103 protein-coding genes, 1 tRNA gene and 3 pseudogenes (2 of these 107 cut by a window edge) are annotated in these 115,343 nt (G+C 65.8%); 40 read left to right on the forward strand and 67 right to left on the reverse strand.

Features of this window, described 5'->3' with window-relative positions; genetic code table 11:
* Both C8261_RS09085 and C8261_RS09090 read right to left on the reverse strand, forming a co-directional pair.
* A protein-coding gene (locus C8261_RS09085) for an oxygen-binding di-iron domain-containing protein (RefSeq protein WP_107493375.1) crosses the window boundary here: on the reverse strand, positions 1–627 show its 5' portion. Its footprint begins 144 nt before the window's first position; only the first 627 of its 771 coding nucleotides appear in the window; it begins with the start codon at positions 625–627; the stop codon falls past the left edge of the window.
* A gap of 136 nt (positions 628–763) precedes the next feature.
* Positions 764–1,279 (reverse strand): MarR family winged helix-turn-helix transcriptional regulator, encoded by a 516-nt coding sequence (locus tag C8261_RS09090; protein WP_107493376.1) that lies wholly within the window; start codon positions 1,277–1,279, stop codon positions 764–766.
* A gap of 190 nt (positions 1,280–1,469) precedes the next feature.
* Here C8261_RS09090 and C8261_RS09095 point away from each other — a divergent pair, with 190 nt between their 5' ends.
* Genes C8261_RS09095 through C8261_RS09105 form a run of 3 tightly spaced genes read left to right on the forward strand, consistent with a single transcriptional unit; the run spans position 1,470 to position 5,150 of the window.
* A complete protein-coding gene (locus tag C8261_RS09095; RefSeq protein ID WP_107493378.1) occupies positions 1,470–2,864 on the forward strand; it encodes a chloride channel protein in 1,395 nt (464 codons plus the stop codon).
* A gap of 49 nt (positions 2,865–2,913) precedes the next feature.
* Positions 2,914–4,527: a tetratricopeptide repeat-containing response regulator gene (locus C8261_RS09100; protein ID WP_107493379.1), complete on the forward strand. Its 1,614-nt coding sequence runs from the start codon at positions 2,914–2,916 to the stop codon at positions 4,525–4,527.
* A complete protein-coding gene (locus C8261_RS09105; RefSeq protein ID WP_107493381.1) occupies positions 4,524–5,150 on the forward strand; it encodes a sensor histidine kinase in 627 nt (208 codons plus the stop codon). Before C8261_RS09100 ends, C8261_RS09105 begins: the two co-directional genes overlap by 4 nt.
* 68 nt (positions 5,151–5,218) lie before the next feature.
* Here the strand turns inward: C8261_RS09105 and C8261_RS09110 are convergent, their stop codons facing one another.
* Both C8261_RS09110 and C8261_RS09115 read right to left on the reverse strand, forming a co-directional pair.
* Positions 5,219–5,800, reverse strand: a complete 582-nt coding sequence (locus C8261_RS09110) for a ferritin-like domain-containing protein (RefSeq protein ID WP_235864876.1) — start codon at positions 5,798–5,800, stop codon at positions 5,219–5,221.
* 450 nt (positions 5,801–6,250) lie between these two features.
* Positions 6,251–6,403 carry a DUF3309 family protein gene (locus tag C8261_RS09115; protein ID WP_107493382.1) on the reverse strand — a complete coding sequence of 51 codons (153 nt, stop codon included), beginning with the start codon at positions 6,401–6,403 and terminating at the stop codon, positions 6,251–6,253.
* A gap of 405 nt (positions 6,404–6,808) precedes the next feature.
* Between C8261_RS09115 and C8261_RS09120 the strand changes: the two genes are divergently transcribed.
* From C8261_RS09120 to C8261_RS09130, 4 genes are all read left to right on the forward strand, one after another.
* Entirely contained in the window at positions 6,809–6,988 is a 180-nt protein-coding gene (locus C8261_RS09120) for a CsbD family protein (protein ID WP_107493384.1), read from the forward strand.
* Between the two features lie 101 nt (positions 6,989–7,089).
* Positions 7,090–7,401 carry a BON domain-containing protein gene (locus C8261_RS09125; protein ID WP_107493386.1) on the forward strand — a complete coding sequence of 104 codons (312 nt, stop codon included), beginning with the start codon at positions 7,090–7,092 and terminating at the stop codon, positions 7,399–7,401.
* A 216-nt stretch (positions 7,402–7,617) separates the two neighbouring features.
* Positions 7,618–7,746: a hypothetical protein gene (locus C8261_RS17755; protein WP_268987179.1), complete on the forward strand. Its 129-nt coding sequence runs from the start codon at positions 7,618–7,620 to the stop codon at positions 7,744–7,746.
* A gap of 215 nt (positions 7,747–7,961) precedes the next feature.
* Positions 7,962–9,047, forward strand: coding sequence for a sensor domain-containing diguanylate cyclase (locus tag C8261_RS09130; protein WP_181358904.1), 1,086 nt, complete (start codon positions 7,962–7,964; stop codon positions 9,045–9,047).
* Between the two features lie 8 nt (positions 9,048–9,055).
* Here the strand turns inward: C8261_RS09130 and C8261_RS09135 are convergent, their stop codons facing one another.
* From C8261_RS09135 to greB, 12 genes and pseudogenes are all read right to left on the reverse strand, one after another.
* Entirely contained in the window at positions 9,056–9,877 is an 822-nt protein-coding gene (locus C8261_RS09135; protein ID WP_107493389.1) for a transglutaminase-like domain-containing protein, read from the reverse strand.
* Entirely contained in the window at positions 9,874–10,704 is an 831-nt protein-coding gene (locus C8261_RS09140) for an N-formylglutamate amidohydrolase (protein ID WP_107493391.1), read from the reverse strand. The genes C8261_RS09135 and C8261_RS09140 overlap by 4 nt, the downstream gene beginning before the upstream one ends.
* Positions 10,705–10,736: 32 nt before the next feature.
* Positions 10,737–11,441: a peptidase gene (locus C8261_RS09145; RefSeq protein WP_235864877.1), complete on the reverse strand. Its 705-nt coding sequence runs from the start codon at positions 11,439–11,441 to the stop codon at positions 10,737–10,739.
* Positions 11,442–11,573: 132 nt separating this feature from the next.
* A complete protein-coding gene (locus C8261_RS09150) occupies positions 11,574–12,002 on the reverse strand; it encodes a PRC-barrel domain-containing protein (protein ID WP_107493393.1) in 429 nt (142 codons plus the stop codon).
* 203 nt (positions 12,003–12,205) lie between these two features.
* Positions 12,206–12,307 (reverse strand): annotated as a pseudogene (locus C8261_RS17640) (transposase); the annotation flags it as partial.
* Positions 12,300–12,956, reverse strand: a pseudogene (locus C8261_RS09160) (IS630 family transposase); the annotation flags it as partial. The pseudogenes C8261_RS09160 and C8261_RS17640, both read right to left, overlap by 8 nt.
* Before the next feature lie 80 nt (positions 12,957–13,036).
* Positions 13,037–15,640 (reverse strand): chemotaxis protein CheB, encoded by a 2,604-nt coding sequence (locus C8261_RS09165; RefSeq protein ID WP_235864878.1) that lies wholly within the window; start codon positions 15,638–15,640, stop codon positions 13,037–13,039.
* 218 nt (positions 15,641–15,858) lie between these two features.
* Entirely contained in the window at positions 15,859–16,962 is a 1,104-nt protein-coding gene (locus C8261_RS09170; protein WP_107493397.1) for an IS5 family transposase, read from the reverse strand.
* A gap of 184 nt (positions 16,963–17,146) precedes the next feature.
* Complete coding sequence (locus C8261_RS09175) at positions 17,147–18,448, reverse strand: helix-turn-helix domain-containing protein (protein WP_107493398.1); 1,302 nt, start codon at positions 18,446–18,448, stop codon at positions 17,147–17,149.
* Positions 18,449–18,742: 294 nt separating this feature from the next.
* Positions 18,743–20,671 carry a molecular chaperone HtpG gene (htpG, locus tag C8261_RS09180; protein WP_107493400.1) on the reverse strand — a complete coding sequence of 643 codons (1,929 nt, stop codon included), beginning with the start codon at positions 20,669–20,671 and terminating at the stop codon, positions 18,743–18,745.
* A 75-nt stretch (positions 20,672–20,746) separates the two neighbouring features.
* On the reverse strand, positions 20,747–22,381 hold the full coding sequence (locus C8261_RS09185) for a methyl-accepting chemotaxis protein (protein ID WP_107493503.1): 1,635 nt from the start codon (positions 22,379–22,381) through the stop codon (positions 20,747–20,749).
* Positions 22,382–22,554: 173 nt separating this feature from the next.
* Positions 22,555–23,109 carry a transcription elongation factor GreB gene (gene greB, locus C8261_RS09190; RefSeq protein ID WP_107493401.1) on the reverse strand — a complete coding sequence of 185 codons (555 nt, stop codon included), beginning with the start codon at positions 23,107–23,109 and terminating at the stop codon, positions 22,555–22,557.
* Between the two features lie 168 nt (positions 23,110–23,277).
* Between greB and C8261_RS09195 the strand changes: the two genes are divergently transcribed.
* The 3 genes from C8261_RS09195 to C8261_RS09205 are packed head-to-tail and all read left to right on the forward strand — an operon-like array spanning position 23,278 to position 25,639.
* On the forward strand, positions 23,278–23,499 hold the full coding sequence (locus C8261_RS09195; protein WP_107493403.1) for a DUF465 domain-containing protein: 222 nt from the start codon (positions 23,278–23,280) through the stop codon (positions 23,497–23,499).
* A 17-nt stretch (positions 23,500–23,516) separates the two neighbouring features.
* Positions 23,517–24,821, forward strand: coding sequence for an O-acetylhomoserine aminocarboxypropyltransferase (locus tag C8261_RS09200; protein WP_107493405.1), 1,305 nt, complete (start codon positions 23,517–23,519; stop codon positions 24,819–24,821).
* Between the two features lie 5 nt (positions 24,822–24,826).
* Positions 24,827–25,639 (forward strand): alpha/beta fold hydrolase, encoded by an 813-nt coding sequence (locus C8261_RS09205; protein ID WP_107493407.1) that lies wholly within the window; start codon positions 24,827–24,829, stop codon positions 25,637–25,639.
* 13 nt (positions 25,640–25,652) lie between these two features.
* Here C8261_RS09205 and C8261_RS09210 read toward each other — a convergent pair whose 3' ends face one another.
* Positions 25,653–26,528: an endonuclease/exonuclease/phosphatase family protein gene (locus C8261_RS09210; protein ID WP_235864879.1), complete on the reverse strand. Its 876-nt coding sequence runs from the start codon at positions 26,526–26,528 to the stop codon at positions 25,653–25,655.
* Between the two features lie 147 nt (positions 26,529–26,675).
* Here C8261_RS09210 and C8261_RS09215 point away from each other — a divergent pair, with 147 nt between their 5' ends.
* Complete coding sequence (locus C8261_RS09215; RefSeq protein ID WP_107493408.1) at positions 26,676–27,545, forward strand: HDOD domain-containing protein; 870 nt, start codon at positions 26,676–26,678, stop codon at positions 27,543–27,545.
* Between the two features lie 3 nt (positions 27,546–27,548).
* Here the strand turns inward: C8261_RS09215 and C8261_RS09220 are convergent, their stop codons facing one another.
* The 5 genes from C8261_RS09220 to C8261_RS09240 are packed head-to-tail and all read right to left on the reverse strand — an operon-like array spanning position 27,549 to position 32,589.
* A complete protein-coding gene (locus tag C8261_RS09220; RefSeq protein WP_235864880.1) occupies positions 27,549–28,043 on the reverse strand; it encodes a hydrogenase maturation protease in 495 nt (164 codons plus the stop codon).
* Positions 28,021–29,499, reverse strand: coding sequence for a Ni/Fe hydrogenase subunit alpha (locus tag C8261_RS09225; RefSeq protein WP_107493410.1), 1,479 nt, complete (start codon positions 29,497–29,499; stop codon positions 28,021–28,023). Before C8261_RS09225 ends, C8261_RS09220 begins: the two co-directional genes overlap by 23 nt.
* Positions 29,500–29,519: 20 nt before the next feature.
* Entirely contained in the window at positions 29,520–30,083 is a 564-nt protein-coding gene (locus C8261_RS09230; RefSeq protein ID WP_107493412.1) for an NADH-quinone oxidoreductase subunit B family protein, read from the reverse strand.
* Positions 30,083–30,787 carry a 2Fe-2S iron-sulfur cluster-binding protein gene (locus C8261_RS09235; RefSeq protein WP_107493414.1) on the reverse strand — a complete coding sequence of 235 codons (705 nt, stop codon included), beginning with the start codon at positions 30,785–30,787 and terminating at the stop codon, positions 30,083–30,085. Before C8261_RS09235 ends, C8261_RS09230 begins: the two co-directional genes overlap by 1 nt.
* A complete protein-coding gene (locus C8261_RS09240) occupies positions 30,784–32,589 on the reverse strand; it encodes an NAD(P)H-dependent oxidoreductase subunit E (protein ID WP_107493415.1) in 1,806 nt (601 codons plus the stop codon). Before C8261_RS09240 ends, C8261_RS09235 begins: the two co-directional genes overlap by 4 nt.
* A gap of 279 nt (positions 32,590–32,868) precedes the next feature.
* On the opposite strand from C8261_RS09240, the gene C8261_RS09245 reads away from it, so the two are divergent.
* The gene (locus C8261_RS09245; protein ID WP_107493416.1) at positions 32,869–35,733 is read left to right on the forward strand and encodes an adenosylcobalamin-dependent ribonucleoside-diphosphate reductase; all 2,865 of its coding nucleotides are present in this window, start codon (positions 32,869–32,871) and stop codon (positions 35,731–35,733) included.
* Positions 35,734–35,815: 82 nt separating this feature from the next.
* Here the strand turns inward: C8261_RS09245 and C8261_RS09250 are convergent, their stop codons facing one another.
* The 3 genes from C8261_RS09250 to xdp1 form a co-directional block, all read right to left on the reverse strand.
* Positions 35,816–36,310, reverse strand: coding sequence for a methyltransferase family protein (locus C8261_RS09250; protein WP_107493417.1), 495 nt, complete (start codon positions 36,308–36,310; stop codon positions 35,816–35,818).
* Positions 36,301–36,921 (reverse strand): acyl carrier protein phosphodiesterase, encoded by a 621-nt coding sequence (locus C8261_RS09255; RefSeq protein WP_107493418.1) that lies wholly within the window; start codon positions 36,919–36,921, stop codon positions 36,301–36,303. Before C8261_RS09255 ends, C8261_RS09250 begins: the two co-directional genes overlap by 10 nt.
* Before the next feature lie 104 nt (positions 36,922–37,025).
* On the reverse strand, positions 37,026–37,808 hold the full coding sequence (gene xdp1, locus C8261_RS09260) for an exosortase-dependent surface protein XDP1 (RefSeq protein WP_107493419.1): 783 nt from the start codon (positions 37,806–37,808) through the stop codon (positions 37,026–37,028).
* A 662-nt stretch (positions 37,809–38,470) separates the two neighbouring features.
* Here xdp1 and C8261_RS09265 point away from each other — a divergent pair.
* The 3 genes from C8261_RS09265 (at position 38,471) to C8261_RS17315 (ending at position 50,284) form a co-directional block, all read left to right on the forward strand.
* Complete coding sequence (locus C8261_RS09265) at positions 38,471–40,858, forward strand: phosphoketolase family protein (protein WP_107493420.1); 2,388 nt, start codon at positions 38,471–38,473, stop codon at positions 40,856–40,858.
* Positions 40,859–40,861: 3 nt separating this feature from the next.
* Positions 40,862–49,597 carry a GH36-type glycosyl hydrolase domain-containing protein gene (locus tag C8261_RS09270; RefSeq protein ID WP_235864882.1) on the forward strand — a complete coding sequence of 2,912 codons (8,736 nt, stop codon included), beginning with the start codon at positions 40,862–40,864 and terminating at the stop codon, positions 49,595–49,597.
* A gap of 279 nt (positions 49,598–49,876) precedes the next feature.
* Positions 49,877–50,284, forward strand: coding sequence for a PAS domain S-box protein (locus C8261_RS17315; RefSeq protein ID WP_181358905.1), 408 nt, complete (start codon positions 49,877–49,879; stop codon positions 50,282–50,284).
* A gap of 107 nt (positions 50,285–50,391) precedes the next feature.
* Here C8261_RS17315 and C8261_RS09280 read toward each other — a convergent pair whose 3' ends face one another.
* The 7 genes from C8261_RS09280 to C8261_RS09310 form a co-directional block, all read right to left on the reverse strand.
* Positions 50,392–50,757 carry a hypothetical protein gene (locus tag C8261_RS09280; protein WP_146161669.1) on the reverse strand — a complete coding sequence of 122 codons (366 nt, stop codon included), beginning with the start codon at positions 50,755–50,757 and terminating at the stop codon, positions 50,392–50,394.
* A gap of 10 nt (positions 50,758–50,767) precedes the next feature.
* A complete protein-coding gene (floA, locus tag C8261_RS09285; protein ID WP_328588069.1) occupies positions 50,768–51,748 on the reverse strand; it encodes a flotillin-like protein FloA in 981 nt (326 codons plus the stop codon).
* A 3-nt stretch (positions 51,749–51,751) separates the two neighbouring features.
* Positions 51,752–53,116 carry an NfeD family protein gene (locus C8261_RS09290; protein ID WP_181358906.1) on the reverse strand — a complete coding sequence of 455 codons (1,365 nt, stop codon included), beginning with the start codon at positions 53,114–53,116 and terminating at the stop codon, positions 51,752–51,754.
* 64 nt (positions 53,117–53,180) lie between these two features.
* The gene (locus C8261_RS09295; RefSeq protein ID WP_235864883.1) at positions 53,181–53,921 is read right to left on the reverse strand and encodes an alpha/beta fold hydrolase; all 741 of its coding nucleotides are present in this window, start codon (positions 53,919–53,921) and stop codon (positions 53,181–53,183) included.
* Between the two features lie 37 nt (positions 53,922–53,958).
* Positions 53,959–54,120, reverse strand: a complete 162-nt coding sequence (locus C8261_RS09300; RefSeq protein WP_328588072.1) for a DUF3096 domain-containing protein — start codon at positions 54,118–54,120, stop codon at positions 53,959–53,961.
* 301 nt (positions 54,121–54,421) lie between these two features.
* Positions 54,422–55,048 carry an alternative oxidase gene (locus tag C8261_RS09305; protein ID WP_107493424.1) on the reverse strand — a complete coding sequence of 209 codons (627 nt, stop codon included), beginning with the start codon at positions 55,046–55,048 and terminating at the stop codon, positions 54,422–54,424.
* 88 nt (positions 55,049–55,136) lie between these two features.
* Positions 55,137–55,691, reverse strand: a complete 555-nt coding sequence (locus C8261_RS09310) for an NADPH-dependent FMN reductase (protein WP_107493425.1) — start codon at positions 55,689–55,691, stop codon at positions 55,137–55,139.
* A gap of 219 nt (positions 55,692–55,910) precedes the next feature.
* Between C8261_RS09310 and C8261_RS09315 the strand changes: the two genes are divergently transcribed.
* A complete protein-coding gene (locus C8261_RS09315) occupies positions 55,911–56,417 on the forward strand; it encodes a retropepsin-like aspartic protease (RefSeq protein ID WP_107493426.1) in 507 nt (168 codons plus the stop codon).
* 97 nt (positions 56,418–56,514) lie between these two features.
* On the opposite strand, the gene C8261_RS09320 is transcribed toward C8261_RS09315, so the two are convergent.
* Positions 56,515–57,168, reverse strand: coding sequence for a PRC-barrel domain-containing protein (locus C8261_RS09320; RefSeq protein ID WP_181358907.1), 654 nt, complete (start codon positions 57,166–57,168; stop codon positions 56,515–56,517).
* Positions 57,169–57,575: 407 nt separating this feature from the next.
* Here C8261_RS09320 and C8261_RS17175 point away from each other — a divergent pair, with 407 nt between their 5' ends.
* The 3 genes from C8261_RS17175 to trhA all read left to right on the forward strand — a co-directional run bounded on the left by C8261_RS17175 (position 57,576) and on the right by trhA (position 59,070).
* Positions 57,576–57,968 carry a hypothetical protein gene (locus C8261_RS17175; RefSeq protein ID WP_146161670.1) on the forward strand — a complete coding sequence of 131 codons (393 nt, stop codon included), beginning with the start codon at positions 57,576–57,578 and terminating at the stop codon, positions 57,966–57,968.
* A 144-nt stretch (positions 57,969–58,112) separates the two neighbouring features.
* On the forward strand, positions 58,113–58,334 hold the full coding sequence (locus C8261_RS09325) for a hypothetical protein (RefSeq protein ID WP_107493428.1): 222 nt from the start codon (positions 58,113–58,115) through the stop codon (positions 58,332–58,334).
* A 10-nt stretch (positions 58,335–58,344) separates the two neighbouring features.
* Entirely contained in the window at positions 58,345–59,070 is a 726-nt protein-coding gene (gene trhA / locus C8261_RS09330; RefSeq protein ID WP_219905171.1) for a PAQR family membrane homeostasis protein TrhA, read from the forward strand.
* 619 nt (positions 59,071–59,689) lie between these two features.
* On the opposite strand, the gene prsT is transcribed toward trhA, so the two are convergent.
* The 24 genes from prsT to C8261_RS09450 form a co-directional block, all read right to left on the reverse strand.
* Positions 59,690–62,482, reverse strand: a complete 2,793-nt coding sequence (gene prsT, locus C8261_RS09335) for an XrtA/PEP-CTERM system TPR-repeat protein PrsT (RefSeq protein ID WP_107493429.1) — start codon at positions 62,480–62,482, stop codon at positions 59,690–59,692.
* 129 nt (positions 62,483–62,611) lie between these two features.
* Entirely contained in the window at positions 62,612–66,142 is a 3,531-nt protein-coding gene (locus C8261_RS09340; protein ID WP_219905172.1) for a sensor domain-containing protein, read from the reverse strand.
* Positions 66,143–66,151: 9 nt separating this feature from the next.
* Positions 66,152–67,297, reverse strand: coding sequence for an FIST signal transduction protein (locus C8261_RS09345; RefSeq protein WP_107493430.1), 1,146 nt, complete (start codon positions 67,295–67,297; stop codon positions 66,152–66,154).
* Positions 67,298–67,443: 146 nt separating this feature from the next.
* Entirely contained in the window at positions 67,444–67,890 is a 447-nt protein-coding gene (locus tag C8261_RS09350) for an HIT family protein (protein ID WP_107493431.1), read from the reverse strand.
* A gap of 29 nt (positions 67,891–67,919) precedes the next feature.
* Positions 67,920–68,480, reverse strand: coding sequence for an NUDIX domain-containing protein (locus tag C8261_RS09355; protein WP_107493432.1), 561 nt, complete (start codon positions 68,478–68,480; stop codon positions 67,920–67,922).
* The gene (locus C8261_RS09360) at positions 68,477–68,809 is read right to left on the reverse strand and encodes a DUF2818 family protein (RefSeq protein WP_107493433.1); all 333 of its coding nucleotides are present in this window, start codon (positions 68,807–68,809) and stop codon (positions 68,477–68,479) included. Before C8261_RS09360 ends, C8261_RS09355 begins: the two co-directional genes overlap by 4 nt.
* A gap of 26 nt (positions 68,810–68,835) precedes the next feature.
* Positions 68,836–70,305 carry an NADH-quinone oxidoreductase subunit NuoN gene (nuoN, locus tag C8261_RS09365; protein WP_107493434.1) on the reverse strand — a complete coding sequence of 490 codons (1,470 nt, stop codon included), beginning with the start codon at positions 70,303–70,305 and terminating at the stop codon, positions 68,836–68,838.
* A gap of 37 nt (positions 70,306–70,342) precedes the next feature.
* Entirely contained in the window at positions 70,343–71,824 is a 1,482-nt protein-coding gene (locus C8261_RS09370; protein ID WP_107493435.1) for an NADH-quinone oxidoreductase subunit M, read from the reverse strand.
* Positions 71,825–71,891: 67 nt separating this feature from the next.
* Positions 71,892–73,922, reverse strand: a complete 2,031-nt coding sequence (gene nuoL, locus C8261_RS09375) for an NADH-quinone oxidoreductase subunit L (protein WP_107493511.1) — start codon at positions 73,920–73,922, stop codon at positions 71,892–71,894.
* 201 nt (positions 73,923–74,123) lie between these two features.
* Entirely contained in the window at positions 74,124–74,435 is a 312-nt protein-coding gene (gene nuoK, locus C8261_RS09380; protein ID WP_107493436.1) for an NADH-quinone oxidoreductase subunit NuoK, read from the reverse strand.
* Positions 74,436–74,438: 3 nt separating this feature from the next.
* Positions 74,439–75,041, reverse strand: coding sequence for an NADH-quinone oxidoreductase subunit J (locus C8261_RS09385; protein ID WP_107493437.1), 603 nt, complete (start codon positions 75,039–75,041; stop codon positions 74,439–74,441).
* 37 nt (positions 75,042–75,078) lie between these two features.
* A complete protein-coding gene (nuoI, locus tag C8261_RS09390; protein WP_107493438.1) occupies positions 75,079–75,564 on the reverse strand; it encodes an NADH-quinone oxidoreductase subunit NuoI in 486 nt (161 codons plus the stop codon).
* A 13-nt stretch (positions 75,565–75,577) separates the two neighbouring features.
* Positions 75,578–76,627, reverse strand: coding sequence for an NADH-quinone oxidoreductase subunit NuoH (nuoH, locus tag C8261_RS09395; RefSeq protein WP_107493439.1), 1,050 nt, complete (start codon positions 76,625–76,627; stop codon positions 75,578–75,580).
* On the reverse strand, positions 76,627–78,960 hold the full coding sequence (nuoG, locus tag C8261_RS09400; RefSeq protein WP_107493440.1) for an NADH-quinone oxidoreductase subunit NuoG: 2,334 nt from the start codon (positions 78,958–78,960) through the stop codon (positions 76,627–76,629). Before nuoG ends, nuoH begins: the two co-directional genes overlap by 1 nt.
* Positions 78,954–80,258 carry an NADH-quinone oxidoreductase subunit NuoF gene (nuoF, locus tag C8261_RS09405; protein WP_107493441.1) on the reverse strand — a complete coding sequence of 435 codons (1,305 nt, stop codon included), beginning with the start codon at positions 80,256–80,258 and terminating at the stop codon, positions 78,954–78,956. The genes nuoG and nuoF overlap by 7 nt, the downstream gene beginning before the upstream one ends.
* 11 nt (positions 80,259–80,269) lie before the next feature.
* Positions 80,270–80,749, reverse strand: coding sequence for an NADH-quinone oxidoreductase subunit NuoE (gene nuoE, locus C8261_RS09410; RefSeq protein WP_107493442.1), 480 nt, complete (start codon positions 80,747–80,749; stop codon positions 80,270–80,272).
* Positions 80,750–80,833: 84 nt separating this feature from the next.
* Positions 80,834–82,087: an NADH-quinone oxidoreductase subunit D gene (locus C8261_RS09415; RefSeq protein WP_107493443.1), complete on the reverse strand. Its 1,254-nt coding sequence runs from the start codon at positions 82,085–82,087 to the stop codon at positions 80,834–80,836.
* A complete protein-coding gene (locus C8261_RS09420; protein WP_107493444.1) occupies positions 82,080–82,685 on the reverse strand; it encodes an NADH-quinone oxidoreductase subunit C in 606 nt (201 codons plus the stop codon). Before C8261_RS09420 ends, C8261_RS09415 begins: the two co-directional genes overlap by 8 nt.
* 16 nt (positions 82,686–82,701) lie before the next feature.
* Positions 82,702–83,178: a NuoB/complex I 20 kDa subunit family protein gene (locus C8261_RS09425; protein ID WP_107493445.1), complete on the reverse strand. Its 477-nt coding sequence runs from the start codon at positions 83,176–83,178 to the stop codon at positions 82,702–82,704.
* Between the two features lie 3 nt (positions 83,179–83,181).
* Positions 83,182–83,556, reverse strand: coding sequence for an NADH-quinone oxidoreductase subunit A (gene ndhC, locus C8261_RS09430; RefSeq protein WP_107493446.1), 375 nt, complete (start codon positions 83,554–83,556; stop codon positions 83,182–83,184).
* 104 nt (positions 83,557–83,660) lie between these two features.
* Positions 83,661–83,745: transfer RNA gene (locus C8261_RS09435), tRNA-Leu, on the reverse strand.
* A gap of 64 nt (positions 83,746–83,809) precedes the next feature.
* Positions 83,810–84,172: a preprotein translocase subunit SecG gene (secG, locus tag C8261_RS09440; protein ID WP_107493447.1), complete on the reverse strand. Its 363-nt coding sequence runs from the start codon at positions 84,170–84,172 to the stop codon at positions 83,810–83,812.
* Positions 84,173–84,200: 28 nt separating this feature from the next.
* Positions 84,201–84,950 carry a triose-phosphate isomerase gene (tpiA, locus tag C8261_RS09445; RefSeq protein WP_107493448.1) on the reverse strand — a complete coding sequence of 250 codons (750 nt, stop codon included), beginning with the start codon at positions 84,948–84,950 and terminating at the stop codon, positions 84,201–84,203.
* Positions 84,951–85,040: 90 nt separating this feature from the next.
* Entirely contained in the window at positions 85,041–85,718 is a 678-nt protein-coding gene (locus C8261_RS09450) for a retropepsin-like aspartic protease family protein (RefSeq protein ID WP_107493449.1), read from the reverse strand.
* Between the two features lie 335 nt (positions 85,719–86,053).
* Here C8261_RS09450 and C8261_RS09455 point away from each other — a divergent pair, with 335 nt between their 5' ends.
* The 7 genes from C8261_RS09455 (at position 86,054) to C8261_RS09485 (ending at position 91,565) form a co-directional block, all read left to right on the forward strand.
* Positions 86,054–86,452 (forward strand): ArsR/SmtB family transcription factor, encoded by a 399-nt coding sequence (locus C8261_RS09455; RefSeq protein ID WP_107493450.1) that lies wholly within the window; start codon positions 86,054–86,056, stop codon positions 86,450–86,452.
* Positions 86,449–86,931, forward strand: a complete 483-nt coding sequence (locus C8261_RS09460; RefSeq protein WP_107493451.1) for an arsenate reductase ArsC — start codon at positions 86,449–86,451, stop codon at positions 86,929–86,931. Before C8261_RS09455 ends, C8261_RS09460 begins: the two co-directional genes overlap by 4 nt.
* 34 nt (positions 86,932–86,965) lie before the next feature.
* Positions 86,966–87,325: an arsenite efflux transporter metallochaperone ArsD gene (gene arsD / locus C8261_RS09465; protein WP_107493452.1), complete on the forward strand. Its 360-nt coding sequence runs from the start codon at positions 86,966–86,968 to the stop codon at positions 87,323–87,325.
* 20 nt (positions 87,326–87,345) lie between these two features.
* Positions 87,346–89,121 (forward strand): arsenical pump-driving ATPase, encoded by a 1,776-nt coding sequence (arsA, locus tag C8261_RS09470; RefSeq protein WP_181358915.1) that lies wholly within the window; start codon positions 87,346–87,348, stop codon positions 89,119–89,121.
* A 22-nt stretch (positions 89,122–89,143) separates the two neighbouring features.
* Positions 89,144–90,235 carry an ACR3 family arsenite efflux transporter gene (gene arsB / locus C8261_RS09475; protein ID WP_107493453.1) on the forward strand — a complete coding sequence of 364 codons (1,092 nt, stop codon included), beginning with the start codon at positions 89,144–89,146 and terminating at the stop codon, positions 90,233–90,235.
* A 49-nt stretch (positions 90,236–90,284) separates the two neighbouring features.
* A complete protein-coding gene (locus C8261_RS09480; protein WP_107493454.1) occupies positions 90,285–91,226 on the forward strand; it encodes an MBL fold metallo-hydrolase in 942 nt (313 codons plus the stop codon).
* Positions 91,227–91,325: 99 nt separating this feature from the next.
* Positions 91,326–91,565: a DUF2789 domain-containing protein gene (locus C8261_RS09485; RefSeq protein ID WP_107493455.1), complete on the forward strand. Its 240-nt coding sequence runs from the start codon at positions 91,326–91,328 to the stop codon at positions 91,563–91,565.
* Between the two features lie 22 nt (positions 91,566–91,587).
* Here C8261_RS09485 and C8261_RS09490 read toward each other — a convergent pair whose 3' ends face one another.
* Positions 91,588–91,998, reverse strand: coding sequence for a rhodanese-like domain-containing protein (locus C8261_RS09490; protein ID WP_107493456.1), 411 nt, complete (start codon positions 91,996–91,998; stop codon positions 91,588–91,590).
* Positions 91,999–92,000: 2 nt separating this feature from the next.
* Complete coding sequence (locus C8261_RS09495) at positions 92,001–92,510, reverse strand: disulfide bond formation protein B (RefSeq protein ID WP_107493457.1); 510 nt, start codon at positions 92,508–92,510, stop codon at positions 92,001–92,003.
* 65 nt (positions 92,511–92,575) lie between these two features.
* Here C8261_RS09495 and C8261_RS09500 point away from each other — a divergent pair, with 65 nt between their 5' ends.
* The 5 genes and pseudogenes from C8261_RS09500 to C8261_RS09510 all read left to right on the forward strand — a co-directional run bounded on the left by C8261_RS09500 (position 92,576) and on the right by C8261_RS09510 (position 95,909).
* A complete protein-coding gene (locus tag C8261_RS09500; protein ID WP_107493458.1) occupies positions 92,576–93,781 on the forward strand; it encodes an MFS transporter in 1,206 nt (401 codons plus the stop codon).
* A gap of 113 nt (positions 93,782–93,894) precedes the next feature.
* A complete protein-coding gene (locus C8261_RS17320; RefSeq protein ID WP_181358908.1) occupies positions 93,895–94,062 on the forward strand; it encodes a hypothetical protein in 168 nt (55 codons plus the stop codon).
* 12 nt (positions 94,063–94,074) lie between these two features.
* Positions 94,075–94,356 (forward strand): annotated as a pseudogene (locus tag C8261_RS17815) (substrate-binding domain-containing protein); the annotation flags it as partial.
* Positions 94,357–94,884: 528 nt separating this feature from the next.
* Positions 94,885–95,280 carry a HAMP domain-containing protein gene (locus C8261_RS17820; protein ID WP_328588073.1) on the forward strand — a complete coding sequence of 132 codons (396 nt, stop codon included), beginning with the start codon at positions 94,885–94,887 and terminating at the stop codon, positions 95,278–95,280.
* Positions 95,196–95,909, forward strand: a complete 714-nt coding sequence (locus C8261_RS09510; protein ID WP_219905173.1) for a methyl-accepting chemotaxis protein — start codon at positions 95,196–95,198, stop codon at positions 95,907–95,909. Before C8261_RS17820 ends, C8261_RS09510 begins: the two co-directional genes overlap by 85 nt.
* Here C8261_RS09510 and C8261_RS09515 read toward each other — a convergent pair.
* The 3 genes from C8261_RS09515 to C8261_RS09525 are packed head-to-tail and all read right to left on the reverse strand — an operon-like array spanning position 95,906 to position 99,547.
* Complete coding sequence (locus C8261_RS09515; protein ID WP_107493461.1) at positions 95,906–97,243, reverse strand: sigma-54-dependent transcriptional regulator; 1,338 nt, start codon at positions 97,241–97,243, stop codon at positions 95,906–95,908. The two genes, C8261_RS09510 and C8261_RS09515, sit on opposite strands and share 4 nt — an antisense overlap.
* The gene (locus C8261_RS09520; RefSeq protein ID WP_219905174.1) at positions 97,240–98,691 is read right to left on the reverse strand and encodes a sensor histidine kinase; all 1,452 of its coding nucleotides are present in this window, start codon (positions 98,689–98,691) and stop codon (positions 97,240–97,242) included. The genes C8261_RS09515 and C8261_RS09520 overlap by 4 nt, the downstream gene beginning before the upstream one ends.
* 1 nt (position 98,692) lies before the next feature.
* Positions 98,693–99,547: a substrate-binding domain-containing protein gene (locus C8261_RS09525; RefSeq protein ID WP_107493462.1), complete on the reverse strand. Its 855-nt coding sequence runs from the start codon at positions 99,545–99,547 to the stop codon at positions 98,693–98,695.
* Positions 99,548–99,826: 279 nt separating this feature from the next.
* On the opposite strand from C8261_RS09525, the gene C8261_RS09530 reads away from it, so the two are divergent.
* The 9 genes from C8261_RS09530 to C8261_RS09565 all read left to right on the forward strand — a co-directional run bounded on the left by C8261_RS09530 (position 99,827) and on the right by C8261_RS09565 (position 109,016).
* A complete protein-coding gene (locus tag C8261_RS09530) occupies positions 99,827–100,978 on the forward strand; it encodes a 4Fe-4S binding protein (protein WP_107493463.1) in 1,152 nt (383 codons plus the stop codon).
* Positions 100,979–101,081: 103 nt separating this feature from the next.
* On the forward strand, positions 101,082–103,562 hold the full coding sequence (locus C8261_RS09535; protein ID WP_107493464.1) for a molybdopterin-dependent oxidoreductase: 2,481 nt from the start codon (positions 101,082–101,084) through the stop codon (positions 103,560–103,562).
* A gap of 27 nt (positions 103,563–103,589) precedes the next feature.
* The gene (locus C8261_RS09540) at positions 103,590–104,342 is read left to right on the forward strand and encodes a 4Fe-4S dicluster domain-containing protein (protein ID WP_219905175.1); all 753 of its coding nucleotides are present in this window, start codon (positions 103,590–103,592) and stop codon (positions 104,340–104,342) included.
* A gap of 14 nt (positions 104,343–104,356) precedes the next feature.
* A complete protein-coding gene (nrfD, locus tag C8261_RS09545) occupies positions 104,357–105,559 on the forward strand; it encodes an NrfD/PsrC family molybdoenzyme membrane anchor subunit (RefSeq protein ID WP_107493466.1) in 1,203 nt (400 codons plus the stop codon).
* Between the two features lie 81 nt (positions 105,560–105,640).
* A complete protein-coding gene (locus tag C8261_RS09550; RefSeq protein ID WP_107493467.1) occupies positions 105,641–106,543 on the forward strand; it encodes a TorD/DmsD family molecular chaperone in 903 nt (300 codons plus the stop codon).
* Positions 106,544–106,556: 13 nt separating this feature from the next.
* A complete protein-coding gene (locus C8261_RS17325; RefSeq protein WP_181358909.1) occupies positions 106,557–107,093 on the forward strand; it encodes a hypothetical protein in 537 nt (178 codons plus the stop codon).
* Positions 107,090–107,527: an FKBP-type peptidyl-prolyl cis-trans isomerase gene (locus tag C8261_RS09555; protein ID WP_181358910.1), complete on the forward strand. Its 438-nt coding sequence runs from the start codon at positions 107,090–107,092 to the stop codon at positions 107,525–107,527. Before C8261_RS17325 ends, C8261_RS09555 begins: the two co-directional genes overlap by 4 nt.
* The gene (locus C8261_RS09560) at positions 107,524–107,781 is read left to right on the forward strand and encodes a hypothetical protein (protein ID WP_107493469.1); all 258 of its coding nucleotides are present in this window, start codon (positions 107,524–107,526) and stop codon (positions 107,779–107,781) included. Before C8261_RS09555 ends, C8261_RS09560 begins: the two co-directional genes overlap by 4 nt.
* 95 nt (positions 107,782–107,876) lie before the next feature.
* The gene (locus tag C8261_RS09565; RefSeq protein WP_107493470.1) at positions 107,877–109,016 is read left to right on the forward strand and encodes a methyltransferase; all 1,140 of its coding nucleotides are present in this window, start codon (positions 107,877–107,879) and stop codon (positions 109,014–109,016) included.
* 38 nt (positions 109,017–109,054) lie between these two features.
* Here C8261_RS09565 and C8261_RS09570 read toward each other — a convergent pair whose 3' ends face one another.
* The 5 genes from C8261_RS09570 to C8261_RS09590 form a co-directional block, all read right to left on the reverse strand.
* Positions 109,055–109,615, reverse strand: coding sequence for an FKBP-type peptidyl-prolyl cis-trans isomerase (locus C8261_RS09570; protein WP_107493471.1), 561 nt, complete (start codon positions 109,613–109,615; stop codon positions 109,055–109,057).
* A gap of 11 nt (positions 109,616–109,626) precedes the next feature.
* Complete coding sequence (locus C8261_RS09575) at positions 109,627–110,481, reverse strand: tetratricopeptide repeat protein (protein ID WP_181358911.1); 855 nt, start codon at positions 110,479–110,481, stop codon at positions 109,627–109,629.
* 77 nt (positions 110,482–110,558) lie between these two features.
* Positions 110,559–111,368, reverse strand: a complete 810-nt coding sequence (pstB, locus tag C8261_RS09580; RefSeq protein WP_107493514.1) for a phosphate ABC transporter ATP-binding protein PstB — start codon at positions 111,366–111,368, stop codon at positions 110,559–110,561.
* A gap of 93 nt (positions 111,369–111,461) precedes the next feature.
* Positions 111,462–113,114, reverse strand: a complete 1,653-nt coding sequence (gene pstA / locus C8261_RS09585; RefSeq protein ID WP_107493473.1) for a phosphate ABC transporter permease PstA — start codon at positions 113,112–113,114, stop codon at positions 111,462–111,464.
* Positions 113,115–113,137: 23 nt separating this feature from the next.
* On the reverse strand, positions 113,138–115,343 hold the 3' portion of the coding sequence (locus C8261_RS09590) for an ABC transporter permease subunit (RefSeq protein WP_107493474.1). The gene runs 104 nt beyond the window's last position; the window shows 2,206 of its 2,310 coding nt (coding positions 105–2,310); its start codon lies beyond the right edge, outside the window — the gene reads right to left on this strand; it ends in the stop codon at positions 113,138–113,140.

Raw genomic sequence — 115,343 nt, forward strand, 5'->3', positions numbered from 1 at the left:
CACCATGCCCGCCCACAGCCGGAGGATCTTGTTCGACACCATGTAGCGGCGGTGGAAGCCCTCCATGAAGGGCAGATGGGCATCGAAATCCTTCACCGGCCGCGAGGCGACATCATGATCGACCAGCGAGGCGCCGAGATCGCCGGAGAAGAGGATGCGCGACACCGGATCGTAGAACTGGAAGTTGCCTTCCGAGTGCATGAAGTGCGCCGGCAGCGCCTTCAGCTTGCTGGCCCCCAGCGGAATCAGCATGCCCTCGTCGGGGATGCCGATGGTACGCGCGGAATAGTCGCGACCGGTGGTGAAGTGCGGCAGGAAGCGCGTCCACAGCTTGGAGATCAGCACCCGCGCATTGGTGGTCACCATCCACTTGTTGAGCGAGGCGATGATGTCCGGATCGGGATGGGAAGCCAGGATGTAGTCGAGGTTGCGCGACGGAAAGAAGCGCTGCATGCCCATCAGCAGTCCGTTGTAGGTCATGTTGCCGCCCGGATCGATGAGGGCGCCGTGGTCGCCGTCCACCACCAGGAACTGGTTGGACTGCACCGCGTGCTCGGCCTCTTCGTTCACGAGGTCGTAGAACGCCAGACAGACATGCTTGCCATCGTTGTAGAGTTCGACTGCCATTTTTTCCGGTCGCCAGATGTGTGGGAGATGCCGCTAGACGCAAGGGCTCAGGGGCGTAACTGTACCGGACTCGCCACAGGGCGATGTGGGTGATGCAGCACTTCCTTGACATCGATCAAAAAAAGCGGAGCGCGGCTCACTCCGTGAATGGCAACGGCTGCATGCCGAAGCCCTCGTCCATGTCCTTGATCTTCAGCAGCAGGCCGTCGAGCTCACGCTGCAGGTCGGTCAGCGCCTCCTCGTCGAGATTGCGCAGCGCCTCGGGCAGCACGCCGCGCGCCGGCGACGGAGCGCGTCCGAGCAGTTCGGTGCCGTTCTCGGTAAGGTAGAGGCGCACCACACGCTGGTCGGCGCTGGTGCGTTCCTTGCGTATGTAGCCGGCGCTCTCCAGGCGATCGATCATGTTGGAGGCAGTGGACTGATGCAGGGCCATGCGATTGGCCAGTTCGCCGACGCGCAGGCCAGGCACCTCGAGCAATTCCTGCATCGCCCACAACTGTGCCCCGGTGACCCCGCTCTGCCGCTCTATCCACTGCGAGTGGCGCTGCGCGGTGCGGATGATGACGCGAAAACGCTGCAGCACCGACAGCGGCGTGACCGCACGGGCCGATTCGTTGATGGACTGCTGGGGGGCGGGCGCCTTCCTGGCCATGAAACCGACACTCCGAAAATGCACTGGGATGAATGGACGCTCGGGCAGCAGCGCGGCCGCGCCGAAGGCAGAATATTGTAGTGCCAATGCTGCTGCGCAGCGCGCTTTCTGCAGCATGGATGTGGCCCTTTCACAACGCCCGCCATACGCACTGTTGTCGGCAATTGTATTGGCAGCCGATAATCCCCCCATGGAGCCGCCGCTGCCCCCCGAAACACCGTCCCCCCGCCCTGCGGGCGGTGACGCCCTGCGCCAGCTCGCCCGCGGCAGCCGGCGCTACGCCCTGCCGTGGATCTCGCTGCGGCGGTGGACCCTGCGCCTGAAGTTCGTCGGCGCGGCGCTCCTCGCCGGGCTGATCGCCATCCTCTTCGCCATTGGCGCCGAACTGGCCATCGGCGCCCACGCCGGATTGATGAGCGGCGCGCCGTGGCTGACCCTGATCATCGCCCCCGGCGGTTTCGCGCTGATGGCCTGGCTGGCACGCAGCTGGTTTCCCGGCGCCCAGGGCAGCGGCATCCCCCAGGCCATCGCAGCGATGCACTCCGAGGACAGCCGCGTACGCAAGCAGCTGCTGTCCTTCAAGCTCGCCATCGCCAAGGTCTTCCTCACCCTCGGCGGCCTGCTCTCCGGCGCCTCGATCGGCCGCGAAGGCCCGTCGGTGCAGATCGGCGCCTCGGTGATGAGCATGATCGCCGGCAAGAAGACCCGCCGCATCGCCTCCAGCCAGGATCTCATGGTCGCCGGCAGCGGTGCCGGCATCGCCGCCGCCTTCAACACCCCGCTCGGCGGCATCATGTTCGCCATCGAGGAAATGTGCCGCTACCGCGCCTTCAAGGCCAACAGCACCACGCTGATCGCGGTGATCTTTGCCGGTCTGATGTCGCTCGCCGTACTCGGCAACTACACCTACTTCGGCCGCACCCCGGCAGCCGTGGGCTGGCCCGACGGACTCTGGCCGGTGCTGCTGTGCGGGGCCATCGGCGGCCTGCTCGGTGGCGGTTTCTCGCGCCTGCTGATTGCCTCCAGCCGCGGCCTGCCCGGCCGGCTCGGCGAGCTGTCGCTGACTCGCCCGGTGGCCTTCGCCGCCCTCTGCGGCCTTGGCACCGCCCTCATTGGCCTCGCCACCGGCGGCCTCACCTACGGCACCGGCTACGCAGAATCGAAAGCCGCCCTGGAAGGCACCGCCAGCCTGCCGGTGTATTTCCTCCTCGCCAAGATGGCGGTGATCTGGCTCGCCTTCCTGTCGCGCATCCCCGGCGGCGTGTTCGCCCCGGCACTGGCCGTGGGCGCCGGGCTGGGCACCAACATCGCCCTGCTGCTGCCCTCCGACCACGGCTCGGCGATCCTCGTACTGGGCATGGTGGGCTTCCTCGCCGGCATGACGCAGACCCCGATCACCTCCTTCGTGATCGTCATGGAGATGACCGCCAACCACCAGATGCTCCTGCCACTGATGGCCACCGCGGTGATCGCCCATGCCTTCTCGCGCACGGTCGCTCCGCAGCCCTTGTACCATGCGCTGGCCTGGCCTACCCTGCGCAAGGCCGAGGCCGAAGCCAACAAGCGCACCGACACGCCCGGCTGAGTGTACGCCGCAGCTGCTACCGCCTCCACCTCCTCCGCCCGGAACCGTCGTGACCAGAATCACCACCTACAAGGACAAGAAGCTGCTCATCATCGACGACATGCCGGAGATGCGCAGTGCCCTGCGCAGCCAGGCAAGCTCGATCGGCTTCGAGCAGATCAGCGTCTGCGGCAACGTCCGCGACGCCCTCGACACCCTGCGCGGCGGCCGCTTCGACGTCATCCTGTGCGACTACAACCTCGGTCCCGGCACCGACGGCCAGCAGTTGCTCGAACATCTGCGCGCACGCCGGCTGATCAGCCGCGGCACGCTGTACATCATGGTCACCGCAGAGAAGAACTACGACAGCGTGATCACCGCGGCCGAATGCCTGCCCGACGACTACCTGCTCAAACCGTTCACCGCCGAGACCTTCCGCCAGCGCCTCGAACGCCTGCTCGAGCGCAAGCGCCGCCTCGCCCGCGTCGACGCCCTGCAGGACGCCGAGCGCTGGGCCGAGGTGGTCAGCGCCTGTGACGAGATCATCGCCGCACGCGACCGCTATCTGGTCGATGCGATGCGCATCAAGGGCAATGCGCTGTTCATGGACGGACGCTACGCCGAGGCCGAGGCCTTCTACCGTGAAGCCATCGCCATGCGGCCGATGCCGTGGGCGCGCCTGGGCCTTGCGCGCGCCCAGCGCCAGCTTGGCAACAACGCCGCACGCGCGACCCTGGAAACGCTGATCGCCGAATCTCCGCAGCTGATGGCGGCCTACGACCTGCTCGGCCACGTACACGCGGACGAGGGCAATACCGAGGCGGCGCTGCGCGTGCTCGACAGCGCCGCGGCGCGCTCGCCGCGCTCGCTCAACCGCCTGCGGGCGATCGCCAGTGTGGCCGAGGAAGCCGGCGACTATGCGCGCGTGCAGGACAGTCTCGACAAGGTGGTCAGACAGACCCGCCACACCCCGCTGCGCGACCCCGGCGACTACGCCCGCCTGGGCAAGGCGCTGACCGTCACCGACCAGGCCGACAAGGCCCTCGAACTGGTCGATGACGCCCGCAGCACCTTCCGCGAGGACGGCGGCGGCCCCGCACTCGCCGCCATCGAGGCGCTTGCCCACCAGCGCATGGGCGCACCCGACAAGGCTGCCGCGGCGCTGCAGCGCGCCCTCGACGGCGACCTCGGCAAGCTCAGTCCCGAGGCCCTGCTCACCGTTGCCAATGCCTGCCTGGCCAGCGGCGACAGCGCGCGCGGCGAGGAGCTGCTCAAGCGCGCGGTGCAGACCAACCCGGAAGCCAAGGCCGTGCAATTGCAGGTCACCCGCATCATGAGCGAGCACGGCATTGCCGACCACGCCGAGAAGCTGGTCAGCGACAGCGTGCAGGAGGTCGTCCAGCTCAACAACGACGCCGTGCGTCTGGGCAAGGAGGGGCGCATCGGCGAAGCCGCGGCCATGCTCACCGCCGCCGCTGACCGCTTGCCCGGCAACCTGCAGATCGTTGCCAACGCCGCCTACGCCTTGCTGGTGGACATGCTCGCCAGCGGCAGCGACGCCACCCGCCTGGAGAACGCCCGCCGTTTCCGCGAGCATCTGCGCAAGGAATCCCCCGGCCACCGCAAGCTCGCCGACATCGACGCACTGTGGGCGCGCCTGCAGCCGGAGGAAGGCGGCGGATGAGCTTCGCCGATTACGCCGCACTGACCATCCATGAGGTCAAGAACCGCCTCGCTGCCCTCGCCGCCCGCGCCGACAGCCGCGGCGACCGCGACACCGTGCGCGAGGCGCTCGCCGCCGCCCACGCCCTGACCGCCCTGCTGGCCTGTTACAAGGCCGAGAATGGCTGGCTGGGCGTGGACATCGGCGCCCATGTGCCGGCTGAAATGGTCGCCGAACTGGTTGGCGAACTGGCCGGCAGCGCAGAGCCCGGCGGCGGCGTCGAAGTGGTGGCGGCAGCCGATGCGCCGGACAGCGTCTTCTTCTACGACGACGCCCTTGTCCGCCTGGTGCTTGGCACCGCCATCCACAACGCCCGCCGCAGTGCGGCGCAGCGCGTCGTCGTCGGCGCCAGCGCCGATGAGCGCTGGCTGAAATTCACCGTCAGCGACGACGGCCCCGGCTATCCGGCCGAACTCCTCGACGCCCCTGTCCTCGAACCGGGCAGCGTCAGCGACCATGGCACCGGCCTCGGCCTCACACTCGCCCGCCAGGTCGCCGCCCTCCACGACCACGGCGGCCGCCATGGCGGCGTGGTGCTGGAGAATCGCAACGGCGCGCACTTCACCTTGCGGCTGCCGCGCTGAGTCATCCTGCAGGGCGGTTTCGCGTGCACAGAAGGTCGCCATGACCGCACCGCCTCGCATGCCGCACCTCATGCACCTGGAGCACACCCGTCCTTCAGCAAGGCGGCCAGCGCTCCCGCGTGCGCCTCTTCCGCCGCAAGGATGGACTCCAGCAAACGCCGCGTACCGGGGTCCTGATCGCCGATGTACTGGATGAAGTCGCGATGGCTGTCGATCGCGATCCGTTCGGCAACCAGATTCTCGGTGATCATCTCTGCAAGCGTCGCCCCCTCCACATACTCGGCTTGGCTGCGCCGGACCAGGTTGTCCGGCGAAAAATCCGGCTCACCGCCCAACTGCACCATGCGGGCCGCCAAGTGGTCGGCATGGGCCAGTCCCTCATTCGAATGCACCAGAAACTCCGCAGCCACCGCTGGCGAGAATACGCCGCGCGCGGTGAAATGGTGACGCCGATAGCGCAGCACACCTACCAACTCGGTAGCGAGCGCATCATTGAGGCGCTTCAGCACGGTTGTGAGATGGGCGCTGTAGCGCGAGGTCACCGCCCCCTGCGCGGCGTTCTGGCGGGCACGCACACGCATGCCATACACATCAGCTTGAATCTCTGGCGTCTTCATCTGCTCCTCCGCGCTCACCTGCTGTTTCGTCATCGTGCGGGGCAAGCGGACATCCTGCACGCCGATCCCATGCGCCTCTCAGTTGCGACCTTCGCGACTGAGATCCGGGCCTCACCATCATGCGGCATTCAGCACCGCCTGCTGTTGGCCACACTGCGTCCGAGGGGTCACTCCGCCTCACTGCGGCGACGCGAACACCGGTTCGAAGGCTCGGCTACGTGCGACCGCGCACAGAGTGCCAAAGGGGCGGCGACTAGACTTGCCTTGCCGGACCGCGCCGACGCGCCGCGGTCACTCCACCCACGCAAGGGACGCCATCATGAACAACATCATCTATCTCGTTGGTCTCGTGGTCATCGTACTGTTCATTCTGGGGTTCTTCGGACTGCGCTGAGGAGTCCTTGCCGAGCATTCGATGCTGTCCTGAAGCCCGCGCTCTGCGGCGGTGCTTCTGGGACACCGCAGTGTCTTCGCAGCATGGCTTCATATTTTGCCGAGCAGAACCAGAATCAGCAGAACGACCAGGATGAGCCCGATGCCACCGGTCGGCCCGTAACCCCAAGAGCGGCTGTGAGGCCATGCCGGAAGGGCGCCGATCAGCAGCAGAATCAGGATGACAAGCAAAATCGTGCCCATGGCAGTGCTCCCGAAAGAGTGAGTTGGCGTTCGAACCGGGCCTGTCGAAACCCGTTCGCGGGCACCGGCAACAACCGCCCTCCGGCAAGCCTCTCCTGAGCAAAGCAAAGGGACGCAACCCGAAAGGCATTTGATCGGCGCCTTGACAATGGGCTGAGCGTAAGACATCCCGGCTTCGGCCCACATCGTTCAAACGATCGGGACGAATGCTACGCGATCCACATGCGACGTCTGTTCGCCATCGCACAGAGCGCATCGCCAGCCCTTCCGGTCCGACAGGAGCGGCAAATCAATGTGCTCCAGCGCACGGAATCGCCGCCAGCGCCGGTCTAGAGTCGGCGTTGATGAGCCTGGCATGCTGCATCTTGGCCCATCGACAGTCCACTTTCACTCAGGAGAAGGGTCATGAACAAGGATCAGGTGGCAGGACGCGCTGACAAGGTCAAGGGCAAGATCAAGGAGGTCACCGGCAAAGTCGTCGGCAACAAGGAACTGGAAGCGGAAGGGAGGACCCAGAGCACCGCCGGCAAGGTCCGCGCCGGCTACGGCGACCTGAAGGAAGACATCAAGAAAGCGGCCGAATAAGCCCCCCGGCGGATCTGCATCTCATCGATGCGGGTCCGTCCATCTGCGGCGTCCAGAATCATTCGGCGCTGCCGTCTTCTTTCCATCCGGAGTTCAAAGACATGGATCACTATCGCAACTACCTCACCGCCATCCTGCTCGCCTTCGCAATGGTGACCGTCGGCTGCGCCGCACCCGACAAGCAACAGACCGCGGGCGAGTACATCGACGACACGGTGATTACCACACGGGTCAAGGCCGCAATCTTCGACGACGCCGAATTGCGCGTAAACGAGATCAAGGTCAAGACCTTCGACGGCGTGGTGCAGCTGAGCGGCTTCGTCAGCTCACGGGCCAACATCGACCGGGCTGTGCAGCTGACACGCTCCATCTCGGGCGTCAAGTCGGTCAGAAGCAACATGATCGTCAAGTAAGCGCATGGGTGCGCCCGCCGCATGCGCCGGGCGCACCCATGCGCTCAGGATTCCACTCACCTGCTCAGGCCGCTTGAGCTGCATCGAGGGCGGATGAGGCCCACGCGCCACCTTGACGGCCCCGGCTCTGTGCGCTGACGTACATTCAGCCGTTGCACGGCGCCTTAGACTTTGTGTTGGCGCCGGCCTTCGGTCGGAACATTGAGGACGATGATCATGGGCAAGAGTCACGACAGCCATCGTGAGGGCAAGAAGCCGGCCCTGAAGACAGCGAAAGAAAAGAAGAAGGACAAGCAGGCCAGGAAGGAAGAGGCCAATCCGGCCAAACCGTTCCTGAAAGAGTGAAAGCTATTGCCATACTTGACCAACCACCAATGCAGCCTCAAGCCCATGCCGCGGCGCCTTGAAGCAGCGGCCTCCTTCCGGGCTGCGCCGCTCGAAGAACCGGCAAAGCACCGCGACAAGCACAGGGCCAGGGCGGGCTGGATGGCGAGCGGGCGCTCCCCGGCACCTTCCGCAGGCCCATCCTTCAATCATGGCGTATGACCGGGGCGAGACCGATGGCGGATCAGCGCAGCGCAATGGGAGCTCTAAGGGCCGCCGCGGAGGCGCAGTTGCGGCAAACCGCCAGCGCTACTCACCCGCCGGTCCAGCAGAACAGCGCCCTGATGCACGAGCTTCAGGTGCACCAGCTCGAACTGGAGATGCAGAACGAGTTGCTCAGGAATGCCCTGGACGCACTAGAGAGCGCTCGCGACCGCTACGTCGACCTGTTCGAATTCGCGCCACTCGCTTACCTCACGGTATCACCTGACGGCAAGATCACCGAAGCGAATCTCGCCGCGGCCAGCATACTGGGAATCTCCCGGAAGACGCTGGCGAAGCAGCACATCGAGCGCTTTGTTGCTCCGGTTGATCTCGCTCGCTGGCGCCGGCATGAAGGCGCGGCTCGAAAGGAACCCGGCGCCCCATTGCCGGAATTCGGGCTGTTGCTGAGAAGGTTTGATGGTGCGCAGTTTCCGGCGCGACTGCACTGCATGGCGACCGGGCGGCCCGGCTCGCCGGCCACGATGCGCATCGCGCTCTTCGACAACACCGCACAAAGTGCTGCCGAAGCAGAGATGCAGCGTCTGGCGAACTACGATCCACTCACACAACTCCCCAATCGCCGCCTGTTTCAGGACCGCCTCGCACAAACCGTGGCGGCAAGCAGACGCAACGGTATGTATGGCGCGATCCTGTTTCTCGACCTCGACAACTTCAAGGCTCTCAACGACACGCTTGGTCACGATGCCGGCGACCTGCTGCTGATCGAGGTATCGAACCGCTTGCGGAGCAGCCTGCGCGAGGGCGACACGGTTGCGCGCATCGGGGGCGACGAATTTGTGATGATCCTGGATGGTCTGGGAGTCAACGAGCCCGACGCAGCCGCGCTCGCAGGACAGATTGGCGACAAGCTTATAGCCAGGATCGCGCGTCCAGTTGCTGTAGAAAAGACGGAGTACGAGTGTACGACCAGCATCGGGGTGCGCCTGTTCGGTCCGCAGGATAACGCCACGGACCTGCTCAAGCAGGCCGACTTCGCCCTTTACCAGGCGAAGGCAGCCGGCCGCAATCAGGTGCGCCTGTTCGAACCACCTCCTTGAGGTGCCTGTCAGGTAGCCGGTGCATCTGCAACCTCGTCGGTGGTCACGACGAAGCGCCGAAGCACGTTGGCGCCGAAGGCGTTGCTGATCGGCACGTCGGCGGCATCGCGACCGCGTGCGATCAGGACCCGGCCAATGCGCGGCATGTTGTTGCGCGCATCAAAGGTGTACCACTGCCCGTCCAGAAAGGCCTCGAACCAGCCCGCGAAATCCATCACCCCATAGGGCGGCGGCATGCCGATGTCGCCGAGGTAGCCGGTGCAGTATCTCGCCGGGATGTTCATGCAGCGACAGAAGGTTATCGCGAGATGGGCGTAGTCGCGGCAGACGCCGACGCGCTCCTGAAAAACGTCCCATGCCGACTTGGTCGATCGGGCGTGCTGGTAGCCGAACTCGATATGGTGATGCACATGATCGCAGATTGCCTGCACCCGAGCCCAGCCGGTCGGGCCATTGCCGAACAGGTTCCAGGCGACCTCTGAGAGGCGGTCGGTCTCGCAATAACGGCTGCCCAGCAGAAACTGCAATGTCTCGTCCGGCAGCGCCTGGACCGGCATCTGGCCAACCTGAGGTGCAACCATATCGGGCAACCCGGTGTCGCGCACGACTGCGCTGCTGCTCAGGCGCAACAAGCCTTCGGGTGCAACGATACGGGTGCACAGGTTGCCGAAACCATCGTGATAAGTGCTTGTCGGCAGCGGCGGGTCGGCCCTCAGGCGGTCCGCTTCGAGCATGTCCGCGGCCCGCGTGTGATGAACATTCAGCGTCAGGATCATCGGCGTCGGCTGCGGACAGTCATACACCAGCTCGTATCCTATGCGGATTCTCATGCCGCCCCTCCTTGCGCCGGGGCCAAGCGGCTCCATGCGGCGCAGTGCGCCCCGAAGGGCGGCAGCGGCGGGCGGCCGAGCTCGCGACTGCAGGGGGCCAACGCAGTCTCAAGGGACGCGATCACCGCCTCCCGCAACGCAGCCCAGCGGTGCACGCCGCCCCTGACGAGTTTCTGGTTGAGTTCAAGCTCTATGCCGACGTAGCGCTCGGGCGGATGGCGCTCGCGCAACCATCTGGTCAGACCATCACCGCGGCCTGCATAAGGGTAGTTGCGTCGCACCGACAAGTCCGGTGCGAGTACCTTCAGCGTCCGTTTCCAGAACGCACACAGCGCCTTTTCCCCCGCCCTGGCAGGGTCATAGAGCAGCCCGACATCGGCGGTTCTTCGCTTGCCGTCGAGCACTGGGGTAAAACTGTGGCAGGAGAGATGGATGACGTGTCCGCACGATGCGATGGTCTCACTGACCAGCTGCCCTGCGCAGTTGCGGTAAGGCCAGTAGTAGCGCGCCAGGATGCGCTGTCGTTGCAGCGCGGGCAGCGCCAGGAGCGGCCCGAAGTGAAGGCGGGGATGCCCGACCGAGCGATTCAGATCGACCAGCAGGCGACTGACCTTCGTTGCCAGCAAAGGGGCGCCGAGCACAGCGGCGAGCGACCGCGCCATGACCAGTGCGCCGGCGTCAAACCCGCGGTGGGAGGCAAGCAGCTCCGCATACGGTGCAAACAGCGCGCGGTAACTCGCCGGAATACTGTTCCCGCCATGCTCGCAGGTAATCAGCAGCGCGGCGTCGGCGCGTGTCCGGTGTTCGAACACATACGGTTTCGGCATCCGGGAGCGTGGCGCAGAGGACACCGTGCGGCCTACCACTCAAGGTCCGGCAAACGGCGGAAGACCTCGCGCGTACCCTCGCCCCATTGCCGGCCGAGTTCGGTGAAATAGGCATCCCCCGGCTTGAAGCGCCGCCGCATGCGCACGTCCAGACTGTCCCTGGCATAACAGATCAGATCGATCGGCATGCCGACCGACAGGTTGCTGCGCATTGTCGACTCGAAGGACACCAGCACACACTTGGCCGCATCGCTTATCGACGTCGAACCGTTGATGACCCAGTCGATGATCGGCTTACCGTATTTTGTTTCACCGGTCTGCAGGTAAGGGGTCTGATCACCAGCTTCGATGAAGTTGCCTTCGGCATAGATTCTGAACAGCCGCGGCAACTCCCCCGCAATCTGCCCGCCAACGATGAACGACGCGTTGAAGCCGGCGTCACTGTCGGTCAGATGCTGGCCGTCGCGGCGATCGACCTCGCGCATTGCATCCGACACCAGCAGCGCGGCATCGAACATCGATTCAGCGCCCCACAGACTGCACTCCCTGCCTCTTGAAGCACGCTGCCGGAGCAGACTGATGACCGCCTGGGTGCCAGCCAGATTGCCAGAGCTCAGCAGCACGATCACGCGGTCGCCCGCGCGCTCGAACACGTTCATCTTGCAGAAGCTCGCAAAATTGTCGACCCCCGCATGGGTGCGCGAGTCGGAGGCGAAGATCAATCCCTCTTCGAGCATGATGCCGACGCAATATGTCATATGATCTCGCGAAAACGCATGCCACCCACCCGGGACCCCGCGTGGACGTGCGCGGATCGATCCAAGAGATTCGATCCCTTGCTCATCGCCGCGATCGTCCGGGTGGGCGGTTCATGCGGCCGTAGCCGCTGGTTTCGCTTCGACACCCTTCAAGCCGTAGTAGGCATGGACCTGCCTGGCCCAGGTCTCATCGGCCATGTCCGGCCACTTGTCCTTGTCGAACCCCGGCGCGTTCCTGAAGCGTTCGACATCGACGTCGAGCACAAGACGCTTGTTCGGCCCGTCCAGCGTCAGTGCGCTCCATGGCACGGCGTAGAGCTTTTCACCCATGCTCAGAAAGCCGCCGGCAGCCACGACTGCATAGCACACACTGCCACTGACCGTATTGAGCATCAGCTCCTTGATCTCGCCCAGTTCGTCTTCAGTTCGGTTGCAGACCTTGTCGCCGATCAGGGTGCCGGCACTCAGGAGTTGCGCGCCTGCACCGTCGGGATGCTGGTATCTGACGAGACCTGCGGTACTGCGAAGTACGCTGTTCATGCGTTTCTCCTTGTTGCAATGCATGGTGCAGGTGCACCGCGCCCCGGCAATGTGCTGCCGGTGCATCAAGACTACGCCCAAGGCTCGACGGGCTCCGTGTGCTGGCGCGCATAGTCTCGTTGCGCGCGGGCGAAGGCTCAACGACCCCGGCCACCCGGAAGCAGCGATCCGTCACCCGACGAGGATCGCTCTCACACCGACCGCGACTGGAATGTTGTCCGCTCGATCTTGCGGCTAGAGTACCTCCCCGTCGCGTAGCCGTAGATCAGTAGCGACAGCAACATCTCCGGGTGATAGGCCATTGAGCACATTGAGGGCGGCGAACAGCGTGGTCGTGCCGTTGCGCTTGTAGTCGTGAGTCATGGTGGCCGCGCGTCCCTTCTTCAACGGCAGCCCGGGCTGCGTGCGGTCCAGCGCCTGCACCTGGCTCTTCTCGTCGCAACAGAGCACCAGCGCGTGCTCGGGCGGGGCCATGTACAGGCCTACGATGTCTTCGAGCTTGGCGACGAAGTTCGGATCACGCGAGACTTTGAAGCCACGCACGACATGGGGCTTCAGTCCGTTGGCCCGCCAATGCCGCGAAACACTGGCCGCGCTCACGCCCAACTCGGCGGCCATCGTGCGCGTACTCCAGTGCGTGGCCGCATTGGGCTTGCTCTGCGTCGTCAGCTCCACCAGCCGCGCCACGTCAACCTTCAGCGGCGTCGCGCCGCGCGGGCGGTCGCGCTCGATGCCCGCCAGCCGCGATTGCGCATAGCGTTCGCGCCAACGCGCCACCTGGACACGGCCAACGTTCAGCCTCGCGGCGATGTCCTTGTTCTGCATACCTTCAGCGGCCAGCAGCACGATCTGCGCTCGCTGCGACAGCCTCACGCTGGTAAGCCTGGAGCGAACCAAGCTGGTCAGCTCGACTCGCTCCTCGTCCGTCAACACAATCTCGGGGGCTACGCGCACCGGCAATCTCCGCTCTGCTTGGCCATGCAGTATGCGAGCCGTAGGTGCGATATAAGTTCCCGCAAGAGTGAAACACTACACTAGGACGGGTTACCCTCGATACTCGCCACCGTGGCGCGCAGTTCCGCTTCAAGGCGCTTGGCAACGCTGATGTCGATGAACGTGATGACCACGCCGTTGATGATGTTCTCCATCGTGCGGTACGGCATGATGCGGACCCGGAACCACCGACCGTCACGTGTTGCCATTGGCTTCTCCGAGTAAATCAGCGTGCGCAGCACCTCGCGCGCATCGCTCTCGAACTCCGGGTAATCCAGATCGCTTGCCAGATCGGACAGGGGACGCCCGACGTCGGCGGCGATCAGCTTGATAATGTGCGCCGCATGGGGCGTGAAGCGGCGCACACGCAGCCGATCGTCGAGAAATACGGTCGCGATCTCGGTGCTGTTGAGCAGGTTCTGCATGTCGTCATTGACACGCGACAGGTCATCCACCTTGGACTGCAGCTCGACGTTGACCGTCTGCAGTTCCTCGTTGAGCGACTGCATCTCCTCCTTCGATGTGGTCAGCTCCTCGTTGGTCGATTGCAGCTCCTCGTTGGTCGACTGCAACTCCTCGTTGGTCGACTTCAGCTCCTCCTCCGAGGTCTGCATGCGGTCACGCAGGTTGCGCACTTCATTCTGCGACTGCGTCAGGGCAGCCTCAAGCTCGGCTTCCCTCGAAGACTGCGCGCCTGCCTTTGTCCGCCGTTTCGCCGCCGTTTTCCGGCGCAATCCGGCAAACACGATCATGACCATGCCGCGCAGGGGCTCAGGGTCCTCGATGTATTGCACGGTGAGATCGATTCTGGATGTCTTGCCGTCGTCTTCGACCGCCAGATCGTGGCGCTCGACACGGCCGTGATCGCTGATCACCTGCTGAAGTGCCTCACCGAGCGCCTGCCGCAAGCCACCGCGCGCCATCGCGTGAATGTTCCAGTTGGCCTTGCCGGCGGCCGGCTCCAGATAGCGGCCGGTACGTCCGTTGATGTAGATGATGTCTCCACGATCATTGGTCAGCACGGCCGCCGGCGCAAACTGGCGCAGGAGCAACTGGTCGGCAAGCGTCTGCAGGTTGGCGGCAGGCGGTGTGGCGGGGGGCTCGCTCCCTGCACCGTGAGGTGCGCGGAAGTGGGTCGGGAAATCAACGCTCACCATGTGGGGCCTGCCATCAATACAGCGGTAGAGGCGGGATTTCGAATCGAGAGGTGCAAACAGATCGGTTGCGGAGCCGATGGTCTCGGAATTGCCCAGGAACAGCACGCCGCCCGGGATCAGGCTGTAGTGGAACAGGGCCAGCAGCTTCTTCTGCAGCTCGGAGGTGAAGTAGATCAGTACGTTGCGGCAGGACAGCAGATCCAGCTTGGTGAAGGGAGGGTCCTGAGCCATGTTCTGAGGGGCGAAGATCACCATCTCGCGTACTTCCTTGCCGACCTGATAGCCGTTATCGGTGGGGATGAAGTAGCGTGCCAGGCGATCAGCGGACACTTCGGCGCTGATGCCCGCAGAATAATGCCCTTGGCGCGCCTGATCGATCGCGTCGTGTGCCAGGTCGGTAGCGAAGATCTGCAGCGCGTAACGCCCGGCAGGCTGATGTCTTTCCAGCGCTTCCTTGAAAGTGATCGCCAGCGAGTAGGCCTCCTCGCCGGTCGAGCATCCGGGCACCCATGCACGCAAGGCGCGGCCCGACGGGCTGGATGCAAAAAGCGCGGGAAACGCGAGGTCACGCAGACTGTCCCAGGCCGCCGGGTCGCGGAAAAAAGTGGTGACCCCGATCAGGAACTCCCTGAACAGCAGATCGAGCTCCTGCGGGTTGTTCTGCAGCAAGCGCACATAGTCGGCAATGCGCCGGATCTGGTGTATGCCCATGCGCCGTTCGATGCGGCGGTAGAGCGTGCTTTTCTTGTATCGTGAAAAGTCCTGCCCATTGTGGGTCCGCATCAGGATCAGCACCTTCTCCAAGCCGCTCTTGAGCTGACCGTCGACCGCAGGGTCGCTTTCGTCGACGATGGCGCCTTGCCGCAGGGCTGCGATGATGCGCCCGGGCAGTGTCGCCGCAGGACCCACGATGTCCACCATGGCGGCATCGATGCCGCTCTGTGGCATCGATGCAAAGGCGGCCTCCGCTGGATCCTGCACCAGCGCCAGGCCGGCATTTTCCTTGATGGCGCGCAGGCCGGCAGTACCGTCCGAGCCCATCCCCGACAACAGCACGCCGACCGCCTGCTGGCGCCGATCGACCGCCAGCGCACGCAGGAAGAAATCGATCGGCAGACGCTGACCGCGCGGCGCCGTTGGCTTGAACAGATGAAGCACCCCGTCGAGGATGGACATGTCGCGGTTGGGAGGCAACACATAGACGTGGTCCGCCCGCAGCTTGAGGCCGTTCTTGGCCTGCATCACTGGCAGTGGCGTCGCACGCTGCAACAACTCGGGCATCATCCCCTTGTGGGTCGGATCGAGATGCTGGATGACCACGTAAGCCATGCCGCTGTCTGGCGGCACGCCGGACAGGAACTGCTCCAGCGCCTCGAGCCCCCCGGCCGAAGCGCCGATGCCAACGACAGGAAAGCACCCGCCGGGGGATGGATGAGGCAAGTCGCCGGGATCGGGCGAGGCTTGCGTCGCGGTATCGGGTTCATCCATGGCCGGCTCCATTCGGTAAGGGCACACATCGTATAACGCCGGCAGAATGCCCCCCTAGCAGGCTGTTGAAAAATTGCCGTACGCCTCCGGCTCTTGCATGACCCGAACTTGAACGAGGATCAATCGTTGTGCTCAGCGTTGTCCAAACAGGCCCTTCGCAGAAGTTTGTAGGGCGCGCACTGAGGAATATCTTGTGTTCGTCGCGAGCAGCACGGTTTTCAAGCAGGAAAGATTGCGCGATCTGCAACGAGGTTATTTATCCGCGTGAGGTTGTAGGCGGCAAAGTTGAGCAGCGCATGCGCACGAATCTTATCCAGTCCGCGCAGCTTGATGCGCCCGAGCATGCCGATTTCCTTTACCCATCCGAAGGACTCCTCGATCATCTTCCGCCGGCGCAGGCTGACCGCGTATCCGTCGGTTGCCTTGACGTCCTCGGGCACCGCACTGTCACGGGTCTTGGCTGCAACATGCGGCAGAATGTCTCGCTGCTGCACCTGTTCGATGAAGTCGGCCACGTCATAACCGCGATCGGCCGCCACTGTAGGTGCATATCCCTTGCGGCCGCGAGTCACACTGCGCTTGAGCATCGTGAGGGCCGCTTCTCGCTCGGCCGTCCCGGTCGCCTGCGTCGTGTGCACATCGACGACCAACCCGTTCCGGTTCTCCCCAAGCACATGCGTCGTGTAGCTCAGATAGGCCACACCCGGCGTCTTTGTTGCCAGCAACGCCATGGGATCCGTGCGCGAAACGTGGGTCTGGTTCGAGCGCTTCTTACCCCGGAAATCGACTTCCGGGTTGCGTCCCTGATCGGGCCCCGGCGGCTCGTCGGAGCCATCGCGTGCTGCCATATTTTTGTGCGAGGCCCACGCGCGCAGCAACGAGCCGTCCACGCTGAAGTGCTCGTCCGACACCAAGTCGGCCCACTCGGCAATGATCAGCACGCCATCGAAAAAGCGCCGCATGATGCTCTCTTTGAGCAGCCGATCTCGGTTGGCGCTGAAGGTCGAGTGGTCCCACATCGGCTCGTCCATGCTCAGCCCGACGAACCAGCGATACATCATGTTGAAGTCGATATGCTCGATCAGCGCGCGCTCCGAACGGATCGAGAACAGGCATTGCACAAGCAACGCTCGCAACAGTCGCTCGGGTGGAATCGACGGGCGCCCGGCCTCGGCGTAAAGCTCGTCGAATTGCTGCGACATTGTTGCCAGCACAGTATCGGTCAGCCGCCGCATGCGGCGCAAAGGATGATCCGCGGCAATACGATCTTCAATGCTGATATAGCTGAAAAGGGATTGCTGCTTTCGATCGATGCCGCGCATCTCGATAATCGCTCAAACCATGACTGCGTAATTGTACCGGGCCGGAAAGCCTTGCCGTGCAAGGGAGCTACTATTTTTCAACAGCCTGCTAGCTGCATTTCTCACACCGCCCCCTGCTGCAGGGGTGCCTGGCGGGCTGGCGTCCGCTGCAGCGGGGGAAAGAGCGGCCCAGATCGGCGCGCTGCTAGTTCTGCCGTCGCCGATCGGCCTGACCCGGCAGGTCGGAGCGGATAGTCGTCATCACGACGCGGCATTCGACCCCCTCTTCGTCCGGCACCCCTTCCAGCCTGACCAGGGTTTCCGGATGCCGCGGTGTCGGCTTCAGCACGACTTCACAGTAACCCTTCTTCATCCCGCGGAGCACCTCATCGAGAAAATGAACAAAAAGCGGCAGGGAAATCTCGGCCAGCGATGTACCAAGACGGTGAAGTCCCTTCTGCGAGCGCTTGATGCCAAGCATGATGGCGGCGGTGAGATTGAGTTCGAGTACCGTACCCCGTGCGTCCACCGTCAGGTAGGGGACCGGCGCAAAGTCGTAGATGTCGGCGTAGCGGGCACGCAACGCATCGGCCTCGGCGTAGGCCCGACGAAGCTCTTCGTTATGCATCTCCAGCTCAATCTGATGCACTTCGAGCTCGTGCACCAGGCGAGCGGCATCCCAAACGGCATCCGCCCGAGGAGGCCGCACCTGATTGAGCAAGCGCTGCTCCGCGCGCCGGCGCAGCGTGGCCGGATTGGGACGAACGCGCCCCTTGACCGGCACGGCCGGATTCAGACCGAACAGCCGGTCGTACTCGGTGCGGACCACGCGGTAACACTCGCACGCCCGCGCTTCGAGCCCCCGTTGATCAAGAATCGTGATCTGTCCGCGCCGGTAACGGATCAACCCAGCGGCCTGCAGCTTGCCTGCTGCCTCGGTCACCCCCTCCCTGCGTACGCCCAGCATGTTGGCAATCAACTCCTGGGTCATGTCGAGTTGATTGCCGGGCAACTGATCGAGACTGAGCAACAGCCACCGGCACAATTGCTGGTCGACCGTATGGTGGCGGTTGCAGACTACCCCCTGCGCCATCTGGATCATCAACGCCTGCACGTAACCGAGCGCCAGTTGCTGCAGGCTGCCACCCTGTTCGAGCTCCCACGCGACGATTTCGGCACGCAGCCGGTAGGCGCTACCCTTGCTCTGCACCACCGCCATGTAGGTCGTCGTCTCTCCACCCAGGATCAGGGGAGTGCCGACCAGCCCATCCTTACCGGTCATTGCCAACTCGGCGGACGACCCATCCTCCGTGGTGAACACCATGGAAACGATGCCGGAAGTCGGAAAGTACACATGTTCCAGAGTGTCGCCGGGAGCGAAGAGCACCTGGCCCAGCGCCAATGGCACGCATTCGAGGTCGCCCTCAAGGCGAAAGTAGTCCGCATCCGGCAGTCGCGCGAGGATACGGTTCTGCCTCGGATCATTGCCCGGGGGCGGTGTAAGCATCCTGACTGTCCTCCGGTGGCAGTTTCGCAACGGCTCGGACGATGACGGGCGATCATCCGCTACGACAAGAGTAGTCCGAAAACACCTGAGCGAACGTCTGCTTACATCCCGACACCGCCGCCGGCTGCATGGCAGTCAGCCCACATCAGCGGGCCAGTGCCCGCGAAGCGGAGGCTCCCGGGCCGGGGTGGGGAGGGTGGGGATGGGTGCCCCAGCGGCGCCTGGGCCAAACCCATCCTGTCCGGAGGACTGGCTTTGCACCGCCAAGCTGTTCCCGGCCGGCCCGCAACCGCTTCAGTTGCCGCTCATCGCCAGCATCAACTGGTTGATGCGCTTGACGAAGGAGGCCGGGTCGTCCAGCGTGCCGCCTTCGGCGAGCAGGGCCTGGTCGAACAGCACCGCGGCCCAGTCGTCGAAGTTCTTCTCTTCGTACTTCAGGCGCAGCACCGCCGGATGGCTGGGGTTGATCTCCAGGATGGGCCTGGAGGCCGGGGCGTTCTGCCCGGCGGCCTTGAGGATGCGCGCCAGGTTCATGCCCAGGTCGTGCTCGTCGGCCACCAGGCAGGCGGGCGAATCGGTCAGGCGCAGGGTGACCTTGACGTCCTTGACGCGCTCGCCGAGGCTGGCCTTCATCTTCTCCAGCAGTTCCTTGTACTCGTCGGCGGCCTTCTCGGCTTCCTGCTTCTCGGCTTCGTCCTCCAGCGCGCCCAGGTCCAGGCCGCCCTTGGCCACCGAGACCAGCTGCTTGCCGTCGAACTCGGTGAGGTTGCCGGTCACCCACTCATCCACCCGGTCGGAGAGCAACAGCACCTCGATGCCCTTCTTGCGGAACACTTCCAGATGGGGGCTGTTCTTGGCGGCGTTGAAGGTTTCCGCGGTGACGTAGTAGATCTTGTCCTGGCCTTCCTTCATGCGGCCGATGTAGTCGGCCAGCGACACCACCTCATCCGGCGTGTCGGCGTGCGTGGAGGCGAAGCGCAGCAGGCCGGCGATCTTCTCCTTGTTGGCGAAGTCCTCGCCCACGCCTTCCTTGAGCACCTTGCCGAATTCCTTCCAGAAGGTGGCGTATTTGGCGCGCTCGGCTTCGTCCTCGCTGGTCGCCAGGCTCTCCAGCAGGGACAGCACCTTCTTGGTGCAGCCCTGGCGGATGGCGTCGATGTCCTTGGATTCCTGCAGGATCTCGCGTGAGACGTTGAGCGGCAGGTTGCTGGAGTCCACCACCCCGCGCACGAAGCGCAGATAGGTGGGCATCAGCTTCTCGGCGTCGTCCATGATGAAGACGCGCTTCACGTACAGCTTCACGCCATGGCGGGCGTTGCGGTCCCACATGTCGAAGGGGGCGTGGGCCGGCACGTAGAGCAGCTGGGTGTATTCCTGGCGGCCTTCGACGCGCGAGTGGGTCCACGCCAGCGGTTCGTCGTAGTCGTGGCCGACGTGCTTGTAGAAGGCCTTGTAGTCCTCGTCGGAGATCTCGTTCTTGGACTTCGCCCACAGCGCGCTGGCCTGGTTGACGGTTTCGTACTCGTCGCGGACCACCTGCTCCTTCTTCTCCTCGTCCCACTCCTCCTTCTTCATCTGGATGGGCTGAACGATGTGATCCGAATACTTGCTGATCAGGCTCTTCAGCTTCCACGACGACAGCAGGTCGTCCTGGCCTTCGCGCAGGTGCAGGGTGATGCGGGTGCCGCGCTCGGCGCGCTCGACCGGCTCGATGCTGTACTCGCCGGCGGTGTCGCCGCTCATCGCGCATTCCCAGCGCACGCCCTCAGCGGCGGCGAGGCCGGCGCGACGGGTATGCACGGTGACCTTGTCGGCGACGATGAAGGCCGAGTAGAAGCCGACGCCGAACTGGCCGATGAGGTGGGCGTCCTTCTGCTGGTCGCCGGTGAGCTTGCCGAAGAACTCCTTGGTGCCGGACTTGGCGATGGTGCCGAGGTTGGTCACCACCTCGTCGCGGCTCATGCCGATGCCGTTGTCGGTAACGGTGAGCGTGCGCGCATCCTTGTCGAAGTCGATGCGGATCTTCAGTTCGCCGTCGCCTTCGAACAGCTCGGCGCGGTCGAGCGCCTCGAAGCGCAGCTTGTCGCAGGCGTCCGACGCGTTGGAAACCAGTTCGCGCAGGAAAATCTCGCGGTTGGAGTACAGCGAGTGGATCATCAGGTGAAGCAGTTGCTTCACCTCGGCCTGGAAGTTCAGGGTCTGGGCAGTGGCGGTCGCGGACATCGATGAAACTCCGGTTATCAAAAGCAACGCGCCCCACATGGGGGCGCGTTGCGAGGTTTCAAGTCGGCCGTTGCTTCAGTAGCGGAAGCGGCTGACCAGATCGTGCAGATCGGCAGCCAGTTTCTCCAGTTCCTCCACCGCCCCCACCGCCGAACGCATGGAGTTGCTGGTGCCTTCGACCATCTGGGCGATCTGCTCGACCTGCTGGGCGATCGACGTGGACACCGAGCCCTGCTCCTTGGTGGCATCGGCGACGTCGCGGATGCGCTCCAGCGCCACATCCGTGCCGCCACGGATCTCGCGCAGCGAACCGGCCGCGCCCTGCACCAGTTCCACACCGTCCTTGACCTGTCCGGCCACCTGGCTCATCACCTCGACCGCACCATGGGTTTCGGACTGGATGCTGGTGATCATCTTCTCGATCTGCACCGTCGCCGTCGCCGTGCGTTCGGCGAGCCCGCGCACCTCGTCGGCGACCACGGCAAAACCGCGCCCCTGCTCGCCGGCACGGGCAGCCTCGATGGCGGCATTGAGGGCAAGGAGGTTGGTCTGTGCAGCGATTTCCTTGATGACGTTGGCGATGGTGCCGATCTCGTTGGCGCGTTCGACCAGCTGCTGGATCTTCTCCGCCGCGCGGTCGACGGTCGCCGCCATCGATTCCATCTCGCCCACCGCCTCGTCGGCACGGGCTTCGCCCTGCTCGGCGAGCACCGCGGCGCGCGCCGAGTTGGTTTCGGTCTCGCGCGCGCTGTCGGAGATGTGCGAGATGCTGACGGTCATCTCTTCCACCGCTGCGGCAATCGAAGATGCGGCATCGGACTGCACGTGGGAGGCCTCGGCGACCTGCTTGGACACCGCGGAGATCTCGCTCGAATTGCCGGCAACACGTTCGGCATTGACACCGATCTCGCCGACCATGCCGCGCAGGCGGCCGACCATTTCCGCCAGCGCGCCGAGCAGGCTGTCCTGCTCGCCGTGATTGACCCGCACATCGACGCGCAGATCTCCGCTGGCGACGCTGCGCATCACCTCGGTGGCATAGGTCGGCTCGCCGCCCAGTTGCGAGACGATGCTGCCCACCACCCGCCAGGCGACGAACATCAGCAAGGCCATGATGCCGACCACGAAGCCGGCGAACTGCCACAGATGGCGCATGAAGGCGTCGCCGATGTCATCGACGTAGATGCCCGAACCGACGATCCAGTCCCAGTCGCGGAACATCTTCACGTAGGAGATCTTCGGCTGCGGGGCGGTAGCGCCGGGCTTGGGCCACAGATAATCGACGAAACCCTCGCCCTGTCCCTGAGCGACGCGGACGAACTCGCGGAACAGGTACTTGCCGGTGGGGTCCTGGGTATTGCCGAGATTCTGCCCCTCAAGCTCGGGGCGGATGGGGTGCATGACGATCACCGGACCACTGTCGTTGATCCAGAAGTACTCGCTGCCGTCGTAGCGCAGGCCGCGCAGCGCAGCCTTGGCGGCGTCCTGCGCGGCACTGCGGCTGAGCGCGCCGGAACGCTCCAGGCCCTGGTAGTGGGCGATGGTACCGTGGGCAACCTCGACCAGGCTGCGCACCGCGCGCTGGTAGTCCGCCAGCATCTGCGCACGGTACTGCACCAGGGCCACCGCCGAGAGGATCAGCGTTCCCAGCAGTGCGATGACCAGTACCAGCACCAGACGGTGCATGACCGACATTGATTTGAGCGACATCATCTTTCCCCAGCTTCGGTTCCGGTACGACCCCGCCGCAGAATGGAAGGACGGCAAGGGCTTGCGCATGATTGACGGATGCTGCACCGCAAACTTTAGCCCACTGGGCGAAAAACCTCACCATCGGCGTAGGCATATAAGCGACACCGCAGCTTCAGCCGGGTCTTACACCCTCAGCGATAGGCGATATCCACCACCTCGATCTCGCGCACCCCCGCCGGGCTCATGAAGCGCACCAGGTCACCGATGCGGGCCTTGAGCAGCGCCCGCGCCAGCGGTGAAATCCAGCTGATGCGCCCGGCGGAGACGTCGGCCTCGTCCACGCCGACGATCTGCCAGGTCTGCTCTTCACCGCCCTGTGCATCGCAGATCGTCACCGTGGCGCCGAAGAACACCTGCCCGGTGTTCTCCTGCTCGGCCGGATTGACCACCGTGGCGTTCTCCAGGCGCTTGATGAGGAAGCGGATGCGGCGGTCGATCTCGCGCAGGCGCTTCTTGCCGTAGATGTAGTCACCGTTTTCCGAGCGATCGCCGTTGCCCGCCGCCCAGGCCACGGTTTCCACCAGCCGCGGGCGCTCCACGCGCACCAGCTGGTCGAGTTCTTCGTGCAGCACGTGGTGACCACGGCGGGTCATGTAGTTGCGGCTGCCCGGCGGTAGCCGCAGTGCCGGGGCGAGCGCCTCGTCATCGTCCTCGCCGCTGTCTTCCCTGACGAATGCCTTGTTCACCGTCGTCTTCCTGCTGCCTTCAAGGCGGCAATTCTATGCAGCAGCGAGTGCTGCAGGCAAACCAAGGATGACGCAGACTCGACGCTGCAACGATGGGTCGACTAAGATGGCCCCCGCAGAGAACCGATCAACGGGCGCAGAGGCGCCCCCGGCATGGCGGAGCGGGCGATGAGCGACAGCGACCACGGCTTTGAGGATGTCACCAGCCTGCAGGCCCGCCTGCTGGCGCTGCGCGCCGAACACCGCGACCTCGACGAGGCCATCGCCGGCCTCGGCGACGCCCCGCCGCAGGACGAACTGCTGCTGCGCCGGCTGAAGAAGCGCAAGCTCGCCCTGAAAGACCGTATCACCCTCATCGAGCGCATGCTCGAACCCGACGAACTGGCCTGATCCCACCCCGCAGACCGATGAGCGCATCCACCCCCTACGGCCGCGACACCCTCGCCCTGCACGCAGGGCAGTCGCCCGACCCCACCCACGGTTCGCGTGCCACCCCCATCCATTTCACCACCAGCCACGTCTTCAGCGACACCGCCGAGGCCGCCGAACTGTTCAACCTAGAACGCCCGGGCCACGTCTACGCACGCATCTCCAACCCCACCGTGGCGGTGCTGGAAGAACGCGTTGCCGCACTCGAAGGCGGTGTCGGCGCAATCGCCACTGCCAGCGGACAGGCCGCCCTGCATCTGACCATCGTCACCCTGATGGGCGCAGGCGGCCACATCGTCGCCTCGCGCTCGCTGTACGGTGGCTCGCACAACCTGCTCGGCTATACCCTGCCGCGCTTCGGCATCCACACCACCTTCGTCGACCCGCGCGACCCCGACGCCTGGCGTGACGCGGTACGCGCGGAGACGCGGCTGTTCTTCGGCGAATCGCTCGGCAACCCCGGGCTCGACGTGCTGGACATTCCCACCGTGGCGCAGATCGCCCATGCGCACCACCTGCCGCTGCTGGTCGACGCCACCCTGGTCACCCCCTGCCTGCAACGCCCCCTGGAGTTGGGCGCCGACCTGGTGATGCACTCGGCGACCAAGTTCCTCGGCGGCCACGGCGTGGCGGTAGGCGGCGTGCTGGTCGACGGCGGCCGCTTCGACTGGGAGGCCGCCGGCCTCTTTCCGACCCTCACCGAACCCTACGACGGCTTCCACGGCATGGACTTCGCCGAGGAGTCGCCGGTTGCCGCCTTCCTGCTGCGCGCGCGCCGCGAGGGTCTGCGCGACTTCGGCGCCTGCCTGTCGCCGATGAACGCCTTCCAGATCCTCCAGGGCCTGGAGACCCTGCCGCTGCGCATGCGCGCCCATGTCGACAACGCCCGCCAGGTCGCCGCGCATCTGGCTGCCCACGAGCAGGTCGCCAGGGTGGCCTACCCCGGGCTCGACGGCCACCCCGACCACGCCCTCGCCGCTCGCCTGCTTCCTGCCGGCGCCGGTGCAGTGCTGTCCTTCGAACTCAAGGGCGGACGCGCTGCGGGGCAGGCCTTCATCGAGGCCCTGCGCCTGTTCTCCCATCTCGCCAACGTCGGCGATGCCAAGTCGCTGGTCATCCATCCCGCCAGCACCACCCATTTCCGCATGTCGGCGGCCGATCTCGCCGCCGCCGGCATCGGCGAGGGCACGGTGCGCCTGTCGGTGGGGCTGGAGAGCCTCGCCGACCTGCTCGCCGACCTCGACCGCGGCCTCGCCGCCGCCGGCAAACTGAGCAGGACCTGAGCACCATGGACCTCAACGTACTTGGCCAACCCACGCGCATCTACTGCGGCGGGCGCAGCTTCGACCGCCGCCTGCCCGCAGTGGTGATGATCCACGGTGCCGGCCACGACCACAGCGTGTGGCAGTACCAGGCCCGCCATCTCGCCCATCACGGCTTCGCCGTCCTCGCCCCCGACCTCCCCGGCCACGGCGCTTCCGCTGGCGAAGCGCTGACCGGCATCGCAGCGCTTGCGGAATGGATAGAGGCCCTGCTCGACGCCGCCGGTGTCGCCCGCGCCGCCCTCGTCGGCCACAGCATGGGGTCGCTGGTGGCGCTCGCCTGCAGCGCACGCAGCCCGCGCATCAGCGCCCTTGTCCTGGTCGGCAGCGTCGCACCGATGCCGGTCGCCGCGCCGCTCCTCGATGCGGCACGCAGCCAGCGCGCACGCGCCCACGCCATGATCAACCAGTGGTCCTACGTCCCCACCAGCCATATCGGCGCCAGCGCTTGCCCAGGGCTGTGGCTGCCGGGTCTCAATGCCGCCCTCATGGCGCGCCAGCGCGAAGGGGTGCTGGCCGCCGATCTGGCCGCCTGCAACGCCTACACCGATGGACTCGAAGCCGCCGCGCGGGTTGGCTGTCCGACCCTGGTGGTGTGCGGCGAGCGCGACCAGATGACGCCGCCACGGGCCACCCGCCCGCTGCTCGACGCCCTCGCCAGGGGTGGCGCCGCAGTGCGCCTGCACACCCTCGCCGGCGCCGGCCACGCCATGATGGCCGAAGCGCCGGGAGCGCTGGGCGACGCGTTGCGCGACTTCCTCGGCAGCACGACAGGCTGAAGCGCTGACCGGCTCAGCCTCCCGGGGCGCTGAAAAGGTCGAGGGTCACCGGCTGGTGGTCGGATGCGGCCGTACCGCCATCGACCGCCACGTCGGCCAGACGCGGCAGGAGTTCCCCGGTAACGCAGAAATAGTCGCAGCAGTAGGCCCGTTGCGGCCATTCGGCGCCGTGCAGGCCCACCGTGGGCGCGTGTGGCAGATCGCCATGGCAGGCCACCCAGGCATCGTGCCAGTGCGGGCCGGCGCGCAGCGCGGCGTGTTCGGCACTGCCCGGTTCGCAGTTGAAGTCGCCGCACAGCAGCGCCGCGGGCGGCCGCGGCCAGGGCGCGAAGCTGGCATTGCCTTCCTTGACGCGCGGCGCCGCGGCGACCCGCGCACTGTCCACGACGGACTCCTGCAGCGCGCACAGCGCCTGCACCTGCGCCATGCGCTGGCGCGCCGAATAGTATTCGAGGTGGGTGGTGAGAACGCGCAACGGCCCCCATGGCGCCTCCACCACCGCCTCCACGCAGACCCGCTGCATCGACGGCAAGCCGCCATCGGCGGGGGCCGGCAGCAGATGGCGGTAAACCTGCCCGAGCGGCAGGCGCGACAGCAGCAGATTGCCGAAACGCGCCCGCCCGCCGGCGCTGCCCGGCACATCCACGCCGGCGCCGAATACCGCCTGATAGCCCGGGAAAGCCGCCCGCAGCAGCGCCACCTCATCCTCCTCCGCCCCGCCGGGCAGGCCGGGGAAGCAGCAGGCGACCTCCTGCAGGCAGATCAGCGCGGCGCCCTGGGCGCCGCCCAGCGCATGCAGGGCATCCACTGTACGGGCCAGATCCACCCGCCCGTCAGCACCCCTGCCCCACTGGATGTTCCAGCTGATCACGCGCAAGGTCTCGTTCATCCTCATCCCCTCAACATCAACGGCTGACACCAGGTTCTTCATTCTGCCGCATCAGTGTGACGGCACGGCGGATACCGCGCCCCAGCTCACTCACACGAAGGGCGGCGAATCGTCGATAATGGCCGTGCTACACACCGGAACACGCACATGCACTCGGCCCAGGAACTGGTTTCGCAACTCGACGCCCTCGCCTCGCTGCCCACGGTCTATCACCGCATCCGCGAGGAACTCGATTCACCCGAGGGCTCGGTGACCGAAGTCGGCCGCCTGGTGTGTGCCGATCCGGCGCTCTCCGCACGCATGCTGCGCGTCGTCAACAGCGCGCTGTACGGCTATGGCGGACAGGTCGAGACGATCAACCGCGCGGTGCAGATTCTCGGCCTGCAGCAGGTACACGACCTCGTGCTGGCAATGTCGATCAGCTCGGTGTTCGCCGGCATCCGTCCGGAAAACATGGACATGTACCGCTTCTGGCGCGGCAGCGTGATGTGCGGCCTGGCCGCGCGCAGCATCGCCCGCGGCAGCGGCCTGCCGTCGGCGGACCGCATGTTCGTGGTCGGCCTGCTCGCCGACATCGGCCACCTGGCGATGTACCAGCTCGTCCCCGAACTGGCCTGGCAGGCCCAGCAAGCGGCCGTCAGCGGCAGCGAGGACGTTGCCGCCGCAGAGCGCCGCATCATCGGCTGTGACCATGCCGAGGTGGCGGCCACCCTGGCCGACCACTGGCGCCTGCCGGCAAGCTTCGCCACCATCCTCGGTGCCCAGCTCAATCCCCGCCTGGGAGGCGAAAGCAGCTTCGACGCCGCCATCATCCACGTCGCCGGCCGCATCGTCCTCGCCGACCGCGACGGCGAGCCGAGCGCGGCGGCAGCGGCACGCATCGAAGCTGCGGTGTGGCAGCAGTTGCAGATGTCGCCGGACAGCTTCGGACGCGTCCGCGAGGATGCCGAGCTCAATCTCGCCGCCTTCGTCGCACTGTTTTTCCCCAGCCTCGCCGCCGCCCATCACCACCGCTGAACATCAGCCGCACAGGCTGCGCCAGGCCGTGACCTGCGGAGTGCCCAGCAGCCGCGCGAGGAATGCCTGTGCCGCAGTCTCGGCAGCCTGCGCGGCGCCCGACAGCGGGGCGCCCAGTTCGAAGTTCTCCCCGGCCACGCCGAGCACGAAGGCCGGCGGCGGCGTGCCGCGCAACTGGCGGTAGACACCCAGCACGGCGGCCGGAGCGAGCGCATGCGAGAAGGCCGCGCGGCCGTCGACGGGGGCGATCTCGACGAAACGCAGGGCGGCATCCTGGCGCTGCGCGGCATCGACGAAGAGCACCAGGTCGGCGCCGTCGATGTCGAGCGCATGCTCGATCTGCAGCTGGAAGTCGCCCACCACGCGCACACCCGCCGGCGCCGCCTGTTCGACCGCACGCGCCAGCCGCGGGCCAAGGGCGTCGTCGCCGCGCGATTCGTTGCCGACCGCGAACATCACCACCGTCGGCAAGGCTTCAGCCACAGTGGGTGGATTCACGCACCACACGGTCCACACACTGACCGTCGGCAGTGCTCAGCTCAACCACCAGCGGCATCTGCCCGAGCGCATGGGTGGCGCAGGACAGGCAGGGGTCGAAGGCGCGCACGGCGACCTCGATGTGATTGAGCAGGCCTTCGGTGAGGCGCCGGCCGGAAAGGTAGCGCTTGGCGACCTCGCGCACGGCGGTGTTCATGGCCTGGTTGTTGTGGGTGGTGGAGACGATGAGATTGCACATCGTCACCAGGTCGTCCTCGCCGATGCGGTAATGGTGGATCAGCGTGCCGCGCGGGGCCTCGATGATGCCCACCCCTTCACGGCGCCGGGTGCCGGTGGTGAGCAGTTCGCCGCTGCGCAGATCGGGATCGTCGAGCAGTTCGCGGATCACCTCGGCGGCATGCAGCATCTCGATCATGCGCGCCCAGTGGTAGGCCAGCGTGGCGTGCACCGGACGACCGCGACCGTGATCGATGAATTCGCGCCGCTCGGCTTCGGCAAAGGGCGTGGGGATGAAGTCGCAGTTCTGCACGCGGGCCAGCGGACCGACCTTGTACCAGCCCTGCTCGGGGCCACGCGCGCGCATGAAGGGGAACTTCATGTAGCTCCACGACTTGACCTCCTCGCAGATCACGCTGGCGTAGTCCTGATCGCACAGGTGGTCGATCAGCACCTTGCCGTCGGCATCGCGGAAACGCAGGTCGCCGTCGTACAGATCCATCGCACCGTCGGCACGGACCAGGCTCATCATCGCCGACTCGAAGCTGCCGAAGACGTCGTAGAGGGCGGGATCGGCGCGATGCAGGCGCTTCACCAGTTCCACCGCCGCACGGCTCCAGTCCACGATCTGGTTGATGTCGCGGCTGAGCAGTTCGTGGTCGGCGTCGGCAAGGTGGCGGTTCATGCCGCCGGGGACCGCGCTGGTGCCATGCACCTTCTTGCCCGCGGTGGCACGGATGACCTCCTGGCCGTACTTGCGCAGCAGCACGCCCTGGCGGGCGACCTCGGGGTGCGCGGCGGCGACGCCAACGATGTTGCGGCGCGCCACTTCGGAATCGAAGCCGAAGAGCAGATCGGGCGAGGAAAGGTGGAAGAAGTGCAGCGCATGCGACTGCAGCATCTGCCCGTAGTGCATCAGGCGGCGCATCTTCTCGGCGCTGGCGGTGACCGGTGTCGCCCCCACGGCAACGTCGAGCGCCTTGGCGGCGGCGAGGTGGTGGCTGACCGGGCAGATGCCGCACAGGCGCTGCACCATCACCGGCACCTCCCAGTACGGGCGGCCCTGGATGAAGACCTCGAAGCCACGGAACTCGACGATGTGCAGGCGGGCCTCGCGCACTTCGTCGTGCTCGTCGAGGAGCAGGGTGACCTTGCCGTGCCCCTCCACCCGCGACACCGGGTCGATGGCAACGCGGCGCAGGGTGTCGCGGTTCTGTGCGGTTTCCAATTCGAAACTCATCGGCGTTCGTCCTGCGCGGGTCAGTCGTAGTGCAGCATGGGGTGGGACAGCCGCGGCGTGCGGCCGGAGATCAGGTCGGTGAGGAACTTCCACAGCGCATCGCCAGACGGCGGACAGCCGGGGACGAAGTAATCGACCCGCACCACCTCGTGGATCGGACGCACCTTGTCGAGCAGCAGCGGCAGCTCGGGATCGCTGGGAATCTGTGCGCCGGCGACCCCTTCGCGATACTGGTAGACCTGCTGCAGGCAGGCGCCGACGTCGAGATGATTGCGCTGCGCCGGCAGGCCGCCATTCACCGAACAGGCTCCCACCGCCACCAGGATCTTGCAGTTGCGGCGGAATTCGCGCAGTACGTGGACATTCTCGGCATTGCACACCCCGCCTTCGATGAGGCCGATGTCGCAGGGCCCGCAGTGCTTGATGTCGGTGAGCGGGGAGCGGTCGAAATCGACCAGCTCGACGAGGTCGAAGAGGCGCTCGTCGATGTCGAGCAGCGACATGTGACAGCCAAAACAGCCGGCCAGCGAGGTGGTGGCGACGCGCAGCTTCGGCCGGCGGGCGTCGCGGGCAGCGTTGTCCATCACTCTCCCTCCTCCAGCGCCACGGTATGGATGGGCTTGGCGTCGTACTTGCGCTTGCCGATGGTGACCGCAAAGCCGACGCGCTTGTGCAGGATCACCCCCACCGGGCAGATGTTGGCGGCCAGATCGTCGGCGGCAAAGTCGGTGTCGGCAAGCCGCCCGGACTCCGCATTCACCGCCAGGTGCTTGTGGATGCCGCGCCCGGTGAGTGCGAAGACGTTCTTGCCGTCGACGTCGCGCGAGGCGCGCACGCACAGCTCGCAGAAGATGCAGCGGTTGAAGTCGAGCAGCATGTCGCGGTGCGAGGCATCCACCGGACGGTCGGGGAAGAAGTGGTTGAAGCGCGGGGTGAGCATCTCGAGGTCGTAGGCCAGCGCCTGCAACTGGCAGTTGCCGCTCTTCTCGCACGACGGACAGAAGTGATTGCCCTCGACGAACAGCATCTGCAGCAGCGCGCGACGCTCGCCGTTGATCTCCGGGGTATTGCTCTCCACCTCCATGCCTTCCTTGGCCGGCAGCGCACAGGACGATACGTGCCGGCCACCGACCTTGACGATGCACAGCTTGCACGAGCCGTGCGGCGGAAAGTCCGGATGCCAGCACAGGTGCGGGATGTAGTGACCGGCGGCGTGGGCGGCCTGGAGGATGGTCTGGCCGTCCTCGAAGGGAACCGGCTGGCCGTCGAAGAGAAACTGCCTGCTCATCGCGTGGTCTCCTGCTCACGGTCGAGGAAGGCGCCGGGGTCGTCGCGCCCGGCGGCCGTGCGCGCCCCGGCGAGGGCGGCGTTGAGATCGAAGGCGGGCTCGAAGTCGAGATTGCGCAGATGACGCTCGAAGGCCGGACGGAACTTCACCAGTGCATCGACCACTGCGTTGGGCGCGCTCGAACCCAGCCCGCAGTGGCTGGACTGGCGCAGCAGGCGGTTGATCCACTCGATGTCGGCGAGATCCATCTTGGCACCGTAACCGCTCGCCAGCTTGTTCATGTAGTTGTCGAGCAGCGAGGTGCCGACCCGGCACGGGGTACAGAAGCCGCAGCTCTCGTGAGCGAAGAAATGGACGAAGTTGCGCGCCACCTCGAACATGTCGCGGCTTGAATCGAAGATCATGAAGGCCCCTGCGGTGGGCACGTCCTCGAAGGCGATGCGGCGGTGGAACTCGTAGCTCGCCAGCGTCATCCCCGAGGCCCCGCCGACCTGCACGGCCTGCACGTCGGAGGCCCCGCAGTCTTCCAGGACGTGCTCGATGCTGACCCCGAAGGGGTACTCGTAGATCCCCGGGTAGGCACAGTCACCGGAGATCGACAGCAGCTTGGTGCCGGTCGATTGCGCGGTGCCGGTGGCCGCAAAGGCTTCGCCGCCATGCAGCGCGATGAGGGTGGTCTTGGCCAGGGTCTCGACGTTGTTGACCACCGTCGGCCGCCCCAGATAGCCGTGGGTGACCGGGAAAGGCGGACGGATGCGCGGCGTGCCACGCTTGCCTTCGAGCGATTCGAGCAGGGCGGTTTCCTCGCCGCAGACGTAGGCACCGGCGCCAAGGTGGATGTCGATGTCGAAGTCGAAACCGGTCTCGCCGAGGATGGCATTGCCGAGCAGTCCGGCGCTGCGCCGCCGCGCCAGCACGTGCTGAAGATGGTCGAGGAGGTAGCGGTACTCGCCGCGCAGGTAGAGGAAGCCGCGCTGCGCCCCCACCGCCCACGCCGCCAGGGTCATGCCCTCGAACACCTGGTCGGCAAAGCTGCTCAGCAGCACGCGGTCCTTGAAGGTGCCGGGTTCGCCCTCGTCGGCGTTGCACACCACCACCTTGTCGGCGCCCGCGGCATCGCGGCAGGCCTGCCATTTCACCGCCGTGGTGAAACCCGCGCCGCCACGACCGCGCAGATTGGACAGCCGCATCTGCGCCAGCCAGTCCTCGCGTCCGCGCGTCAGCGCCGCACGCAGGGCTTCGCCCGGGCGCTGGTCGGGGCCCAGCAGGGCGTCACGGCGGCGGATGTTGTCGTCGACCCGGAACAGCTCGCTGGGCCAGGCGTAGAGCGGCTCCTTGCGGCGGATCAGCTCGGCGATCTGGTTGACGCGGCGGTGATCGACCCGCGTCAGCGGACGGCCATTGACCAGCAGTGCCGGTCCCTGGTCGCACATCCCCGTACAGGAGGTGGTATCAACGCTCACCAGACCATCTTCGGAGAGCTTGCCGCGCTCCACCCACAGCTTGCCGCACAGCGCGTCCATCAACTCAGGGGCGCCCAGCATGCGGTCGGTGATGTTGTCGGAGAACAGCACCCGGTAGTTGCCCACCGGTTCGGTGTACAGGAAGGAATAGAAGCCGGCCACGCCCTCGACCCGCACCCGCGGCACGCCGAGTTCGGCGGCGACTGCGCTGATCAGCTCGGCAGACAGCCAGCCGGCCTTCTCCTGTACGTCTATCAGCACCTGCAGCAGGCGGGTGGCATCCCCGCCGTTGCGGGTGCACGCCTGTGCCGCCAGTTGCGAAGCGTCGAGCCTGCCCATGGGTGCGACTCCTGCCGTTTGACTGTGGCGATTATAGACCTGCGCTACGTCTTTATGCCGATGTTTTCGGCCTCCAACCCTGTCATTTCAAGGCTTTCAGTGCATGAAAGAGGTCTCATGAGGCTACTAGATGTAGTAGATAAGAAATTGTTGACATACGATCAAAGGTCGTAATCTATTGTTTTTTATTAACTTTATTTTTTTGCACATCAAAGCATTTGGAGCTATGCTTCACAGCGTTCCACAGACCACCTACACACCACCACGGACACATCAACGATGAGCGCTACCACCCAGAACGAGGCGGGCAGCAAGGCCAGTGCAGCCACGCTCGCTCCGCAGGAGATTTCCGGCGAAGTCCTGATCGAAAAATACGCCAAGGGCGAGGAGACCAGCATCAACGAAGTGCGCCGCCGCGTTGCGCGCGCGCTGGCCGCCGTCGAGGCCGAGGACAAGCGGGCGTACTGGGAAGCCAAGTTCTACGACGCCCAGGAGCGCGGCTTCGTCCCCGCCGGGCGCATCAACAGCGCCGCCGGCACCAAGCTGCAGGCCACGCTGATCAACTGCTTCGTGCAGCCCGTGGGCGATTCGGTCACCGAGGCCGTCGATGGCCGTCCGGGCATCTACACCGCGCTCGCCCAGGCCGCCGAAACCATGCGCCGCGGTGGCGGCGTGGGTTACGACTTCTCCTCCATCCGCCCCAAGGGCGCGCTGGTCAAGGGCACCGCCTCCAACGCTTCCGGCCCGGTGTCCTACATGCGCGTCTTCGACCGCTCCTGCGAGACGGTGGAGTCCGCCGGCGCGCGCCGCGGCGCGCAGATGGGCGTGCTGCGCTGCGACCACCCCGACATCGAGGAATTCATCCACGCCAAGGACCACGGCGACCTCACCAACTTCAACATCTCCGTGGGGGTCACCGACCCGTTCATGGAAGCAGTGGAGGCCGACGGCCACGTCGAACTCACCCACAAGTCCGAACCCACCGACGAGGTCAAGGAGGCCGGCGCCTACCAGCGCGACGATGGCCTGTGGGTGTATCGCAAGGTGCGCGCGCGCGAGCTGTGGGACCAGATCATGCGCTCGACCTACGACCACGCCGAGCCGGGCATCCTCTTCCTCGACCGCATGAACGCGGACAACAACCTCTACTACTGCGAGACCATCGAGGCCACCAACCCCTGCGCCGAACAACCGCTGCCGCCCTATGGCTGCTGCTGCCTGGGTTCGGTCAATCTCACTCCCTTCATCAAGAACCCGTTCACCGAGCAGGCCGAGTTCGACTACCCCGCCTTCGGCAAGGTCATCGACGTCGCCATCCGCATGCTCGACAACGTCCTCGACGTCACCCACTGGCCGCTCGAACAGCAGCTCAACGAAGCCCAGTCGAAGCGCCGCGTCGGCCTCGGGTTCACCGGCCTGGGCGATGCGCTGATCATGCTCACGCGCCGCTACGACACCCCTGAAGCGCGCGAGGAAGCCCGCAAGATCTCCGACTACATGCGCAACCGCGCCTATCTCGCCTCCGTCGAGCTGGCCCGCGAGCGTGGCTCCTTCCCGCTCTTCAACGCCGACCTCTACCTCTCCGGCGGCAACTTCGCCTCGCGCCTGCCCGCCGACGTGAAGGACAAGATCCGCAAGCACGGCATCCGCAATTCCCACCTGCTGTCGATCGCCCCCACCGGCACGATCAGCCTGGCTTTTGCCGACAACGCCTCCAACGGCATCGAACCGCCCTTCTCCTACACTTACACCCGGCGCAAGCGCATGGCCGACGGCACCTTCAAGGAATACGCCGTCGAGGACTACGCCTGGCGCCTGTACCGCCACCTCGGCGGCAAGGTCGACAAGCTGCCGCCCTACTTCGTCACCGCGCTGGAGATCTCCGCGCAGGCGCACAAGGACATGGTCGCCGCCGTCGCCCCCTACATCGACACCTCCATCTCCAAGACGGTGAACGTACCCGAGGACTACCCCTACGCCGAGTTCGAGGACCTCTACCTCACCGCGTGGAAGGCCGGCCTCAAGGGCCTGGCCACCTACCGGCCCAACTCGGTGCTGGGTTCGGTGCTGTCGGTGACCCCCACCACCGAGCAGAAGCAGCCCCACGACGTCGAGATCGCCGACGCCAACAAGCGCCTCTCGATCAAGAGCCTGCCTGCCCCGGTGCTGTCCAGCCTGCGCTGGCCGGGACGCCCGGAGATGCCCGACGGCAACATGGCGTGGACCTACATGCTCGCCACGCCGAGCGGCGACTTCGCGCTGTTCGTCGGCCAGTTCGGCACCAACGGCGGCACCTTCCCCTTCGAAGTGTGGGTCAACGGCGCCGACCAGCCGCGCGGCCTGGGCGCGGTGGCCAAGACCCTGTCGATGGACATGCGCGCCAACGACCGCGGCTGGCTCAAGCTCAAGCTCGACACCCTGGCGCGCACCGTGGGCGAGAAGTCCTTCGAGATGCCCTTCCCGCCGCACGGCGAGAAGAAGCTGATGCCCGGCGCCGTCTCGGCCTTCGCCCAGGTGGTGCGCTACCGCTGCGAGCAGCTCGGCAGCTTCGACACCGAAGAAGCCTCCCCGGTGCTGGAGACCCTGTTCAGCCTCGAAGAGCCCAAGACCGGCACCGACGGCACGCTGTCGTGGACGGTGGATATCTACAACCCGGCCACCGGCGAAGACTTCGTCCTCGGCCTCAAGGAGATCACCCTCCCCGACGGCGTCACCCGCCCCTACTCGGTGTGGCTCTCCGGCAACTACCCGCGCGCGCTCGACGGCCTCACCCGCATCCTGTCGCTCGACATGCGCGTCATGGACCCGGCCTGGATCGGCATGAAGCTGCGCAAGCTGCTCGACTACCCGGAACCTCTGGGCGACTTCATGGCCTTCATCCCGGGCACCAAGCGCCAGCAGAACTACCCCAGCACCGTGGCCTACATCGCCCAGTTGATGATCCACCGCTACGCCATGCTCGGCGTGCTCGACGAGAAGGGCTACCCGACCCGCGAGATGGGCATCCTGGAGTCGCCGCGCGACGACAGCGAACCCCAGCTGATGCAGGGCGCGCTGTGCTCCGAGTGCGGCAACCACACCGTGATCCGCAAGGACGGCTGCGATTTCTGCACCGCCTGCGGCGCGGTCGGCACCTGCGGCTGAGCACTGCTGCAAGGCCGGCATGAACAGGCCCCGCACGCGCAAGCGTGCGGGGCCTGTTGCCGTCTGCAGCAGCCGCAGACGCTCAGTACAGGAAGGGCAGCAGCTTGCGCACGCGGCGGCGGTAGGCGGCGTAGTGGGGATAGCGCGCCAGCAGCCAGCGCTCCTCGCGCCGCGACTTGAGATCGAGGAAGAGGAACAGCAGCCCCGCATAGACGAGGGTCAGCGTCCCCTGTACGTAGAGCGCCCAGCCGAAGGCCATCAGGATGACACCGAAGTAGATCGGGTGCCGGACCCAGCGGTAGAGGCCGCGCAACACCAGGCTGCCATCGTCGCGCGGATGCGGCAGCGGCGTCAGGCTGCGGCCGAGGTGGGTGGCGGCAAGCAGCGCGATCAGCGCCCCGGTGGCAAGCAGCACGGCGCCGCCCGCCTCTCCTGCGACCTGCAGCCCGGACGGCCACGGCTGCAGGCCACCGATGCTGCGCGGCCCGCCGACAAGCAGCAGGAACAGAGCACCCTGGCCGGCGACGTACCATTCTCCGCGCCTGCCGCGCAGCGCACGGAGCCAGTTCAAGCGCATCGACGGCCCTCCCTGAGCGCGGCAGCATGGCCTTCGGCATCGGCGATGAAGAGAAAGAAATCAGCCTCGAAACCGTCGTAGTGATCGAGCAGCTCGGCCCCCGCTCCGGCCAGCGCATTGGGCTGGCGCAGGCGATGATGCGCCATGCGGTCGAGCGCGAGAGCGACCGCCGCGCTGCTGGCATAGCTTGCCAGCCAGTCGTGCGCAGCCATACGCGCGAACACCTCGATGAAGGACGGCGGCAAGGCCCCCGGCCAGTTCCCGACCTCGCGGTAGAGGGCGGCGGTGCTGGCCGGCAGACTGGCGTCGAAGCCACGCTGCCCGGCCAGCGCTGTCCAATGGCGGGCAAGGAAATGATCGTAGAACAGATCGACCATGATGCCTGACACCCGCCGCCGCGCCGCGCTGACCCGCGCGCGGCTGCGCTGGAAGGCAGGGTGGCGGTCGGCAAAGCTGTCGATGCTGCGGTGCAGGCGCACACCGTCGATGAGTGCGGCGTCGAGCCCCGGCGGGGGAGGATCGAGCACACCCTTGACGAAATCGCCGATCAGCCCGCCGACACGGTCGGCCGGCGCCGGCCCGGCAAGAAAGACGTGGGCAAGGTAGTTCATGCCCGTCACGATAAGGGCTGGCAGCGCGCGGTCAAGGCCTGCATCGGGAAAACGGGCCACGCTATGTGCGTGGCCCGCTGGAAATGCTGTCGCCGCCGTTCAGTTCAGACGCTGCGCCGGCGCCGCAGCGCCAGCATGCCAAGCATGCCGAGACCCAGCAGGGCGAGCGAGCCGGGTTCGGCCACGGTGCTCGGCGGCGGGGGCGGACGGACGCTGCCGGTGACGCCGGCGATCTTGATGAAATCATGACGGCCGTCACCGGTGGTGATCGCAGCACCGCCCGAGGTGGCCTCGAAGGAACCGGCGCCGATCAGCCAGAAACTGGAGTAGATCGGCGTGGCCGTAGCGATGTCGCGCGTCCCGGTGCTGCCGCTGACGTTGGCGACGATTTCCCAGCCGTTGTTGAGCAGCTGGCTGTAGGACAGGCCGCTCATGCTCGACGCCGAGAACGGGTCGCTGCCGGTGTAGGCAAGCACGAAAAGGTCGGTCTGACTGCCGACATTCTTGAAACTGGTCGAGCAACTCCCCCACCAGGTGCAGGAAGTCTGATTGGCCCATGCTTCAGACCAACCCACACCGATCTTGCTGAGATTCACTGCTTCGCTGCCGAAATCGAGCAACAGGCTCTCGAAGCGGGTGTGGTTGTCGAGCGCGTGCTGCGGGGAGCTGGTCGGCTCGCCCGAATAACTGGCGCCGACACCACCGCTCCAGTTCGTCACCGTACCCGCACTGAGCAGATTGGTCGTGTTCGACGCGGTCCAGGCGCTGACATTCACCCCAGAAGAACCCGAAGTAAGGCTCCAGCTCTGGTCGACCCCGGCGTGAGCGAGACCGGCAGCGAGGCTCAGCGCGGAGGCGGCCAGCAAGCGGGAAGGGCTGAAAGTCATCAAAACCTCGGTAAAAAGCAATCTCACGCCTGATTAGCAAAAATCAAGCCAAGAAACATAACCGATTACAATCAGAGACTTGCCGAGCGACGTGGGCAGTACGCGGGAAAAATGTAAAAAAATCCGACAGCCCATACCTTGCTGCGCGCGATCGAGCCCGAATCGAGTTGTGTGCGCGTAGTCGCGCACACAGGCTGGTCAGGGAATCAATTGAATCCGGGTTGCCGTGACCGGTGCACAGGGCGCAGTCCGAAGCGCCGACCACGGCGGTGGCCGTCAGACGGCCAGTCTCAACTCCTTCTTCTGCTCGGCCAACAGGGTCATGTTCAGGTCGGCGCATCAAAAGCAAAAAGGCCTGCACCATCCGGGCATCTGTGCGGCAACGAACAGATGTGCCCGCAGTCCGGCCTGTACTGTCGGTACAGCCGGATCAAGGGAATGAGACGCTTCGGCAAGCGGATGCACGAGAGTACGTTGCGCAGCGCGCACAGAAATCGTTCATGCAGCAGGCCTTCCGACACCATCGCCGACGAAGCCGGCAAGTGGACTGGACGCTCGACACACGGTTGAGCGTATTGCAGGACAGGCCTGGCGGATCGCCCCCGACTGCGCAGAGGAGTCTCCTCATCAACGGCCTGCCAAGGATGATCCAGGAGAACCAAATGGCCTCGACCACTGCCGCACTTGACCACGGGACACTTGCGCGCATGGACGCCTGGTGGCGCGCCGCCAACTATCTGTCGGTCGGGCAGATCTATCTGCTCGACAATCCGCTGCTCAAGGAGCCCCTTCGGCGCTCCCACATCAAACCGCGACTGCTCGGTCACTGGGGGACCACCCCGGGACTGAACTTCATCTACGTTCACATGAACCGGCTGATCCAGCAACAGGATCTGTCCATGATCTTCATTGCCGGCCCGGGTCACGGCGGACCGGCGGTGGTCGCCAACACCTGGCTTGAGGGCAGTTACAGCGAGTTGTACGCCGACATCTCGCAGGATGAGGAAGGCATGCGTCGCCTCTTTCGCCAGTTCTCGTTTCCGGGAGGCATCCCGAGCCATGCTGCACCGGAGACCCCTGGCTCCATCCATGAAGGCGGCGAACTGGGTTACGCGCTGCTGCACGCCTACGGGGCGGTATTCGACAATCCTGATCTGATCGCCTGCTGTGTGGTTGGGGACGGTGAAGCTGAAACCGGCCCCCTGGCCACTTCCTGGCATTCAAACAAGTTCCTCAATCCGCGCAGCGACGGTGCGGTGCTACCGATACTGCACCTCAATGGCTACAAGATCGCCAACCCAGCCATTCTCGCGCGGATCAGCAACTGCGAGCTCGAACACCTGATGACCGGCTATGGCTACCAGCCCCACTTCGTCGAAGGCGAGGACCCAAAAGTCATGCACGCGCTAATGGCGGCGGCAACCGACGCAGCAATTGTCGAGATTCGGGCGATCCAGCATGAAGCGCGGGCTGGGGGTGACCAGAGCCGCCCCCTCAGCCGTCCGCGGTGGCCGATGATCATACTGCGCTCGCCCAAGGGGTGGACCGGCCCGAGGGCAGTAGACGGCAGAAAAAGCGAGGGATTCTGGCGTTCCCACCAAGTCCCGTTCGGGGAGATGGATAACCCCGACCATATCCGCCTGCTCGAAGATTGGATGCACGGATATGGCCCGGAAGCACTGTTTGAATCCGACGGCAGCTTGCGCGCCGAACTCGCGGCACTCGCACCTGCCGGCACTCGCCGCATGGGGGCCAACCCCCACGCCAACGGCGGCACCCTGCTGCGCGACCTGCGCTTGCCCGACTTTCGCGACTACGCGGTGGTCGTGCCCGCACCCGGCAGCGTGCGAGCGGAGGCGACCCGTGCGATGGGGACGTATCTGCGCGACGTGATGCGACGGAACATGACCAACTTCCGCGTGTTCGGCCCCGATGAGACCGCCTCCAACCGCCTCGGGGCGCTGTTCGAGGTCACCGACCGGACGTGGATGGATGCGCGTTTCGACTACGACGAGCACCTCGCGCCCGACGGGCGGGTCGTGGAAATGCTCTCCGAACACGCCTGCGAGGGCTGGCTGGAAGGCTATCTGCTCACCGGGCGGCACGGCTTGTTCTCTTGCTACGAGGCCTTCATCCACATCATCGACTCGATGTTCAACCAGCACGCCAAGTGGCTCAAGGTGTGTGGCGAAATCGCGTGGCGGCGCCCGATCGCCTCGCTCAACATCCTGCTCACCTCGCACGTCTGGCGCCAGGACCACAACGGCTTCTCGCATCAGGATCCGGGTTTCATCGACCATGTGGTGAACAAGAAAGCCGACATCATTCGCGTCTATCTGCCCCCCGATGCCAACACCCTGCTGGTGGTCACCGACCAGTGCCTGAGAAGCCGCGATCTGGTAAATGTCATCGTGGCCGGCAAGCAACCCGAACGCCAATGGCTCGACATGGACGCCGCGATCGACCATGCCGGCGCCGGGATCGGTCTGTGGGAATGGGGGTGCAGCGATCAGGGCGGCGAACCGGACATCGTGCTGGCGGCCGCCGGCGACGTACCCACGCTGGAGATGCTCGCCGCCATCGACATCCTGCGCGAACTCACCCCCGAGCTGAAGATCCGCTTCATCAACGTAGTCGATCTGATGACGCTGCAGCCCCGGGAAGAACATCCGCACGGCCTGTCCGACGCCGAGTTCGTGTCGCTGTTCCGCCCCGCCACCCCCATTCTCTTTGCCTACCACGGCTACCCGTGGCTGATTCACCGCCTGACCTACCGGCGCAGCAACCACGGCAATCTGCACGTGCGCGGCTACAAGGAGGAAGGCACCACCACCACGCCCTTTGACATGGTGGTGCTCAACACCCTGGATCGCTTCCACCTGGTGATCGATGTCGCCACCTGGGTACCGAAGCTGCACCCCCGCGCCGCGCACATCAAGCAGCTCATGCGCGACCGGCTCAACCAGCACACCCGTTACATCCACGCGCACGGCGAGGACATGCCCGAGATCCGCGACTGGGCATGGCCGGCCCGACTGCCGGGGGCCTGAGCATTGAAACGCGCGCCTCAATTCGTCGAATCCTGGCGCACGCTGAAGGCACGCTTTGGCGCGCGCACGGCCCTGCCTGCATCCCCTGACGACGAGTTGCCGCTGCGCTCCGAGCTCTTCAGCGCCGACCAGATGGTACAGCACGGCAGGACATTGGCGGCGGCGCACCAAGTGGTACGCGCGTACGCACCGGACCGCCTGCTGGCCCGCCTGGCAGCGAACGAGTCGGCCCTGGTCGGGGTATCCAGGCGCCTGACCGAAGCCGTCACCGAGAACCGCCGCATCACCCCGGCCGGCGAATGGCTGCTGGACAACTTCTATCTCATTGAAGGACAGATCAATACCGCCAAGCGGCACCTGCCCAAGGGCTACAGCCGCGAACTCCCCCGTCTGGCGCAAGGACCGTCGGCCGGCTGCCCGCGCGTCTATGACCTCGCGCTGGAGCTCGTCGCCCATGGCGATGGCCGGGTGGACACCGACAGTCTCAGCCGCTTCGTAACCTCCTACCAAAATGTCGACACCCTTCAGCTCGGCGAACTGTGGGCGATTCCGATCATGCTGCGGCTGGCGCTGATCGAGAACCTGCGCCGTGTCGGGGTGCGTGTCGCCACGGCGTGGGACGAGCGCAACCTGGCCGACACCTGGGCGGACCGGATGATCGAGACCGCAGAGCAGGATGCGAAGAACCTGATCGTGGTGATTGCCGACATGGCACGCTCCAACCCGCCGATGGCTAGCGCCTTCGTTGCCGAGCTTGCGCGCCGCCTGCAGGGGCGAGGGCCGGCGCTGACGCTTGCACTGTCATGGATCGAGCAGCGCCTGGCCGAAGCGGGCCTGACCACAGAGTTGATGGTGCAGTCGGAGAGTCAGCAGCAAGCAGCCGATCAGGTGTCGATCAGCAACAGCATCGGCAGTCTGCGTGCGCTGGGGGCGATCGACTGGCGCGCCTTCGTCGAGAGCATGAGCGTGGTCGAGCACACCCTGGTCGAGGACCCGGGAGGCGTCTATGGCCGGATGGACTTCGCCACCCGCGATCGCTACCGCCATGCCACCGAGCGGATCGCGAAGCGGGGCCGCCTGTCCGAGGTCGAGGTTGCGCGCAAGGCGCTCGAACTGGCGCGCGCGGCAGCAGACAGCGGCGCCGGGGAGCGCCAGGCGCATGTCGGCTACTACCTGATCGACCGCGGCATGCCGCGCCTCGAGCGGGCGGCGCAGATTCGTCCGGGCGCTCTCGACATCTTGCGCAGACTTGCAGACCGGCATCCCTTGCTGCCCTATCTGGGCGCGATCGCCTTGATCGCACTGACCGTGACCGCAGGACTGCTGACACAGGGCGGGATTGAGCACGTCGCGCTATGGGTGTCCGTGCCGACTACCGTTCTCGCGCTGCTCGCGGCGAGTCAGCTCGCGGTCGCACTGGTGAACTGGCTCGCAACCCTGTTGGTGACCCCGCAACCCTTGCCCCGCATGGACTTCTCGAACGGCATCCCGCCGCGCTCGCGCACGCTGGTGGTAGTCCCGACGATGCTTTCCAGCGCCGCAGCCATCGAGAGCCTGGCGGAGGCCCTGGAAGTGCGCTTCCTGGCGAACCGCGACGAATGTCTGCACTTCGGCCTGGTGACGGACTTTCTGGATGCGCCGCAGGCCTCGCTTGCCGAGGATGAAGCGCTGGTGCAACGGGTCCAGGCAAGGATAGAGGCGCTGAACCTGAAGTACGCCAGCACCAGGGGGCTCATCGGCAATGACCGCTTCTTCCTGTTTCATCGCCCGCGGAGGTGGAACCCCCATGAGCGGATCTGGATGGGGTACGAGCGTAAGCGCGGCAAGCTGGAGGACGTGATCGCGCTGCTGCGCGACTGCGCGGCGGGTGTACACGAACCGGCCCGCGACGCCTTCGCGCTCGTGGTCGGTGACACCGCGGCGCTGTCCGAAGTGAGCTACATCATCACGCTGGACACCGATACACAGCTGCCGCGCGATGCGGCAAACCAGCTGGTCGGGGCCATGGCGCACCCGCTGAATCGCCCGCACTACGACCCGGTCAAGCGCCGCGTCACGGAGGGTTATGGCATTCTTCAACCACGCATCGCAATCAGTCTGCCGAGCACCAACCGCTCCCGCTATGCGCAACTCCATGGCGGGGAGCCGGGTGTCGATCCGTACACACGCGCCGTATCGGACGTGTACCAGGACGTGTTCGGCGAAGGCTCGTTCATCGGCAAGGGCATCTTCGATGTCGACACCTTCGAACAGGCACTGGGCGGATGCCTCCCCGAAAACCGGATTCTCAGCCACGATCTGCTGGAAGGCTGTTACGCACGCGCCGGACTGCTGAGCGACGTGTGCCTGTACGAGGACTATCCGGCACGCTACAGCGTCGATGTCAGCCGGCGCCACCGCTGGATTCGCGGTGACTGGCAGTTGACCACGTGGCTGCTGCGGCGCGTGCCGTGCGGGTACGAAGACGGTGGCGGCCCATATCACCGCAAGAATCCGCTTTCGACGCTATCGCAATGGAAGCTGGCCGACAACCTGCGGCGCAGCCTGGTGCCAGCCACACTGACGCTGCTGCTGCTGCTGGGGTGGACCGCCTTGCCTGCGGCATGGCTGTGGACCCTGGCGGTACTGGGCATATTGCTGATCCCCACCATGTGCCTCACCGCGGTCGACCTGTGCGGCAAGTCCGACGAGGTGCTGTTGCGCCAGCACCTCTCGGCTGTTGCACACTCGGCCGTACGTCGCACCATGCAGGTCGGGTTCGAGCTTGCCTGTCTTCCCTACGAGGCGTGCTTCAGTCTGGACGCGATCGTGCGTACCCACTGGCGGCTGCTGGTGACCCACCGCCGGCTGCTCGAATGGAAGCCGTCGGGCGAGATCGATCGCGAGTCGGCGAGCCCCGCCCACAACGACCTGGCCCAGGCCTGGCGGAGGATGTGGGTCGGTCCCGCCACCGCTTTCGCAATGGCTGGCTGGCTTGCCGTTGCCGACCCGGCGGTGTTGCTCGTGGCCGGACCGATCCTGCTCCTGTGGCTCCTGTCACCGTTCGTCGCTTGGTGGATCAGCCGCCCGCTGATACGCCGCAAGGCGAGCCTGAGTGGCTCCCAGGTGCACTTCCTGCGCATGTTGTCGCGGCGCACCTGGGGGTACTTCGACCGATTCGTCGGCCCGGACGATCATTGGCTGCCACCCGACAACTACCAGGAATATCGAGTTGCCGCGATAGCACACCGCACCTCGCCGACCAACATGGGACTGGCGTTGCTGGCGAATCTGGCAGCCTACGACTTCGGCTATCTGACCGCCGGGCGGCTGCTGGAGCGAAGCGCCAACACACTGCGCACGATGGCCGCGCTCGAACGCAACCGGGGGCACTTCTACAACTGGTATGACACGCAGACCTTGAAGGCGCTGCCGCCGCTGTACATCTCGACGGTGGACAGCGGCAATCTCGCCGCCCACCTGCTGACCCTGCGCGCCGGACTGCTGGCGCTACCCGATCACAAGGTACTGGGGGCGCAGTGGCTCGACGGGCTGGCCGACTGCCTTGCCGTCCTGGAGCAGGTGGCGGGTGACGCGGGCACGCCCATTGCGCTCCGCCTGACAGGCTTGCGCACGGAACTGGAGCTGCTTTGCGCCGCCCCGCCGGCGACCGTGGCACAGGCACATTCGTCCTACTCGGCGCTGGCAAGACGCGCTGCGGAGCTTGCGCAGTTGGCTGCCGCGGACCGCGGTGCCAGCGAAGACACCGGACCGGACGGCGACTTCGCCTGGTGGGCGGACGCACTTGCCCGCCAGTGTCAGGCGCTGCCCGATGAACTCGATGAACTCGCCGACGGCACTGCACACCGAACAGGCGACAAGCTTCCGAGCCTGCGGGAGCTCGCCGCGGCCGGGAGCGAGCGGGCGCGTGAGCGGATCGCAGCGATCGAGCGTATGGCTGCGCAAGCCTTCGAGTTGGCGCGCATGGACTTCACTTTCCTGTACGACCACACGCGCCACCTGCTCGCCATTGGTTACGACGTCTCCGCGCAACGCACCGATGCGAGCTACTACGACCTACTGGCCTCGGAAGCGCGCCTGAGCAGCTTCGTGGCCATTGCCCAGGGGCAAATCCCCCAGGACAACTGGTTCGCACTCGGGCGGCTGCTCATCGATGCGGCTGGAGAACCGGTGCTGCTGTCGTGGGGCGGTTCGATGTTCGAGTATCTGATGCCGCTGCTGGTGATGCCGACCTACGACAACACGCTGCTCGAGCGCAGCTGCAGTGCGGCCGTGGCGCGCCAGATCGCCTACGGCAACCAGCGCGGCGTACCGTGGGGCATGTCGGAATCCGGCTACAACACCGTCGACGCCCAGTTGCAATACCAGTACCACGCCTTCGGCGTTCCGGGGCTGGGACTCAAGCGCGGGCTAGCCGACGACGTCGTGGTAGCCCCCTATGCTTCGGTGCTCGCGCTAATGGTGGCGCCCGAGCATGCCTGCCAGAACCTGCAGCGACTCGCCGCGGCGGGTTTCCTCGGTCGCTTCGGCTTCTTCGAAGCGATCGACTACACGCCGGCACGGCAGCGTCGCGGACAGACGCACACCGTGGTGCGTTCATTCATGGCTCATCACCAGGGCATGAGCCTGCTGGCGCTGGCCTACCAGATCCTGGACCGCCCGATGCAGCGCCGCTTCGAATCGGAGCCCTTGTTGCAGACGGTCATGCTGCTGCTCCAGGAACGGGTTCCGCGGGCCTCCACGCTGTTCTCCCATACCGCCCAGCTGTCCGCGGTGCATTCCACCGCGGAGGCGGCCCAGACCCCGATGCGCGTGTTCGCCACCCCGGATACGCCCAGCCCGGAGGTTCAGCTGCTGTCCAACGGCCGCTACCATGTGCTGATCACCAACGCGGGCGGTGGCTACAGTCGCTGGAAGGGCCTGGCCGTTACACGCTGGCGCGAGGACGGTACCTGCGACAACTGGGGCAGCTTCTGCTATATCCGCGAGACGACGGGTGGATCGACCACGCTGGCGAACGGTGCGTACTGGTCGAGCGGCTACCAGCCGACGCGCAGGAAGCCGCTGGATTACGAAGCGATCTTCTGCGAGGGGCGGGCCGAGTTCCGCCGCCGCGATGCAACCGCCGATGGCGAAGGCGAGTTCGAGACCTACACCGAGATCGTCGTCTCGCCCGAGGACGACATCGAACTGCGCCGGGTACGCATCACCAACCGCTCACGGCAGCGCCGCGAAATCGACCTCACAAGCTACGCCGAGGTGGTGATTGCGCCACAAACTTCGGACGCACTCCATCCGGCCTTCAGTAATCTCTTCGTGCAGACCGAGATCCTGCGCGAACACAACGCCATCCTGTGCCGGAGGCGCCCGCGCTCGGTTGCCGAGAATCCGCCGTGGATGCTGCACCTGATAGCGGTTCATGACGGCGAGGCGGGCGAAATGTCCTTCGAAACCGATCGCCAGCGCTTCATCGGCCGCACCGGCAGCACTGCCGAGCCGTTAGCGATGAGCGCGCCGGGGACGCTTTCGGGTACCGACGGCGCGGTGCTGGACCCCATTGTCGCGATTCGCTGCCCGATCGGACTCGAGCCATACCAGTCGGTAACCATCGACATTGTGTCGGGCATTGCCGAGAGCCGCGAGATGGCGCTCGGCCTAGTCGGGAAGTTCCAGGATCGGCATCTCGCCGACAGGGTCTTCGAGCTGGCATGGACCCACAACCAGGTGGTGCTCCAGCAGCTCAACGCCAGCGAGGGCGACGCACAACTCCATGCACGCCTTGCCGCCGCCGTCATCTTCGCCAGCCCCGGACTGCGCGCCGCCCCCTCGGTGCTGGCGATCAATCACCGCGGGCAGTCCGCGCTTTGGGGCTATGCCATCTCCGGCGATCTGCCGATCGTGCTGCTGCAGATCAAGAATGCGGCAAACATCGACCTCGTACGCCAACTCGTGCAGGCCCATGCCTACTGGCGGCTGAAGGGGCTGGCAGTGGATCTGGTGATCTGGAACGAGGACCGCGCGGGCTACCGCGAGCGCCTGCATGAACAGATCATGGGGCTGATCGCCTCGGGCATCGAGGCCAGCATCATCGACCGGCCAGGGGGCATCTTCGTGCGCTCCTGCGAGCACATGCCCAGCGAGGACCGCATCCTGTTCCAGGCGGTCGCCCGTGCGGTGATCACGGATGAACGCGGAACGCTGCTCGATCAGCTCGACCACCGACGGATTGCGGCACCGTCGCTGCCGCTCCTGATGCCGAAGCGTTCGCCGGCGACCGAGGCGCCGGCCGCGGATGGGCCCACATCAGCTCCACCGCGCGACCTGATCCTGTCCAACGGGCTCGGTGGCTTCACAGCCGACGGGCGCGAGTACGTCATCGTGCTGGAAGCTGGGCGGGTCACGCCGGCGCCCTGGGTGAATGTCCTGGCGAATCCCGGCTTCGGCACGCTGGTCTCGGAAAGTGGCGGTGCCTGCACATGGGGTGAGAACGCACATGAGTTCCGGCTCACACCGTGGCAGAACGACCCGGTGAGCGACGCCTGCGGCGAGGCGCTGTACCTGCGCGACGAGGACACCGGCCGCGTCTGGTCCCCCACACCCCTTTCCATCCGCGCTGCGCGGCCGTGCGTGATCCGCCACGGATTCGGCTACACGGTTTTCGATACACAGGACGAAGGCATCCGCTCGGAGCTCTGGGTCTACGTGGCGGCGGACGCCCCGGTGAAGTTCTCGGTGCTGAAGTTGCACAACGCATCGGGCCGACCGCGCAGGATTTCCGCGACCGGCTACGTCGAGTGGGTGCTGGGTGACCTGCGATCGAAATCGGCCATGCACGTCGTAACCGAAATCGCTCCGCGCGACGGCGCACTGCTCGCACGCAATGCCTTCAACGCGGAGTTCGCGGAGCATCGTGCGTTCTTCGATGTCGATGACCCCGAGCGCACCCTGACCGGCGACCGTGCGGAGTTCATCGGGCGCAACGGCACGCTGCGCGACCCGGCCGCCATGAGACGATCGCGCCTTTCCGGAAAAGTCGGCGCGGCGCTCGACCCATGCGCCGCGATCCAGGTCAGTGTCGACCTGCCCACAGGCGCGAGGCGCGAGATCGTCTTCCGGCTTGGCGTCGGGCGCAATGCCGAGCACGCCACCGAACTGGTGCAGCGCTACCGCGGGCCGAAAGCCGCCGCCGACACCCTCGAAGCGCTGCGGCAGCACTGGCGCCACACCCTTGGCGCGGTCCAGGTGGAGACGCCCGACCCGGCGGTGAACGTGCTGGCCAACGGCTGGCTGGTGTACCAGACGCTTGCTTGTCGGCTGTGGGCGCGCAACGGCTACTACCAGTCGGGCGGCGCGTTCGGTTTCCGCGACCAGTTGCAGGACGTCATGGCGCTGGTGCACACCCGGCCGGACCTGGTGCGCGAACACCTTCTGCTATGCGCAAGCCGGCAATTCAGGGAGGGCGATGTCCAGCACTGGTGGCACCCCCCTTCGGGCCGCGGGGTGCGTACGCAGTGTTCTGACGACTACCTGTGGCTGCCGCTGGCGGTGTGCCGCTATGTCATGTGTACTGGTGACGCCGGCGTGCTGGATGAACAGGCGTGGTTTCTGGACGGGCGTCCGGTCGGTGCGGAAGAGGACGGCTACTACGATCTTCCCGGCCACTCGACCGATACGGCCAGCCTATACGAACACTGTGTGCGGGCGATCCGCCACGGACTCCGGTTCGGCGAGCGCGGCCTGCCGCTTATCGGCTCCGGTGACTGGAACGACGGCATGAGCCGGGTCGGCATCCAGGGCAAGGGCGAGAGCGTCTGGCTCGGTTTCTTCCTGATCACGGTGCTCGAGCAGTTCACCCCGGTGGCGCGCGCGCGGGGCGACCTGGCCTTCGCGGCGTCCTGCAGCGAGGCGGGCGCGGCACTGCGGGGGAACATTGAACGCCATGCATGGGATGGCCAGTGGTATCGCCGCGCCTGGTTCGACGATGGCACCGCGCTGGGTTCGGCGGCCAATACGGAATGCCGCATCGATTCGATCTCGCAGAGCTGGTCGGTACTGTCCGGGGCGGGCGACGACAGGCGCGCGCGCATGGCGATGAATGCCCTCCATGAGCACCTGGTACACCACAACGACGGCCTGGTGCAGCTTCTCGACCCGCCCTTCGACACCACGGACATGGACCCCGGTTATATCCGGGGATATCTCCCCGGGGTACGCGAGAACGGCGGGCAATACACCCATGCGGCAATCTGGGCGGCGATGGCATTTGCCGCACTCGGCGAGCGCGAGCGCGCCTGGGAACTGATGGACCTGATCAACCCGGTGAATCACGGGTCATCGAGCACCGCTATCGAAACCTACAAACTGGAACCCTATGTCGTGGCTGCCGACGTCTATGCGCTGCGTCCACATGTCGGCCGTGGCGGCTGGAGTTGGTATACCGGGTCGGCCGGGTGGATGTACCGGCTCGTGCTCGAATCCCTGCTCGGATTAACGCTGGAGGAGGGCAACCGGCTGCGACTCGCCCCCTGTCTGCCACCGGACTGGCAAACGATGAGGATCGACTACCGGTACCAAGACACGGTGTACCGCATTGCAGTCGTTCAAACGCGTGTTACGGGTGGCAACCAGCGTAGGCCGCCGCGGATGATTGTCGACGGCACCCCCCAGCACGACTGCCTGATCGGACTCATCGATGACCGGCTTGATCACTTGGTCGAGGTGAGCATGGATGCCGAGTAGATGGCAGGCGAGGTACACCCGGCCCGGTACTGCACCGCCGCGCACAGGGCTGTCGACGCCGGTGGTTCCCAGGGAGATGACTTTGACGAGGAAGAGGTCGAAATGTACGTCAGCACCGGCATTGACAACACTGCAGCGCCATCGCGCAGCCCAGCGCCCCGCCATCACGGCGTGCCGATTCCATCAGGGTACGTGTACCGCGCACGCGGTGTTTCCAGTTCAGCTGCGTGGACTTCACCCACCGCGGGGAACACTGGCGCCCGGACTCGACACCACGCAGTGCCGCTACCCAACAGTGCCCTGATCGTCCTCGACAAGTACGCGCGGATCCGTTTCTGCAGCCTCGCGGCAGAACGGATATTTGGCCACAGAGCGCACGAGGTCCTCGGTACCGAAGTCACCGCACTGATCCCCGGGCTTCCCCTGCGCAATAACACGCCCGGCTACAATCTCGCCTACGCAACGTTCCAGCGCGGAAACGGATTGTCGCATTGCTTTCTGGGGCGTCATGCCAGTGGTGGCGAATTCGCGCTTGACGTCGCACTGGCGACGACGCGTCTGCAGGGGAAGCATGGTCTCGTCGTTGCCCTACGGATCGCGCGGAACGGGGGCAGCACCGGACATGGTGGCATTCGAAACTCCAAACACCACGTTACCAGCCCGCCCCCCGAAAGCCGTCTGGGCTGAAACCACTGCTGCACTCAGGACAGGTCTGTCGCAGGGCGGTCCAAGCACTTTGCGCGACCCCGCCCTTCGGCAGGCACCGGATGAACGGTGGAGATATCGCAGCCGGGTCACCAATCATCGGCACCATGGGGTTGGCGGGCGCGACAGGGGCCGAGTATGGTCGCCGTGACGAACGCGTTCTGAGTCACATGTCTGTTCGTCAGCAACGCCTGTCGCGCAAAGCGACGCTTCTGATTCACCGGAACAGCCCGCGGAACCTCAGTGCGAATGGAGTGGGCCGTGTCGGCGCAGGCACGGACGGACTCCGCCCGGTCGATCTTCGCCCCTTGTGCTGTCCCCTTCGGGCGCTGCTCTTCCATCCCTGTAGCCCCCTCCTGCTGCACGCGCCGTCCGATCCACTCGATCGCGTGCCTGAACAACACCACGACGGCGAGCACCAGAACTAGGCCCACCCCGGCCTGCAAGCCATCCATCGTCATCCACCTACTTTCTCGTCGAGTCGGGCAGTTCATCCGCCCCGCTGGCAATCTCTTCGCGCATGGTCGTATCCGCCTGCAGATTCCTCATGCGGTAGTAGTCCATGATGCCCAAGTTGCCCTGTCGGAACGCTTCTGCCAGCGCACGCGGCACTTCAGCTTCGGCCTCGACCACGCGCGCGCGCATTTCCTGTTCGAGCGCGACCGCCATCGCGCGACGTTCTTCGGCCTTGGCCTGGGCGATCTGCTTGTCGGCGTTGGCCTGGTCGATCTGCAACTTGGCACCGATGTTCTCGCCCACGTCGACGTCGGCGATGTCGATCGACAGGATCTCGTATGCGGTGCCGGCGTCCAGGCCCTTGCTCAGGATGTGTTTGGAGATGTGGTCGGGATTCTCCAGAACATGCTTGTGGCTGTCGGCCGAACCGATGGTGCTCACCATGCCCTCGCCGACGCGCGCCATGATCGTCTCCTCGCCGGCGCCACCGACCAGCCGATCGATGTTGGTGCGTACGGTGACCCGCGAAATGGCAATGAGCTGGATGCCATCCTTGGCCACCGCGGCGATGCGGGGCGTTTCAATGACCTTGGGGAGCACCGACATCTGTACAGCCTCCAGCACGTTGCGACCCGCCAGATCGATGGCGGCGGCGCGCTTGAAGGGTAGCGGGATGTTGGCCTTGTCGGCCGAGATCATCGCATTGACGACCCGCACGACATTTCCTCCGGCCAGAAAGTGGGCCTCAAGGTCGTTGATGGAGATGTCAAGCCCGGCCTTCACGGCACTTATCCGCGCCGTCACGATGACAGCGGGCGGCACGCGCCGCAGGCGCATGGCAATGAGGGTGAACAGGCCCACATAGGCACCCGACGCCCAAGCCGCGATCCATAGAGGAATGGGCACCAGGTACAGGACAACGGCCAGCGTCCCCACCACCAGCAGTAGCAAGCCCAGGCTTCCCAGCAGTCCCGCCATTACTTCGTTCATGCTTCATTGCTCCTGGTTGTGGTGCGGAACCCGCCGCACAACGACACGGTTGCCATCGACATGGGTCACCTCGATGCGCTCGCCAGGTTCCACTTGCGCGCCGTCGGATACGACGTCCACGCGTTCGCCTTCGATCTCAGCGATGCCTGCCGGCCTGAGTACCGAAAGCACTCGTCCCTGCTTGCCCTGCCAGCGCTGATCGATTTCCGGTGCCGAACCGTGTGCTGGCCCGGACCCCAGGTCGGAGTGCAGTACCATCCGGCGCGCGAATGGCAGGTGGGGCAGGAAACGCAGAACCACGAGACTGCCGAGCAAAGCCGCCAGCAGGGATGCAAGGACGCGCGCCGTGCTGGCGATTACGAAGCTTGCCGTGGCGCCGGCACCGACCATGCTCATCGCAAGGCCTGCCAGCATGGCCGTTATTCCGACGATTCCGGCGATCCCGAAACCCTGCAGAAGGACGATCTCGATGCCGAGCAGGACAATGCCACCGCCCACCAGCAGCAGCTCCTCCCAGCCTGCAAGATTGACGAGCAGGTGTCCCCAGAGAAATGCGCCCAGGCTTGTAAGGCCCAGCACGCCGGGCAATCCAAAACCGGGGCTGCGCACCTCGATGATGATGCCGAGCATGCCGATGCTCATCAGCAAGGAACCAATCACCGGGCGAGTCAGAAAGCGGACAAGGTTCTCGGCCCAGTTTGGCGACACGTCTATGCGCTCCGCATCCGCCAGACCCATCTGCTCAAGCACACTTTCCATCGAGTCAGCACGGAAGTCGATCAGGCCCTGCTGCAAAGCCTGTTCAGTCGTCAGCGTGAGCAGTTTTCCCTTCTCGATGACATCGGGAATCTCCACATCGGCGTCAACCATCGCCTCAGCCAGAAGCGGCGGCCGCTTGCGCGCCTCGGCAGTAGCACGAAATTCTCTCCTGACGTACGAAACCGTTTTTTCCTCCACCAATCGCTCGGTGGCACCGAACTCCCCCATGTGCACGGGGGTCGCTGCCCCGATGGTTCCTCCCTCGACCATCACGAGCTCTCCGCTGGCCAGGGCGATCAGCGCACCAGCCGAGATGGCCCGCTTGTTTACGAACGCAACAGTGCGCACCTCGGAGTCCATCAGCGCGTCGCGGATCTGCACGGCAGCATCCAGCCGCCCGCCAAAGGTGTTGATCTGGAGGATCACCGCTGCCGCGCCCTCCTGCTCGGCTTGGGAAAGGACGCGCCGTACGAAGGGTGCCAGCCCGAGGTCGATATCGCCCTCTATGGGCAGCACATGGACAACCGGTGACAGCGGTTCGAGCTTTGCGGTCACCAAGTGCGTCAGCCCCCCAAGTACGACCAGGAGCACGCTGAACACCCACCTCATGGAACGTGTTGGCATGTCGCTTGCGGGGCATTGAGGGGGGAAGCGGTGACGGACTGCATGCTCGTCAGGCAGCACCGATGCGTTCGGCGCGGGGCACGCCAAGTGAGTACAACCAATCGCAGAGGACTTGGGTTACCCGCTCAGGTTGCTCCAGCGGCGCCAGATGGCCACAGGTTTCGATGACCTCGAGTTGCGCTCCGCCAATCGCGGCCACCAGTTCGCGATGATCGTCCAGCGACGTGACGAGATCCTCTCGACCGCACAGCACCAGCGTCGGACACTTGATGTTCTTGAGTCCCGGGCGGCTGTCTGGCCGTCCAATGATGGCATGTTGCTGGCGCACGAACACATCGTATCCCAACGCGGTCGCCATCGAATGAAACACGCCGCTGACCCTGGGCGTGTTGGTGTGCTCGGGGTGCGTCATGCGCATCAGCAGTCTTTCGATGACTGCCGGAAAATCGTTCTCGCCGAGTTCGATCAACTGTCTGCGGGTCGCGGTTGCTGCGCTCGTATCAGGTCGTGCACTGGTACTCAATAGCGCCAGCGCGACTACCCGCTCGGGTGCCTGGCGCATGATCTCAAATGCAACGTACCCTCCCATCGACATCCCGAGAAGCACGAACGGCCCATCGGGCGCCTGTGTCAGTGCCTCCGTCGCAAGTCCGCTGATCGAATCCGCTCCCGTCAGGTCGGCGATCGCAACACCAACAACATCTGCAAGCACATCCGCCTGCTGCTCAAAGAGACTCGCGCCATTGAGCAGGCCGGGCAGGAACAGCATATTCACCTTGTCCATGTTCATTCATCTCCTCGACTCGTTGCCGAGTCCTCGCCGTGCCCTACCCTGATCGATGATTCAGCGCAGGTTGAAAATCCCGACGCCGAAGAGGCCGATCAAGCCGATGATGATCAGGTAAAAAGGCGACGATGTAGTTGAGCAAGCGCGGCATGACCGGGATGAGGATGCCGGCGATCAGGGAAACCAGCGGCGCAAGGCCCAGGGTAGATGTTCACATTCACCGCCTTCAGGGCAGCTTTGACTATTAACCCAGCAATCAAATACCGTTCGGGCTGAGCGAAGTAAGCCCCGCCGCGGGCGTGGCAAAGCAGACGCAGGAAACGGGTACTCCGTTCGGGCTGAACCTGTCGAAGGGCACTTGATGGCAGTGCCTTCGAACGGGCTTCGACAAGCTCAGGGCGAACGGTGGCGCCTATTTCATTGCCGGGTTAACGACGCCCAACATACGCCTCAAACGAACTCGATTCCGTGCGGTGCCGCACGCTCGCCGGGATGCATGCCCTTCAGGCGCTCTTCGCAGCGAGCTGGTCGGCAAACCCATGGTTCACGTCACGGTGTCCGGCTTCATCCGCGCGTACCGCGATGATCACATCGGACAAGCGCGCATCCTTGGAGAGATTCCAGTACGCGATGGCCCGTTGCGGCGCCGGCACGTTCTCGTGGCGACCGGCATCGACCTGGGCGAGATACTCCGTGTAACTGATCACCGCCTCCTCTTCAAAATAGCCGACCACGCGATGTGCGGTGCGCGGCGAGATCAGGTAGAGCAGAAAGAAGCCGCTGTAGAACAGCACCTGCGCAAAAATGATCAGCCAGCGCTCGAAGCGGGTTGGTCTGGCAATTTCGACGAAAGTCAGCAGGTGCATGCGCTCGTTCTCTGCTTCGTCCATCAAGGTGCGGATCCAGCCCTGATCGTCGGACATGTTGCGCAGCGACTTGAGGTGTTGCAGGGTCGAAGCCACCATGCCCGGAACGGCCGCCACCGTTTCCAGCACCACGGCGCGGTGCCCGTAGCGCCGGGCAAAAAGAGTATCGGCGCAAAAGCGCATGACGGTGGTGAACGCACGCGCGATGCGGTCGGAAAAGTCTCGCGGCGTATGCGTCCGCTCAAGCTCGATGGAGTCGTTCATCAACCCTCCGCTGCATGGTCGTGAGCCAACCGCCTGCACGGGCTGCAGTGATCGGCCACACGGGGAGTCCAAAGGGTTCAGGCCGGGTTCACGCTGCGTGCTTCTTCACCCAGGCCACGTAGCTATCCATCCACTTCTGCAGGAATTTCCGGGTGCCGGCACTGGCAATCTCACCGCCCTCGTCAAAGAATCCTTCCCCGACGTGGATGAATGCTTCCGGCTGCCCCAGCGTCGGTACGTCCAGATAGGCAAGGATGGTGCGCAGTTGCTGCTGCGCCACGGCGGTGCCAATCACCCCCACCGAGGCGCCCAGAACACCGGCAGGCTTGCCCGCCCAGGCGCTCTCGCCATACGGCCGGGACGCGTGGTCGATGGCGTTCTTCAGCACCCCAGGAATGCCGCGGTTGTACTCCGGCGTAACAAAGATCAGCCCGCTGGCGGCCAGGATCTCGCCCTTCAGGCGTTTCACCGCGGGGGACGGATCCGCGTCGTCGTCCTGGTTGTAGAGCGGCAGGTCGCCTATTACCAATTGGGTAAACGAAAAATCGCCTGGCGCGAGTCGGGCAATCGCGCTGGCCAGCTTGCGGTTAATCGAGTCGGCGCGCAGGCTGCCGGTAATGACGGCGATCTGATAGGGCTTCATGGCGTACCTCCAAGGTCAGAGTGCGATGTGACCCGCGGGGCTCAAGTTCTGCCTGTTCGGGCCGTAAAGGGTGTACGGTAGGGGATATCTCCAATTCCTTACGGACAGCCGGGCTTCGACCCCAGCGCTGTTCGCGATCACGCCGTCTTGCCACCCCAGCCGCACCTGCCCGCTATTGCCGCCTTTGCCGCTTCAGCGTCGCCTTGCGAAGGATTCCCCATGCGCAAATTCGCCAGCCTCCTGTTCATGCTTTTCGTCGGTGCGACTTCATCGGCCAACGGCGGACAGTTCAGTACCACGATCGAGATGCAGGCAAGAAACGGCACCACTTTCTACGTGCCGGGTCTCATCACCGGGCTCGGAGCCGTCGACTGGATGGTTGATACCGGCTCCGGTTACATGACCATCAACGAAGACATCCTCGCGCTGTTGAAGGTCAAGGGCGCAGCGCGCTTCGTCAAGAACCTGCGCGGTCGCCTTGCGGATGGCAGCGAACTGGATGTTCCGATCTATTCGGTCGACGCTCTCAGCATAGGCGATGCGTGCTGGTTGCGCGACGTCGAGGTCGCCGTGTTTCCGGGTAGCACCCGGCCCATTCTGGGACTCAACGCCCTGCAACGTACCGCACCGTTCATCTTTTCGTTCGAACCACCCGAGCTTGTGCTGAGCCATTGCGACGGGGTGACCGATGTTGTTGCGATCAGCCAGGCCGCGCCCACGGAATGATCCCCGGCGTCGGGGCGTGACCGCCGGGGAGTCAATGCGCCGCGGTTCGGCGCATCCTCGTGAGTCAGAGCGTCTCATGGTCTATGAGACACGCGGATCAGCGGGGCCCCATGGGTGAGCCAGGGTTGTCGCGCTGCCGGTCGGTATCTGATCGCGGGGTCATCGGTGCTGCGCCCGGGCTACGCGGTGTCGTGCCCGGCTCGAACGCGGAGAACTCCACGATCGACCCGCTGATCGGTGCGCTGCCTTTCACCTCGGCGTATTTGTCGCGATCCACTTCCTTGTCCTTCAAAGCGACGATATCTTCCTTGGTCGCGCGCATCTGCAGGTTGTCACCCACCGGAGTGAGCTTGTCAAGCGATACCAGGATGTCGGTTGCACCAATACCCAGGAATCCACCTGACGAGATCACCGCATGTGCGCTCTTGCGGTCAGCGGCGAGTACGATCTGCTTGATCGTGCCAACCTTGTCGCCTGCACTATCCACCACCTTCATGCCTTCCAGGTCGTCTGCGGAGCGCGCGTACAGCGAGCTGCTACCCGCCGATGCGCTGGCGCTGGCGGCAGCGCCGCTTCGCGGCGTCTGATTCATCGGTTGTGAGCTGGGCGACTGATTGCGCTCGGGTTGCCCCAGTTCAGTCCTGGTCGGGTTGGAAGATTGGGATTGGGTTTCACCTGCGGCCCATGTGGGCCCGGCAAGCAGTGCGGCAATTGCACCGACGATCAACGTGTTTTGAAGTATGACTTTCATGCTGTACTCCTGTGGGTGTGGTTGGAGCCGAGTGGTCTCTGTATCCCGACCCATCAGTCCCGCAGCAAGCCTGTGGCTTACTGCAAGTTCAGTGTGGCCCCGATCTCCTCTCGCGTATGTACGCTGGCCCACCCGCCCACGCTGAGCTGTGGGCCGCGCGATGACAAGCGAGGCTCAGACCTGCGCTGGATCTGGCGAGATGATCCATGTACGGTACAGCACCGACGTTGCATCCAGGTGCGATTAGTCTTCGGCGCGCATCCGGAAATCCCATGCAGTCGGTCGCAGTAAAGCACTCCTGCACAACCCGAGACTTGCAGGGCGGGGAATTGGTGCGCTGGCGCACGCGATGACCGATGCCCGACTGGCAACCGTGCCCGCCGGAGCCCGCAGCAAAGGAGGTCGCCATGGACAAGAAATCAGGTGCTGGAAACCCGGACGCCGGCACAGACCCGGCACAGGCAGAGGAAGTGCCCTCGCGCAGGACTGTGCTGCGTGGTGCGCTGCTGTTCGGCTGTGGCATGTGGGTGCCAATCGCCCTTTCAGGCTGTGACTCGCGCCAGCCGGCGGCACCAACCAACACCACCCCGGCCGCAGCCCCGCCCACCGGAAACGGATTGACACCTCCGCCGGGATCCGCAAAAACGCCCAAGACAAGCGTGCAGTACCAGACCCAGCCCAGAGGCGAGGAAAAGTGCAACGGCTGCCGGAACTTCATCGCCGCATCCAATGAATGCGCAATGGTGGAGGGCCAGATCAGCGCCGAGGGCTGGTGCAGTTTGTGGACGCCAAGAGCCTGAATGTAGTCAGTCTTAAACTCCACCTACCGCACTCCCCCAGTCCTGCCCACTGGGGACCGTAACCCACCCAGGTTTCAGCATTCGTGTGCTGGCGCCTCCGTGCGCGCTGGCAATTCAGTCCTTTTTTCAACCGGAGTCGTCGACATGAATGGAATCAGAATTGCGGCAATCGCCTTGATCGTCGCCGGCGTTCTTGGCCTGCTGTATGGGGGCTTCACCTACACCAAGGAAACCCATCAGGCGCAGGTGGGGCCGCTGTCGCTATCGGTCGCCGAAAAGGAAACCGTCAACGTACCGATCTGGGCAGGAGTGGGAGCAATCGTGATCGGCGGGATAATGCTGGCGTTCGGCGGTCGCAAGGGGTAAGCGCCACAGCATGGCAGACCTGGCCCCGGCCACGCGCACCACCTCCGTTCAAACCGACATGGCGGCAACGGAGCGTGCCTTGCGGGTAACCTGCCATAGTGGTCGGCGAGAGCAGACACGCGGAGAGGAAATCGCCAACAGCGTCAGCCACGGCGTCGGCCTGGTGGCCGCGCTGGTTGCGACCCCTTTTCTGCTCATCCAGGCTGACACCCACGACGACCTCGGCTTTCTCATTGGCGCAGGGGTGTTCGCCACGAGCATGGTGCTGCTCTATCTGGCGTCAGCCATCTACCACGCCTTGCCAGCAAGCCCGGCCAAGGGCGTAATACGGGTCGTGGAACACTCCGCAATCTATGTGCTCATCGCCGGAACCTATACGCCCTTTACGCTGGGGATACTGAAGGGGCCATGGGGATGGTCGCTACTCGGTCTTGTCTGGTGTCTTGCCCTTGCCGGTGTGGCCTTGAAGGCTTATGGCAAGGCATCCCACCCCATCCTGTCGACAGGGCTGTACCTGGTGATGGGCTGGCTCATCGTGATCGCAGCCGAACCCTTGTACACCCGTGTTCCGTTACCCGGCCTGCTGTGGTTGGTCGCGGGTGGTATGGCGTACACAATCGGGGTGATCTTCTACACCGTTGATGCAAAATTCAGCTACGCCCACTTCATCTGGCATCTGTTCGTGCTCACCGGAACCAGCTGCCATTACTTCGCGGTACTCTGGTACGGCACGTGAACGGGCAGTAATCCTGATTCAATGGACAGGGGGCGGGATCAGGGCCACTCCACTCGAATGACATGCAGCACACCCACCTCCGCCAAGAAAGTCGTTAATGCCCAACAGCTAGGTAAAAGTCCTGATCACCCGCTCGAAAACGCGTCTACTCTCGTCTTTTGGACGGACAGCATGAGTGGAGCGGGAGCGAGCCTGACGGAAAGACTGAATAGGCAGGGAAACCCCCGCAGGCCGAGCAACGGCCCCCGCCACGAGCTCCTGGAGATACTGGTGATCGCAGTGTGCGCGATGGGTATCGCACCGGCGCTCCTTCGATAAAGTGGTGTGCCTGGCTCGCCGGGAGCGCCTGCTCTCTTCGGATCATTTCGTGCTCGACCGCACCCAAAATCCGGATGCAAACGTCCTTGACGTGGACTGCGGGGCATGGTTCGCACAGCGGTCCAGACCGGAGGCGCTCTCAACCGCCTACTGGAGGACGAACGCCAAGAGATCGCCGCGATCAACGGCGCAAGTACCGACACGATGAGCGCGATGGCGGTCGTGCTGGCGCACGCGAGGTAGCACACGCCACAGGCAGCGCTCGCCAATAGGCAGGCCGCGTGAAGCGGCAGGGTGGCAGCTACTGTGACAGGCGCTGCAGCAAACTGCGCGCCGCTTCGCCCCCCTCGAAAGCAGCGCCTTCGGCGAGCGCGGCTTCGAGCTCGCGGCGCGCCTCGCGCTCACGGCCGAGCTGGGCGAGGACATAGCCAAGGTGCCATTTGACCTCCGCACTGGGCAGGCGCAGACGGGCTTCGCGCAGGTGGCGCAAGGCTTCCTCATGGCGCCCCTGGCGGGCCAGCGCCCAGCCCAGGGTATCGAGCATGTTGGGATTGCCGGGCGCGCGCTCGACCGCGCGCTCGGCATGGGCGATGGCTGCGGAGTCGCCGAGCTCGGTGAGCACGTGGGCGAGGTTGTTGTACACCCCGGCCTCCTCGCTGCCCTCGCGCAACAACTGTTCGTAGTGCTCCCGCGCCCCGCTCCAGTTGCGCACCAGCACATGCAGGTCGGCCAGCGCCCGACGCACCGGCTGCTCCGTGGGGTTGGCTCGCAGCCAGTCCTCCAGCAGCGTGCGGGCCGCCGCCGGGTTCTGCCGCGCCACCGCCACGCCGGCGCGACGCAGCACCAGCGCAGCGCCCGGCTGGCGACGGAAGGCCTCGCGGAAGGCACTCTCGGCGGCGCCATGATCGGCGCGCGCAAGGGCAACGTCGCCGGCAAGCACCAGAGCCTCGACGCTGTCGCCGTGATGGCGGCGCAGTGCCGCCACATGGGTGCTGGCGGCCGCAGCATCGCCCCCCGCCAGCGCGGCACGGGTGGCGAGGGCGAGCGCCCCGCCATCCTGCGGGCGCTCCTGCAGGGCCTTGTGGGCGCTGTAGGCAGCCGCCGCAGGGTCGCCTGCCGTCAGCTGGAGGTAACCGATACGCACCAGGGCGCCGGCGTCGAACTCGGCCAGCGCGGTCATCTCGCGCAACACCTGCAGCGCCGCACGCGTATCGCCGGCATTGATCTCGGCCTGCGCCTGCAGCGCGAGCACGTCGAGGCGGCGCGGATGGCGCAGGGCGATCTCGCGCGCGGCCTCACGCGCGCCCTGAGCATTGCCGGCGGCAGCGCGCAGTTCCACCTGCAGGACGCCGTACTGCTGCTCCGCCGGGCGTTCGAGGACGGCACGGTCAACCCATTCGAGCGCCCCCTGGAGGTTGCCGGCCTGACGCTCGACGAGGGCGAGGTGGTACATCGCCGCGGCATCGCGGCGATCACGCGCGAGCATGCCCTGCAGTCGCGCACGCGCGGCGTCGAAACGCCCTTCGGCGGCTTCCACGCGGCTCAGGTTGAGCGCTGCGGGGGTGAATTCGGGAGCAATGCGCAGGGCCTTCTCGTAGGCGGCACGGGCCTCACCGGGGCGTTGCGCGGCGGCCCGCATGAGGCCGGCAAGATTGAGTACCGCGGGGTTGTCGGGCTGCGCCTGGAGGGCGCGCTCGGCCACCGCCAGCGCCGCCGCCTGCTCCCCTTCGCGGGCATGCAGGGTGGCCAGCGCGATGGCCACGCCGAGATCGCCCGGGTTGCGCGCAAACGCCGCCGCAAGGCTGTCGCGCGCCGCGCCGTGACGCCCCTCGCCGAGCAGGCTGAAACCCAGCGCGCCCTCGACCCGCCCTTCGGCGCCGAGCGCTGCGGCGCGCTCGAAGGCCTCGGTGGCGCGGGCATAGCGGCGCAGGGCGAGGTTGGCCTGACCACGCAGCTGCCAGGCCTGCGCATCGCCCGGCTGGCTGCGCAGGACGTCGTCGATGAGCGCCTCGGCACGTCCCGGTTCACCGCTGTCCAGCCACACTGCGGCGAGCAGCTTGCGAGCGCCGAGATTGCGCGGGAAACGCCTGCCGAGCACCTCCAGATAGCTGCGCGCCTTCTCGTACTGGCGCCCCGCGTGATGGGCAAGCGCACCGACCATCAGCAGCTGTTCGCGCCCGCCCAGCCATTCCGCCGGCAGGGCATCGACCAGCCGGGCGGCCTCGGTAAGCTGAGCGGCGGCGCGCTCGGTATCCCCCGCGCGCCCGGCGAGCAGGGCGCGCAGATAGGCCGCGCGCGGATCGCCAGCGAGACGACCGTCGGCACCGTCGAGCACGGCGCGGGCATCGCCGTCGCGCTGCAGATCAAGGTAGAGCCCGGCAAGGGCGACACGGGCATCGTCGAACGCCGGATCGAGCTCCAGGGCGCGGCGATAATCGGTCAGCGCGGTCTCCAGCGCCCCCTCCGCATGGGCCACCGAGGCCCGCGCGCTGTAGGCTTCGGCAAGCCCGGGGCCGAGTTCGACGGCGCGCGCGGCGGCATCGCGGGCCTCGTCGATCCGTCCCTCGCCAAGCAGCACCGTCACCCTGGCGTTATGCGGCGCGGCCGCCGCCGGTTCGAGGTCGGCAGCCTCCTCCAGGCTGCGCAGGGCGCGCGCCGGATCGCCCAGTGCGGCATGGGCCTTGCCGCGCATCACCAGCACCTGCAGGCGGGTCTGCAGCGGCAGGCCGTCGGCGGGGATGTCGTTGATGAGCTTCTGCGCCCGCCCCTGCATCAGGTAGATGGTGGCCAGCTCGGTGGCCACCTCGGCGCGATGCACCCCCAGGCGCAGCGCCTCGCCGAAGGCCACTTCGGCGGGGCCGAGATCGCCGTCGGCGAGGTAGGCGCGCCCGAGCAGCAGTTGCGCGGCGAGCAGGTTGCGGTCCTGCTGCAGGGCGTTCTTGAGCTGGATGATGGCGCCGGCGATGTCCTTGCGCTCGAAACGCGCCAGGCCGTCCTCGTAATAACGGTTGGCGGCCGCACTGCCGGCGGCCGCGGGAAGCGCCAGCAGGCCGGTCAGGCACAGCGCGAGCAGGTGAAGCAGGGGCTTGTTCATTGGGAGCTCGGTGACGAAGGGCGGCGCATGCGGAGCGCGCCGCACGGCAATTCCGGATGCATCGGAAGATACCCGAAAGACGCCGGCACGAGCGTGCAATAGTACCGCGGCGGGCCGCTGCCCTGCGGATCAGGCCCGCAACAAGGCGTCGACGCGCGCCAGTACGACATCGGCGGCGGCAACCAGGCGCGCCCGCGCCGATTCGTCGCCAGGACCATCGCGCCAGGCCGCAGCGACCCCGGCGAGGGCCTCGCCGAGCACGGCATCGCCGCCGCCCCCGGCCTCACCGTGCAGTTGCCAGAGGGTCAGCGCCTCCGGCGCGCTCTCCGCCGTCGCCCTCTCATCTGCCGGGCCGTCGACGCAGCGCCGGCTCCAGATGCGGAAGGCCATCGCGGCGTGAAGCAGCTCAAGGCGCGCCGCGTCGAGGATACGCCCGGCCGCCCACTGCGGCGGCGGCGTCCACGCACGCGCCCAGCCCGGCAGCGCCGCTGCGGGCATGGGGCGGGCGATGCCGTAACCCTGCGCCTGGGTGCAGCCGAGTTGCAGCAGGCGCTCGCCGTGCGCGGCGCTCTCCACGCCTTCGGCCAGCGCGATGCGCCCAAAGGCCACGGCCAGACCCAGCACACCCTGCAGGATGGCCAGATCCTCGGGGTCGTCGAGCATGTCGCGGACGAAGCTCTGGTCGATCTTCAGCACCTTCACCGGCAGGCGCTTCAGATAGGTCAGCGAGGAATAGCCGGTGCCGAAGTCGTCGAGGGCGAAACCCACCCCCATCCGCGCACAGGCCTTCATCACCGCGCTGACGTGGGCCATGTCTTCGAGGGCGCTGGTTTCCAGCACCTCCAGTTCGAGCAGCGCCGGCTCGACCTCCGGATGGGCCTGCAGCAGGGCCTGCAGGCGCTCGGCAAAGTCGACGCGCTGCAGGTGCTGGGCGGAAATATTGACGCTCACCGGCACTACCACGCCGTCGGCCGCCCACGCGCCGATCTGCGCCAGCGCGGTGTCGATCACCCACTCTCCGACGTCGATGGCCAGCGCGTGGTGTTCGATCTCGGGCAGGAAGGCGCCCGGCAGCAGCATGCCGAGCTCGGGGTGCTGCCAGCGGATGAGTGCCTCGGCGCCGATCAGGCGGCCGCTGCGCATGTCCACCTTGGGCTGGTAGTGCAGCACGAACTCGCCGGCCAGCAGGGCACGGCGCAGGCGGGCAACGCTCTGGTGGCGCCCGCGCGTGCTGCGCTCCTGCTCGGCATCGAAGACGTGGTAGCGGTTCTTGCCCGCCAGCTTGGCCTCGTACATGGCCAGATCGGCCTGGCGCAGCAGTTGATCGGCGTCGACGACTTCTTCCTGAGGATAGAGCGTCACCCCGATGCTGGCGGAGACGCGCAGCCCCACTCCGTCGACGTCGATCTCGCTGCCGACCACCGCCAGCAGGCGCTCGATGAAAGGCTGGAAGCCCTGGTTCCCGGGCAGGTCAACGAGGACGGCGACGAACTCGTCACCGCCGAGGCGGGCAATGGTGTCGCTCTCGCGCAGCGAGGCCTTCATCTGCGCCGCCAGGGTCTGCAGCAGGCGGTCACCGGTCTCGTGTCCGTGAAGGTCGTTGATGCCCTTGAAGCCGTCCAGATCGACGTAGGCCACCGCCACCGCCAGCCCCCGCCGGCGCGCCTGCGCCATGGCCTGGGCGAGGCGGTCGTGGAGCAGGTTGCGGTTCGGCAGACCGGTCAGGGTGTCGTGGTTGGCAAGGAATTCAAGCTCGGCTTGGTGGGCCTTCTGCGCGCTGATATCGGCGAACAGGCCGACGTAATGCAGCACCTGGCCGCGCGCATCGTGCACGGCGCTGATGGTCAGCAGGGCGGGATAGATCTCGCCGCTCTTGCGACGGTTCCAGATCTCTCCCTGCCAGTAGCCCTGCGCGGCAAGGTCGGCCCACAGGTGGCGGTAGAAGGCCTCGTCGTGACGGCCGGACTTGAGCATGCGCGGGTTCTGGCCGAGGATCTCGGCACGCGCGTAGCCGGTGATGCGACTGAAGGCTTCGTTGACCTCCATCACCGTCCCCGCGGCATCGGTGATGGTGATGCCTTCACGTGCATAGGTGAACACGCTGGCAGCAAGCCTGAGGCGGGCCTCGGCCTCGCGCAGCGCCGAGAGGTCGATGTCGATGCAATACATCTCCGGCTCGCTGCCGGCACCGCGCTGCATCACATGGCTGGAAAAAACCGGCACCTCGCTGCCATCCTTGCGCAGCAGGATCAGCTCGCCGGCAGGAATCGACGCACCGCCATCCATCCACCGGCGGTGCGCACGACGCAGATCCTCATGCTCGGCGGGCGGGACGATGAGATCCTCAAGGCGCCTGCCGAGGGCCTCCGCAGCGCTGTAGCCGTAGAGCTTCTCGCTCGCGGCGTTCCAGAAGATCACCCGGCGCCCGGCGTCATAGCCCTGCACGGAAACGTTGGGCACCTGCTCGAAGAGATTGCGGAAGCGCTGCTCGCTCTCGCGCAGGGCGAGTTCGACACGCTTGCGCTCGGTGATGTCGTTGCAGTAGCCGATATAGCCCAGGAAGCCGCCCTGGCTGTCGTAACGCGGGCAGCCGCGATCGTCGATCCAGCGGTAATCGCCGTCGGCATGGCGCAGGCGGTACTCCATCAGGAAGGACTCGCGGCGCTCGAAGGCGTTCACGTAAGTATCGATGCAGCGCGCGAGGTCGTCCGGATGCACACCGGTGGTCCAGCCGTCACCGAGCTCCTCTTCAAGACTGCGGCCGGTGAAGCGCAGCCAGGGTTCGTTGAAGTAGTTGCACAGCTTGTCCAGCCCGGAGGTCCAGATCATCACCGAACCGGTGTTGGCCAGCGTGCGGAAGTGCTGCTCGCTTTCGCGCAGCGCATCCTCGATCTGCCGCTGTGCGCTGATGTCGTGACCGATGCCGAGGATGCCGAGCAGGCGTCCGCGGTCGTCGTACATCGGCGTCTTGGTGGTTTCGAGCAGTTCGCGGTGACCGTCGCTGGCGAAGGTCACCCACTCCTCATTGACCGTCGGCCCACCGTTGTCCACCGCGCGCTGGTCGTTGGCGCGAAAGAAGGCGGCCAGCTCGGCGTCCACGAAATCGTAATCGGTGCGACCAACGATCTCCGCCCGCGGCGCCCCGAAGAAGGCCTCGAAGCGGGGGTTGCAGTCGAGATAGACCCCGTTGCCATCCTTCAGCCAGACCAGATCGGGCAGGGTCTCCACCAGGCGGCGCAGCAGGACCCGGCTGGTCTCGTGCTCATGCAGGAGCGTGGCGATACCCGCAAGCAGCTCATCCAGCCCCTCCCCGCCTGCCGGTGAAGCCTGGCCGCCGAGTTCGTCGATCATCCTGCGCACCGCAGCGAAGACGCGCTCCTGCTCGTCTATGCGCTCCTGCAGGCGGCCGTTGAGGGCATTCAGCTCCGCCGAGCTGAGCGCAAGACTGCGCGTGCGCAGTGCCAGGTCGCGCTCGGCCTGGACATAGCTGGCATCGACCTGGGCGACCAGGCTGGTAAGCCCGGATGCCAGGCTGCGCAGCGCTTCGTCGCCACCGCCGCCATCGGCAAGCGCTTCCAGCCGCGCGCACAGCTTCTCCCATGCAGCCTCGTCGGCGACCCCCAGTGAGCGCCTGAGCTGGCGCAGCAAGGTACGGTGCATGGCCACGGCTCAGTCCTCCGCGATCCGCGCCAGGGTCATGGTCTGGTTGTTGAGCAGGCAGTGGCCGCTGCCCCCGGCGGGGCCAATCTCACCGTAAGAGTAGAACCCGATCAGACGCGCCGCGCTCCCCATGGTGGCCGCCACCGCCTCCACCTCCTCGTCCACCCTGGCCCCCATCACCAGCCGACGCCCTACACAACTCACCAGCAAGACCAGCGCAGCGGCGGCGTCCTCAGTTTGCGCGGCAAGGGTTTCGGCAGCCATCTCGGCGGCATCGACGAGATGGTTGGTACCCGCCTGCATCAGTTGCAGGTAGCTGCCGGCCTCCACCGAGCCGGCCAGGATGAGGCTGCCGGCACGCTCGTCAATCCCCAGGATGGTCCGGATCACGCCGCTCGGCTGCATCTGCGCATCGAGGATGGCAAGCGGGAAGAGCAGCGCCGACGCCGGCAACTCGGCGGCATAGTCGCCGAGATAGTGACGATAGAGGGCCAGCGCGGGCTGACCATCGAGGGCATGAAGGACGTTGCCGGAGCAGGCCGTAACCTGCCGTGCGGGGCCGAAGGGCAGCCAGCCCCCCTGCGCGGCGGCGCCGAAGCGCAGCGCCTCGCCGCACAGGGCCAGCGCAACCACGGCATTGTCGGCGACCCCCGCGGGGCCGATGGTGTAGGTGCGGGCAAAGGCCGTGCCGTCACCGGCCAGACCGCCGGCCACCGCCACCGCGGGGCCGAGTCCGTGAGCGAGGCCATCGGCGAGTGCGCTGCCATTGACATGCACGCCGGGGGCAAACAGCAACACCGCGCGCGGCGCCAGCGGACGCAGCTGCGCGGCCAGACGCGCACCCGCGGCATGGGAGTCGCCCTCCCCCGCAAGCGTCGTGCTGACAAGCTTCAGCGTGGTGTGCTGGAAACGCAGCGCGGCCAGCACGCAACCGTCTTCGCTGACCCCCGCGGCACGGATCTCGCCAGCGCTCGAACAGCCGGCGATCAGTGCGCGCGGGCACAGACGGGCGAGCTGGGCAGGAAAATCAGGGGTCTCGAAGAACTGCCGCGCGGCAAACACCAGGACAAGATCGGCCTGCGCCAGTGCATCGTCGCCGCCGGCCACGGCGAGGGCCTGCGGCGTCTCGAAAAAGGCTTCCGCAATGCGCAGCATCTTCCCCCCCCGTTGGCGCACCCGGTCACCGCGCAGCACCGGGCCACAGCATTTTCTCTACAGCATAGCGCGAAGCCTGTAGCAGTACATCACCCCTGCTGCGGGCAGTGGTGAAAAACACGCTCGGGAGCACCCGGCGAGGGCGCTCAGCCTGCGGCGAGAACGCCGCGCAGGCGCTCGGCGTAGCCTTGCAGGACGGCGAAGGGCGGATCCTTGCGCGGCCACGACAGGGCAATGCCATCGTCACCGTGACGGGAAACGACGTGAAGATGGAAGTGGAACACCGTCTGATCGCCCTCCTTGCCGTTGGCCTGCAGCAGGGTGATGCCCGGCGGGTCGAAGGCCTCGCGCACCGCAAGGGCGACACGGCGCGCGGTGCGCATTGCCGCCGCGGCCTCCTCCTCGGTGAGGTCGAGCAGCGTGGCGGCGTGACGCTTGACTGCCACCAGCACATGCCCGGGATTGACCTGACCGATGTCCATGAAGGCAAGCGTCAGCTCATCTTCATGGACCCGCGCGGCGGGAATCTCACCGGCCACCAGGCGGCAGAAGATGCACTGTCCGGGCGGGGACGTGTCGACGAACATGGGCATGGCGGTCTCTCCGTTGTCAGCCTGCGGCCTCAGCCGCGCAGCAGCGGCAGGGCGCGGAACAGCGCGGCAATGGTCTTGCCGTCGGTGATGCGGCCGTCGAGGACCGCCGCTTCGGCCTCCTGCGGACTGAGCGTCAGCAGTTCGAGAAACTCGCCGTCGTCGAGCGCATTGCCGACCTCGACGAGATCACGGGCCAGAAAGAGTTCGATGCGTTCATCGGCATAGCCGATGCACGGGTGCATGACCCCCAGATGGTCCCAGCGCGCCGCCTCGTAACCGGCCTCCTCGCGCAGCTCGCGACGGGCACAGGCGAGGATGTCCTCGCCGGGATCGATCTTGCCCGCCGGCACCTCGAGGAAAGCGCGCCGCAGCGGATAGCGGAACTGGCGCTCGAACACCAGGCGCCCGTCCGCCAGCACCGCGACGATGGCCACCGCGCCAGGATGGCGCACGTACTCGCGCACCCCCTGCTTGCCATCGGGCAGGCGCACGGTGTCGCGCAGCACGGTGAGCAGACGGCCGGCAAAGACGGTTTCGGAGGCCAGCCCGGTTTCGCTCAGCGGATCGTCCGCGCCGTCGCCTGCGTTCATGCAGAAACGGCCGCCGCACGCCGCCGCCGGCCCTGCCACAGGTAGCGATACACGAAGCCGGGGTAGGCGAAGACGATGAACAGGCTCAGCGTGGTGGCATAGAACTCCCAGTTCTGCGGGTAGGCACTGCCGTGCGCGCGCACTTCCAGGACCTGGGCGAGCGCGCCGACGGCGAAGTACAGCAGCAGCAGTTCGAGCAGCCGCCAGGCGAAGTTCTTCACTCCGCCGGCAGGGCGCACGACGAACAGCACGCGTTCGAACAGGAAAGGCAGGTTGGCGGCCACGAAGGCGAGGCCGAGCAGGATGTAGACGCCTGCAGTCTGGGTCATGAGTACTCCGTCGGACAGGACCGGGCTCAGGTCAGCGAGGCCAGCAGCGCGATCCAGCACAGGTAGGTGAGGCCCTGCGGCATCAGGCCGAGGGCGGCGATGGACAGGCCATTGACCGACATCATAACCCGCATCTCGGCCGGGGCGTGGATGGGGGCGTCGTCGGCAGGCGCGTCGAAGTACATCACCTTGACCACGCGCAGGTAGTAGAAGGCGCCGATCACCGACATCACCACCGCCAGCACCGCCAGCCACACGTAGCCGGCGGCGACCACCGACTGCAGCACCGCGAGCTTGGCAAAGAAGCCGATGAAGAAGGGGATGCCGGCCATCGAGAACATGACGATCATCATCATCGCGGCAAACCACGGGCTGCGCTTGTTGAGCCCCTTGAAGTCGTCGATCTCCTCGGCCTCGAAGCCGGCACGGGCGAGCAGCAGCACCATGCCGAAGGAGGCCAGGCTCATCAGCACATAGGCCACGGCGTAGAACATCGCCGCGCTGTAGGCGGTGATGGCATTGTGGGTTTCGCCGCTGACGACCCCGGCAACCAGGCCGAGGAGCATGAAGCCCATGTGCGAGATGCCCGAATACGCCAGCATGCGCTTGATGTTGCTCTGCGCGATGGCGGCAAGGTTGCCGAGGATGATCGACAGCACGGCGAGGAACATCAGCATCGCCTGCCACTGCTCGGCGAGCTCGAAGAGCGCGAACACCAGCAGGCGCATGGTCATCGCGAAGGCGGCGAGCTTGGGCGCGCTGGCAATCAGCAGGGTGACCGCGGTGGGCGCGCCCTGATAGACGTCGGGCACCCACATGTGGAAGGGCACCACGCCGAGCTTGAAGGCGATGCCGGCCATCAGGAACACCAGACCGAACAGCAGCACGGTCTTGTTGGCGGTCTGGAAGTACAGCGCATCCTTGATGGAGACGAAGTCGAGTGCGCCGGTGGCGCCGTAGATCATCGACATGCCGTACAGCAGCAGGCCGGAGGCGAGCGCGCCGAGGACGAAGTACTTCATCGCCGCCTCGGTGGAGCGCACCGAGTCGCGGTCGAAGGCGGTCATGCCGTAGAGCGCCAGCGACATCATCTCGAGGCCGATGTAGAGGGTCAGGAGGTGGTTGGCGCTGACCATCACCATCATCCCGAGGGTCATCAGCACCGCCAGCAGGTAGTACTCCGGACGCTCCATGCGGCGGTCGGCGAGGTAGCCGCGACCGTACAGCAGGGCAACCCCGACGGCGAGATAGATGAGCAGCTTGAGCACGTTGCCGAAGAGATCGGAGACGAACATGCCGCTGAAGGTGTAGCTCACATCGACGCTGGGCACGAAGATGGTGATCAGCGCCGCGCCGACCAGGGTGAGCTGGGTCAGCGTGTAGGCCAGCCAGCGCACGCTGCGCGCGAAGGCGCCGGCGAGCATGATCACGAGAGCCATCACGGCGACGAAGATCTCGGCCGCTGCGGGGTAGAAGTCGGGAACTACGAAATTCATCTTCTGACCGGTCCGTAAAGGGGGTTCGCCTGATCGCTCAGAGCTTGCTCACGGCGATGTGCCGCAGGAGTTCATCGACCGAGGCATGCATCACTTCGGTGAACGGGAAGGGGTAGACGCCCATCGCCAGCACGCAGAAGGCCAGGATGGCGAGGAAGGCGAACTCGCGCCCGTTGATGTCGTCGAGCTGGGCGACGTGATCGTTGGCGACCTCGCCGAACACCACGCGCTTGTACATCCACAGGCTGTAGGCGGCGCCGAGGATGAGCGTAGTGGCGGCGAGGAAGGCCACCCAGAAGTTGAACTGCACCGCGCCGAGCACCACCATGAACTCGCCGACGAAGCCGCTGGTGCCGGGCAGGCCGGCGTTGGCCATGGCAAAGAGCATGAAGAAGGCGGCGAACTTCGGCATTTTGTTCACCACGCCGCCGTAGTCGGCGATGTTGCGCGAGTGCATGCGGTCATAGAGCACGCCGATGCACAGGAACATGGCGCCGGAGACGAAGCCGTGGGAGATCATCTGCACCAGCGCGCCTTCGATGCCGAGCTGGTTGAACATGAAGAAGCCCAGGGTGACGAAGCCCATGTGGGCGATCGACGAGTAGGCCACCAGCTTCTTCATGTCGGTCTGCACCAGGGCGACGAAGCCGATATACACCACCGCGACCAGCGACAGCGTGATCAGCAGCGGCGCGTAGTACTGCGCCGCATCGGGGACGATGGGCAGCGAGAAGCGCAGGAAGCCGTAGGCGCCGAGCTTCAGCGCGATCGCCGCCAGCACCACCGAACCACCGGTGGGGGCCTCGACGTGGGCGTCGGGCAGCCAGGTGTGCACCGGCCACATCGGCACCTTGACCGCGAAAGCCGCCAGGAAGGCGAAGAAGATCAGCGACTGCGCGCCCATCGGGATGGGCAGCTGGTGCCAGTCGAGGATGCTGAAGCTGCCGCCGGCCTGCAGGAAGAGGTAGAGCAGCGCCACCAGCATCAGCAGCGAGCCGGCCAGGGTGTAGAGGAAGAACTTGATCGCCGCATAGACGCGGTTGGCGCCGCCCCAGATGCCGATGACCAGATAGAGCGGGATCAGCGAGGCTTCGAAGAAGACGTAGAACAGCACGCCGTCGAGCGCGGAGAAGATGCCGTTCATAAGACCCGACATGATCAGGAAGGCGGCCATGTACTGCGCCACCTTCTCGCGGATGACCTCCCAGCCGGCGAGCACCACGATCACCGTAACGAAGGCGTTGAGGATCACGAACAGCACCGAGATGCCGTCCACCCCGAGGTGGTAGTTGATGTTGTAGGGGCGGATCCACGGCGCCATCTCGACAAACTGCATGGTCGCCGTGCCGGTATCGAAGCCCAGATAGAGCGGCACGGTGACCGCGAAGCCGGCCACTGCGACCAGCAGCGCGAGGGCGCGCGCCAGCGGCGCGTTGCGATCCGATCCGGTGGCGAGCACCAGCAGACCACCGAAGATCGGGATCCAGATCGCGAGACTGAGGAGTGGCATGTCCGTCATTGTTGCTTTCCGTTCAGTACGTTGCCGCTGTGGCGTCTTTGTCGTTGGGCGAGCGGGAGCGGCCGGCTCAGCCGCGGTTGAACCAGAAGGTGAGCAGCACGAATACGCCGATGATCATCGCAAAGGCGTACTGGTAGAGGTGTCCGGTCTGCAGCAGGCGGCTGGCCTGGGAGATCCAGCCCACCAGCCTGGCCGAGCCGTTGACCACCGCACCGTCGATCAGCGCCTGGTCGCCGCCCTTCCACAGGCCACGGCCCAGCAGGCGCGAACCGGCGGCGAAGAACACTTCGTTGAAGCGGTCGAAGTAGTACTTGTTCTCCAGCAGCGTATGCACGGCGCTGAAACGGCGCTGGATGGCGGCGGGGATGTCCGGACGCTTCATGTAGAAGTACCACGACAGCGCCACCCCGCCCATCGCCAGCCAGAACGGCGCAGTCTGCAGGCCATGGACGGCCATGCCCAGCGGGCTGTGGAAGCTGGCCGCGAGCTCGCTGAGGCCAACGTGGTTGTCACCGACGAAGATCACACTCTTGAACCACTCGCCGAACAGCATCGGCTCGATGGTGAAGTAGCCGATCAGCACCGACGGGATGGCCAGCAGCACCAGCGGCACGGTGACCACCCAGGGCGATTCGTGGGGCTTCTGCCCGGGCGCGAGGCCATGGTGGTGGTCGTCCTGATGATCGTCGTCGGCGTGGGCGTCGTGGTGGTGGGCGTCATGCGCCTTGCCGAAGCGTTCCTCACCGTGGAAGACCAGGAAGTACATGCGGAAGGAGTAGAAGGCGGTGACGAAGACCCCCAGCAGCACGCAGAACAGCGCATAGCCGGCGCCGGGGATCTGCGCCGCATGGACGGCCTCGATGATCGAATCCTTGGAATAGAAACCGGAGAACAGCGGGAAGCCGATCAGCGCCAGCGAACCGAGCAGCGAGGTGATCCAGGTAATGGGCATGTACTTGCGCAGCCCGCCCATGTTGCGCATGTCCTGGTCGTGGTGCATGCCGATGATCACCGAACCGGCGCCGAGGAACAGCAGGGCCTTGAAGAAGGCGTGGGTCATCAGGTGGAACACCGCCGCCGAGTAGGCCGACACACCCAGCGCCACGGTCATGTAGCCGAGCTGGGAGAGCGTGGAATAGGCCACCACGCGCTTGATGTCGTTCTGCACGATGCCGAGGAAACCCATGAACAGCGCGGTGGTCGCACCGATCACCAGCACGAAGGAGAGCGCCGCGTCGGACAGTTCGAACAGCGGCGACATGCGCGCCACCATGAAGATGCCGGCGGTGACCATGGTGGCGGCGTGGATCAGCGCCGAGATCGGCGTCGGGCCTTCCATGGAATCGGGCAGCCAGACGTGCAGCGGCACCTGGGCGGACTTGCCCATCGCGCCGATGAACAGGCAGATGCAGATCGCCGTGATCAGCGGCCAGCCGGTGCCGGCCATCTCCAGACTGGCGAGATTGCCGGCCTCCTCGAAGACCTCCGCGTAGTCGAGGCTGCCGGTGTAGGCAACGATGAGGCCGATGCCGAGCAGGAAGCCGAAGTCGCCGACGCGGTTGACCAGGAAGGCCTTGAGGTTGGCATAGATCGCCGTCGGGCGCTTGTACCAGAAACCGATCAGCAGGTAGGACACCAGGCCCACCGCCTCCCAGCCGAAGAAGAGCTGGAGGAAGTTGTTCGACATCACCAGCATCAGCATGGAGAAGGTGAACAGCGAGATGTAGCTGAAGAAGCGCTGATAGCCGGGATCTTCCGACATGTAGCCGATGGTGTAGACGTGCACCATCAGCGACACGAAGGTCACCACCAGCATCATCATCACGGTCAGCGAGTCGATCAGGAAGCCGATCTCGAAAGTGATGCCGCCGGCCTCCATCCACGTATAAACGGTGTCGTTGAAGGTGTTGCCGGCGAGAACATCGACATAGATCAGTATCGACGCAGCGAGGGCAACCAGTACGCCGAAGCTGGTGACGAGATGTGCGCCCGCGCGCCCGACCGCCTTGCCGAACAGGCCGGCAATGAGCGCACCGGCCAACGGAGCCAGCGGCACCACGCGGTACAGCATCTCCATCTCGACCCTGGAGAGGCCCATCATCAGGGCCGGCAGTCCCGCAACCAGGCCGACAAAGCCCACTGCGCGGGCACCTGCGCAGCCAAACAGCCGCCGGCGTGCGTTCAAGGCCAGAAGAGCCCCGGCAAGCAGAGCAAGGACCGTGAGGGCAATAAAAAGGGCTAGCTTAGAACCACTGGATAGCATCGTGTAGGTGCTGATAATCATCGCGCCGTGTCCCTTTTAACCCTTGAGGCTGTCCAGATCATCCACGTGGATGGTGCGCAGATTGCGGAACAGCACCACCAGGATCGCCAGGCCGATGGCCGATTCGGCCGCCGCCACGGTGAGGATGAAGAAAACGAAGACCTGCCCGGCAATGTCGCCCAGATAGTAGGAGAAGGCGACGAAGTTCATGTTCACCGCCAGCAGCATCAGTTCGATGGCCATCAGCAGCACGATGAGGTTCTTGCGGTTGAGGAAGATGCCGACGATGCCGATGGCGAACAGGATGGCGCCGAGGATCAGGTAGTGCGAGAGCGAAAGCGTGAGCATGGCTTATTCCTTTTCCGCCGGCATCTTCACCAGTTCGACCCGGCCTTCGCGTTTCACCGCCACCTGGTCGTCGGGGTTGATGTACTTGGTGCCCTTGCGCTTGCGCAGGGTCAGGGTGACGGCGACGATCATCGCCACCAGCAGCACCAGCGAGGCCAGCTCGAAGGGATAGACGTATTCGGTATACAGCACCATGCCGAGCGCGCGGGTGTTGCTGTAGCCCTCGGCCATCGCCGGCGGCTCGGGCATCACCTCAAGGCCGAAGTAGCGCCCGCCGAGCACGATGGTCATTTCCACCACCAGCAGGATGCCGATCAGCGCGCCCACCGGCAGGTAGCTCCAGAAGCCCTGGCGCAGGCGTTCGACGTTGATGTCGAGCATCATCACGACGAACAGGAAGAGCACCATCACCGCGCCGACGTAGACCATCACCAGCACGATGGCGAGGAACTCGGCATGCAGCAGCAGCCACACGCCGCCCGCGGTGAAGAAGGCGAGCACCAGGTAGAGCGCGGCATGCACCGGGTTGCGCGCGGTGATCACGCGCAGCGCGGCGAACACCAGGATGGCGCCGAGAAAGTAGAAGACAAAGGTCTTGAAGTCCATGTTCGGTCCTGTGGGTCCCGCTCAGGCGGGCGCCCTTTTAGCGGTACTTGGCATCCTGTTCGCGGTCGGCGGCGATCTGCGCCTCGTGCCGGTCACCCACCGCCAGCAGCATCTGCTTGGTGTAATAGAGATCGCCGCGCTGCTCGCCGTGGTATTCGAACACCCGCGTCTCGACAATGGCATCGACCGGGCAGGCCTCTTCGCAGAAACCGCAGAAGATGCACTTGGTCAGGTCGATGTCGTAGCGCGAGGTGCGGCGTGAACCGTCGTCGCGCTGCTCGGACTCGATGGTGATCGCCATCGCCGGGCAGATCGCCTCGCACAGCTTGCAGGCGATGCAGCGCTCCTCCCCGTTGGGGTAGCGGCGCAGCGCATGCAGGCCGCGGAAACGGTTGCTCTGCGGTGTCTTCTCTTCCGGAAACTGGATGGTGATCTTGCGGGCGAACAGATGCCGCCCGGTGAGCTGCATGCCCTTGAGCAGTTCCTTGAGGAACAGGCTACCGATGAAATCCTTGGCTCCCATGGTCCTTCCTCTATCAGCGCCAGATCGACAGCGGGGACATCATCCACACCGCCACGACGATCACCCAGACGAGGGTGACGGGAATGAACACCTTCCAGCCCAGACGCATGATGTGGTCGTAGCGGAAGCGCGGGAAGGTCGCCCGTGCCCACAGGAAGATGAACAGGATGGCGGCGGTCTTCAGCGCCAGCCAATGGAAGCCGTCGGGCAGGAAGCCCACCGGCGACAGCCAGCCGCCGAGGAACAGGACCGAGGTCAGGATGGAGACCAGGATCATGTTGGCGTATTCGGCGAGGAAGAACAGCGCGAAGCTCATGCCGGAGTATTCGACCATGTGGCCGGCGACCACCTCGGCCTCGCCTTCGACCACGTCGAAGGGTGCGCGGTTGGTCTCGGCAATGCCGGAGATGACGAAGACCACGAACATCGGCAGCAGCGGCAGCCAGTTCCACGACAGGAAGGACAGACCCATGTCGTGGAAGCGGCCCGAGCCCTGCGACAGCACGATGTCGGTGAGGTTGAGGCTGGCGGAGATCAGCAGCACGCAGATCAGCGCGAAGCCCATCGACACCTCGTAGGACACCATCTGCGCGGCGGCGCGCATCGAGCCGAGGAAGGGATACTTGGAGTTCGACGCCCAGCCGGCGACGATCACCCCGTACACCTCCATGGAGGTCACCGCGAGCAGGAACAGCAGGCCGGCATTGACGTTGGCCAGCACCAGGCCTTCGTCGAAGGGCACCACGGCCCAGGCCACCAGCGACGGGGCGATGGCGAGGATGGGGCCGAGGATGAAGAGGCCCTTGGAGGCGCCGCTCGGGACGATGATTTCCTTGAACAGCAGCTTCATGCCGTCGGCGATGGGCTGCAGCAGGCCGAGCGGGCCGACGCGGTTGGGGCCGATGCGCACCTGCATGTAGCCGATCACCTTGCGCTCGGCGAGCGTCAGGTAGGCCACGCAGATCATCAGCGGGGCGATGATGGCGACGATCTTGACCAGGGTCCACACCAGCGGCCAGGTCGGACCGAAGAACTGCGCCACCGGTTCGAGCATTGCTTCCATCAGATACGCTCCACGCTGATTGCACCGCTCATCGCACCGAGGCCGGCAGTGGCCGGATGGGCCGCGGGCACGCGCACGCAGCCGGCGGCAACCCCGTCGTCGGCGACGATGGCGAGGTCCACGCGCCCGCCTTCCTGCGCCAGCCGCACCCGGGCACCCGCCTCCACGCCCAGCGCGGCCAGGGTTGCGGCGCTGGCGCGCGCCACCGGCGCTGCGGCGTCGCGGCTGCGGGCCAGTGCCGGCGCCCGCCGGACGAGCGGATCGGCGAAATGGATGGGAACGTCGGTGACGCGCTCGCAGGTCGCAGGCACCACGGCAAACGGGGCGATCTCGCCGACGCGGTTGTCGAGACGCGTGGCGATGTCGCCGGCAAGGGCCTCGTCGCGCACCGCTTCGGAATCCTGGTAATCGAAACCGGGCAGCGCGAGGAGGTTGCCGAGCACGCGCAGCACCTTCCACGCCGGGCGGGTATCACCCTGCGGACGGGCAACGGCAACGAAACTCTGCGCCCGCCCCTCGCAATTCACGAAGGTCCCGGAGGTCTCGGCAAACGGCGCCACCGGCAGCATCACATCGGCGACTTCGCGCAGGCTCTCGGCATCGAAGGCGGAAAGCGCCACCACCAGCTGTGCGGTGCCAAGCGCCGCACGGGTGAGCGCCGGGTTGGCGAAATCCAGATCCGGCTCGGCCCCCAGCACCACATAGGCCTTGCGTGCCTGTTCGAGCATGCCGCGGGCGTCCAGCCCCCCCGCGGAAGGCAGCGCCGCGGCCAGATAACCGCCAACGCTGTTGGCCGCCTCGCCGATCACGCCGGCGCGACCACCGCACAGGCGGGCAATCTCGTTGGCCAGTTGCTGCAGTTCGGCGGCACGGCGATCCTGCACCGCGAGGTTGCTCAGCCACACCGCGACCTTGCGCCCGCTAGCCAGGCTGGCGGCAATCGCGCGCGCCTCGTCACCGGCCTGCGCGGGCAGCCTGTCGCGCAGCAGCGCGTCCACCTCGGCGCCCTTCTCGGCGGCAAGGGCAACAACGATCTGCCCGAGGCTGTCGACCATCGCCGACGGCGCCACCAGCGCACGCTGGCGCACCGGCAGCAGCCAGTCGTCGGCGGTGGGACCGACCACGCTGACGTGGAGGCCGCGCCTGGCGGCCTGGCGCACGCGCTGGGCGAGCAGCGGATTGTCCTTGCGCAGGAAGCTGCCGATCACCAGCAGGCGGTTGAGCTCGCCCACCTCGGCGACCTTCATGCCCAGCCAGGGCGCGCCGGCGCGCGCCGCGTCGGCGCGGAAGTCGCTCTGCCGCAGGCGGAAATCGACGTTGCCGGAACCCAGCCCGCGGGTGAGCTTCTGCAGCAGGAAGAGCTCTTCGACCGTGGCGTGCGGCGAAGCCAGCGCACCGATGGCCTCGCCGCCATGATCGCGCGCCACACCGGCGAGCCCGTTGGCAACGAATTCCAGCGCGGTCTGCCAGTCCACCGCCTTCCACTCACCACCCTGCTTGATCTGCGGCGTGGTCAGGCGCTCGTCGCTGTTGAGGCCTTCATAGGAGAAGCGGTCCTTGTCGGACAGCCAGCACTCGTTGAGTTCTTCGTTCTCATAGGGCAGCACGCGCATCACCACGTCGTGCTTGGTCTGCACGATCAGGTTGGCACCCAGCGAATCGTGCGGGCTCACTGCGCGGCGACGCGACATTTCCCAGGTACGCGCGGAGAAGCGGAAGGGTTTGGAGGTCAGTGCACCGACCGGGCAGAGGTCGATGATGTTGCCCGAGAGTTCGGAATCGACCGTCTTCTCGATGAAGGGCATGATCTCCGCGTGCTCGCCGCGGAAGGCCTGACCGAGTTCCATCTCGCCGGCGATCTCGGTGGTGAAGCGCACGCAGCGGGTGCAGTTGATGCACCGCGTCATGTCGGTGGACACCAGGGGCCCGAGGTTCTTGTTGAACACCACGCGCTTTTCTTCCTGATAGCGCGAGGTCACGCCGCCGTAGCCCACCGCGATGTCCTGCAGCTGGCATTCGCCGCCCTGGTCGCAGATCGGGCAGTCGAGCGGGTGGTTGATCAGCAGGAACTCCATCACGCCCTTCTGGGCCTTGATGGCGGCTTCCGAGCGCGTCCACACCTTCATCCCGGCGGTCACCGGAGTGGCACAGGCGGGCAGCGGCTTGGGCGCCTTCTCCACCTGCACCAGGCACATGCGGCAGCTCGCCGCGATGGAGAGCTTCTTGTGGTAGCAGAAATGGGGGATGTAGACGCCGGCCTGGGTGGCGGCATCCATCACGGTGCTGCCATCCTCCACCGCCAGCTGCTTGCCGTCGATTTCGATCTCTAGCATGAGGGGCTCACGTAGATTTGGCTGCCGGCGTACTGCACTTCGGGCGGCACGAGGCACTTCTTGTTTTCGATGTGGTACATGAACTCGTCGCCGAAGTGCTTGACGAAGCTCTGCACCGGCATCGAGGCGGCGTCACCGAGGGCGCAGATGGTGCGGCCCATGATGTTGGCGGTGACCGAGTTGAGCAGATCGAGGTCGTCCGGCCGGCCGAGGCCGTGCTCGATGCGATGCACCACGCGGTACAGCCAGCCGGTGCCTTCGCGGCACGGTGTGCACTGGCCGCAGGATTCCTCGAAGTAGAAGTAGGACAGACGCTCCAGCGCCTTCACCATGCAGGTGGTCTCGTCCATGACGATCACCGCGCCGGAACCAAGCATCGACCCCGCCTTGGAGATCGAGTCGTAGTCCATGGTGCAGTCCATCATGATCCCGGCGGGCACCACCGGGGCCGACGAACCGCCGGGAATCACCGCCTTCAGCTTGCGCCCGCCGCGCATGCCGCCGGCCATCTCGAGCAGCTCGGCGAAGGGCGTGCCCATCGGCACCTCGTAGTTGCCCGGGCGATTGACGTGACCCGACACCGAAAACAGCTTCATGCCGCCGTTGTTGGGTTTGCCGAGATTGAGGAAGCCCTCGCCGCCCATGTTCATGATGAAGGGCACCGAGGCGAAGGTTTCGGTGTTGTTGATCGTCGTGGGCTTGCCGTACAGGCCGTAGCTCGCCGGGAAGGGCGGCTTGAAGCGCGGCTGGCCCTTCTTGCCTTCGATCGATTCGAGCAGCGCGGTTTCCTCGCCGCAGATGTAGGCGCCGTAGCCGTGGTGGGCGAAGAGCTCGAAGGAGAAATCCGAACCGAGGATGTTCTGGCCGATCAGCTGCGCCGCGCGCGCTTCTTCCAGGGCTTCCTCGAAGCGCTGGTAGATCTCGAAGATCTCGCCGTGGATGTAGTTGTAGCCGCGCGCCGCGCCCATCGCATAGGCGGCAATGGCCATACCCTCGATGACGCTGTGGGGGTTGTAGCGCAGGATGTCGCGGTCCTTGAAGGTGCCCGGCTCGCCCTCGTCGGAGTTGCAGGCCAGATACTTGTCGCCGGGGAAGGAGCGCGGCATGAAGCTCCACTTCAGCCCGGTCGGAAAGCCCGCGCCGCCACGGCCGCGCAGCACCGAGGTCTTCAGCTCGGCGATGATGGTTTCCTGGGGAATCTTTTCGGCGACGATCTTCTTCAGCGCGGCATAGCCGCCACGGGCGAGATAGTCCTGCAGCCGCCAGCTGCGGTCGCCGTCACAGCCGGCGAGGATCATTCCTTGTGCGCTCATTTGCCACCCAGTTCGGCCAGCAGCTGGTCGATCCTTTCCTTGGTCATCCAGCTGCACATGCGGTGGTTGTTGTGCAGCAGCACCGGGGCATCGCCACAGGCGCCCATGCACTCGCCTTCCTTCAAGGTGAACAGGCCGTCGGGCGTGGTCTCGTTGAAGTCGATGCCGAGCTTTTCCTTCAGGTACTCGGCCGCATGCACGCCACCCGACAACGCACAGGGCAGATTGGTGCACACGGTGATCTTGTGGCGCCCGACCGGCTGCAGGTCGTACATGTTGTAGAAGCTCGCCACCTCATAGGCGGCGATCGGCGGCATGCCCAGGTAGTTGGCGACGAACTCGATGGTCTCGTTGGCCAGCCAGCCTTTTTCGACCTGGGCGATGCGCAGCGCCGCCATCACCGCGGACTGCTTCTGCTCCGGCGGATACTTGGCGACCTCGCGATCGATCTGTTGGAGTGATTCCTGGCTCAGCATTGCGTACTCGTCTTCCCGTCAGCCTGCCTGTTCCTGTCTGCCGCGCCGCCAGCCGCGACGCCCTGCCCTTGCCTGCCTTGCGCGCTAGCGGTCGATCTCGCCGAACACCACGTCCATGGTGCCGATGATCGCCACCACGTCGGCGATCATGTGCCCGCGGGCAAGTTCGTCCATCGCCGCCAGGTGCGCGAACCCGGGGGCGCGCAGCTTGAGGCGGTAGGGCTTGTTGGCACCGTCGGAGACCGCATAGACGCCGAACTCGCCCTTCGGATGCTCGACCGCGGCATAGACCTCGCCTGCGGGCACGTGCATGCCCTCGGTGAACAGCTTGAAGTGGTGGATCAGCTCTTCCATGTTCGCCTTCATCTTCTCGCGCGGCGGCGGGGCGACCTTGTGGTTGTCGGTGATCACCGGCCCCGGATTGCTGCGCAGCCAGTCGATGCACTGGCGGATGATGCGGTTGGACTGGCGCATTTCCTCCATGCGGCACAGGTAACGGTCGTAGCAGTCGCCGTTCTTGCCCACCGGGATGTCGAAATCCACCTTGTCATACACTTCGTAGGGCTGCTTCTTGCGCAGATCCCAGGCAATCCCGGAGCCGCGCAGCATGGGGCCGGAGAAGCCCCAGGCAAGCGCCTGTTCGGGGGTGACCACGCCGATGCCGACGGTGCGCTGCTTCCAGATGCGGTTGTCGGTGAGCAGGGTCTCGTACTCGTCACAGTAGCGCGGGAAGCGCTCGGTGAAGTCTTCGAGGAAGTCGAGCAGCGACCCCTGACGCGCCTCGTTGAGCTCGCGCACGGTCTTCTCGTTCTTGAAGCGGTTCACCTCGTACTGCGGCATGCGCTCGGGCAGGTCGCGATAGACGCCGCCCGGACGGTAGTAGGCCGCATGCATGCGCGCGCCGGAGACCGCCTCGTAGGCATCCATGAGATCTTCGCGCTCGCGGAAGGTGTACAGCACCATGGTCATCGCGCCGATGTCGAGCGCGTGGGTGCCGATGTTCAGCAGGTGGTTGAGGATGCGCGTGATTTCGTCGAACATCACCCGGATGTACTGCGCACGCTCGGGCACCTGCACGCCCAGCAGGCGCTCGATGGCCATGCAGTAAGCGTGCTCGTTGCACATCATGGAGACGTAGTCGAGCCGGTCCATGTAGGGCACCGACTGCACCCAGGTACGGGTCTCGGCGAGCTTCTCGGTACCGCGGTGGAGCAGGCCGATGTGCGGATCGGCGCGCTCGACGACTTCGCCGTCGAGTTCCAGCACCAGACGCAGCACGCCGTGCGCGGAGGGGTGCTGCGGACCGAAGTTGATGGTGTAGTTGCGGATCTCAGCCATGACCGACGTCCCCGTAGTGTTCTTCACGGACGATGCGCGGCGTGTTCTCGCGCGGCGCAATGGTCACCGGCTGGTACACCACGCGGCCGGCCTCGGGGTCGTAGCGCATCTCGACATGACCGGAGACGGGGAAATCCTTGCGGAACGGGTGGCCGACAAAACCATAGTCGGTGAGGATGCGACGCAGGTCGGGATGGCCGCTGAACATGATGCCGTAGAGATCGAAGGCCTCGCGCTCGAACCAGTTCGCGCTCGGCCATACGCCGACCAGCGAATCGAGCACCGGAAAGGCGTCGTCCTCGGCAAAGGCACGCAGACGCAGGCGCCAGTTGTACTTGATCGACAGCAGATGGGTGGCAACGGCGAAGCGCCCGCCTTCGCGCGGCGCGTTGCCGTAGGTGGAGTAATCCAGCCCGGAAACGTCGATAAGCTGCTCGAACTGCAGATCGGCATGATCGCGCAGGATCTGCGCTGCCTGCAGGTAATCGGCCGCGAGCACCTCGATGCTCACCTCACCGCGGTCAGTGACGACACTCCGCAGCATGTCGCCGAGGGCGGTACGCAGCGTTTCGCCGAGTCTTTCCAGTTTCGCACTCATGGTTCCGGGCTACCTGTCAGCGCGCAATGGTGTTGGTGCGCTTGATCTTGTTCTGCAACTGGATGATGCCGTACATCAGCGCCTCGGCCGTCGGCGGACAGCCCGGCACATAGACATCGACCGGCACGATGCGGTCGCAACCGCGCACCACCGAATAGGAGTAATGGTAGTAACCGCCGCCGTTGGCACACGACCCCATGGAGATCACCCAGCGCGGTTCGGCCATCTGGTCATAGACCTTGCGCAGCGCCGGCGCCATCTTGTTGCACAGCGTGCCGGCAACGATCATCAGGTCGGACTGGCGCGGACTGGGGCGGAACACCACCCCGAAGCGATCGAGGTCATAGCGCGAACAGCCGGCATGGATCATTTCCACCGCACAGCAGGCCAGACCGAAAGTCATCGGCCACAGCGAGCCGGTGCGCGTCCAGTTGATTACCGCATCAAGCGAAGTGGTGACGAAGCCTTCGCGAAAGACGCCCTCGATGCTCATGCATTACTCCCAGTCGAGTGCGCCGTTTTTCCACTCGACGATGTAGCCGATGACCAGCACGGCTAAAAAGACCATGACCGCGCCGAACACGAACCACGCATGTTCGCCGGCCGCGATGAAATCCTGGAAGACGGTCGCCCACGGGAAGAGGAAGGCGATTTCGAGATCGAAGAGAATGAAGAGGATGGCGATCAGGTAGTAACGGACGTCGAACTTCATGCGGGCGTCTTCAAACGCCTCGAAGCCGCATTCGTAGGGCGACAGCTTTTCGCTGTCAGGACGCCATGGCGCCACCAGGCGCCCGAGCAGGATGGGCACTATACCGAACCCAAGGCCCACAAGAATGAAGACCAGGACGGGAAAATAGCTTTCCAGCATCGTTCAACAACCCCCGTTGAGTTGAGACTCTTATAGTTTTAATTATCCTGCCCTGCCTTGTCCTGCAAGGAAACGCCCGCTTTGCGCGGGCGCTTCTGAAACTCTGGTGCCGACGGTGAGACTCGAACTCACACGGCTTGCGCCACCACCCCCTCAAGATGGCGTGTCTACCAATTTCACCACGTCGGCACGTCTTGTTTCAGCGACCGCAATTATACGTCCTTTCCTGCGGTGCGCAAACTCTATTTATAGCTTATTTCGGGATTGCCTGCGAACGCGAATCGGCCGCCCCGTCGTCGTTTGCGGGAACTGCGGGCGCTGCCGGCACGGCACCCGGCGCGACACTCTCCATCACACTGGCGGGCGCCGCCGGCTTGTTGCTGGCGAGGTAGCTCAGACCCAGGCTGGTGCAGAAGAAGATGGTCGCCAGCACGGCAGTGGTGCGGCTGAGAAAGTTCGCCGAACCCGAGGAACCGAACAGGCTGCCCGAGGAACCACCACCGAACGCAGCCCCCATGTCGGCCCCCTTGCCATGCTGCATCAGCACCAGCGCAATGACCGCCAGACCGACGATGACATGGACCGAAAGGACCATCGAAAAAGCGAAGTTATTCATTCCAGACCTTGCAAGAAACGTTGCACATTCAGCTCTCTGCCGCGGCGCGGCAAATCGCCAGAAAATCTTCCGCGACCAGCGCGGCACCGCCGATCAAGCCGCCATCGACGTCGGCCACCGCGAACAGCTCGGCGGCATTGGCGGGCTTGACGCTGCCCCCATAGAGGATGGACACCGCATCCGCCTGCGCGCAGCGCTCACGCAGCCAGGCCCGGATCGCCCCATGCACCTCGCCGACCTGCTCGGTACTGGCCGAGCGCCCGCTGCCGATCGCCCATACCGGCTCGTAAGCCAGCACCACCCGCCCGAGCGCCTCGCCACCGAGCACCTCGGCAACGGCATCGAGCTGGCGGCGGATCACCTCCACGGTCTCGCCAGCCTCGCGCTGCGCCAGGGTTTCGCCGACGCAGACGATGGGAATCAGCCCACCGCCCAGCGCCGCTGCCGCCTTGCGCCCGACCTGACGGTCGTCCTCGGCGAACAGTGTACGACGCTCGGAATGCCCGACGATGACATGGAGGCAACCAAACTCCGCCAGCATCGCCGCACTGACCTCGCCGGTGTAGGCGCCGGCAACGTACTCGCTGACGTCCTGGGCGCCGGTCATGATCGCCGAACCCTGCAGACAGTCGTGCGCCTGGGCAAGATAGGGATACGGCACGCACACGGAACAGGCCACCGCGAGATCGCCGGCACCCGCCAGCGCACGGAGCAGCGCCGCGTTGTCCGCCAACGCGCCATTCATCTTCCAGTTTCCGGCTACGAGTTTGCTGGCCACAGCGACACCCCGTCGGTTAAACCGGGGGATTATAAGGGGGTGCTCACCTGCAGGCAAATCGCACGCCCTGTGCACATGCCGCAGTTCGCTTCAGAAACGCTTGCGCAGCAGCAGGTGCCCGCCCTGACGCTCCATGTCCATGCGCTGCAGGAAGCTCATCCCGAGCAGCACCTGGGGCATGTCGGCCTCGTGGACCAAGCCATCCACACCATGCAGCACGAGGTCGCCGACGCGCACGCTGTCGAGGCGCACCTGCCAGACCGTGACCACGCCATTGGCGGTCTGCGCCCGCACGCGCTGTGCGCCCTGCAGGTTCACCCCCGCACGGCGGGCGTCGGCGCGCCCCATCGACACCATCGTAGCCCCGGTATCGAGCAGGAAGCGCACCGTGGCGCCATTGATGCTGCCGCCGGCGTAGTAATGCCCCTGGCTGTCAGGAACCAGCACCAGGGTGTCGCCGCCGGCACTCTCGCGCGCCGCCCCCTCGACCTGCACCGGGGCACGCCCGAGCTCGAGGCGCTCGCGCCGCCCGTGCACGTCAACCAGCGCCCAGTCGCTGCCGACTTCGAGCACCTGCACGCCTTCGCGCGTGCTGCGCCCCTGGGCCACGGTCTGCGGCGCACCGCCTTCGACCACCAGCACCGCGCGGTTGCCGAAGACCCCCGCCAGGGAGAGCGCCAGCGCCTGCACCGGCAGCGGCAATGCCAGCAGCAGCGCCGCGCATGCGCCCACCCACACCCCCCGCAGGAGACTGCCCTTCGTCGTCATCACCGCACCTCTACAGATCAGGACGCCGGCATTATCCGGCAAAGCCCGCGACCATGCCCACAACTGCCGCAACGCAGCAGACATTGCTGTCGACCACCGCTTCGCAACACGTGCACGACCGGCTGGAGCACCCGCTGGTGCGCCCCACGCCACCGCGACAGCCGCGCCCCCAAGCATTGCAAAGTCATTGCACGAGAACGAGGCAATACTCGTTCAGATTTCAGCACCGGCGCGCGGAATTATCTCACGCTCAAGGCGCCCTCCCGCAGCACTGTTGACGCCAGCGGGCGTGCGGCGAATAATAGTCAAACATTTCTTTAATTGTTTAACAGTTCATGACACCTCCTGCCCCCAGCACCGATCGCAGCGCCGTCCTGCAGGTCTTCGAAGCCCTCTCCTCCGGTGTGCGCCTGGATGCCTTCCGCCTCCTCGTGCAGGCCGGGCGCCAGGGGCGGGTGGCGGGCGAGCTGGCCAGCGCCCTCGACATTCCGCCCGCCAACCTCTCCTTCCACCTCAAGAACCTGCTTGCCGCCGGGCTCGTCGATGTCGAACAGGAAGGCCGCTTCCAGCGTTACCGCGCCAACATCCCGCTGATGCTCGCCACCATCGCCTACCTCACCGCCAACTGCTGCGGCGACCACCCCGAGGAATGCGCCGAACTGCGCGCCGGCGTCCCCGGCGTCGCGGCCTTTCTTCCCGCTCTGCAATGCTCCACGGAAAACCCCTGCAAATGACCAACATCCTCTTCCTGTGCACAGGCAACTCCTGCCGTTCCATCCTCGCCGAGGCCACCTTCAACGCCCTCGCCCCGGCCGGCATGCGCGCCATGAGCGCCGGCAGCCAGCCCGCCGGCTACGTGCATCCACGCTCGCTGGCCGTACTCGAACGCGAAGGCATCGCCACCACCGGCTATCACAGCAAATCCTGGGACGCCCTGCCGGCCACCCCCGACATCGTCATCACCGTGTGCGCCAGCGCCGCGGGTGAAACCTGCCCGCTGTACCTGGCACCGGTGCCACGCGCGCACTGGGGCGTGGACGACCCGGCAAAGGCCACCGGCACGGACGCCGAGATCGACGCGGCGTTCGACACCGCCTACCGCATCCTGCGCACCCGCATCGAGGCCTTCCTCGCCCTGCCCGCAGATCTTGCGCAGCAGGATCCGGCCGCCTTCAGGGCCGCGCTCGAACGCATCGGCACGCTCAACGCCTGAACACCGCGCAACAACCACCAAGGAGTACCGCGCCATGAAAACCATCCATATCTTCGACCCCGCCCTGTGCTGCAGCACCGGCGTATGCGGCACCGAGGTCGACCAGGCCCTGGTCAACGCCGCCGCCGATCTCGACTGGGCCCGTCAGCAGGGCGCCCGCATCGAACGCTACAACCTCGCCCAGCAGCCGCTGGCCTTTGCCGGCAATGCCGTAGTGAAGGCCTTCCTCGAACGCTCCGGGCAGGATGCGCTGCCGCTGGTGCTGGTCGATGGCGAGATGGCGCTCGCCGGGCGCTACCCGACACGTGCCGAACTGGCACGCTGGGCGGGCATCAGCGCACTTCCGGTGCAGGCCGTGGGCAGCGACTGCTGCAGCGGCGGCAAGTGCTGCTGATCAGCAGCACGGAGACGATGATGGACTTCCTCGAGCAGCCGCCGCGCTTCCTCTTCTTCACCGGCAAGGGGGGGGTCGGCAAGACCTCGCTGGCCTGTGCAACGGCGGTGCGGCTGGCCGACTCCGGCCGTCGCGTGCTGCTGGTGAGCACCGATCCGGCCTCCAACGTCGGCCAGGTGTTCGACACGCAGATCGGCAACCGCCTCGTCACGATTGACGCGGTACCCGGCCTCACCGCCCTCGAAATCGACCCCGAGGCCGCCGCCGGCGCCTACCGCGAGCGCATCGTCGGCCCGGTGCGCGGCGTGCTGCCCGAGGACGTGGTGCGCGGCATCGAGGAACAGCTCTCCGGCGCGTGCACCACCGAGATCGCCGCCTTCGACGAGTTCACCGGTCTGCTCACCGACGATGCCCTGATCGCCGGTTTCGACCACATCGTCTTCGACACCGCCCCCACCGGCCACACCATCCGTCTGCTGCAACTGCCCGGGGCGTGGAGCGGTTTCCTGGAGAGCAACGACAACGGCGCCTCCTGCCTCGGCCCGCTCGCCGGCCTGGAGAAGCAGCGTCAGCAATACCGCGCCGCCGTCGCCGCACTGGCCGACCCGCTGCGCACCCGCCTGGTGCTGGTGGCCCGCGCCCAGGCTTCGACCCTGCGCGAAGTGGCGCGCACCCATGACGAACTCGCCGCCATCGGCCTGCAACGCCAGTATCTGGTCATCAACGGCGTGCTGCCGGCGGCCGAGGCTGCCGGCGATGCGCTCGCCGCCGCCATCGTCGCGCGCGAAGCGCGCGCACTGGCCGCCCTGCCCGGCGCAGTGGCCGCCCTGCCCCGTACCCAGGTGCCCCTCAAGCCCTTCAACCTCGTCGGCCTGCCCGCCTTGCGTGCCCTGCTCGACGACAACGCCGGCGCTCTCAGCACCACGCCGGCGGCGCCCGCCAATGCACCCGGCGCACTGCCTGCGCTGGCCACGCTGGTCGACGAACTGGCCACTGCCGGCCACGGTCTGGTGATGCTGATGGGCAAGGGCGGCGTCGGCAAGACCACGCTGGCCGCCGCGGTGGCGGTGGAACTGGCCCGCCGTGGCCTGCCGGTACACCTCACTACCTCGGACCCTGCCGCCCACCTCACCGAAACCCTGGAAGGCAGCCTGCAACAACTCACCGTCAGCCGCATCGACCCGCACGCCGAGACCGAGCGCTACCGCGCAGAGGTGTTGACCACCAAGGGCAAGGATCTCGATGCCCACGGCCGCGCCCTGCTCGAGGAAGACCTGCGCTCGCCGTGCACCGAGGAGATCGCGGTATTCCAGGCCTTCTCGCGCATCATCCGCGAAGCCGGGCGCAAGTTCGTAGTGATGGACACCGCCCCCACCGGCCACACCCTGCTGCTGCTCGACGCCACCGGCGCCTATCACCGCGAGATGGCCCGCCACATGGACAAGAGCGGCATCACCCACTACACCACGCCGATGATGCAGCTGCAGGACCCGGCACAGACCCGCGTGCTCATCGTCACCCTGGCCGAAACCACCCCGGTGCTGGAAGCCGCCCGCCTGCAGGACGACCTGCGCCGCGCCGGCATCGAACCGTGGGCCTGGGTGATCAACAACAGCCTCGCCGCCGCCTCACCCACCAGCCCTTTGCTGATGCGCCGCGCCGCCGCCGAATGGGCGCAGATCGACGCCGTGCGCAACCTCCACGCCCAGCGCCTCGCCCTCGTCCCGCTGCAGGCCGAGGAGCCGGTCGGCATCGCCCGCCTGCAGGCGCTGGCCGCCGGCCAGCGCCATTCCTGAACCGCCTACCCGAGCCCCACCCATGTCCGCACAATGTGAAGTCACCGCCCGCAAGGCCGCCGGCGCACCGATCAGTTTCTTCGAACGCTATCTCACCGTCTGGGTGTTCCTGTGCATCGTCGCCGGCACCGCCTTCGGCCAGGCCGCGCCGCAAGTCGCCCATGCCGTCGGGGCACTGGAAGTCGCCCACGTCAACATCCCGGTCGGCCTGCTGATCTGGGTGATGATCATCCCCATGCTGATGAAGATCGACTTCGGCGCACTCCACGAACTGCGCCAGCAGAAGGCCGGCATCGGCATCACCCTGTTCGTGAACTGGGCGGTAAAGCCCTTCACCATGGCCCTGCTGGGGTGGATCTTCATCCGCCACGTGTTCGCCCCCTGGCTGCCCGCCGAACAGCTCGACAGCTACATCGCCGGCCTCATCCTGCTCGGCGCCGCGCCGTGCACGGCGATGGTCTTTGTGTGGAGCAACCTCTGCAAGGGCAACGCCAACTTCACCCTCACCCAGGTGGCGCTCAACGACGCCGTGATGGTGGTCGCCTTCGCCCCCATCGTTGCGCTCCTCCTCGGGGTCTCCTCCATCCCGGTGCCGTGGGACACGCTGTTCCTCTCGGTGGTGATGTACATCGTCATCCCGCTGGCCATCGCCCAGTTCCTTCGCGCCCGCCTGCTGCGTCGCGGCCAGGCCGCGTTCGACAGCGCAATGGCACGTATCGGCCCCTTCTCCATCGTCGCCCTGCTCGCCACCCTGGTGCTGCTGTTCTCCTTCCAGGGCCAGACCATCGTCGCCCAGCCGGCCATCATCGCCATGCTTGCGGTGCCCATCCTGCTGCAGACCCTGCTCATTGCCGCCCTCGGCTACTGGCTCAACCGCCGCCTGCGCGTACGCCACGACATCGCCGGCCCGTCCACAATGATCGGCGCCTCAAACTTCTTCGAACTCGCCGTGGCGGTGGCCATCGTGCTCTATGGCTTCGACTCCGGCGCCGCGCTGGCCACCGTGGTCGGCGTGCTCATTGAAGTGCCGGTGATGCTGTGGCTGGTGCGCACGGTGACGCGCAGCCGGGCCTGGTACGAACGCGCGCTGCCGGCAAGCGCACGTGGCGGCTGAGAGCCCGCGACGTATCATCAGTGCCTTATTGAACAACTGGAGATTCGCGATGGCCCTGCACCGCCTTGCCACCCTGCTGTGCGCCCTCGTCATGCTGCCCAGCGCAGCGCTGGCCAGCGACGAATCGATCCTGCACGCCGAGGAAGTAGCCCCAGGCATCCATGCGCTGATCGGCCCGACCGGCGCACGGACATTCGACAACCACGCCCTCAACGCCAACTACGGGGTCATCGACACCGCCGACGGCACCATACTCATCGACAGCGGCGCCTCGCGCAGCGCTGCCGGAGTGCTCGAACGCCAGGCCGTCGCCCTCACCGGCAAGCCGGTGCGCTGGGTGATCAACACCGGCGCGCAGGATCACCGCTGGCTGGGCAACGATCACTTCCGCGCGCGCGGCGTGGAAGTGATCGCCATGCAGCGCACCGTTGCCACCCAGCGCGCGGTGGCCGCCGAACAGCTCGATGCGCTGCGCCCGGTGCTCGGCGAACGCCTCGCCGGCACGACCCCGGCCTACGCCAGCCAGATGCTCGGCGATGACCACAGCACGCTCGAACTGGGCGGACGGCGCATCGAAATCCACTACTTTGCCGATGCCCATTTTCCCGGAGACATGGTGGTGTGGCTGCCCGCGGAGGGCATCGCCTTTGCCGGCGATCACGTCTATGTCGACCGCCTGCTGGGGGTGCGCCCGCGCAGCAATCCGGAAAGCTGGCTGGCCGCTTTCGAAGGTCTCAAAGGCCTGCAACCCAGGATAATCGTCCCCGGTCACGGCAACGTCACCGATCTCGCCACCGCCGAAGCCCAGACCGGCGCCTATCTCGCCTTCCTGGTCGAACACGTCAAAGTGCTCGCCGAAGAGATGGCCGGCGTGGACGCCGCGGTCGCCGCACTGGCCGCGGCACCGCAGTTCGAACATCTGGCCAACTTTGCCGAACTCCACCGTCTCAACATCAACCGCGCCTACCTGCACTTCGAATCCGCACCGTAGCGCGTGCCGGCGAACATCCGCCCGCGCGCGCGGTCACACAGACGCGGCGCGCCTGTCCTCACCGGCAGCTACGCTGCCGCGGCACAAGGAGGATGCACCATGGAAGCGCCCGTTCACGACTTCAGCGAACTCTTCGCCCAGCTCGGCCTCGCCGCCGACGCGGCGGCCATCGACGCCTTCATCCGCAGCCACGCCCCCCTTGCGGAGGACGTGCGGCTGGCCGAGGCACCGTTCTGGAACAGCGCGCAGGCCGCCTTCCTGCGCGAGGAACTGGCCGAGGACGCCGACTGGGCGGAACTCGTCGACCAGCTCGACGCCGCCCTGCGCGCCCCGCACTGAGGCCCGCCGGCGGCGGCGCGGATCACTCCACGCGCGCCACCGCGCGCCCTTCGCGCAGCCACTCGACAATGCCGTCGCGGACGTTGTAGACCTGCCGGTAACCGGCGCGGTGCAGCAGGTCCGCCACTGCCTGGGTGCGATTGCCTGTGCGGCAGATGACCACCACCGGCGCCTCGGGCGGGATCTCGCGCGCCACCGCGCCGAGCCAGGCCGGAATGTCATAGACGCGATAGGCACGATCCTGGAAGAAGGTCAGCAGGCGGCTGCCCGGCACCACCCCGGTCTGCCGCCACTCGTCGGCGCGGCGGATGTCGATCACCGCCACGCCCTGCTCGATGAGCTGCTGCAGCTGGGCATTGTCAATGTCGCGCACCTGAGCGTGTGCGGGCAGCTGCAGGAGCAGCCCGGCCAGCAAGGCGATGAGCGCACGCATGCTCACCACCGCGAGCGCCGCAGGCGCACGACGCGCCGGCGCAGCGCCCAGCCGCCAACCAGCAGCATGCCGGCAAAGGACAGCAATGCCCAGTTGGCCAGCGACAGGCCGAAGATCACCAGCTCCTTGTCGGCGCAGAAGCCGGTCGCCATGAAGAGGCTGGGAAGCTGCTCGCCGAGCCAGTAGACGAAGCGCTCGATGACGCTGGGGTCGGCGCTGCCGCACGAGAACATGTCCGCTGCGGGCTGGCTCTGCAACCAGCTCTGGTAGGTCGACACACCGATGCCGAGCAGCGCCAGCGCCATCACCAGCCCGCCCGTCGGCCACACCAGCACCCCGGCGGCGGCGCACAAGGCGAGCACGGCAATGACCATGAACAGCAGGCGCTGGAAGATGCACAGCGGGCAGGGGTGAAGGTCGAGCAAGGGGGTCAGGATCAGGCTTGCCGCAGCAAGCCCCGCCGAGCCGAGGGCAATCGCCAGCCAGGCATTTCGTTCGTTGAGGATACGCATCGGGTTTCGTCCTTTGGAGCCGCCCATGATACAAGAGCGCTTTGCCTACGACACCCCGCCGTCCGATGAGTGCCGCCCCCGTCCCGCCAACGCGCGCCGTACTGATCCGCATCGTGGTCGCCCTCGGTGTGGTGCAGATCATCACCTGGGGCATCCTCTATTACAGCATTGCCGTGCTCGCCGCGCCCATCGCCGGCGACCTCCTGCTGAGCCAGAGCACGGTATTCGCCGCCTTCTCCGCAGCCCTGGCGGTATCCGGGCTGGCGTCGCCGCGCGTCGGCCGCGCCATCGACAGCCACGGCGGCCGTCGCGTGCTCACCGCGGGCTGCGTACTGGGTGCCCTGGCCTTTGCCCTCATCGCCACCGCCGCCGGGCCACTGACGCTGTTCGCCGGCTGGGCGCTGGTCGGCGTGGCCAACGCCGCGTGCACCTACGACGCCGCCTTTCCCGCCCTCAGCCAGCTTGCCGGCAGCAGCTATCGCAAGGCACTCACCGCCCTCACCCTCTTCGGCGGCCTCGCCAGCACGGTGTTCTGGCCGCTCGCCTGGATGCTCGAGGCGCACGCCGGCTGGCGCCTGACCTGCTTCGCTCTGGCCGCCATCCTGCTGCTGATCGCCGCACCCCTGTGCTGGTTCGCCCTGCCCGATGCCCGCCGTACCCCTGCCCGCGACACGCCAGACGAACACCCCCCTGCGCCTGCACCGCGCGCTGGCGGCGCTGCCTTCATGTGGCTGGCAGCCAGCTTCGCACTGGGGGCCTTCGTGGTCTCCGCGGTGGGTGCGCACGCCGTGGGCGCGCTCGCGGCCAGCGGCCTCAACCCGCAAACAGCAATCCTTGCCGCCAGCCTGATCGGCCCCATGCAGGTCATCGGGCGAATGCTGGAGTTCGCCGCCGGCGCCCGCGTGAGCCCACTGCAGGTCGGCAAGGCAGCCTTCATCGTGAGCTTCGCCGGCATGCTGATGCTGTGGCTGGCCGGGCTCTCGCCCTGGCTGGCCTTCGGCTTTGCGGCCTGCTACGGCATGGCCAACGGGGTGATGACCATCGTCCGCGGCACCGTCCCCGGCGAACTCTTCGGCCGTGCCGCCTACGGCGACACCATGGGCCGCCTCGCCCGCCCGGCCTTCCTCGCCAAGGCTGCGGCACCGCTGGCAATCGCCTTGCTGGTCGCCGACGGCAGCGGCTACGACACCATGGGCGCAGTACTCGCCGCCATTACCGCACTGGCGCTGGGAGCCTTTCTGGCAGCGAACGCCACGGCCAGACGGAAGTGAATGGCTGACGTTCCCTGCTAAAGTCGTAACCAACCCTGCCGATACGCCGTAACGGAACAAGCAACGCGATTGGCGCAAACCGAGGCAAGGACACCGCACAAGAGAGGACGACCATGATGCACATCCCGCGCACACTGGCACTAAGCGCAAGCCTGCTCGGTGCCGCTGCCCCCGCGGCAGCACTCGACATTGCCGGGGCCAGCACCATCCAGCCCATCCTCGAAGCGCTGCACGCTCCGATCGAGCAACGCAGCGGCGAAGCCGTACACATCCAGGCCTGAGGCAGCGGAGCCGGTATCCGCAGCGTGCTCGAAGGGCGTGCCGCGGTAGGAATGGTATCGCGCGCACTCACTGCCGAGGAGCGCGCACGCCTGCAATACACCACCATCGGCTTCGATGCGCGCGCAATCATCGTCCATCGCGACAACCCGCTCTCCGCACTCGACCGCTCCCAAGTCGCTGATCTTTTCAGCGGCCGTATCGACAACTGGCAGGCCATTGGCGGCCCCGATCTCAAGGTGGTCCGGGTCACCAAGGAGGCCGGGCGCAGCACGCTCGACCTTTTCGAAGGATACAGCGGCCTGCGCAGCCCCGACCTCATGAACATCCGGCTGACCCACAAGATCCTTCTCCCCTTCATGCTCGTTGCGCTCACGGTGCTGGGCGCCTTCGCCATCGTGCACAATATCGAGGCTCACCTGCGCGCCGCGGCACTTCGTGAAGCAGTGCTCCTCGAAGTGCGCACCGGCACCCATGAACTGGCCTCGCAGATCAAGAGCGGCATCCTCACCCGCAGTGACAGACACGCCATCGCTGCCGCTCACACTGCGCTGCGTACCGACGAGGCCCTGCACGAACTCGGCGAGCACGGCCTGCGGCAACCGTTCCAGGACTATTTCGCCTCGCTAGTATCGGTCACTGCGCTGTATCTGGAGAACCGCAGTACCGACGGTGACCGCCGCCTTGAAGAGGTCGAGCGCATGCAGCAGGACATCGCCCAGGCAGTGGGCACCGCACTCGAACGCGCCAGCGCCGAGCGCAACCGCCTCGCCACACTGGCCACACGCACAATGCTTGGCGCACTCGCAGTGCTGATCGCGATCATGGCCGCCGTCAGCCTCCTCACCACCCGTCTGGTGGTGGTTCCGATACGCCGCATCGCCGCGCGCATGGCGCAGATCGCGCAGGGCCAGGGCGATCTTACCGCCACGCTGGCGGCCGAGTCCGCCGACGAGGTCGGCGACATTGCACGCGCCTACAATGCCATGACCGCCAGCCTGCGCGAGACCGTCGCGGCCACCGCGACCACGGCTGGCCAGGTGCTGGCGCGGCTGAAGCACTGGCCGCTTCAACCGCGCAGGTCAAACGCTCGGCGGAAGCACAGGGCGAAGCGGCAGCGGCCATGGCGGCCGCGGTGGAGGAACTCACCGTCAGCATCAACCATGCCGCCGCCACCGCCAGCGATACCGAGAACACCGCCGGCAGCACCCTGCGGATGAGCCGCGAAGGGGTCAGTCTGGCCATGGCGTCGAGCGCGGAAATCCTCAAGCTGACCGATTCCGGGCAGCACGCAGCAGAACTCACCACACGCCTGATCGAGGAGTCGAAGCAGATTCACGGCCTCGTAGGAACCATTCACGAGATCGCCGACCAGACCAACCTGCTCGCCCTCAATGCGGCCATCGAAGCTGCCCGGGCCGGGGAGAGCGGACGGGGTTTCGCGGTGGTCGCCGACGAGGTGCGCAAGCTCGCCGAGCGCACCAACACCGAGGCCACCCGCATCCGCGAGATCGTCGACGGTATGTCCGCAGTGGTGCGCAGCATTTCCACGGCCATCACCGAGACGACCGAAGAAGAGAAGCACGAGTCGGAAACCTCGCAGCGCGTGCAGGCGATCTTTGTCGATGTCGGCACGCGCGCCGACTCGCTCGCCACACAGGTGCGCGATGTCGCCTGCGCGATGAACGAGCAGTCGCAAGCGGCCACCGACATAGCCCGCAACGTCGAGGCGGTGGTGCAGATGGCGGAAGAGAACAATGCTGCGGTGGCCGCAGTCTCGGCCAGCGCAGCGGAACTGCAGGCCATGGCCGAGGCGCTGGGGGCCCGCATGGCGGGCTTCCGCTACTAATCCCGGGGAGCGGCCGGCGCCGACAAACCCAGCCTGCGCATGCGCTCCCAGAGGTTCTTGCGGCTGATGCCCAGCGCTTCGGCGCTGCGCGCAATCTGCCAATCATGGCCATCGAGCACCTTGCTGACGAAGGCCCGCTCACAGCTCTGCAGGTAGGCCTGCAAGCCCTCACCACAATCACCGTGCAGCAGTTCGCCGGGCAGGGGCGTCTCAAACAGTGCGGCGAGGTCGAGCTCGTTGCCCTCGCTGAGGATGCAGGCGCGCTCGATGGCGTGCTTGAGTTCGCGCACGTTGCCCGGCCACTGGTGCATCTGCAGGGCCTGTTCAACCTGCGGCGAGAGCCGCTTGCGTTCGCCCGGGTGCTCCCGGCACCAGGCTTCGAGCAGGCGATGGGCTAGCCAGGGGATGTCCTCGCGGCGTTCACGCAGGGGCGGCACCTTGAGGTGGATGACGTGGATGCGGTAGTACAGGTCCTCGCGGAAACTGCCCTCCTCGACCATCTCCTGCAAGTCGCGGTGAGTGGCACAGATCAGCCGCAAGTCTACCGGCAGGGCGCGCGTGCCGCCCACCCTGACCACGTTGCGCTCCTGGATCACGCGTAACAGCCGCACCTGCATGGGCAGCGGCATGTCGCCGATTTCGTCGAGGAACAAGGTGCCGCCATGGGCCTGCTCGAACACCCCGGCACGAACGCGCTGCGCCCCTGTGAAGGCACCTTTCTCGTGCCCGAAGAGTTCCGCTTCGAGAAGGGTTTCGGGGATCGCCCCGCAATTGACGGCAATGAAGGGACTCGCTGCAGGGCCGCCGGCCAGACGGTGCAGTTCGCGCGCGACGACTTCCTTGCCAACCCCCGACTCCCCCGACAGCAGCACCGTGCGCGCCTGCGTGGCGATGCGCGGCAGCAGCGTCTCGATGTGGCGCATCCCCGCCGACACGCCCAGCCGGCAGGCGTCGTCATCGCTGCGCGGCACCAGCCACTCAGCAAGTTTGTCCACCAGCGCATCGAGGTCGAAGGGCTTGGTGATGTAGTCGGTAGCGCCGGCCTTGAGCAAGGCCACGGCACGATCGATGGCACCGTGACCGGTGATGAAGTACCACGGCGGCAAGGTCAGCCCGCCGCCCTGGAGGGCAAGATAGAGTTCGTCACCACCGCGGTCGGGCAGGCGGATGTCGCTGAGCACGACATCGTAGCGCCCTTCACGCAGAGCCGCCTCGGCGTCACCACAGCAGCGGTACCAGTCGAAAGCAAAGCCTTCGAGCTCAAAGCGGTCGCTGAGTGACTCCCCCATGATCTCGTCGTCCTCGATCAGGCACAGCCGTGGGCGCTTGCTCATGCCCCTTCCTCCAGCGGCAGGATCACTGTCACTACGGTTCCCTCCATGGCATTGCTGTACACCTCGATGCTGCCGCCGAGCTGCTGTACCAGCTGGTAGGTCACCCACAGTCCGAGGCCATTGCCTTCGCCGGCGGCGCCGACGAAGGGTTCGAAAAGCTGGTTGAGGCGCTCGGCCGGTATCGCCTCGCCGCGATTGCTGACCCGGCAGCGCAGGACACTGCCGGCACATTCGATGCCGCACACCACCTCGCTGCCCGCCTCGGCCGCCTGCACCGCGTTGAGCAGCAGATTGAGGAGGATCTGCCGCACCTGGGTGGATGGCAGCGCCAGCTCGCCGGCGATGCCACCTTCCCACAGCACACGCACCTGACGCCGCGACAGGTGAGGCTGCAGCAGGGTATTGAGGTCCTCGAGATCCTGGGTGGTAAGCGGATGACTCTTCAGTCGCGCCTCGACGAGCAGCGCGGCGACGGTCTCCTTGATCTGCAGCAGGCCGCGTTCGAGCAGCGGCAAGGTGCGAGCGGTGGCGTGTTCAGGCTGCCCGTGGCGCTTGTAGGTGGAGATGGCATTGAGCATGCCACCGAGCGGGTTGTTGATCTCGTGGGCAATACCCGCGGTGATGCGGCCGATCGCGGCCAGGCGTTCGCTGGCGATGATCTGTTGCTCCAGCGCTTCCTTCTCGCGCAAGGCGGCAAGCATCAGCTTGAGCTGGGTACCGGCGCGGCCGACCTCGTCACGCGATTCGTAAAGCCTGCACTCGCTCATTTGCGGGATGCGCTCACCGACGCGGCTCATGCAATCGGCCAGCTGAACCAGCGGATCGGCCATGCGCCGCCCCCAGTACCAGCTCATCGGCAGCAGCACGGCAAGCACCAGCAGGGTGACCAGGGCACCGCGGACGACAATGCTGTGGAAACGCGGCACGAAGATCGACTTCGGGTAGGCCAGCACCAGGGTGCCGAGATAGACGCCGTCGAAACGTATCGGCATCAGCAGGTGGAACTCGCTGGCATCGGCCAGTTCGACCGCCTGACTGGCATGCAGCGCAGGTAGATCGTAGTCGGCAAGCAGGCGCGCAACACTGCCACCCACTTCGGAGCCGGACACCCCCACGGGGTGCTCGCGCGGACGCGTTGAGGCATACACCCGGCCCTCGCCGTCGAGCACCAGCAGCCATTCCGCCCCCAGTGCAGCCTGCGGTTCGTGGCGCACCGGCATGCCGATGATCTCGTAGGCACGCCAGAGATCGTCATGGAGCAAAGGGGTGACCAGCGTCAACGCCAGCACGCTGCCCAGGCTCTCGGCATTGGCAAAGAGATCGTTGCGCAACTGATCGTATTCACGCGCGACGTTGGCGGACGTCAGGGTCACCGCGGTGATCAGCACCAGAAAGGTGGCGCGCAGGGGAATCTTGTAGCGGAAGCTGAGATCCTTGAAACGCAGCACCTCAACGCCCCTCTACCATCCGCACCATGTCGCGGATGGGTTGGTACATGGAGAAGTCCCCGGGAACGAAACCGTCGAGATTGAGGGTTTCGAGCAGGCGCGCGCCCTCGCCGTCCGCGCGCATGCCGAAGAACACCTGCTGGAGTGCCATTGCCACCTCGCGGGGAAGACCCGCGCGGGCAACGAAGGGCGGAAACCCGTAGGCCGGCGAGCGCGCCAGCACACGCGTGGCGACCGTGATTTCGGGATGGATGCGGGCCAGGGTCTCCCACACGTAGCCAGCCACCGCACCGCCATCGGCCAGACCGCTGGCCACCGCCTCGACCACCTTGCGATGCGACCAGGTGAAGAAGCTGCGCCGGAAGAACTGCTCGGGACTGCGCCCCATGCGATGCAGCAGAAAGCGGGGATAAAGGGAGCCGGAAAACGAATTCGGGTCGGAAAAGGCAAACACCTTGCCGGCAAGGTCCTCGAAGCCGGCGGTGGCTGCATCGTCAGCGCCGACGATGAGGTAGGAGTGGTATTCCGGGCGCCCCAGATGCAGCGGTACCGCAAGCACATTCAGACGCTCCTGCGCCATCACGTACGGGTAGCCGCACAACCACGCCACATCGAGCGCCTGGCCGCTGATCTGCTCGGCAATCTCGCGGTAGCTCGAACGCTGCACGAAGCTTACCCGCAGCCCGCTGCGCTCGCTCAGGTAGATCCGCCAGCGGTTGAGGAATGCCGCCTGGTCGTCGAGGAACACCGGAGTCAGGCCGATGCGCAACTCGAACCCGTTGAGCACATCCGCGGCGCGCGCCCACCGCGACGTACCGAAGGCAGCAAGGGCAAGCACGAAAGCACGCCGGTGCATGATTTGGTCTCCTCCTGAATCTTCTTGTTTGACCGAGTTTAACGCGCATCCGGCTGACACGGCGTCTAGTTGGCGTTCCTCGGCTACATCGAAATAAGAAACACTATCAATGCTTTAGTGAAAAGCCCTGCGCTCCGGAAGTGACTCCGTTACCACTTGGTAACACCTTCCCCGGGGTATCACCACGCGGATGGTTTCCATCCGGTAACACGCAAAAGTCATAACCACTGCAATATCAAGGTTTCTCCACAATGGCACACATCATGCAGACGGAAGTGCATGGATATCCGCCTGCAGCCCGTCGCCAGCCTCACCCGCCTCGCACCCGACGCACGTCTGCTGGGCAACGCCGAAGCCTGCCTGGGGCGGCGCCATGGCACGGGACTGTGCTCTGCATGCTCGACAACCTGCCCACTCGGCGTGCTGACCATCTCCACCGACGGCTTCGACCTCGCTCCCGGCTGCATCGACTGCGGACGCTGCGTCGCCGTCTGCCCCACCCACGCGCTGGCCCTGCCCGGCCTGCCGCCAGTACCCAATGCGCACAAAGGAAACAAGGTGCGCATCGAGTGCACGCGCGTGCCGGAAGAGGTCGGCGACACCGCAGCCCTGCGCGTGCCGTGCAGCGGTGCACTGAAGGTCAGTGACCTGCTCGCACTCGCCACGGAAACTAGCCACGTAACCATCCTCGACCGCGGCTGGTGTGCGCAGTGCAATGCCGGCAGCCGGACACATCCCGCGCGCCCTCAGGTCGACGCCGCCAACGCGCTGCTGACGGCGGGCACGGGCGAGAAGGCTCTTCACTTCACCATTGCGCATCGCCCCCTGCCCGCTGCCGAGCACCGCCGCCACTCGCCTGACAACGCCAGCGCTCCGCTCGGTGGACGACGCTCTTTCCTGCGCCACTTGCTCGGTCATGCCGCCAGCATCACCGAAGCCCCCCCCGCCCCCATCGGCGCCCCTGCGGCCGTCGACGGGCGCGCACGCATCGTGCCCGCGGAGCGCCTGAGCATTCTGCACCACCTGCGCGAGCTCGCCGCCGTGCCTCCGGTGTCCTTCTTCCATCAACTCCACATCGACCCCGAGCGCTGCTGCAACAGCCAGGTGTGCGCCCACGCATGCCCAGTCGCAGCGCTGCGCAGTTTCGACGATGGCACGCACAGCGGGGTGCGCTTCGAACCCGCCCTGTGCATCGGCTGCGGCGCCTGCGCCCGGCTCTGTCCCGAAGACGCACTCGCCGTAACCGTGGCACAGCAGCACCCGGCACCGGGCTGGCGACGCCTCAGCACCCATCTCAACAGCACCTGTTTCGACTGCGGCGCGCCCTGCAAGGCTCCCGCCAAGGCGCTGGACGATCCCCTGTGTCCGGCGTGCAGCAAGTCACGGGCGCTGGGCAATGAGCTGTTTGCCAGCCTCTTCGCCGGCCATTGACCTGTACCGACAAATCCAAGGAGGGAGGAGATGAGCATCACCACACTACAAACCAGCATGCATACCCGACGTTCCCATACCTGTCGCTGAGGAGACACCGGCAATGAAAGTACTGCAAACCCTGATGACCCGCAGGCGCTTCCTCAAGGGCAGCGCGGTGGCGGGAGCCAGCGGCGCTGCCGCCGGCGGTCTTGGCGGCCTCACCGGGCTCGCCCCGGTCGCCGAGGCGCAGGCACAAAGCCCGCGCGGCGAAACCAAGATCACCAAGAACATCTGTGCACAGTGTCCGGCGCGCTGCGGCATCGACGTGTACACCACCAATGGCCGTGTGCACGCCATCTACGGCGATACCGGCAATCCGATCGCCAACGGCAAGCTGTGCCCCAAGGGCCACCTGGGCACCTACTTCCTTTACGACCCCGACCGCTTCAAGGGGCCGATGAAGCGCACCAACCCGCGCAAGGGGCGCAACGAGGATCCGGGCTTCGTGCCCATTTCCTGGGACGAGGCCCTCGACACCATCGCCGGCCGCCTCAACCGCCTGCGCGAGGCCGGTGAATCGCACCGCTTCGCCCACTTCTACGGCCGCGGCTGGGGCGCCTCGGACGCCGGCCTGTACGGTGACTTCGGCAGGCTCTACGGCACGCCCAACTCCGCCATCGGCCATGCCTCGATGTGCGCGGAAGGCAGCAAGCGCGCCAAGCAGGCCACCGACGGCAACAACTCGTACAACGCCTACGACTACCGCAACGTCAATTACATCCTCAACTTCGGCGCCAGCTTCCTGGAGGCCTTCCGCCCTTACAACTACCTGATGCAGATGTGGGGGCACATGCGCAGCAAGAGCCCGCAGACCCGCATCACCACGGTCGATGTACGCATGAACCCGACCATGGCGGCCTCCGACCGCGCGCTCTACATCAAGCCGGCCACCGACGGCGCGATGGCGCTGGCGATCGCCCATGTGATCCTCACCGAAGGGCTGTGGGAGCGCGAGTTCGTCGGCGACTTCGTCGACCCGGAGATGCGCTTCCGCACCGGCCAGACGATTCCCGCCGGCAGCTTTGCCGAAAAGTGGGTGCACGGGCTGACCGAATGGTGGAACGAGGAACTGAAGGACCGCACCCCGGAATGGGCCGAGAGCGTCACCTCCATCTCCGCCCGCGACATCGTCCGCACCGCGCGCGAGTTCGGCACCACCCGCCCGGCCATCGCCATCATGGAACGCGGCCCCACCGCGCACACCAACGGCACCTACGCCGGCATGGCCATCCACGCGCTCAATGCACTGGTCGGCAGCCTGTGGGCCGAGGGCGGCATGTTCTACCAGATGGGCCCATCGTACGGCGGCCTGCCGGTGAATGCCGCGGACTACATGGACGACTGGGCCAGGAACGGCGCCTGGAAGAGCCAGCCACGCATCGACAAGGCCGGCACCGCAGAATGGCCGATGTCCGGCACCATGATGCAGGAAGCCGGCCCCAACCACCTGAAGGGCGACCCCTACAAACTCGATACGGCGATGTTCTTCTACACCAACCCGATCTGGTCGGCGCCCAATCCGCAGGTCTGGGAAGAGGCGCTGAAGGACGTCTTCGTCATCGACACCTCGCCTTTCCCCGGCGAAACCGCGATGTATGCGGACATCGTGGTGCCCGACCACACCTACCTGGAACGCCTGCAGGACTCGCCCACCTACCCCTTCGAGGGCTGGCCGATGGCGGCGCTGCGTGTCCCCGCGGTTGATCCGGTATATGACACCAAGCACTTCGGCGACACACTGATCGAGATCGGCAAGCGCATCAAGGGGCCGATGGGCGAGTACTACAAGGCGATCGACAGCGTCGAGAACGTGCTGCGCCACCGCGCCAAGGGCTTCGAGACCGACCCCGGCGACAACGGCGTGAACAGTTTCGAGAGCTGGAAGGAAAAGGGCGTCTGGTACAAGAAGCGCTACCTGTGGCAGCAGCGCCGTGGGGAATTCTACGAATGGGACGGCCGCGGCTACAACGTGCGCATGAGCCCGGACGAGGTCAAGGCCAAGCTGATCAAGACCCCGACCGGCAAGTTCGAGTTCAAGTCCGGTTTCCTGGAAAAACACGCCGACTACATCGAGCGCACGCTGGGCGTGCCGGCCGCGCGCGCCGGACTGGTGCAGTGGGTGGAAGCCCGGCACACCGGCCAGGGCGATCTCTACTTCGTCTCGCCCAAGACCCCGCTGCACGCCGAAGGACGCGGCGGCAACATCCCGCACGCCATCGCCAACCAGCAACCCATCGTCGGCGGGCGCAAGACGGTGTATCTGGAGATCCATCCGGACACCGCCCGCGCTCGCGGCATCCGCAACGGCGACAAGGTGCGCATCAAGTCCAACCTGGGCAGCATCGAGGCCTACTGCCGCTACATGCCAGCCCACCGCCCGGACACCCTGGTGCTGCCCATGGAGCATGGCCACTGGGCGCAGGGACGCTGGGCCAAGGGACGCCTGCCGGGCCACTCCGGCGACATCACCGAAAACGTATCCGATCCGATCTCCGGACTTGCCTGTTATTACACCGGCAAGGTCACCGTGGAACGGGCCTGAACCCTGCACTGAAAGGAGCTAGAGACAATGGCAAAGTGGGGAATGGTCATCGACCTCGACAAGTGCACCGGCTGTCAGGCCTGTACGACGGCGTGCGCAATGGAAAACAACACCCTGCCCGGCGAGAGCTGGCAGGACGTGCTCTTCTACCACCAGGGCAAGTACCCGAGCGCGCAGATGAAGTGGCTGCCGCGCCCGTGCATGCAGTGCGAGAACCCCTCGTGCGTGCATGTGTGCCCGACACGGGCGACCTACAAGGACATGGACGCCGGCGGCATCGTCTTCGTGGACTGGAACAAGTGCATCGGCTGCAAGTACTGCATGATCGCCTGCCCCTACGGCGTGCGCTTCTATGCCGACGAAAAGCCGCTGCTCGAACCCGACCTGCGCGACATCTTTCCGGGCAGCAACGGCCAGCTGTGGAGCCCGCCCTACCAGAATCCGGAACAGGACTGGAAGCGGGGCATCGGCATCCAGCCTGCCGGCGTGGTCTCCAAGTGCACCTTCTGCTACCACAAGGTGAGCAAGGCGCCGGCCGGCACGCCGGACCTCGATGAGGACATCCCGGAGCTGAAGGAATATGTGCCCGCCTGCGTGCGCACCTGCGCACCGAAGGCACGCTTCTTCGGCGACCTCGACAATCCGGAAAGCCAGGTCAACCGCCTGATCGGCGACAAGCACGGTGTACGACTGAAGGACCACACCGGCAACAAGCCCCAGGTGTACTACCTCGGCGCCGGTGCCGGCGTACCCGCCTTCGAGCCCAAGCCGCGTTCCTGAGGAGGTATTGAGCAATGAACCAAGAAAACATCATCAAGGGGCCCGCCGGACTCGGCCTGCTGGCGCTCTCCGCCATCGTCCTGCTGGCCTCCTTCGGCTACGCCATCACCAGCCTGTCGAGCCAGGGGCACGCAGCCTTCAACGCCACTTCGACAGTGCCCTGGGGGCAGCCCATCGCCACCTACCTGTACTTCGCCCTGGCCTCCTCCGGCCTGGGGCTGATCGCCTCGCTGCCGCTGGTGTTCGGCTTCAGGAAGTTCTACCCGGTGGTCAAGCGTTGCATCTTCCTCGCCTTCATCATCCTGATCTCCGGGATGGCGGTGCTGGCGCTTGAACTGGGCAACGTCTTCCGCATGCTGTGGGTGATTCCGCTCAACCTGCAGATCCAGTCGGCAATGTTCTGGATGGGTGTGTTCTACCTGGTCGATCTGGTATTCCTGCTGTGGAAGTTCCAGAAGATGGACGCAGGCGAGTGGGACAGCAAGACCAGCAAGCAGGTCGGCATCGGCTCCTTCCTGGCCGTGCTGCTCGCTTCCGGCAACCTGGCGCTGATCTTCGGCATGATGAGCATGCGCCCGTTCTGGTTCGACGGCCTGCTGCCGATCTACTTCTACCTCACCGCGGTGGCCAGCGGCCTGGCAGCACTGGTGTTCTTCACCTACCTCGCGCACGGTTTCAGCCGCGACAACATGTCCGCCCCGCTGCGCAACCTGCTCGAGGGCGCGCTGCCGAAGTTCTTCGGTGCGGTGCTGGGAGGCACGCTGCTGTTCATCGCCGTGCGCGCAATCACCGGGATGTACAGCAACAACCCGGAGATCCACCTGGTATGGTCAGAGTACCTGTTCGCCTCGCCGGTGTACCAGGCCTCGCTGTGGCTCGGCATCCTGCTGCCCTTCGTACTGATGCTGATGAGCTCGCTGCGCACGTTGGCCGGCACGCAGGTACTGGTGGCCATCCTGGTGTTCGGCGGCTTGTTCGCCGAGCGCTTCTTCTTCGTCGTCGGCGGCCAGGTCATCCCCCTGTTCAAGGGTACCTGGGAATGGGACATCCTCAGCTACACGCCGTCGGCAACCGAGTGGAGCCTGACCGTCATGGGTTCGGCGATGCTGTTTACCCTCTGGGTTCTGGGCGAACGTCTGCTCAACCTCTCCGCGATGCCGCCGGAAACTGTCATGCGGGGCAACGCGGACGAAGCTGCCGCCACTGCGCACAGCTGAGCACCACCGTCCCTCTGCCGCCCGGGTGGTGCCTCTGCACCTCCCGGGCGCTCCTCCCGGCACCCGCAGGAGTTCTCCACCATGCATCAACCCGACCTCAAGCTCAGCAGCCGCGCCGAGCTTCAGCTCTGCCTGGCCCGCTGCTTTCTTCCCCCATCCCGGCAGGCCGACTTCGATGCCCTGTGCACCGACCTGCCCGCCGATCTGCGCGAGCTCAATAGCAGCCTGGCGGTGCTCGGCGATGGCGAAATCGACGAGCTGTGCGATACCCTGAGCACCCTGCCCGATGCCACCACCGTGCTCGCCACCTACAGCAGGCTGTTCCTCTCCCCCCCCGCTCCGGCACTGCTCAACCTCGGCTTCTACCTCGATGGCGGATTGCAGGGCGGCAGCTGCCAGGCCATCGAAGATCTCTTCCGCACGCACGGCCTTGCCCGTGACCCCGCCTTCCGCGACACCGCCGACCACCTCGCCCTCTACCTGCAGTTCGTCGGCTGGATGCTCGCCCGTGCAATCGACCATCAGGAGCGCGCCGAGCACGACGCTGCCCTCGCCATCCTCGGCGAACTCCATCACAGTATCGTCCGCCACGCCCTGCCGGCACTCCAGCGCCTGCATGCGCAGATACTCAAGGCAGAGGACGAGTACCACCTGCTGCCGCTGTACGGGAAGCTGTGCAGCCTCGCCCACCACGCCCTTGCTGCCGACGCCATGACTGTCCAGCATCTGCTGCCGCAACCTGCAGCATCCACCGGCCTGCTCGACAAGCCTCCGCCCGCTACAGCCGCACCTCACCTCCAGGAAGACAGCGCCTGCACGGTCTGCTCCCGCCCCTTCGTACCTGCCGGCGATCTTGCCGGCATGATTGCCGTGCTACGAGCACAGGGTCTTGCCACCGATCACATGCAGGTCTGCCCGGATTGCCGCGCTGGCGCGATGGGCCTGAGCCCGATGGAACTCCCGCGCATGCGCAAGGCAGGCTGAGCGGGTGCTGCGCATGGCCATCGTCGCCACTGTGCTGACCACCGCCGTACCGGCCTCGACGGGCCTCGACATCGAAGACTACCTGCCACCCCCACAGCAACCGTCGAGCGCGGATGAAGCACGCCGCCAGCACGCCCGCGTGCTCGCCGAGCGGGCCCAGGCGCACCACATTGCTGCTGAAAAGGCGCGCCTGCGCGCCGCGGAATCTGCCCGTCAGGCCGCCGTCCTGATGGAGCGCCCAGCCGGTGAACAACTGCTCGAAGCACGCTGCCTGAACTGCCACCCGATGGAGCTGGTGCTGCTCACCCCACGCACCCGCCTGGCCTGGGAAGCTCTCATCTGGCGCATGCAATGGATCAACGGTGCCGAGCTCAAAAGCGGGGAGAGGCCCATCATCGCAGCCTACCTCACCACCGTCCGCCCCGCCCCGCGCCGCCGCGCGGTATTCGAACTCATAGCCCTCGGGCTGCTCCTCACCATACCTGCCGTCTTCGTCCTGCGCCATTTACGCCGGACAACTCCCCGCACATCACCGGAGAATCCCACATGAGCACCATCCAGCCTGGCACCCGGGTCACCGCCGACTACAGTTTCCACGACGAAGACGGTACCCTCATCGACAGCAGCACGCGCAACGGCCCGATGGTCTTCGTACACGGGCGCGCCAGCGTGCTACCGGCCATCGAGAATGCCGTGCTCGGCTGCAGCAGCGGCGAGCACCTGCAGTTGCGCCTGACGCCCGACCAGGCCTTTGGCCCGCACCGTCCCGAACTGGTATTCGAAGCACCGGCCGCCAACCTCCCCCCGGACACTCCGCTCGTCCCCGGCACGGAGCTGTTCAGCGGCAGCGGCGACCGCCCCGCCTTCCGTCTGCGCGTGCTGCGGCGAACCGACAGTGGTGCCGTACTCGACGGCAATCACCCACTGGCCGGCAAGACCCTGCTGGTCGATCTGCGCATCCTCGCCACCGAGGCCGGCACATGAACAGCACCGTCACCGCGCGCCCCGGCTGCACCATGATCGCCACCGCAATCCTGCTGCAACTGTTCATCGCGGCATCGTCCAAGGCCGCCGATCAAGCCCCCATTCCGGACGCAGCAGAGCCCGCTCATGGAACCTCCGCCGGCGTGCTGGTGCCCTCCTCACCCCGACCGGCACAGACACCCTCGACGGACAAGCCCGCATACATCCCTGTCCTGCCGCCCGACCTCGATCTCGGCCTCTGCGACGAAGGCTGAACAAGGACTCCTATACGCTGCCTGCCACGAATCGGCGATACTTCTCCCCCCGCGCGCCCAGTGCTCGCGGAACACGCCGCAAAGGAGCAGACAGGATGACGATCAGCTGGACAGACGAACAAGGCCACTCCCGGCAACTGGCCTGGTTGTCCGCCGCACAACAAGCCGCGCCGCAGCGCGTGCTGGCGGTCGACGACCGCTGCACGGCGGACGCCGCCTATCGAGAACTCAGCCAGGGAACGGCCCTGCTGTGGCAGGGCGATTACCACAATGCCCGCCAGCTGCTGCAGGCCATCACCCGGCGCATCGCGCGCAGCGCTGCGAAAGGCGCCCGCAAGCCTGCCGCAGCCCTGGCGCCCACTGAACGCTTCCATCGCGAACGCCTTGCGCGCGCACAACGCGCGCGCCTGCTGGGGCAGTTACTGCTGCCCTGCGAACCGGGCTACCACATCGCGCTGCGCCGCGCCCCCGACGTGCAGGCGGCCTGCGAGGCGGCATATGGGCCATCGCCAGCAGTGCCCTTTGCCCTGTCGCTGCGGGAGTTGCTCGGCGTGCTCGGCGCCTGGCAGTGGTTCCTGCGCGGCGTCGAAGTGCCCGCTCTGGGCGCGCGCATCCATCCCCACTACGGTGTCTTCGCCCCGGTGCGCAGCGAATACCTCGACCTGCTCGCCGCTGCGGCACTGCCCGCACCGCCACCGCAGAGCGCCTTCGACATCGGCACCGGTAGCGGAGTGATCGCCGCCCTGCTCGCCCGTCGTGGCATCCCCCGCATCGTCGCCACCGATCTTTCGCCTGCGGCGCTGGCCTGCGCACGTGACAACCTCACCCGCCTTGGCGTGAGCGCCGGGGTCAGCGTCGAGGAAGCCGACCTCTACCCCGAGGGGCGCGCCGATCTGGTGGTGTGCAACCCGCCCTGGCTGCCGGGGCGTGCCGCATCGGCGCTCGACGCCGCCGTCTATGACCCCGACAGCCGCATGCTGCGCGGTTTCCTGGACGGTCTGCGCGCCCATCTGAATCCCGGCGGCGAAGGCTGGCTGATTCTCTCCGACCTCGCCGAACATCTCGGTCTGCGCAGCCGCGAGGAGTTGCTGGGCTGGATCAGCAAGGCCGGCCTGCGGGTACTCGGGCGCAGCGAGATCGCCCCCCGTCACCCGCGCGCCAGCGCTGTCGATGATCCCCTGCACGAGGCCCGCGCCGCCGAGCGCACGGCGCTGTGGCGGCTGGCGGCCGCTTGAACGTTACTTACCTCCCCGTCCGCGCCTGAGGGAGCAGCTTATCCGCCTAGACCCGGCACCGCCTGCTGCAAGGGGTCACGCTCGGTAGACGGGCTCTCGGGCGCGGGCACGATGGCGAGCAGTTCGATCTCGAACACAAGGGTCTCCTCCGGCCCCACCGGACCACCGCCGCCACGGCCATATGCCAGCGCGGGCGGGATCACCAGGCGCAGCCGCGAACCCACCGGGGTATCGACGAGCACGCGCTGCCAGCCGGCGATAGTGCGATTGACCGGCACCGTCGCCGGTTCGCCGCCGCGGCGGCTGTCCTCGAAGACCCGTCCATCGATGTGCGCCGCGCGGTAATGCACCTGTACCCAGTCGTCGCCATGCGGTTGTGCGCCGTCGCCGAGTTCGAGCACTTCGACCTGCAGGTCGTCGGGGAGAGCGAGCACACCCGGGCGCAGGCGGTTGGCACTGCGGTATGCCGCCCCCTCCTCGGCATTGAGCTCGGCAAGCAGCAACTGGCGCTCGGCCTCGCCCGGCGTCAGGCCGCTGCTGTGCATGACGATGGCCACCACCACCAGCGCGGCAAGACTGACGAGGATCACGCGCAACACGGGCGCCCCCTTCAGTCGACTGCGCCGGGCTGACGCTGCAGCACCCAGCGCATGGTGCGTTCGAGCACTGCGCGGCGGCTGTCGTCGTCCAGTTCCTGACTCAAGGCAGCATGTAGCTGGCGCCCCAGGGGATCGTCGCCCGCCGCCGCCAGAGCTGCCCAGAAGGCCGCCTCCTGACGATCCTCGGGCACCCCGCTGCCGGTCAGGTACATGCGCGCCAGCCAGCCCTGCATCAGCGCCTGACCGTCTTCAGCGCTGATACGGGTGTACCGTGCGCCAAGAACCTCATCGCGCGGATGCCCTCCAATTCCTTCCACATACAGCCGCGCGAGGAAGAACGCCGCCAGCGGCAGGCCGCCGTCGAGCGCTTGCTCAAGCAAGGGCCTGGCCTCGAAGACGCGCTCAGGTGCCAGCCCGCCGAGAGCATCGGCAATCAGCACCGAGGCCAGGGCGATGTTGGCGGGCAGATGACCGGCGGTTATGGCTTCGCCAAACCAGTACTCGGCGCGCTCGCGGTCGGCGGGCAGTTGTGAACCGCCCATGTACATCCAGCCCAGCTTGACGGCGTAGTCGGGCACCCCGGCGCGCGCGGTGCGCTCGTACCACTGCGCGGCAAGACGGTGGTCAGGGGGCACGCCATGGCCATTCTCGTACATCCACCCGAGGTAGGACGCCGCGCGCGCCGAGCCGCCCGCAGCAGCATGCTCGAACTGCTCGCGGGCGAGCACCCAGTCGGGCGGTTCGAGGTTCATCGCCTGATGGGCACGGGCCTCGTGCTCCGCCGCGCCACCATCGCCCGCATGGGCCGGAGCGCCATGAGGCAGCAGCACGATCACGCACAGCGCGAGAAAGAGGAAACGCAGCATGGGGATTCCGGGACGAAGAAAAGGCAACGGCCGGATCGTGACATCCGATCCGGCCGCAAACAAGCGCAGAAACGTCATCAACCGTAACGGCCGGTGATGTAGTCCTCGGTGGCCTTCTGGTCGGGGCTGACGAAGAGCTTGCGGGTATCAGAAAACTCGATCAGCTCACCCAGATACATGTAGGCGGTGAAGTCTGAGACGCGCGCCGCCTGTTGCATGTTGTGGGTCACGATGATGATGGTGAACTGCTCCTTGAGCTCTTCGATCAACTCCTCGATCTTAGCCGTGGAGATGGGGTCGAGCGCCGAAGTCGGCTCGTCGAGGAGCAACACCTCGGGTTCGATGGCGATCGCACGGGCAATCACCAGACGTTGCTGCTGACCACCGGAGAGCCCGAAGGCATTGCTTTGCAGACGGTCCTTGACCTCGTCCCACAGCGCTACGCCTTTCAGCGAGCGTTCGACGACCTCGTCGAGCACCTGCTTGTCGTTTACCCCCTGCAGGCGCAGGCCGTAGGCGACGTTCTCGTAGATGGTCTTGGGGAAGGGGTTGGGCTTCTGGAACACCATGCCGATGCGGCGGCGCAGTTCGGCAACATCCACACCCTTGGCGTAGATGTTCTCGCCATGAAGGTTGATCGAGCCCTCGATGCGGCAGTTGTCGACAAGGTCATTCATGCGGTTGAAGCAGCGCAGCAGCGTCGACTTGCCGCAACCCGACGGCCCGATGAAGGCGGTCACCCGCTTGGAGGGGATCTTCATGCTCACCGACTTCAGCGCGCGGTCGGCACCATAGTAGAGATCGAGCTTGTCGACGGTGATGGCGATGACTTCGTCCTCGATCGACAGGTGCTCGCGGGAAGAGCCGTCGAAGAGGCCGGCATTCATGCTGCGCACCGGCGCGGTAGCCTCGGGGGTGGCGATCTGGTTCATGGGTAAATCTCCGATAATCTGTTCAATTCTCGCACTGCAAGGCAGTGCTCAGTCACTTTCGGCGCGGAATTTCTCACGCAGGTGGTTGCGGATGGAGATCGCGCTGAGGTTGAGCAGGACGATCAGCAGCACCAGGATAAGAGCGGTGGCGTACACCAGTGCCTCGGCGGCCTCGGCGTGCGGACTCTGGAAGCCGACGTCGTAGATGTGGAAACCGAGGTGCATGATCTTGCGTTCGAGGTGGATGAAGGGGAAGTTGCCGTCGATGGGCAGGGTCGGCGCCAGCTTCACCACGCCGACCAGCATCAGCGGCGCCACTTCGCCTGCGGCGCGCGCAATCGCCAGGATGAGGCCGGTCATCATCGCCGGCGTGGCAAGTGGCACCACCACCTTCCACAAGGTCTCGCCCTTGGTCGCACCCAGCGCCAGCGAGCCCATGCGGATGGTCGAGGGGATGCGCGAAAGACCTTCCTCGGTCGATACGATGACCACCGGCAAGGTGAGCAGGGCCAGCGTCAGCGAGGCCCAGAACAGGCCCGGCGTGCCGAAAGTCGGTGCCGGCAGGGCTTCGGGATAGAAGGCGCTATCGATGGCGCCACCGAGCACATAGACGAAGAAGCCCAGGCCGAACACCCCGAAAACGATCGATGGAACCCCGGCGAGGTTGTACACCGAGATGCGGATCGCCTTCAGCAAGGGCCCCTGCTTGGCGTACTCGCGCAGATAGATCGCCGCCAGCACGCCGAAGGGCGTGACGATGATGGACATCACCAGCACCATCACCACCGTGCCGAAGATGGCCGGGAAGATACCGCCCTCAGTATTGGCCTCGCGCGGGAAACCGAACATGAAGTCGTAGAACGCTTCGATGTAGAAACCCACCTTGGCAATTACCGACATGTTGTTCGGCTGCCAGGCCTTGACGATGGTATTCAGACCGACGGTAACTTCCTTACCACCCGCCACCCGCATCACCACTGCATCGCGGCGCATGTCGGCAATCAGCGCATTGAGGCGTTCCTGCAGCTCTTCGTACTCAGTGTTGAGAGCCCTCCGGCGCTCGTCGAACTGCGCCCGCAAAGCGTCGTTAAGCTCACCGCGCAACTCGGCGCGGCGCTGATCGAGGCGCACTCTTTCGAGGCGGAAGTTGATGTTGCCGATCTCCACACGCTCGATCTTCCGCACTTCGTCAAAGATGCGGTTGCTGCGCTGCAGACGTTCCTGCAGCGCCGGCCACACCCCGTCACCGCTGGCCACCACCTCGCCACGTTCCAGCAGGCGCAGGGGCTGGCCGTAGAAATCACCCCACTCGCGACGTTCGAAGGCAGTAATGTCCTTCGGATAAGTCCATTCGCCGAGGAAATTTTCCACCATGTAGCTGAAGTCGCGTCCAGTGACATCGCGGTTTGCCAGCTTGAACAGATGACGTGTCACCAGGCGCTGCTCCTCGGGCAACTTGAGGCCAGCATCGCGCAGGGACTGTGCAGTGAGCGTCTCGGACTTGCGCAGCTGGCCGATGACCTCTACCTGTTCGCCGTTGGGCTGCACGTAGGTCGTGCTCACCAGGCTGTGCGGCCAGAAGTGACCGAAACCGCGCACCAGGATCAGCGCCAGCAGGCCGAACACCATGATGATGCTGATGCTCACCGCACCGCCGTTCAACCAGATCCACGGCGCGCCGCTTTTCCACCACTGTTTCATTTCATCAACCTCTCGGGCTCGGATCAAAGGGAGGCGTAGCGCTTGCGCAGACGCTGGCGCACGACTTCCGCGGCGGTATTAAGAACAAAGGTGAAGGCCAGCAGCACCAGAGCGGAGAGGAAGAGGACACGGAAGTGCGTCGACCCCACGGCCGTCTCGGGCAGCTCAACGGCGATGTTTGCCGCCAGCGTACGCATCCCTTCGAAGATGCTGAAGTTCACGATGGGACTGTTGCCGGAGGCCATCAGCACGATCATGGTTTCGCCAACGGCCCGCCCGAAGCCGATCATCACCGCCGAGAAGATGCCCGGGCTGGCGGTCAGCAAGACTACCCCGACCACCGTCTGCCAGGGTGTCGCACCGAGCGCCAACGATCCCTGGGTGAGGTGCTTGGGGACGTTGAACACCGCATCCTCGGCAATCGAGAAGATGGTCGGAATCACCGCAAAGCCCATTGCCAGGCCGACGATCAGGGCGTTGCGCTGGTCGTAGGTGATCCCGACGCTGGTCAGCCACTGACGCATCGACCCATCGAAGAACGCCAGCTCTGCCCACGGGCTGAGCGTCACCGCAATCCACCCCAGCACTATGACCACCGGGATCAGCATCGCCGCTTCCCAACCGCCGGCAACACTGTTGCGTAGCGATGCGGGCATGCGGCTCCACGCAAAGCCCCAGGCAAGGATGCCGAGCGGGAAGATCACCAGGCCGATGAGCAGAATGGGCAGGTTGTTCTCGATGTAGGGCGCCAGCCAGATACCGGCAAGGAAACCGAGGATCACCGTCGGCAGCGCCTCCATCAGTTCGATGGAAGGCTTGACCAGCTTGCGCATCGGCGCCGACATGAAGTACGCGGTATAGATTGCCCCGGCAATCGCCAGCGGGGTAGACAGCAGCATTGCGAAGAGTGCCGCCTTGAGGGTACCGATGGACAGGGGCACCAGGCTGAGCTTGGACTCGAAGGCATCGTCGGCGGACGAGGACTGCCAGATGTAGGCCGGCCCATCGCGCCCTTCATACCACACCTTACCCCACAGCCCGCTCAGCGAGGTCTGCGGATGCGGGTTGTCGATGCGCAGGACCTGCAGGCTGGCGGTACCCCGGCCTTCGACCAGCGCCATGCTGTTGATTGCCGAGATCGCCAGGCGCTCTACCGGCGCATCGACGACCTTGAGAAACTTCAGGGTCACGCTTGAGGTGGCGTAGTGGAGCCCTACCGTTCCGCTTTCGTCACCCGCGATGAAGCCCTTGCGACTGTGCTCGGGTTCAATGAAGGTAATCGCCGCGTCGTGGCGGCGGAACTCACGGATCAGCGCGAGCCTCTGCACGTTGCCGCCATCCTCGCGTACCAGCATCCACTGCGTGAGCGACCCGTCGGACCCACCGACGATCAGCGACCGCGACCCGACGAGGAATTCTGCCACCCGCACATCCACTCCGGGACGGGTCAGGGCAACGGTTTCGACCAGCACGGGATTGCCGCGATTGACAATATCGAAGTGATGCAGAACGCCGTCCTCGTCGATGGCAAAGAGGTTGCGCAGGGATTCGTTGACCAGCAGCTGGCGCACCGGCTTGCCCAGTGCAGGCAGGCGGAAATCCTGGCGGCGGATTTCCACGGTGCCGCTGAGCATGCTGGTTGAGGTCGAGAACAGCGCCATGGCGATCTCGCCCTCACGGGTACCGGCTGCAACCACGTAGCCACCGCGTCCCTCGACGATGGTCAAGGCGCTGTAATCGACCGCCTCGTCGTCATTCTCGCGCTCCCCCACGCGGATAGGCTGCTCGCCCAGAGGGTAGCTCAGGCGCGGGGTGATGACCCGCACGCCGGCGGGATAGGTAAGATCGTAATCGACCTTCAGCGGCAGCACCGAACCGTCGCTCAGGCCATACACGAACAGGCTCTTGCGGGTCTCCGAACGCCCGAAGCCGGTGATCGTCACCCCTTCAGGCAGGGGCACACGCACACTGGAGAGGATGCGCCCTGTTGAGGCCTGAAAAAATGTGATGGCACCCGACTCGGCAAACCGGCCACCGATCTCCTCAAAACGGTCGACGGTCAGATGCAGGGTCGGCGAGGCCGTCTCGTCCACTGGCAGCGCATAAGAGTAGGCCTGCTCCACACTCACTGGCTTGAGCAGCGGCAACGTCTCGTAGAACAGGTAAAGAAAGATCAGAGCCAGCGCGAAGATCACCCCGATACCACCCGAACCCACCCCGTATCTCGAC

The sequence above is a fragment of the Pseudothauera lacus genome, assembly GCF_003034845.1.
Taxonomy (GTDB): Bacteria; Pseudomonadota; Gammaproteobacteria; order Burkholderiales; family Rhodocyclaceae; genus Pseudothauera; species Pseudothauera lacus.

Bases quoted from the DNA above. Each gene is read 5' to 3' on its own strand.
- C8261_RS09170 (WP_107493397.1), bottom strand. From the start codon at position 16,962: ATGCGCGGCATCGATCGAAAGCAGCAATCCCTTTTCAGCTATATCAGC.
- nuoE (WP_107493442.1), bottom strand. From the start codon at position 80,749: ATGCTGAGCCAGGAATCACTCCAACAGATCGATCGCGAGGTCGCCAAG.
- C8261_RS09540 (WP_219905175.1), top strand. From the start codon at position 103,590: ATGGCAAAGTGGGGAATGGTCATCGACCTCGACAAGTGCACCGGCTGT.
- C8261_RS09200 (WP_107493405.1), top strand. From the start codon at position 23,517: ATGAGCGCATCCACCCCCTACGGCCGCGACACCCTCGCCCTGCACGCA.
- C8261_RS09325 (WP_107493428.1), top strand. From the start codon at position 58,113: ATGAATGGAATCAGAATTGCGGCAATCGCCTTGATCGTCGCCGGCGTT.
- C8261_RS09500 (WP_107493458.1), top strand. From the start codon at position 92,576: ATGAGTGCCGCCCCCGTCCCGCCAACGCGCGCCGTACTGATCCGCATC.
- C8261_RS09245 (WP_107493416.1), top strand. From the start codon at position 32,869: ATGAGCGCTACCACCCAGAACGAGGCGGGCAGCAAGGCCAGTGCAGCC.
- C8261_RS09340 (WP_219905172.1), bottom strand. From the start codon at position 66,142: ATGCACCGTACCTTGCTGCGCCAGCTCAGGCGCTCACTGGGGGTCGCC.
- C8261_RS17175 (WP_146161670.1), top strand. From the start codon at position 57,576: ATGGACAAGAAATCAGGTGCTGGAAACCCGGACGCCGGCACAGACCCG.
- C8261_RS17325 (WP_181358909.1), top strand. From the start codon at position 106,557: ATGGCCATCGTCGCCACTGTGCTGACCACCGCCGTACCGGCCTCGACG.
- C8261_RS09230 (WP_107493412.1), bottom strand. From the start codon at position 30,083: ATGGACAACGCTGCCCGCGACGCCCGCCGGCCGAAGCTGCGCGTCGCC.
- C8261_RS09110 (WP_235864876.1), bottom strand. From the start codon at position 5,800: ATGACGAAACAGCAGGTGAGCGCGGAGGAGCAGATGAAGACGCCAGAG.
- C8261_RS09355 (WP_107493432.1), bottom strand. From the start codon at position 68,480: ATGAACGCAGGCGACGGCGCGGACGATCCGCTGAGCGAAACCGGGCTG.
- arsD (WP_107493452.1), top strand. From the start codon at position 86,966: ATGAAAACCATCCATATCTTCGACCCCGCCCTGTGCTGCAGCACCGGC.
- nuoF (WP_107493441.1), bottom strand. From the start codon at position 80,258: ATGATCCTCGCCGGCTGTGACGGCGACCGCAGCTGGCGGCTGCAGGAC.
- C8261_RS09125 (WP_107493386.1), top strand. From the start codon at position 7,090: ATGGATCACTATCGCAACTACCTCACCGCCATCCTGCTCGCCTTCGCA.
- xdp1 (WP_107493419.1), bottom strand. From the start codon at position 37,808: ATGACTTTCAGCCCTTCCCGCTTGCTGGCCGCCTCCGCGCTGAGCCTC.
- C8261_RS09310 (WP_107493425.1), bottom strand. From the start codon at position 55,691: ATGAAGCCCTATCAGATCGCCGTCATTACCGGCAGCCTGCGCGCCGAC.
- arsB (WP_107493453.1), top strand. From the start codon at position 89,144: ATGTCCGCACAATGTGAAGTCACCGCCCGCAAGGCCGCCGGCGCACCG.
- C8261_RS09255 (WP_107493418.1), bottom strand. From the start codon at position 36,921: ATGAACTACCTTGCCCACGTCTTTCTTGCCGGGCCGGCGCCGGCCGAC.
- C8261_RS09490 (WP_107493456.1), bottom strand. From the start codon at position 91,998: ATGCGTGCGCTCATCGCCTTGCTGGCCGGGCTGCTCCTGCAGCTGCCC.
- C8261_RS09235 (WP_107493414.1), bottom strand. From the start codon at position 30,787: ATGAGCAGGCAGTTTCTCTTCGACGGCCAGCCGGTTCCCTTCGAGGAC.
- pstB (WP_107493514.1), bottom strand. From the start codon at position 111,368: ATGAATGCCGGCCTCTTCGACGGCTCTTCCCGCGAGCACCTGTCGATC.
- C8261_RS09305 (WP_107493424.1), bottom strand. From the start codon at position 55,048: ATGAACGACTCCATCGAGCTTGAGCGGACGCATACGCCGCGAGACTTT.
- C8261_RS09320 (WP_181358907.1), bottom strand. From the start codon at position 57,168: ATGAAAGTCATACTTCAAAACACGTTGATCGTCGGTGCAATTGCCGCA.
- nuoK (WP_107493436.1), bottom strand. From the start codon at position 74,435: ATGCTCACGCTTTCGCTCTCGCACTACCTGATCCTCGGCGCCATCCTG.
- C8261_RS17755 (WP_268987179.1), top strand. From the start codon at position 7,618: ATGGGCAAGAGTCACGACAGCCATCGTGAGGGCAAGAAGCCGGCCCTG.
- C8261_RS17820 (WP_328588073.1), top strand. From the start codon at position 94,885: ATGGCCGCCGTCAGCCTCCTCACCACCCGTCTGGTGGTGGTTCCGATA.
- C8261_RS17320 (WP_181358908.1), top strand. From the start codon at position 93,895: ATGATGCACATCCCGCGCACACTGGCACTAAGCGCAAGCCTGCTCGGT.
- C8261_RS09425 (WP_107493445.1), bottom strand. From the start codon at position 83,178: ATGAGCATCGAGGGCGTCTTTCGCGAAGGCTTCGTCACCACTTCGCTT.
- C8261_RS09420 (WP_107493444.1), bottom strand. From the start codon at position 82,685: ATGAGTGCGAAACTGGAAAGACTCGGCGAAACGCTGCGTACCGCCCTC.
- C8261_RS09145 (WP_235864877.1), bottom strand. From the start codon at position 11,441: ATGCTCGAAGAGGGATTGATCTTCGCCTCCGACTCGCGCACCCATGCG.
- C8261_RS09530 (WP_107493463.1), top strand. From the start codon at position 99,827: ATGGATATCCGCCTGCAGCCCGTCGCCAGCCTCACCCGCCTCGCACCC.
- pstA (WP_107493473.1), bottom strand. From the start codon at position 113,114: ATGAAACAGTGGTGGAAAAGCGGCGCGCCGTGGATCTGGTTGAACGGC.
- C8261_RS09455 (WP_107493450.1), top strand. From the start codon at position 86,054: ATGACACCTCCTGCCCCCAGCACCGATCGCAGCGCCGTCCTGCAGGTC.
- C8261_RS09185 (WP_107493503.1), bottom strand. From the start codon at position 22,381: ATGTCGCTCAAATCAATGTCGGTCATGCACCGTCTGGTGCTGGTACTG.
- C8261_RS09360 (WP_107493433.1), bottom strand. From the start codon at position 68,809: ATGACCCAGACTGCAGGCGTCTACATCCTGCTCGGCCTCGCCTTCGTG.
- C8261_RS09295 (WP_235864883.1), bottom strand. From the start codon at position 53,921: ATGAACATGGACAAGGTGAATATGCTGTTCCTGCCCGGCCTGCTCAAT.
- C8261_RS09115 (WP_107493382.1), bottom strand. From the start codon at position 6,403: ATGGGCACGATTTTGCTTGTCATCCTGATTCTGCTGCTGATCGGCGCC.
- nrfD (WP_107493466.1), top strand. From the start codon at position 104,357: ATGAACCAAGAAAACATCATCAAGGGGCCCGCCGGACTCGGCCTGCTG.
- C8261_RS09135 (WP_107493389.1), bottom strand. From the start codon at position 9,877: ATGAGAATCCGCATAGGATACGAGCTGGTGTATGACTGTCCGCAGCCG.
- C8261_RS09265 (WP_107493420.1), top strand. From the start codon at position 38,471: ATGGCCTCGACCACTGCCGCACTTGACCACGGGACACTTGCGCGCATG.
- C8261_RS09205 (WP_107493407.1), top strand. From the start codon at position 24,827: ATGGACCTCAACGTACTTGGCCAACCCACGCGCATCTACTGCGGCGGG.
- C8261_RS09535 (WP_107493464.1), top strand. From the start codon at position 101,082: ATGAAAGTACTGCAAACCCTGATGACCCGCAGGCGCTTCCTCAAGGGC.
- C8261_RS09515 (WP_107493461.1), bottom strand. From the start codon at position 97,243: ATGAGCAAGCGCCCACGGCTGTGCCTGATCGAGGACGACGAGATCATG.
- C8261_RS09385 (WP_107493437.1), bottom strand. From the start codon at position 75,041: ATGGACTTCAAGACCTTTGTCTTCTACTTTCTCGGCGCCATCCTGGTG.
- nuoH (WP_107493439.1), bottom strand. From the start codon at position 76,627: ATGGAAGCAATGCTCGAACCGGTGGCGCAGTTCTTCGGTCCGACCTGG.
- floA (WP_328588069.1), bottom strand. From the start codon at position 51,748: ATGAACGAAGTAATGGCGGGACTGCTGGGAAGCCTGGGCTTGCTACTG.
- C8261_RS09485 (WP_107493455.1), top strand. From the start codon at position 91,326: ATGGAAGCGCCCGTTCACGACTTCAGCGAACTCTTCGCCCAGCTCGGC.
- C8261_RS09150 (WP_107493393.1), bottom strand. From the start codon at position 12,002: ATGAACAGCGTACTTCGCAGTACCGCAGGTCTCGTCAGATACCAGCAT.
- C8261_RS09495 (WP_107493457.1), bottom strand. From the start codon at position 92,510: ATGCGTATCCTCAACGAACGAAATGCCTGGCTGGCGATTGCCCTCGGC.
- nuoL (WP_107493511.1), bottom strand. From the start codon at position 73,922: ATGGGCCTCTCCAGGGTCGAGATGGAGATGCTGTACCGCGTGGTGCCG.
- C8261_RS09225 (WP_107493410.1), bottom strand. From the start codon at position 29,499: ATGAGTTTCGAATTGGAAACCGCACAGAACCGCGACACCCTGCGCCGC.
- C8261_RS09460 (WP_107493451.1), top strand. From the start codon at position 86,449: ATGACCAACATCCTCTTCCTGTGCACAGGCAACTCCTGCCGTTCCATC.
- ndhC (WP_107493446.1), bottom strand. From the start codon at position 83,556: ATGCTGGAAAGCTATTTTCCCGTCCTGGTCTTCATTCTTGTGGGCCTT.
- nuoN (WP_107493434.1), bottom strand. From the start codon at position 70,305: ATGAATTTCGTAGTTCCCGACTTCTACCCCGCAGCGGCCGAGATCTTC.
- nuoI (WP_107493438.1), bottom strand. From the start codon at position 75,564: ATGGGAGCCAAGGATTTCATCGGTAGCCTGTTCCTCAAGGAACTGCTC.
- C8261_RS09415 (WP_107493443.1), bottom strand. From the start codon at position 82,087: ATGGCTGAGATCCGCAACTACACCATCAACTTCGGTCCGCAGCACCCC.
- secG (WP_107493447.1), bottom strand. From the start codon at position 84,172: ATGAATAACTTCGCTTTTTCGATGGTCCTTTCGGTCCATGTCATCGTC.
- C8261_RS09525 (WP_107493462.1), bottom strand. From the start codon at position 99,547: ATGCACCGGCGTGCTTTCGTGCTTGCCCTTGCTGCCTTCGGTACGTCG.
- C8261_RS09105 (WP_107493381.1), top strand. From the start codon at position 4,524: ATGAGCTTCGCCGATTACGCCGCACTGACCATCCATGAGGTCAAGAAC.
- C8261_RS09480 (WP_107493454.1), top strand. From the start codon at position 90,285: ATGGCCCTGCACCGCCTTGCCACCCTGCTGTGCGCCCTCGTCATGCTG.
- C8261_RS09575 (WP_181358911.1), bottom strand. From the start codon at position 110,481: ATGCTGCGTTTCCTCTTTCTCGCGCTGTGCGTGATCGTGCTGCTGCCT.
- C8261_RS09350 (WP_107493431.1), bottom strand. From the start codon at position 67,890: ATGCCCATGTTCGTCGACACGTCCCCGCCCGGACAGTGCATCTTCTGC.
- C8261_RS09215 (WP_107493408.1), top strand. From the start codon at position 26,676: ATGCACTCGGCCCAGGAACTGGTTTCGCAACTCGACGCCCTCGCCTCG.
- C8261_RS09555 (WP_181358910.1), top strand. From the start codon at position 107,090: ATGAGCACCATCCAGCCTGGCACCCGGGTCACCGCCGACTACAGTTTC.
- C8261_RS09565 (WP_107493470.1), top strand. From the start codon at position 107,877: ATGACGATCAGCTGGACAGACGAACAAGGCCACTCCCGGCAACTGGCC.
- C8261_RS09210 (WP_235864879.1), bottom strand. From the start codon at position 26,528: ATGAACGAGACCTTGCGCGTGATCAGCTGGAACATCCAGTGGGGCAGG.
- C8261_RS09550 (WP_107493467.1), top strand. From the start codon at position 105,641: ATGCATCAACCCGACCTCAAGCTCAGCAGCCGCGCCGAGCTTCAGCTC.
- C8261_RS09240 (WP_107493415.1), bottom strand. From the start codon at position 32,589: ATGGGCAGGCTCGACGCTTCGCAACTGGCGGCACAGGCGTGCACCCGC.
- C8261_RS09095 (WP_107493378.1), top strand. From the start codon at position 1,470: ATGGAGCCGCCGCTGCCCCCCGAAACACCGTCCCCCCGCCCTGCGGGC.
- C8261_RS09195 (WP_107493403.1), top strand. From the start codon at position 23,278: ATGAGCGACAGCGACCACGGCTTTGAGGATGTCACCAGCCTGCAGGCC.
- prsT (WP_107493429.1), bottom strand. From the start codon at position 62,482: ATGAACAAGCCCCTGCTTCACCTGCTCGCGCTGTGCCTGACCGGCCTG.
- C8261_RS09175 (WP_107493398.1), bottom strand. From the start codon at position 18,448: ATGCTTACACCGCCCCCGGGCAATGATCCGAGGCAGAACCGTATCCTC.
- C8261_RS09450 (WP_107493449.1), bottom strand. From the start codon at position 85,718: ATGACGACGAAGGGCAGTCTCCTGCGGGGGGTGTGGGTGGGCGCATGC.
- arsA (WP_181358915.1), top strand. From the start codon at position 87,346: ATGGACTTCCTCGAGCAGCCGCCGCGCTTCCTCTTCTTCACCGGCAAG.
- trhA (WP_219905171.1), top strand. From the start codon at position 58,345: ATGGCAGACCTGGCCCCGGCCACGCGCACCACCTCCGTTCAAACCGAC.
- C8261_RS09345 (WP_107493430.1), bottom strand. From the start codon at position 67,297: ATGCTGCGCATTGCGGAAGCCTTTTTCGAGACGCCGCAGGCCCTCGCC.
- C8261_RS09370 (WP_107493435.1), bottom strand. From the start codon at position 71,824: ATGACGGACATGCCACTCCTCAGTCTCGCGATCTGGATCCCGATCTTC.
- C8261_RS09315 (WP_107493426.1), top strand. From the start codon at position 55,911: ATGCGCAAATTCGCCAGCCTCCTGTTCATGCTTTTCGTCGGTGCGACT.
- C8261_RS09130 (WP_181358904.1), top strand. From the start codon at position 7,962: ATGGCGGATCAGCGCAGCGCAATGGGAGCTCTAAGGGCCGCCGCGGAG.
- C8261_RS09250 (WP_107493417.1), bottom strand. From the start codon at position 36,310: ATGCGCTTGAACTGGCTCCGTGCGCTGCGCGGCAGGCGCGGAGAATGG.
- nuoG (WP_107493440.1), bottom strand. From the start codon at position 78,960: ATGCTAGAGATCGAAATCGACGGCAAGCAGCTGGCGGTGGAGGATGGC.
- C8261_RS09280 (WP_146161669.1), bottom strand. From the start codon at position 50,757: ATGGATGGCTTGCAGGCCGGGGTGGGCCTAGTTCTGGTGCTCGCCGTC.
- C8261_RS09120 (WP_107493384.1), top strand. From the start codon at position 6,809: ATGAACAAGGATCAGGTGGCAGGACGCGCTGACAAGGTCAAGGGCAAG.
- htpG (WP_107493400.1), bottom strand. From the start codon at position 20,671: ATGTCCGCGACCGCCACTGCCCAGACCCTGAACTTCCAGGCCGAGGTG.
- C8261_RS09165 (WP_235864878.1), bottom strand. From the start codon at position 15,640: ATGGATGAACCCGATACCGCGACGCAAGCCTCGCCCGATCCCGGCGAC.
- C8261_RS09560 (WP_107493469.1), top strand. From the start codon at position 107,524: ATGAACAGCACCGTCACCGCGCGCCCCGGCTGCACCATGATCGCCACC.
- C8261_RS09140 (WP_107493391.1), bottom strand. From the start codon at position 10,704: ATGCCGAAACCGTATGTGTTCGAACACCGGACACGCGCCGACGCCGCG.
- C8261_RS09290 (WP_181358906.1), bottom strand. From the start codon at position 53,116: ATGAGGTGGGTGTTCAGCGTGCTCCTGGTCGTACTTGGGGGGCTGACG.
- C8261_RS09090 (WP_107493376.1), bottom strand. From the start codon at position 1,279: ATGGCCAGGAAGGCGCCCGCCCCCCAGCAGTCCATCAACGAATCGGCC.